We start from the raw sequence: 110794 nt of genomic DNA, 5'->3' as shown, positions 1-110794 counted from the left end.
GTTCGACACGCTCGCCGCATCCGGCGGCACGATCGCGCCATGGCTCGCAAGCGTCACCTTCGGCGGCCCGGACCTTCGCACGGTCTATCTCGGCAGCCTCAAGGGCAACACCATTCCATATTTCCGCGCTCCGGTGGCGGGCCTTCCCATGGTCCACTGGTAGGCACGGCGATCCGCATCACGATTTCAAAGGGAGAGATATCCATGGCTGCCAAACGCAAGGTCATCATCACCTGCGCCATTACCGGCTCGATCCACACGCCGACCATGTCGCCGCATCTGCCGATCACGCCTGAACAGATTGCCGACAACGCGATCGCGGCCTCCGAGGCGGGCGCGGCCGTCGTCCACCTGCACGCCCGCGATCCCAAAGATGGAAGGCCGGTGCAGACGCCGGAGGCCTACGAGCCGTTCTTGAAGGTGATCAAGCAGCGCTCCGCCGCGGTCGTCAACATCACCACCGGGGGCGCGCCGACCATGCCAATCGAGGAGCGCGTCGGGCCCGCTGCCCACTTCAAGCCGGAAATCGCTTCGCTCAACATGGGCACGATGAACTTCGGCCTCTACCCGATGCTCGATCGCTACAAGGAGTTCAAGTACGACTGGGAGAAGCCCTATCTCGAGGCGTCCCGCGCCGGCATGTTCAAGAACACCTTCGCCGACATCGAGTACATCCTGACCAAGTGCGCCGAGAACGGCACGCGCTTCGAGATCGAGTGCTACGACATCGGCCATCTCTATACGCTCGCACATTTTGCCGATCGCGGCATCGTCAAGCCGCCCTTCTTCGTGCAGTCGGTGTTCGGCCTCCTCGGCGGCATCGGTGCGCATCCCGAAGACGTCGCGCATATGCGCCGCACGGCCGATCGGCTTTTTGGCGATCAGTATCGCTGGTCGGTGCTGGGGGCAGGGCGCAACCAGATGCCGGTTGCGGCGATCGCGGCCGCCATGGGCGGAAACGTGCGCGTCGGCATGGAGGATTCGCTGTGGCTTGCCCCGGGCCAACTTGCCAAGTCGAATGCCGAGCAGGTGACCAATGTGCGCCAGATCATCGAAGGCCTCGGCCTCGAGATCGCGACCCCGGACGACGCCCGCAATATCCTCGAACTCAAGGGCGGCGACCGCGTCAACTTCTGACGGGAACAACCGAATAATTCACAATTTGCGTGAGCTGATGCTGCGATTTTGGATTTTACGATTGCACTCCAGCGCCTCAGCGATCTGGTGACGGCCGGATGGTTTGAGGGCGGCTGCTGCCATAGGTTCTATCGCGGCAATGGCATGCATGGCTGTATCTGGGTCGGCATTCCGCTCCATGAGGATGTCGACCCAGATATTGAGCACGGCAGCGGTTTCCAAACCACCGCCACCGACAGAATCAGGACCCGCGCAAGACCGAAACTGCCGTCAACCCGAGTTCAGGGCCGTGGGCGCTTTGCCTTCAACGTGGTTTTTTCCCGCGCTCCGTGCTATTGACATTCGGCGGGCCCGACCGACATAGACCGCGTCTTGAGGTCGGGGCTGGAGAGGACATCGCCCCGAATCCGAATTGATTGAAGGAGACAACGACCATTCGCAGACCTTTTAAAGCCGCAGCGCCCGTCAAGGAAGGGCCGCGCGCCAATCGCGACATCCGGGCTCCCCGGGTCCAACTCATCGATCCCGAAGGCAACAATCTTGGGGTCCAATCCATTCAGGACGCCTTGAATACGGCGGAAGAGTACGGCCTCGATCTGGTCGAGATCGCGCCGAATTCCGAGCCTCCTGTCTGCAAGATTACCGATCTCGGCAAGCTGAAGTACCAAAGCCAGAAAAAGGCTGCCGAAGCGCGCAAGAACCAGAAGGTCATCGAGATCAAGGAGATCAAGATGCGCCCGAACATCGACACCCATGACTACGAGGTGAAGATGAAGGCCGTGCGCCGCTTCTTCGAGGAGGGCGACAAGGTCAAGCTGACGCTGCGCTTCCGCGGTCGCGAGATGGCGCATATGGAGCTCGGCATGCAGTTGCTCAACAAGGTGCGCGAGGAAGTTGCCGAGATCGCCAAGGTCGAAGCCGAGCCGAAGCTCGAGGGCCGGCAGATGATGATGGTGCTCTCACCCAGGTGAGCGTCCGTCACCGGCGCGCAACGGGGCTCGCGCGGCGACGATGACAAAGTGAAACGAGAAAGCGCGACGGCAGTTGCGCTTTTTCTCTGGCGCCGTTATACAGCGCGCGTTCAAGAGCCGCCCGGCAGGGCATGCCGTGGCGGTTCTCAATGCTAAACAGCTCACAAACAATAGCGCGGACCGAGCAAAGCGAGGCAAGCGCGACCGCGCGTCGGCCATCATTGGCCGCCCCGGCGGAGGCGGCGAGCGAAAGCGAGCCTGCCGTGAGCCAAGAGAACGGAGAAAGCAAAATGCCCAAGATGAAGACGAAGTCTTCTGCCAAGAAGCGGTTCAAGATCACGGCGACCGGCAAGGTCAAGTCGGCGGCGGCCGGCAAGCGTCATGGCATGATCAAGCGCACGAACAAGTTCATCCGCGATGCCCGCGGCACGATGGTTCTGGCCGAGCCAGACGCCAAGAAGGTGGTGAAGAACTACCTGCCCAATGGCGGCGGCCTCTAAGCCCCGGTTCGAACAGCTTCTAAGGAGATCATGACATGGCACGCGTGAAGAGGGGCGTTACCGCCCACGCCAAGCACAAGAAGGTCCTCAAGTCCGCCAAGGGCTTCTACGGCCGTCGCAAGAACACCATCCGCACCGCCAAGCAGGCGGTCGAGCGGTCGCTGCAATACGCCTATCGCGACCGCAAGAACCGCAAGCGCAATTTCCGCGCTCTGTGGATTCAGCGCATCAATGCCGCCGCACGCGAGCACGGCCTGACATATGGCCGTTTCATCGACGGGCTGAACAAGGCCGGCATCGAGATCGACCGCAAGGTGCTCGCTGACATGGCGATCCACGAGCCGCAGGCTTTCGCCGCGCTCGCCGCCAAGTCGAAGACGGCGCTCGAATATCTGAAAGACACCACGCCGAATGCTTTTGAGAGCGCTGTAGCCTAACCAGCGCCCTTCCCAAGCATTCGAAAACTGGTATTGGGGAACCCGCGCTGGCAGGGCTGGCGCGGGTTTTTCCATTTTTGAAGCGATCAACCGATCTGGAGCCAGGTGAGCAAGGCCGTGACCGAACAGATGACAGACCTCAAGACATTGGAGACGACGCTGCTGGCCGAGATCGCGGCGGCCGGCGACGAGGCGTCGCTCGAGGCCGTGCGCGTGGCCGCGCTCGGCAAGAAGGGCTCGGTGTCCGAGCGCCTGAAAATGCTCGGCTCCATGTCGCCGGACGAACGCCAGGTGATGGGTCCGGCGATCAACGGGCTGAAGAACCGCGTTGGCGAGGCATTGGCCGCGCGCAAGGCCGAACTGCGCGATGCGGCGATCGCCGCGCGCCTGGCGGCGGAAGCCGTGGACGTGACCTTGCCGGTGCGCCAGAGTCCGGCCGAGCGCGGCCGCATCCATCCGATCAGCCAGGTGATCGACGAGATCGCGGCGATCTTCGGCGATCTCGGCTTCGCCATCGCCGAAGGGCCGGATATCGAGACCGATCACTACAATTTCACGGCGCTGAATTTCCCCGAAGGCCACCCGGCGCGCGAGATGCACGACACATTCTTCTTCCCGCCGGACGCAAACGGCGAGCGCAAGGTGCTGCGCACGCACACCTCGCCCGTGCAGATCCGCACCATGGAGGCGCAAAAGCCGCCGATCCGCATCGTCATCCCCGGCAAGACCTACCGGCAGGATTCGGACGCCACCCATTCGCCGATGTTCCACCAGCTCGAAGGGCTGGTCATCGACAGGACGGCCAATGTCGCCAACATGAAGTGGGTGCTGGAGGAGTTCTGCAAGGCCTTCTTCGAGGTGCCGTCGGTCAATATGCGCTTCCGCCCGTCATACTTCCCCTTCACCGAGCCGAGCCTCGAAGTCGACATCCAGTGCGACCGTTCCAGGCCGGGCGAGGTGCGTTTCGGCGAGGGCAACGACTGGATGGAGATCCTCGGCTGCGGCATGGTGCACCCCAATGTGCTGCGCTATGGCGGGCTCGATCCCGACGAGTATCAGGGTTTTGCCTGGGGCATGGGCATCGACCGCATCGCGACGCTGAAATACGGCATGCCGGACCTGCGCGACTACTTCAATGCCGACATACGCTGGTTGCAGCATTACGGCTTTCGCCCGCTCGACATGCCGACGCTGTTCGGCGGGTTGAGCACGTAGCCCATGCCGACCTTGCTGATCTGGCATGGCTACAAGTTTCGCTTCTACGCCCTTGATCGCGATGAGCCGCCGCATGTCCACGTCGCCAAGGACGGGAAGTCGCTCAAGGTGTGGCTTCACAGTTTGGAGGTTGCCCGAAACAGCGGCTATGATGAGCGGGAAGTCTCCCGGTTGCTGGCAGTGATCGCCGAGCGACGGGACGAATGGATAGGTGCCTGGAATGACTTCTTTGGCCTTTGAAACCGACGACATGCGGCCGGTCAAGGCGTGGTGCACGCATGACAAGGTGCATGTCGGCTTGGCTGACGGGAGACGCATTGCGACCCCTCTGTGGTGGTATCCTTTCCTGGACGGCCTTGATGAGCTGCAACTCAACGACATCGAACTGATGTATGAGGGCATCTGGTGGCCGGCGGTGGATGAAGGGATATCCATCAAGAGCATGTTTCTTGGCAAGAAGGCGCCTGGCGCCAGGCAACCGCAGACTGCTGCCTGATTCACCAAGTTCTCATTTCAACCTGAAATGCCGCGAGATGAAGCGTGGTCATTTCACATCCGCCGAAATGCCGGCGGCAAGGTGCAAACGATGAAATTCACCCTCTCCTGGCTCAAGGATCACCTGGAAACCGACGCCACGCTCGACGAGATCGTGGACAAGCTGACGATGATCGGCCTCGAGGTCGAGGAGGTCGACGACAAGGCCGCCCTGAAACCGTTCGTCATCGCCAGGGTCTTGAGCGCCGAAAAGCACCCGGACGCCGACAAGCTCAAGGTGTTGTCCGTCGACACGGGCGACGGCAAGCCGATCCAGGTGGTCTGCGGCGCGCCCAATGCGCGGGCCGGGCTCGTCGGCGCCTTCGCAGCGCCCGGAACCTATGTGCCGGGCATCGACGTGACACTGTCGGTTGGCAGGATACGCGGCGTGGAAAGCCACGGCATGATGTGCTCGGAACGCGAGCTTCAGCTTTCCGACGAACATGACGGTATCATCGATCTGCCCGAGGATGCGCCGGTCGGCACGGCCTTTGCGGCTTATGCGACGCTCGACGACCCGGTCATCGAGATCGGACTGACGCCGAACCGGCCCGACGCCACCGGGGTCCATGGCATCGCGCGCGATCTCGCCGCCGCCGGTCTCGGCACGCTGAAGAGCGGCGCGGTGGAGCCGGTCGCCGGCGAGGGCGAATGCCCAGCCCGGCTGACCATCGAGGCGCCGGACCTTTGCCCGGGCTTCGCGCTCAGGCTCGTGCGCGGGGTCAAGAACGGCCTCAGCCCGAAATGGATGCAGCAGCGCCTCATCGCCATCGGCTTGCGGCCGATCAACGCGCTGGTCGACATCACCAACTACATCACCTTCGACCGTGGCCGTCCGCTGCACGTCTTCGACGCGGCGAAGGTGAAGGGCAATCTGACCGTGCGCCGCGCCGGGGCCGGCGAAAAGGTGCTGGCGCTCGACGAGAATGAATACGAGTTGACCGACGAGATGTGCGTCATTGCCGACGACAACGGCGTGGAATCGATTGCCGGCATCATGGGCGGCGAGCATTCGGGCTGCGACGAGGCGACGACCGACGTGCTGGTCGAATCGGCGCTGTGGGACCCGTCCAACGTGGCCAGCACCGGCCGCGAACTCGGCATCATCACCGATGCACGCTACCGATTCGAGCGCGGCGCCGATCCCGAATTCATGGTGCCGGGGCTGGAGCTCGCCACGCGCATGGTGCTCGACCTGTGCGGCGGCGCGCCGAGCGAGACGCAAATCGTTCTCGGCACGCCGACATCGACCGAGGGCGAGATCGTCGGAAAAACCGGCCATCACTACAAGGAGGTCGATTTCCCGATTTCCGAAACCAGGCGCCTGACCGGGCTCGATGTGGGTCGCGATGAGAGCATTGCGATCCTGACGCGCCTCGGTTTTGAACCCAAGGGTGACGCCAAGGGGGACACGGTCCGTTTCGTCGTTCCCTCCTGGCGGCCCGACATCGACGGCAAGGCCGATCTGGTCGAGGAAGTCATGCGCATCCACGGCGTGGAGAAGATCGCGTCCGCGCCGCTCGTCAGCCATGATGCGGTCGGCGAAACGATTCTCACCACGCTTCAAAAGCGCACGCGGGCTGCGCGCCGGGCGCTCGCCGTGCGCGGCATGATGGAGGCCGTCACATGGTCCTTCATCCCGGCGAAACATGCCGAGCTCTTCGGCGGCGGCAAGCCGGAGCTGAAGCTCTCCAACCCCATCGCCGCCGACATGTCCGACATGCGGCCCTCGCTGCTGCCGGGCCTTCTGGCGGCGGCGCAGCGCAATGCCGACCGCGGCTTCGCCGACACGGCTCTGTTCGAGGTGTCGGGCACCTATGAGGGCGACCGGCCGGAAGACCAGCGCCGCGTGGCGGCCGGCGTGCGCCGCGGCACGGCCGGACTTGCCGGTTCGGGGCGCGACTGGGCCGGCAACGCCGGGCCCGTCGGGGTCTTCGACGCCAAGGCCGACGCGCTCGCCGCGCTCGAGGCCTGTGGCGCACCGGTCGACAAGCTGATGATCGAGGCCGGCGGGCCGGACTGGTATCATCCCGACCGCTCGGGCACCATCAAGCTTGGCCCCAAGGTGGTGCTGGCGACCTTCGGCGAATTTCATCCAAGAACGCTCGAGGCGCTCGACGTCACCGGCCAGCTTGCCGGGTTCGAAGTCTTCATCGACGCCGTTCCCGAACCCAAGGCGAAGGCGACGCGCACCAAGCCGCGGCTCGACCTGTCGCCCTTCCAGGCGGTGCGCCGCGACTTCGCTTTCGTCGTCGATCGCACCGTCGAGGCCGGTAGGCTGATGCGCGCGGCGGCCGGCGCCGACAAGAAGCTGATTGCCGGCGTTTCCGTGTTCGACGTCTTCGAGGGTGCGGCGCTCGGCGAGGACAAGAAGTCGATCGCCATCGAGGTGCAGATCCAGCCGCTCGAAAAGACGCTGACAGACGACGATTTCGAGGCGCTGGCCGCGAAGATCGTCGAGAACGTGAAGAAGCAGACCGGCGGCATGTTGCGGGGCTGATCGATTGCGGGGCGTGGCGAATCGTGTTCGCATGCCCCCATGCACCACTTGCGATATGCCGATCTTACTGCCGATGACCAGCGCGCGGCCTTTTTTCGGATCGTGCGGGCGGATCCGATTGTGGCCGCCGCGCTCGAACGCGCGCGTGAGCTTGAGCTGCCGGGCTGGCGGATCGTCGCCGGTGTTCTCTACAATACCGTCTGGAACGCGCTGACCGGGCGTCCGTCCGGCTACGGCATCAAGGATATCGACCTGTTCTATTTCGACGCGGGCGACATCTCATACGAGGCCGAGGATGCGGTGATTGCGAGAGGTGCGAAGGTCTTTGCCGATCTGCCCGTACCGGTCGAGATCCGCAACCAGGCGCGGGTCCATCTCTGGTTCGAGAGGCATTTCGGCCAGCCCTATCCGCCATTGGCCTCGAGCGAGGAGGCGATCGACCGCTTCGCCTGCAAGACCCACGCGGTGGGCTTGCGGCTCGAAAAGGATGGACGCCTGAACCATTATGCGCCCTTTGGGCTCGACGATATCTTTTCCTTTCGCCTGGCGCCTAACCGGCTCATCGACAACCGTGCCACGCACGAAACCAAGGGCCGGCGGGCGAAAGAGTGCTGGCCGGAGGTGACGGTCGTGCCTTGGTAGGCACATAGTGCAGCCGCTCAATCCGCAAGACTGAGCCGCTTCCAGACGTCTTCATCGAGGATGGTCTTGAATGCGGTCAATGTCCGCTCTCTCACCACGTAGAAATCTTCCAGTTCCTCCAGTTTCTCGACGATCGCTTGCCGCATCAATTGGCTGCTGTTCAAGCCATGAGCGGCGGCAAGGTCGTCCCAGCGCTGCTTGATGTCGTTGTCGATTCGTAGGCTTATGGTTCTCATGCCGCACACTCGTCCAACAATTGCATCTCATGCATGTAGTCCAAATCAGGCGCTGCGGCCATCATAGCCTTGCTTCGACGCATGCCGGTTTAAACCGTAGGCCGATTGATGCATGGTCCCCTTCTCGGACCAGGATAGCCTCGCATCACGAGGTGCGTCATGCTGCGCAATACGAAGGACGGCTACGGGCTCGTCGCGATCGTCCTGCACTGGACGCTCGCCGTGCTCGTCATCGGACAGATCGGCCTCGGTCTCGCCATGTTGAGGGTGGCCGACAAACGGCTCTCCTTCGATCTCATCCAATGGCACAAATCGATCGGGCTTTTGATCCTGGCCCTTTTCGTGCTGCGCCTTGCCTGGCGGCTCGCCAATCCGCAACCCGCGCCCGAGGCCTCCTTGAAGCGCTGGGAGAAGACGGCTTCGGCCGCCGTGCATCGGCTGCTCTATGCGCTCCTTCTCGCTCTGCCCTTGTCGGGTTGGGCTCTGGTTTCGGCGTCCGTTCTCGGCATTCCCACGCTCGTCTTCGGCCTGTTCCTTCTGCCGCATCTGCCGGTGGAGGTCTCGGAGGCGGGCGAGGCCTTCTGGCGTTCGACCCATCATCTGCTGGCGTTCGCTGCGATCCTGCTGATCGCCGGCCACATCCTGGCCGCCCTGCGCCATCGCATCCTCCTGCGCGACCATGTGCTTCAGCGCATGCTGCGCCCAGTCGGTGCGCGAAAGCGTGAACGGACGTGACTGGCAGCCGACGGCCGCTTGCCGCAACAGTACGCCCGACGCACTGCCGGAGGAAATCGACAATGCTGCAACGCATGGCCATCATAGCGGCATTTCTGCTGCTTGCCCTGCCGCTGCGCGCCCAGGCGCCGTCTCTGGCCGATGCGGCGGGACGCTATGTGCTGACGCCACAGGGCTCGCGGCTGTCCTTCAGCGTTCCGGCGGCCGGCGGCCGGGCGATCCGGGGCAGGTTCGTCCGTTTCGCGGGCCGCATCGACATTCCGGCCGACAATATCGAACGGGCCCGCGTGATCATCACCATCTTTCCCGAAAGCGTGGCGACGGGCGAGAGGCGGGTCGACAACTTCCTGAAATCGAATGCCGTCTTCGATGTGGCCCACGAGCACGAAATCACCTTCCGCTCGACCGCCGTGCACCGCACTGGCGCCGCCACCGCCACGGTCGAGGGCAGTTTGACGGCACGCGGGCACACCTTCCGTGAGACCTTCCGCGTCCGGCTTGCCGAGTTCGGCCGCGGCCGCGCGCGCTTTCATGTCGAAGGCCGGGTCCTGCGCTCGCGCTACGGCATGGATGTCGGCACGCCGCTCTATTCCAACGTGGTCGATTTCGACATGGACCTTGCAGCCCGGCGCGGTTAGGTTCGCCCGCGCATTTCAAGGGAGTCCATATCATGTTCCGCTGGGGTATCCTCTCCACCGCCAAGATCGGCCGCGACCACGTCATTCCGCAACTCCAGGACGCCGAAAACGGCGTCGTCACGGCCATCGCCAGCCGCGATGCCGAACGCGCGAAGGGTGTCGCCGCCCGCTTCGGCATCCCGCACGTATTCGGCTCCTACGAGGAACTGCTCGCCTCGTCCGACGTCGACGGTGTCTATATTCCGCTGCCCACATCGCAGCATGTCGAATGGGCGGTGAAGGCGGCCGACGCCGCCAAGCATGTGCTGGTGGAAAAGCCGCTGGCACTCAAGGCCGAGGATATCGAGCCGGTGATCGCGGCGCGCGAGCGCAATGGCGTGCTGATCTCCGAAGCCTTCATGGTCTTCTATCATCCGCAATGGAAAAAGGTGCGCGAACTGATCGCCGAGGGCGCGATCGGCCGGCTGCGCCATGTCCAGGGCGCCTTTTCCTATCACAATGTCGATCCCGCCAATATGCGCAACAAGCCCGAGCTGGGCGGCGGCGGGCTGCCCGACATCGGCGTCTATCCGACCGTGACGACGCGGCTTGCCACCGGCAGCGAGCCGGTCAAGGTGCAGGCGCGCGTCGACCGCGACCCGGCCTTCGGCACCGACTCTTATGCCAGCGTGAAGGCCGATTTCGGCGATTTCGAGCTGAGCTTCTACGTCTCCACCCAGATGGCGGCGCGCCAGGTGATGGTCTTCCATGGCGAGGCGGGATACATCGAGGTCGAAACGCCATTCAACGCCCGCATCTATGGCGACGACAAGGTCACGCTCTACAATCAGGGGCATAACGAGGCGCGCGTCTTCCGCTTTCCCGACACGCGGCAGTACCGGCTGGAGGCCGAGGCTTTTGCGCGCGCTGCGCGGGGCCAGGACGAGGCCGTCTTCACGCTCGAGGATTCGGTGAAGAACCAGAAGCTGATCGACGCCATCTTCCGCGCCGGCGGGCATGACGGCTGGGAGATGGTGTAGGCGACCTTCGAAATAGCCCGGGTCAGCCGTCCACCACGGCGATGTCGAGGCGGGCGAGACGGTCGGGATCGGCGGTCGCGCGGATGCCGGCAATCCTTCCGTTCTCGACTGTGACGTCGAGCACCAGCATGAGCCGCCCGGCCGGCGCCACGACAAGGCCGAGCGTGCCGTCGATGAGTGCAGTGCGCGCGGCCTGCGCCCGGCCCGAGAAGAAGCGCGCGACGGCCTCTGCTCCGCGCTGTTCGGCTGGTCCGCCCAAGGCGGCTGCCGTGGCGTCGGCGTTCAGCGCGACCTCGGGGTCGAGCAGGGCGATGAGCCCTTTCATGTCGCCGCCGCGTGCCGCCGTCAGGAATGCGGCGAGCACCTGCTGCTTGCGCTCGCGGTCCGGCGTGAGCGCGGCCTCCGGCTCACCGCGCACACGGCGCCGCGCCCTGCTGGCAAGCTGTCGTGCCGCGTCCGCGGACCGGCCGACGATGCGCGCAATGTCGTCGAACGGGCAACTGAACATGTCGTGCAGCACAAAGGCGACCCGCTCGGCCGGGGTGAGCCTCTCCAGCACGATCATCAGCGCCAGGCCAACCGAATCGGCCAGCATCGCCTCTTCCTCCGGGTCGCTCTCGTGGTGCGGCTGGTTCTGCGGCGCATCCGCCTCGGCCTGCAGCGGCTCTTCGCGCCGCGTCTTGCGGGCCCGCAGCATATCGAGGCAGATGCGGGCGACGACCGTCGTCAGCCATCCGCTCAGGTTCTCCACCGCTTCGGCATCGGCACGCGCAAGTCTGATCCAGGCTTCCTGAACGGCGTCCTCGGCCTCGTTCAACGAGCCCAGCATGCGGTAGGCAACGCCGCGCAGCCGGGCCCTGTCGGCCTCGAAACGCTGCAGCAGAAAATTTTCTTCGCTCATCGGTCACATTCCCTTCTCATCACGCGTCAGGGCCATGACGAACGAAATCCGGCCGATGTGACCATCGCTTCGGAAGCGGCGCGTCGCAATCCCGGTCCGATGTTTGAAGCAAGGCCGAGACACAGAGAGAAACCCTACGGAGAAATGACATGCAAGCTCGAATGAAGAACCCGGTATTCATCCTGCCCGAGGCCATGCAGGCGCTTTTCGCGCTCAACAAGGCGACCGAAAAGGAGAGCCTGCCCGCAGTGACGCGCAAGCTGGTCCATTTGCGCGCCAGCCAGATCAATGGCTGCAGCGTCTGCGTGCACATGCATGCAAACGAATTGAAGCAGGCGGGTGAGAGCGACGACCGCATCTTTGCCGTCGCGGCCTGGCGCGACACGCCGTTTTTCTCCGACGCCGAGCGGGCGGCACTGGCCTTGACCGAAGCCGTCACGCGGCTTGCCGACAAGGCCGATCCCGTCTCCGACGAGATGTGGGACGAGGTTGGGCGTCACTATGACGAGGAGGCACTGTCGGCGCTGATCCTGCAGATTGCGCTGATCAATGTGTGGAACCGCCTCAACGCGACGATCAGGCAGGAGGCGGGCGCGACCTGGACCTGAGCGGGGGAATGGACCGGCCGGCCGGCGTCTCGTCACGGGTTGCAATCATCGCCTCTTGACCTTCCAGCTGCTGGAAGGCCCATTTGACGCGCATGATCCGAAATGACCCATAGGAGAAGCCGGTCATGGCCCATTCGCATAAGCACCACGATCACGCCGCGCCGGGGGGCGATGCCTGCTGCTCCGGTCATGGCGCAAAGACCACGACGGGCGCGGTGACGCGTGATCCGGTCTGCGGCATGACGGTCGATCCGGCGGCAAACAAGCCGTCGGCGACGTTCGACGGTCATCGCTATCATTTCTGCAGCGAGCACTGCCGCGAGAAATTCCTCGCCGATCCCGAAACCCATCTGACGGCGAAGGATCCCGTCTGCGGCATGAATGTCGACCGCTCGACGGCGGCCCATTTCCTGCGCCACGAGGGCCAGGGCTTCTATTTCTGCTCGGCCGGCTGCAAGGAGAAGTTCGAGGCCGATCCCGAGCGCTACCTGGGCGACCGCCCGGCGCCCGAGCCGATGCCGGCGGGAACGCAGTACACCTGCCCCATGCATCCCGAGATCGTGCGCGATGCGCCGGGCGACTGCCCGATCTGCGGCATGGCGCTGGAGCCGATGGGTGTGCCGGCGGGCGACGAGGGCCCGAACCCCGAACTGGTCGATTTCACGCGCCGTCTCTGGGTGAGCGCGGTGCTGGCGCTGCCGCTTCTCGTCATCGCCATGGGACCGATGGTCGGCCTGCCGGTGCGCGATTGGCTGGGCGAGCGCCTGGCGTCGTGGCTGGAGTTGGCCTTGGCGACACCGGTCGTCCTGTGGGCGGCATTCCCCTTCTTCAAGCGCGGCTGGGCCTCGATCCTCAACCGCAGCCCGAACATGTGGACCCTGATCTCCATCGGCGTCGGTGCGGCCTATGGCTACAGCGTCGTGGCGACGCTCTTTCCCAACATCTTCCCGCACCAGTTCCGCGGCCACGAAGGCTCGGTCCCGGTCTACTTCGAGGCGGCCGCCGTCATTGTGGCGCTGGTCTTCGTCGGCCAGGTGCTCGAATTGAAGGCGCGCGAGCGCACCGGTTCGGCCATTCGCGCCCTGCTCGACCTGGCGCCCAGGACGGCGCGGCGCATCGGCGAGGACGGCCAGGAGGAAGACGTGCCGCTCGACGAGATCGTGGTCGGCGACAGGCTGCGCGTGCGGCCCGGCGACAGCGTGCCGGTCGACGGCGCGGTGCGCGAGGGCCGCTCCTCGGTGGATGAATCCATGATCACCGGCGAGCCGCTGCCGGTGGAAAAGAACGAGGGCGATGCCGTCACCGGCGGTACCTTCAACAAGAACGGCACGCTCGTCATCGAAGCCGAGCGGGTCGGCGCCGAGACGATGCTTTCGCAGATCGTCGAGATGGTCGCCAAGGCGCAGCGCTCGCGCGCGCCGATCCAGGGGCTGGCCGATCGGGTGGCCTATTTCTTCGTGCCGGCGGTGGTTCTGGCCGCAATTATCGCCTTCGTCACCTGGGCGCTCGTCGGCCCGCAGCCGAGCATGGTCTATGCCATCGTCTCGGCAGTCTCCGTGCTGATCATCGCCTGCCCCTGCGCGCTCGGTCTGGCAACGCCGATGTCGATCATGGTGGCGACGGGCCGCGGCGCCCATGCCGGTGTCCTCATCCGTGACGCCGAGGCGCTGGAGCGCTTCGCCCGGGTCGATACGCTGATCGTCGACAAGACCGGGACGCTCACCGAAGGGCAGCCGAAACTGACCGACGTCGTGACGACCGACGGGATGAGCGAAGACGCGCTTCTCGGGCTCGCCGCCAGCCTCGAAAAGGGCTCCGAACATCCGCTTGCCGAGGCGATCGTCGGGGCGGCGAGGGAAAACGATGTCGCGATCGCCGAGGTGACGGATTTCGACGCCGTCACCGGCAAGGGCGTTCAAGGCAAGGTGGATGGACGCGCCGTTGCCCTGGGCAATAGTGCCATGATGGAGACGCTCGGCGTCGACATCGCGCCTCTCGCCGATCAGGCCGATACGCTGGCGTCGCAGGGCAAGACGGCCATGTTCGTCGCTGTCGACGGCCAGCCGGCCGGCATCGTCGCCGTGTCGGATCCGGTCAAGGAGACGACGCCCGGCGCCATCCGCGCACTGCATGAGAGCGGTCTGCGGATCATCATGGCGACCGGCGACAATGAGCGCACCGCGCAAGCGGTCGCGGCGACGCTCGGCATCGACGAGGTGCGCGCCGGCATGCTGCCGGAACACAAGCAGGCGCTGGTCGAGGAACTGCATTCGCGCGGTGCCAAGGTCGCTATGGCCGGCGACGGCGTCAACGACGCGCCGGCCCTTGCCGCGGCCGATGTCGGCATCGCCATGGGCACGGGCGCCGACGTGGCCGTCGAGAGCGCCGGCATCACGCTCGTCAAGGGCGACCTGACGGGGATCGTGCGGGCGCGCAATCTTGCCCGCGCGACCATCCGCAACATCAAGCAGAACCTCTTCTTCGCCTTCGTCTACAACACGGTCGGCGTGCCGGTGGCCGCCGGCGTGCTCTACCCGCTCCTGGGCGTGCTTTTGTCGCCCATGCTGGCGGCGGCGGCGATGAGCCTGTCCTCCGTCTCGGTGATCGCCAATGCGTTGCGCCTGAGGGCGCTTTCGCTGCGGTGAGGCGGAGGACGCGGCAGGGCTTGAACGCGGACGGCCAAATCTCCAGTTACTGGAAGGTTTGAATGCGATCGGAGACATTTTGCGATGAATATCGGCACGGCGGCGGAGAAGTCGGGCCTCCCGGCCAAGACGATCCGCTATTACGAGGATATCGGTCTCGTCAGGCCGGATCGGGCCGGCAACGGTTATCGGCATTATTCGACCGGCGACGTCCACCGGCTGCGTTTCGTCCAGCGTGCGCGCAGCCTGGGCTTCTCGGTTGGCGAGTGCCGGCAGCTTCTGTCGCTTTATGATGATCGCGCGCGAGAGAGCATGGAGGTCAAGACGATCGCCAAGGCCAAGCTCGCCGAGATCGACTGCAAGATCGCCGAACTTGCCGGGCTGCGCGACGTGCTCGCCCATCTTGTCGCCAACTGCCATGGCGACCACAGGCCGGACTGTCCGATCATCGACGAGTTGTCGGGCGAGGCCGCGACCGGCTGAGGGGAGGAGGGGAGGTGGCTCACCCCTCAGCGTTCAGCAGCCGGCGCAGCGGCTCGACCGGGCCAGCGCGCAGACGGCCCTCCGCATCGCGCATGAAGACGCCGCGCAGCTCGAAACCCTCGACGACCAGGCGCTCGCCGATCACGCCCCGATAGGCGAGGCGGAAGGTCTTTTCGCGCCATTCGGCAATGCTCAGTCGAATCCTCAGCCTGTCGCCGTTGGTGGCGGGCGAGCGGAAGGTCGCGCCGACATCGAGAAGTCCCGTCCCGGCCGTGCCGATCGCCTCGGCGAGGCTTGCATGGGTCAGCCCGCGGCTTTTCAGCCAGGCGTGGTAGGTTGCGTCGAACCAGGCGAAATAGTTGGGATAAAAGACGATCCCCGCGGGATCGCAATCGCCGAAGCTGATCTGGATATCGTGTTCGAAGCACCGTTCGCTCATGGTCGTCTCCCGCACTTTCGCGGCCTGACTACACGATGCGGACGATCTGTCCAGCCGTCGGGGAAATGTGTTCGGGGAAATTCGGGCGGGCGCCGGCCTACCACCAGACGCCGCCATTGCGGATGCGGATGCGCGGCCGCCCGTCTGGATCGGCCAGCCCGCTTTCGCAGGCCGGGTGATCCGCGTCTCCCTTAGCGTGGTGCGGCGTCATCAGCGAAGCGATGCGCCGATAGTCGGTCGGCCCGCGCCCGCCGACGCGCGGAATGAAGCTTCTGCGCCTGTGCCGCGGCAGGCCGGCCGCCTCGACGGCGACGGGCGGTTCCGGCAGGTCGCGCGCCGCGTGCAATTGCATCAGCCGTTCGATGCGGTCCGAGGTCAGCGGATGGGTGCGCAGGATCGACGGATCGGGAATGCGCCCGCCCGGCAGGACCACCGATTCCCAAAGCCGCCCCTGCGCCCGTTCGAGCTTGCGCAGCGCCATGGCCAGCCCCTCGGGGTCGCCGGTCAGCATGGCCGCGCCCAGATCGGCGTCGAATTCGCGCGTGCGCGACAACGCCATTTGAAGCAATCCGCCGATGGTCGGCGAGGCGATCAGCACAACAACCGCCAGCCACGGTATTTGTGCCGCGTAGCCGCCGGCCAGGCCGAGCACGTTGAGGGTCAGCGAGAACAAGCCCACAGTCGACATGAAGGAGGTGAAGCGCGAGACCATGTCGGCGAAGGCCATGACGTTCACGTCGCCATGGGCGATGTGGCTGATCTCGTGGGCGACGACCCCGGCAAACTCGCGCGCGGTGAGTTGGCGCACCAGCGCGTCGGTGACGGCAACGGCCGAGTCGTTTCCATGACCGACGGCAAACGCGTTCATCATGCGCGAGGGTATGACGTGAAGAACGGGCGTGGCCGGCAGGCCGGCGCGCTCTGCGAGGTCCTCCATCAGGTCGACGCCGAAGGGAAACCGGGCCCGTGTCACCGGCCGCGCCTTGTACATTCTCAGCACGATGTTCGGACTGGCGCGGCGCGCGAACCACATGGACGCTGTACCGATGGCGATGGCGTAGAAGATGCCGACGCCGCCGGCGAAGGCATAGGCGCAGGCGGCCAGCAGGACGAGGCACCCTCCGGCGAGCATCCAGGTGTGAAGGGTGTTGAGCGCCCGGTTGCGCCGTTGCTGGAGAAGGTCGATCGATCCGGTCTGGTTCATGACCCGAATATGGGAGGACCGGACGGCTTTGCCGAGTCCCTTCTGCGGGAGGGATGCGCAGTGCCGCATTGCTTCACATTGGAGTGATCGTCCGGCTTGCGCGCGCCGAGAGCTGTTCTTATATACCCGGCAACGCTGCCGGCCAGGCGAACAGCCGGGTCATGCAGCGAATTCTTATGAACAGGGGTTGTCATTGGAATGCCTCAGGGGTCCTGACAGCCTGCTAAGCGGAGAGACAAAATGGCGAAAGTAATCGGTATCGACCTCGGAACGACGAATTCCTGCGTCGCCGTCATGGACGGCACGGACGCGAAAGTGATCGAGAATGCGGAAGGCGCGCGCACCACGCCGTCCATCGTCGCATTCGCCGAAGGCGGCGAGCGGCTTGTCGGACAGCCGGCGAAGCGCCAGGCGGTGACCAATCCCGAAGGCACGATCTTTGCGGTCAAGCGCCTTATCGGCCGGCGCTATGACGATCCGGTCACCGAGAAGGATAAGAAGCTCGTTCCCTACAAGATCACCAAGGCCGACAATGGCGATGCCTGGGTCGAGGTCGACGGCCAGAAATATTCGCCCTCGCAGATCTCGGCGATGACGCTGCAGAAGATGAAGGAAACCGCCGAATCCTATCTTGGCGAGAAGGTCGAGAAGGCGGTCATCACCGTTCCGGCCTACTTTAACGATGCCCAGCGCCAGGCGACCAAGGATGCCGGCAAGATCGCCGGCATGGAGGTCCTGCGCATCATCAACGAGCCGACCGCGGCCGCACTTGCCTACGGCCTCGATAAAAAGAAGGCCGGCACGATCGCCGTGTTCGATCTGGGCGGCGGCACGTTCGATATTTCCATTCTCGAGATCGGCGACGGCGTCTTCGAGGTGAAGTCGACCAATGGCGACACTTTCCTCGGCGGCGAAGATTTCGACATGCGCCTGGTCGGCTATCTCGCCGATGAGTTCAAGAAGGAACAGGGCATCGACCTGAAGAACGACAAGCTTGCTCTGCAGCGCCTCAAGGAGGCCGCGGAAAAGGCCAAGATCGAGCTGTCCTCGGCTTCGCAGACCGAGATCAACCTGCCTTTCATCACCGCCGACCAGACCGGTCCGAAGCACCTGACCATGAAATTGACGCGGGCCAAGTTCGAGAGCCTCGTCGAAGAGCTGGTCCAGCGCACGATCAACCCCTGTAAGGCGGCGCTCAAGGATGCTGGCGTCAAGGCCGGCGAGATTGATGAGGTCGTTCTTGTCGGCGGCATGACGCGCATGCCGAAGATCCAGGAGACGGTGAAGCAGTTCTTCGGCAAGGACCCGCACAAGGGCGTCAACCCCGATGAGGTGGTCGCCATGGGTGCGGCCATCCAGGCCGGCGTCCTGCAGGGCGACGTCAAGGACGTGCTGCTGCTTGACGTGACCCCGCTTTCGCTCGGCATCGAGACGCTGGGCGGCGTGTTCACCCGCCTGATTGACCGCAACACGACGATCCCGACCAAGAAGGGCCAGACCTTCTCGACGGCCGAGGACAACCAGTCGGCGGTGACCATCCGGGTGTTCCAGGGCGAGCGCGAAATGGCGGCCGACAACAAGCTGCTCGGGCAGTTCGACCTTGTCGGCATTCCGCCCGCGCCGCGCGGCGTGCCGCAGATCGAGGTGACGTTCGACATCGACGCCAACGGCATCGTCAACGTCTCGGCCAAGGACAAGGGCACCGGCAAGGAGCATCAGATCCGCATCCAGGCATCGGGCGGTCTGTCCGACGACGAGATCGAGAAGATGGTCCAGGACGCCGAGGTCAACGCCGAGACCGACAAGAAGCGCCGTGGCCTCGTCGAGGCGAAGAACCAGGCCGAAGCGCTCCTCCATTCCACCGAGAAGTCGCTCGGCGAGCATGGCGACAAGGTCTCCGAGGACGATCGCAAGGCGATCGAGGACGCGGTCGCGGCACTCAGGACGGCGACGGAAGGCGAGGATGCCCAGGAGATTACCTCCAAGAGCAACGCTCTCGCCGAGGCGTCGATGAAGCTTGGCCAGGCCATCTACGAAGCCAGCCAGGCGGAGGCCGCCGAGGCCGACGCCAAGGCTGACGCGGAAAAGTCGGGCGAGGACGTCGTTGACGCCGATTTCGAAGAGATCGACGACGACGACAAGAAAAAGTCGGCCTGATCAGGACGAAACCGACGAAAAAGCCCGGCCGCAGCGCCGGGCTTTTTCTGATTGGCGCCGGGCTGTGCCGTCTTGGGGAGCGAGAATCACCCGAAATGCGCCGGATTGGGCGCAATTTGTGCCACCTTATCCGATCAGCCTATGGCATTGCCGGCGCGACTTTACTAAATCGGGAGCAGTTTCGGGCAAACGGACGTGTCAATCCGTTCGACCGGCATAGAGACTATTGCGGAGCACCATGAAGGCCGATTTCTACGAGACACTGGGCGTTGCGAAGGCCGCGGACGATAAGGAGCTCAAAAGCGCCTACCGCAAGCTGGCCATGCAGTTCCATCCCGATCGCAATCCCGGCGACGAGGCTGCCGAGCAGCGCTTCAAGGAGATCAACGAGGCCTATGAAACGCTGAAGGACCCGCAAAAGCGGGCCGCCTACGACCGTTTCGGTCACGCCGCGTTCGAAAACGGCGGCATGGGCGGCGGCGCCGGATTTGGCGGTGCGGGCGGATTTGCCGATATTTTCGAGGACATTTTCGGCGAGATGATGGGCGGCGCCCGCCGCCGCGGCCCCGGCGGGCGCGATCGTGGCGCCGACCTTCGCTACAATATGGAGATCAGCCTCGAAGAGGCCTATGCGGGCAAGACCGCGCAGATCCACGTGCCGACCTCGGTCACGTGTGACGAATGCGCCGGTTCGGGCGCCAAGCCCGGCACGTCGCCGGTCACATGCACCACCTGTCATGGCGCGGGCCGCGTGCGCGCCGCCCAGGGCTTCTTTTCCATCGAGCGCGCCTGCCCGACCTGCCATGGCCGCGGCCAGACGATCCAGGATCCGTGCGCCAAATGTTCCGGCCAGGGACGGGTGACCGAGGAGCGCTCGCTGTCGGTCAACATCCCCGCCGGCATCGATGACGGCACCCGCATTCGCCTGACCGGCGAGGGTGAAGCCGGCATGCGCGGCGGCCCGTCGGGCGACCTCTACATCTTCCTGTCGGTCGCCCCGCACGAATTGTTCCAGCGCGACGGCGCCGATCTTTATTGCCGGGCGCCGATCTCGATGACCGCGGCCGCCCTCGGCAGCGACTTCGAGGTGGCGACGCTCGACGGCACGCAGACCCGTGTCAAGATTCCCGAAGGAACGCAGAACGGGCGGCAGTTCCGCCTCAAGGGCAAGGGCATGCCGGTGCTGCGCCAACCGGCCGTCGGCGATCTCTACATCCAGGTGGCCGTCGAGACGCCGCAAAATCTCACCCGGCGGCAGCGCGAACTGCTCGAGGAGTTCGACACACTGTCATCGAAGGAAAACAGCCCGCAATCGAGCGGCTTCTTCAGCCGCATGAAGGAGTTTTTCGATTCCTCCGGAAAGTAGCCTCGCCGCTCTTTCCTGTGTAAAGGAGGCTCGGCGCTGCTTGTTGCAGATGCGGTGATGATTGGACTTCCGGCAATTGGCCGCCGCCTGCGGCCGCAGGAATGGAGAGTGAAGGATGAGCACAACCGGGATGCGCAAGGCGCTGGCGGAAAGGTTCGACGAGGAAATCCGCTTCTTCAAGGGCTGGATCGACAAGCCGAAGGCCGTTGGCGCGGTCATGCCGACCAGCTCCGTGACGGCGCGCCGCATGGCTTCGGTCGTCGATGCCTCCTCCGGCCTGCCGGTGCTTGAGCTTGGCGCGGGCACGGGCGTCATTACGAAGGCGATCCTGCAGCGCGGCGTAAGGCCGGAAAACCTCTTCTCGATCGAGTACGCGGAAGATTTCGTCGCCCATCTGCGCCAGCGCTTCCCCGAGGTTCGTGTCATCAAGGGCGACGCGTTCGATCTCGAGCATACCTTGGAAGCCTATCCCGGCATACGTTTCGACAGCGTCGTCTCGGGCGTTCCGCTCTTGAATTTTCCGACCGCCAAGCGTGTCCAGTTCGTCGAGCAGCTGCTCGACCTCATTCCGCGCGGCCGGCCGATCATGCAGATCACCTACGGACCGCTTTCGCCCGTTCCGCCCAAGCGCGGCAACTATACGGTCGAGCATTACGATTTCATCGTGCGCAACCTGCCTCCGGCGCAGCTCTGGGTCTATCGCCGTCCCTTGCAGGCCTAGCGCGCGTTCGCTTCAAACGGGAACGTTTGAAGCAAAGATATGCGTGCCAGATCAATATGCTGGAACATGTACCTTTCGCTCAAACGATTCCGTTTGAGCGGGACATGTTCCAGTTGCGGGGATTTCGTTCACGACGTGGCAACCCCTAATACGGCCTCGCGACGCTCGGCCACCTTCTCCCCAATGGGAGAAGAGAAGGCGGGATAGGGGTGCTTGACCTCCTCTCCCCGCCGGGGAGAGGGTGGCGAGGGTGCAAACCCGAGCCGGGTGCGGGAGACGGCTCATCGATCCGACGGATTTGATTTGCCCGGTTTATCGCCTATACCGATCTGGACGAACCGAATGACGGGCAGCGCATGATTCCCAAGATACTCGTATTTGCAGGGTCGATCCGCACCGGGGCCTACAGCATCCAGACGGCCGACGCGGCGATGAAGGAACTGGCCGTGCAGGGTGCCGAGGTGACGCGCATCTCGCTGGCCGACTATCCGCTGCCGATCATGGACGAGGATCTGGAGAAAGAGCATGGCATTCCGGAAAATGCCATGAAGCTCGGGCGCATCTTCGCTGCGCATGACGGCATCCTGATCGCCAGCCCGGAATACAACTCTTCGATCCCGCCGCTTTTGAAGAACACGCTCGACTGGGTGAGCCGCATTCGCAAGGATGGCGGGCGAACCTTCAAGCCTTATGAAGGCAAGGTGGCCGCGCTTTGCTCCTCTTCCGACGGCAATTTCGCCGGCGCGCGGGGGCTTTATCATCTGCGTTCGGTGCTCATGAACTGCCGCGTCGAGGTCATTACGCCGCAATGTTCGGTCGCGCGCGCCTCGCAGGCCTTCGACATCGACGGCAATCTGAAAGAGGAGCGCTTGCAATCCATGATGCGCAATGTCTGCGCGACGCTGATCGAGCGATCGCGCATGCTCTCGGTGCGGGTGGAGCCATGACGATGGACGATCGTCTTATCGTCGGTCTCGACCTGCCGAATGTGCAGGAGGCGGCAAAGGCCGTGCGCGAGCTCGACGGCGTCGTCGGCTTCTACAAGATCGGCTACAGGCTCGCCTTTGCCGGCGGGCTCGACTTCGCGCGCGAGCTGGTCGAGGACGGCAAGCAGGTCTTCCTCGACATGAAACTGCTCGACATCGACAATACCGTGGCCCAAGGCGTCGAAAGCGTCGCGGCCATGGGCGTGACGATGCTCACCGTCCATGCCTATCCCAAGGCGATGCGGGCGGCTGTCGAGGGCGCCAAGGGCAGCGACCTTTGCCTCCTCGGCGTGAGTGTCCTGACCTCGATGGACGAAGCCGATCTTCATGAGGCCGGTTATGCCTGCGATCCGGCCACGCTTGTTGCGCGCCGGGCCGAACAGGCCCGTGCGGCCGGCATGGGCGGCGTGGTGTGCGCGGCGAGCGAGGCACAGGCGGTGCGCGCGATCGTGGGCCCCGACATGGCGGTCGTCACCCCAGGCATCCGGCCCGCGGGCGCCGCGCATGGCGACCAGAAACGCGTCGTCACGCCGGCCGATGCGATCCGCATGGGCGCAAGCCATCTTGTCGTCGCCCGGCCCATCGTTGCCGCGCCCGACCGGCGGCAGGCGGCGCAGTCCATCCTGGCCGAGATGGCCTCGGCCTGAAGTATGACAGGGAGGGAATAATGCCGAAAGCCTATTGGATCGCCCATGTCGATGTGCGTGATCCGGAGCGCTACAAGGATTACGTGGCGACCGCCAAGCCCGCATTTGAAAGGTTTGGGGCGAAGTTCCTCGCCCGCGGCGGGCCCTATGAGGCGATGGAAGGGACGGGACGCGGCCGCAACGTGGTCATCGAGTTCCCGTCTTTTGAGGCGGCTAAGAATTGCTACGCTTCACCGGAATACCAGGCCGCCAAGGCGATCCGGCTCACCGTCGCCGACGCCGAAATGACCATCGTGGAAGGTTTTGACTGCTGACCGCTTGTCGGCGCGATGTCGCCGTGCCGGGCACAATGCCGCGATCGAGCCGGTTCGCGTCAAGCCGGTGGACACGACAGGGGCGGGCGACGCGTTCATCGGTTCCTTTGCGCATTTTCTTGCCGCGACCGGCGATACCGAAGAGGCGCTGAACCGTGCCGCCCGCTATGCCGCGCATTCAGTCGGCCGGCGAGGCATCCAGAAATCCTATGCGTCGGCGGAAGAATTCGACATCTTCTGCGAGACGATATCCGCTTCTGCCTGAAGGGCCAGACCATGACAGACCCTCACGAACGCAATCCTCACGGCACGCTGCAGCGTGACTGGTTCGAGGATGTGCAGATCAATCGAACGGCAGCCGAACGCCGTGCCGCAATGATTGCGACCGGACGGACGGTCAAGAAGGAGCATCAGGCGGCGTGGCTCCTGCGCGCAATCCAGTGCATTGATCTGACCACGCTGGCCGGCGACGATACGCCGGGCCGCGTGCGTCGACTGTGCGCCAAGGCGCGCCAACCGGTCCGGCAGGATCTTGTCGAGACGATGGGTCTGGGCGATGCCGGCATTGCGACCGGCGCGGTCTGTGTCTATCCGACAATGGTTCCCCATGCCGTCAAGGCGCTGGAGGGCTCCGGCATTCCCGTCGCTTCGGTCGCAACCGGTTTTCCCGCCGGGCTTACGCCTCTTCCGCAGCGGCTCGCCGAAATTCGCTACGCCGTCGAGCAGGGGGCGGACGAGATCGACATCGTCATCACGCGCGAGCATGTGCTGCTGGGAAACTGGCAGGCCCTGCATGACGAAATCGGCGCCATGCGCGAGGCCTGCGGCGAGGCACACATGAAGGCCATTCTGGCGACCGGTGAACTGGGAACGCTGACAAATGTCTACCGCGCCTCGATGGTCGCCATGCAGGCCGGGGCGGACTTCATCAAGACCTCGACCGGAAAGGAGACCGAAAACGCCACCCTGCCCGTCTCGCTGACCATGATCCGCGCCTTGCGCGACTTTGGCGAACGGACGGGCCATCGTATCGGGTTCAAGCCGGCCGGCGGGCTGCGCACGGCCAAGGACGCGCTCGCCTGGCTCGCGCTGATGAAGGAGGAGCTTGGCGCCCCCTGGCTGAAGCCGAACCTGTTCCGCATCGGCGCTTCGTCGATGCTCGCCGATATCGAGCGCCAGCTCGAACACCACGTTACCGACCGCTATGCCAGCGCCGACCACCACGCCATGAGCTGAGGCCCCATCAGATGAGCATCAAGGACATCATGGAAACCATGGATTACGGTCCGGCACCCGAGGCCGCGACAAATGCACTGGCCTGGCTGGACGAGCATGATCGTGTCTTCGGCCATTTCGTCGACGGCAGCTTCACCGGCATGGATGCCGCGTCGATCGCGGTCGAGAACCCGGCCAATGGCGAGATTCTGGCGCGCATCCCGGCCGCCGGAAAAGCCGAGATCGATGCAGCGGTTACCGCGGCCGGCAAGGCGTTCCCGCGCTGGTCGAAGCTGTCGGGCTTCGAGCGAAGCCGCTATCTCTACGCAATTGCCCGCCAGTTGCAAAAGCGCGAACGCCTCTTCTCGGTCCTGGAGAGCCTGGACAACGGCAAGCCGATCCGTGAAAGCCGCAATGCCGACATCCCCCTGGCGATCCGGCACTTCTATCATCATGCGGGTTGGGCCGCGGCCAGCGAAACGGAATTCGCTGGTCAAGAACCGCTCGGGGTGTGCGGACAGATCATACCCTGGAACTTTCCCCTGCTGATGCTCGCCTGGAAGATCGCCCCGGCCCTGGCCGCGGGCAACACCGTCGTGCTCAAGCCGGCCGATCTCACGCCCCTGACCGCGATCGCCTTTGCCGAACTGCTCGTCGAGATCGGCCTGCCCAAGGGAGTCGTCAACATCGTTCACGGCGGAGGCGAAACCGGCGCGACGATCGTGCGCCATCCCGATATCGCCAAGATCGCCTTCACCGGATCGACGGCGGTTGGCCGCGAGATCCGCCGCGCAACGGCCGGATCGGGAAAGAAGCTTTCCCTTGAGCTGGGCGGCAAGTCACCCTTCATCGTCTGTGCCGATGCCGATCTGGATGCGGCCGTCGAAGGCGTCGTCGATGGTGTGTGGTTCAACCAGGGCGAAGTCTGCTGTGCCGGATCGCGGCTCCTGATCCAGGAAGGGATCGCGGAGCGGTTCCTCGACAAGCTCAGGACGCGGATGAATCGTCTGCGCATCGGCGATCCCCTGGACAAGACCACCGACATCGGGGCCATCGTTTCGGCCGGCCAGAAGGCACGGATCGAAGGTCTGCTGCAAGGCGCCGAGGCCGAAGGCTACAAGCTGGAGAAGTCCTCTTGCCCGCTGCCTGCCAGGGGACACTATATTGCGCCGGGGCTTTTTGCCGATGCCGAGCCTTCGGCAACGGTTTCCCAGGTCGAAATATTCGGTCCGATCGCCGTCACCACCACTTTCCGTACCGTCGACGAGGCCGTGCAGTTGGCCAACAACACCGGTTACGGGCTTTCGGCATCGATCTGGTCGGAAAACATCAACGCCGCCACGGAACTCGCCGCCAGGGTCGAGGCGGGCGTGGTGTGGATCAACGCCACCAACATGTTTGACGCCAATGCCCCCTTCGGCGGGATGAAGGAAAGCGGCTATGGCCGCGAAGGCGCGCGCGAGGGCATGGCTGGCTATCTGCGTCGGACAACAAACAAGCGCCGCACTACTTACAAGCCTGTCGAGGTCGATTTCTCGCCGGCCCCTCATAGGAGCGGGACGGAACCGACGTCGATCGACCGGACCATGAAGAACTACATCGGCGGCAAGCAGGCACGGCCGGATGGCGGGTCAAGCTACGCGATCAGCGATCCGAAGGGGGCCGTGCTTGGCCTTGCACCCGTTTCGGGGCGCAAGGATATTCGCAATGCCGTCGAGGCCGCGGTCAAGACCAAGGCGTGGGCCGCCAACGCCCACGGCAGGGCGCAGGTCCTGTTCTATCTGGCGGAGAACCTCTCGAGCCGGTCGGAAGAGCTGGCGACGGTCGTGCAGCAGATGACCGGCGCCTCCAAATCGCAGGCCGCGGCCGAAGTGCGGCAATCGCTGGAGCGCTGCTTCTACTATGCCGGTCTTGCCGACAAGGATGACGGCGCCATTCATGCGACGAAGCCGCGCCACCTGACGCTTTCGCTGAAGGAGCCGCTTGGCGTGGTCGGCGTGCTGGCGCCCGACGAGGCGCCGTTGCTGGGATTGATTTCGCTCGTCCTGCCGTTGATCGCGACGGGAAATCGTGTGGTTGCCGTTCCCTCGCCCGCACGTGCCCTGATCGCCCAGCCGCTCTACCAGCTCTTCGACACGTCCGACCTGCCGGCCGGCGTGGTCAATCTGGTAACCGGCGACCGCGATGTTCTGGCGCAGACCCTGGCCGAACACGATGAGGTTGACGGCTTGTGGTATCACGGCCCGGCGGACGGCGCGGCAAAGGTCGAGGCTCTCTCGGCCGGCAATCTGAAGCAGGTCTGGACCAACGATGGGCTGGCGATCGACTGGTCGGACGATGCCGCGGCCCGCGGACGTGACTGGATGGATCACGCCACGCAGATCAAGACGATCTGGGTTCCCTACGGCGCCTGAATCACCGGCCCTCGCAAGAGGCGCCGGCCGCGATTCTCGCGCCAAGGGGAGAGTTCTGTCGCGACCGATGCTACCGTTCGCGTTCTCATGACGCGTGCGTTGTGACGAATCCGCCGCCTATTGCATTGCAGCAAAACGGTGCTACCGTCATTTCCCATAACAATTTAAACGCGTGAGTCCGTGGCTTTTGGATGCGGTTGCGGACGGAAAGCAGACCGAATGTTCTACCAGTTCTACGAATGGGGACATGCCGCCGTGCAGCCGTGGCGCACCTATGCCGATGCGACGCGGTTGTTCTGCGGCAATCCGCTCAATCCGCTTTCGCACACGCCGTTGGGCCGTTCCACGGCGGCGGCGGCCGAGCTGTTCGAGCGCGTGACGCGGCGCTACGGCAAGCCGGAATTCGGTCTTGGCACGACGACCGTCGACTGGAAGGAAGTCGAGGTTAGCGAGCACGTGGAGTGGTCGCGTCCCTTCTGCAGGCTCATCCATTTCGAGCGGGATTTGCCGGCCACACGCAAGCCCGACCCGAAACTGCTCATCGTTGCGCCGTTGTCCGGCCACTATGCGACGCTGCTGCGCGGCACGGTGGAAGCCATGCTGCCGCATGCCGACGTCTATATCACCGACTGGGCCGATGCCCGCATGGTGCCGCTCTCCGATGGCCATTTCGATCTCGACGATTATGTCGACTATGTCATCGACATGTTCCACGCCCTGGGACCGGACACGCATGTCATGGGCGTGTGCCAGCCCGCGGTGCCGGTGCTCGCGGCGATCGCCGTCATGGAGCAGCGCGGCGACCGCCACGCGCCTTCGACGATGACCCTGATGGGCGGCCCGATCGATACGCGCATCAATCCGACGGCCGTCAACAAGCTGGCAGAGGAAAGGGACCTCGACTGGTTCCGCGACAATGCCGTCATGCAGGTGCCGTGGCCCAATCCCGGTTTCATGCGCGATGTCTATCCGGGATTCCTCCAGCTTTCGGGCTTCATGAGCATGAATCTCGATCGGCACATCATCGCCCACAAGGACTTCTTCATGCATCTGGTGAAGAACGACGGCGATTCGGCCGAGAAGCATCGCGACTTCTATGACGAGTATCTGGCCGTGATGGATCTGACGGCGGAGTTCTATCTGCAGACGGTCGACACGGTCTTCATCCGTCACGCGCTGCCCAAGGGCGAGATGCAGCACCGGGGCGAGCCGGTCGACCTGACGGCGATCCGCAATGTCGCGCTGATGACGGTGGAGGGCGAGAACGACGACATTTCCGGCCTCGGGCAGACCCGGGCCGCGCATGATCTGTGCGTCAACATCCCCGCCGACAGCCGCGTCCACTACATGCAGCCCGCCGTCGGCCACTACGGCGTCTTCAACGGCTCGCGCTTCCGGGCCGAGATCGTCCCGCGCATCGTCGATTTCATGACAAGCTATGGGCGCCAGGCCGGCGAGGGAAAGCCGCGTCTCGTGCGCTCGGCCAAGAAGGCTTCGTAAGCGTCTCGAACAAGGGCGCCAACGCTCCAAAGATTTCGCGACTGCGCCGCCCGCGGACGCTCGCCACAGGGGCGAGCGGCGCGAAATAGTGATGCTGATTCGCGGGCGCGGGCTGCTACGTCGCCTGCTGGGTCTGTGCCTGGGCGGGGGCGGGCCTGCGTGCCGTTGCCGGGCGCGGCTTCTTGCGGGGACCGGCGATCAGCCCTTCGCGCTGTGCCAGCTTGCGCTGCGCCTTGCGCGAGCGACGGACAGCCTCGGCCTTCTCGCGGGCGCGCTTCTGCGAGGGCTTTTCGTAGGCTTTGCGGGATTTCATTTCACGGAAGATGCCTTCGCGCTGCATCTTCTTCTTCAGCACCTTGAGTGCCTGATCGACATTGTTGTCACGAACAAGTACCTGCAATGGTCTTCCTTCTTTCTGTGCAAGGCGACCCGCATGATGCGCCGCCATTCGCGCCCATACGGCGCGCGCGGAATGCGCTGACATCGAGAAACGGCGCAAAGCTCGTGCAATGACGGGCGTGAATTGCGCAAAAGGGGCCGCACGCGGTTTTCCCGGACGGCCCGACCGACCGTCCCTGCTTCGCTTTACCTAGTGCATGTGAGCGGCAATTGACACCCCCTTGCGGCGCCAAATGTGCAATCGCGGCAACAAATTCGGGGATTTGTCGCCTTTGCGCGGCTGCTCATATGCCCCGTCGGGCGATCTCGACGAGCGGTGCGGCGGTTTGCGAGGTCTTTTCGGGCCATTTGCAGATATCGGCGATGATGCAGCGCGCGCAATCGGGCTTGCGCGCCTTGCAGACATAGCGCCCATGCAGGATCAGCCAGTGATGGGCATGGCGCATATAGTCCGGCGGTATCACCTTCAAAAGATGCGCTTCCACGGCCTCCGGCGTCTTTCCCGGCGCCAGGCCGATCCGGTTCGCGATGCGGAAAATATGCGTGTCTACGGCCATGGTCGGCCGGCCGAAGGCCATGTTGAGCACGACATTGGCCGTCTTGCGTCCGACTCCGGGCAGTTTCGTCAGGGCGTCCCGATCATCGGGCACCACCCCGCCATGGTCGCGGATCAGCGCTTCGGACAGGGCGATGACGTTCTTGCCCTTGTTGCGCCACAAACCGATGGTGCGGATATGGGTGGCGACCTTTTCCTCGCCCAGCGCCAGCATCGTCTCCGGCGTGTCGGCGACGGCAAAGAGCGGCCGCGTCGCCTTGTTGACGCCGGCGTCGGTCGCCTGCGCCGAAAGGACCACGGCGACCAGCAGGGTGAACGCGTTGACGTGCTCCAGCTCGCCCTTCGGTTCGGGGCGCTGGATCGCGAAGCGGCGGAAGATCTCGCGCACCTCGTCGGGCGTGTAGAGCGAGCGGGCCGTTCGTCTGGCGCGCGGCATGCGCGGCTTCGGCGTTGCGGCAATTTTGATCTTGGGCTTTTCCATGTGCCCTCTATAATCGTTCGCATGAGCGAAACAAACGCGACAGACGAGCCGATCTTCCGGGCCTTGCTGACCCCGCATCGCTCGCTGGGCCGCCGCGGCTTCGCCGTGCTTATGGCGATTCTGCTGTTTGGCTGGCTGGCGATCGGTGCCTATTTCCTGTCGATCGGCGCCTGGCCGGTCTTCGGCTTCTTCGGTCTCGATGTGCTGGCGATCTATGTCGCCTTCCGCCTCAATTACCGCGCCGCGCGTCAATGCGAGGAGGTGTCGGTATCGCGCACCCGGCTCGACATCCGCAAGACGGCGCCCTCGGGCAAGGTCGAAGAGCATCGCTTCAACCCGTTCTGGACCCGCTTCAATGTCGCCCGCCACGTCGAGATCGGCATTACGGCCATGCAGGTGGAAGGCCAGGGCCGCAGCGTCGGCATCGGCGCCTTTCTCAATCCGGACGACCGCGAGAGCTTCGCCTCCGCCTTTGGCAACGCCCTGGCAACGGCCAAGGGGCGATAATTCTCAGGGCTCCGACAGTTCGGCCTCGAAATCGCGCCCGGCGTAGAATATCCGAATGATGCGCAGCGTGTGTCCCTCGATGCGATAGGCGATGAGTGTGCGCCCTTCTACATTGGTTGTCCTTATTCCGGGCGCCAGATCGTCCCGCGCGACACCACGCATGGGAAATTCCGCCAGTGCTGCGCAGGCCGATTCGATGCGGTCGATGAACGCCGCCGCTATGCGTGGCGCACTGTTGCCGGCGATGTAATCGTGGATCTGGCTGAGATCGTATTCGGCCAGCGGCGTGAATACGACATGCTGGATCTTGTAGTCGCTCAACGGGCGCCGCCGCGCTGGCGCAGTCTTGCAAAGACGTCGTCGGACGGAACGTCCGGCCGCGAATCCGCGAGCGCTTCGGCGATCTTCGCCCGCATCAGCATATCAAGCGCCTGTTCCTCGCGCTCAAGCGAGCGCAGGGCTGCTCGAAGCACCTCGCTGGCCGAAGCGTAGCGGCCGGAGGAGAGGCGCTCATCAACGGCTTTCTGCTGATGTCCGAGTGTAACCGTAATGGGCTTGCTGGCGCGCATTGATCGAACCTTTGCCGAATGTCCTGAAGCCTTATATGACACTGTCATATAAGCAATCAAGGCGACGTGCAATCAAGGCGGCGCCTTTGTGCAAGTTTCGGGTGGAGAGTGCGATGCGCGTGTACGATATTCGCGGTCAAGCGCATCGGCCCGAAAAATCGGGATCGATGTTCGGAAAGCACGATGCGCCAATTCAAAGTGGTAGAGCGTCCTTTGTGCGTCCGAAGGGACGCACGGCGGTCCAGGAGACACGACCATGAACGCACAGACAGCAATCCTTCAAAACGACATCACGCCGGTCGGCGAGGACTACGAGATCGTGCGCCGGGTGATCGAGAAGATCAGCCTGGACTATCGCGACCAGCCCACGCTGGAGGAGATAGCCGCCGATGTCGGTGAGACGCCGACGGGGCTGCAGAAGCTCTTCACCCGCTGGGCCGGCCTGTCGCCAAAGGCGTTCCTGCAGGCCGTCACGCTCGACCATGCGCGTCGGCTGCTCGACGGCGGAATGCCGCTTCTGGAGACCGCCCTGGAACTCGGCATGTCGGGGCCGGGCCGGCTGCACGATCTTTTCGTCACCCACGAGGCGATGTCGCCGGGCGACTACAAGACGCGCGGCGCGGGCCTCACGATCCGCTACGGGTTTCATATCTCTCCCTTCGGTATCGCCCTGGTGATGGTCACCGATCGCGGGCTGGCCGGTCTCGCCTTTGCCGATGCGGGCGGAGAACGAGCGGCACTCGACGACATGGCGAGCCGCTGGCCGAATGCCGCCTATGTCGAGGACATGGCGGCCACCGCGCCCTATGCCGCGCGCATTTTCGACCCGGCACGCTGGCGCCAGGACGAGCCGCTGCGCGTCGTCATGATCGGCACCGACTTCCAGCTGCGTGTCTGGGACGCGCTGCTGAAGATCCCGATGGGCCGGGCGCGCACCTATTCCGAGATCGCCTCGCAGATCGGCCAACCGAAGGCCAGCCGCGCCGTCGGTGCGGCGGTGGGCGCCAATCCTCTGTCCTTCGTCGTGCCGTGCCACCGCGCCCTCGGCAAGTCCGGCGCGCTCACCGGCTATCATTGGGGCCTGACGCGCAAGCGCGCCATTCTCGGCTGGGAAGCGGGCCACACCGGCGCCTGACCGAGCCACACGAAAACCGTTCCGGTTTCGCCGCTGAACAACTAGCAAGCCTATGATACTAGTGGAACATTTGAATTTGACATTCGCTCTCTGGAGCGACATCGAGTGGGTATCGAATGTCAAATTCGTTCCACAAGATCGGTTCACCGCTTCGCGGAATCGGTTCGTCAATCTACCCTTTGATTCGACGCAATTCCGGACGGAGAACCGACTTCCACTTCTCCTGGAATTGCTCTAGCCTGCCTCCCCAATTCCTGGGGAGGCACGCCTTGATCACCGTCATCGGCTCCATCAATCTCGACCTGATTGCGTCCGTCGACCGCCTGCCCGGCGCGGGCGAGACGGTGCCCGGAACCAGCTTCGAGACTGCACCCGGCGGCAAGGGCGCCAACCAGGCGCTGGCGGCTGTGCGCGCCGGCGCGAAGGTTCGCATGGTCGGCGCGGTGGGCCGCGATCCCTTCGCCGATCAGGCGCTGGCCCTGCTCAAGCAGGACGGCGTCGAGGTATCGGCGGTGCGCGCGGTCGACGTGCCCACCGGTACGGCGCTGATCCTCGTCGGGCCGGGTGGCGAGAACATGATCGCCGTGGTGCCGGGCGCCAATGCGGCGGTCTCTCCCGCATCGCTCGACGATCAGCAACTCGGCGCCGGCGACCATCTCCTGCTGCAGCACGAGGTTCCGCTCGAAACCGTCGCCGCCGCCCTGGAGGCCGCGCGCGAGGCCCATGCCGTCTCCCTGCTCAACACCGCGCCGTTCCGCGAGGAGGCGGCGCCGTTTCTCGAACGCGCCGACTATGTGATCGCCAACGAGACCGAGTTCGACCTCTATGCGCAGGTTCTGGCGCTCGACGGGCAGAACCGGCAGGAGCGGGTGCGCGCCTTTGCTTCGGCGACCGGACGCGCCATCGTCGTCACGCTGGGCGCCGAGGGCGTCATGGCCGCCACGCCGTCCCGGTTCCATGAAATCCCGGCAATGAAGATCACCGCCATCGACACGGTCGGCGCCGGCGACACGTTTTGCGGCTATCTGGGCGCTGCCCTTGCCGAGGGCATGGGGCTCGAGGCGGCGCTGCAGCGTGCGGCCACCGCCGGCGCGCTTGCCTGTCTGAAGCCGGGGGCGCAGCCGTCGATCCCGCGCCGCCGGGAGGTGGATGCCGTCTTCGCCTGACACCATGCGCCTTGACGCGGCGGCGGCAATGTGCGGCTCTGAGACCTGTCAAATTTGGAACATGTCCCGCTCAAACGGAATCGTTTGAGCGAAAGGTACATGTTCCAGCATATTGACCTGGCGCGCATATCTTTGCTTCAAACTTTTCGTTTGAAGCAAACGCGCGCAAAGGAGCCGCTCATGTCGCCCGACATCTTCCTTGCCTATCTGCTTGCCTGCACGATCGTCGTCCTCGTTCCCGGCCCGACCGTTACCCTCATCATCGCGTCGAGCATGCGCCACGGCACACGGGCCGGTCTGCTCAATGTCGCCGGAACGCAGGCGGGCATGGCCTTGATGATCGCCATCGTCGGCATCGGGCTCAACCAGGCAATTGCATTGATGGGTCACTGGTTCGAGGTGCTGCGATGGCTGGGGGCGGCCTATCTCATCTATCTGGGCTGGCAGATGATCCGCTCGGGCGGCATGACGGCCCCCGGCGCGCCGCCGCGCACACCTCACGGGGGCTTCGTGCTGCAAGGCTTCCTGGTCGCGATGAGCAACCCCAAGACCCTGGTGTTCTTCGGCGCCTTTATTCCGCAGTTCATCGATCCGGGACGCGATTATGCGCCGCAGATCCTCATTATGGGCGCCACGGCGCTGGCCGTCGCGGCAATGTCGGATTCGGTCTATGCCGTCGCCGCCGGGCGCGCCGGCCGCGCACTGTCGACACGGCGAATCCGGCTTCTTGCGCGCATCAGCGGATCCTTCCTGATCGGCGGCGGCCTTTGGCTCGCCTTTTCGCGCGCCAGATGACGGCGCCGGGCCATGCCCGCAGGAGAGACCGCTACAGGCGTGCCAGCCGTTCGCTCAGGAGGTCGAAGAAGCCTTCGTGATCGATATCGCGCATGACCAGGGCGTTCTTCGGCCGGTCGCTCACCCCCCACCAGTCGATGACCGTCATGCCCATGGTGAGTTCCGACATCGTCTCCACGCTGACATTGCATTGGCGGCCTGAAAACAGTTCCGGCCGGATCAGGTAGGCGATGACGCAGGGATCGTGCAGCGGACCCCCGTCGGTGCCGTATTTCTGCTCGTCGAAGCGCTCGAAGAAATCGAGCAGTTCGGCCGTCGCCGTTCCGACGGCCGTTCCCATGGACCGGAAGCGCTCGACGCGCCTGGCCGTCGTCAGCGCCTTGTGGGTGACGTCGAGCGGCATCATGACGACCGGAATGCCGGCCCTCAGGACGACATCGGCGGCATGCGGATCGACAAAGATGTTGAATTCGGCCGCCGGCGTCACGTTGCCCCCTTCGAAGAAGCCGCCGCCCATCAGCACGATCTCCTTGATGCGCGGCGCAATGCGCGGTTCGCGAATGAGGGCCAGGGCGACATTGGTCAGCGGTCCGAGCGGGCACAGCGTCACCGTGTCCGGTTCCTCACCCATCAGCGTGTCGACGATGAAGTCGACCGCATGCTGCGCTTCCAGCTTCATCGTCGGTTCGGGCAGGTCCGGTCCGTCGAGCCCCGTCTTGCCGTGCACTTCCTCCGCCGTCACCAGCGTGCGCATGAGCGGGCGGCTGGCGCCGGCAAAGACCCGCGTGTCGCGCTTGCCGGCCAGTTCGCAGATCTTCAGCGCGTTTTTCGACGTCAGCGTCAGCGGCACATTGCCGGCAACGGCGGTGATTCCGAGGATGTCGAACTCGGGACTTGCGAGTGCGAGAAGGATCGCCACGGCGTCGTCCTGCCCCGGATCCGTGTCGATGATGATCTTGCGGACAGCCGCCATGCGATGCTCCAGTAATGACTTGAATTTGCTCCGGTCCCCGACCATATCAGAGCCATGCGGAGAAATGCCATTCGGGTTTTTCCGCAATCCACGTCGCTCTTTGAGGACAACGACATGACGCGCATGACCCCTTTCTCGAGTCCGCTTCTATTGGGATTCGAGACGATGGAAAAGACGCTCGAACGCGTCGCCAAATCCGGCGACGGCTACCCGCCCTACAATATCGAGCGTTTGCGCAGCGAAGAAGGCGGCCACCGCCTGCGCATCACACTGGCCGTGGCCGGATTCGGCGAAAGCGACCTCGAGGTCGCCATCGAGGAAAACCAGCTCGTCGTCCGCGGCAGGCAGACCGACGATACGGAGCGCGAATATCTGCACCGCGGTATCGCGGCGCGACAATTCCAACGCGCCTTCGTGCTGGCCGACGGAATGCGGGTGACAGGCGCCGCGCTGCGCAATGGATTGCTGGCCATCGATCTCGATCGGCCGGAACCGGATCGCGTGGTGCGGAAAATTGACATTGCGGTCAACGACTGAACCGAACCGCGAAAGCTCTCAAGAAGGGTTGGCCAGAGCATTTGCAGTCAGGCGGAAACACCTGGCGTCGCACGAATGCGGCAAGACAGGCTGACGGCGGCCCTCGAGATGGAGGCTGAAGATGACTGAGAACGAAGCCAAGAATATCATGACGGAAGCGCAGTTCGCCCATCTGGGCGAGGGCGCGGTGGCCTATCTGAAGAAGGTGTCGAGCGACGACCTGCGCGGGCGCTACCCCAATCTGCCCGAGATGGCGCCGGGGCTTGAGCTGTGGGCCGTGTTCGGCGCCAACGGCCAGCCGATCCTGCTCACCGACGCGCATGACAGCGCACTGGCCGGGGCCATGCAGAACGATCTGACGCCCGTCAGCATCCACTAGAAAATGTACCGCTCAAACGGAATCGTTTAAGCGGTACATGCTCCAGCATAGTGATCTGGCGCACATATCTTTGCTTCAAACGTTTCCGTTTGAAGCAAATGCGCGCCAAGGCCACGGAACGGATTCTGATCTTCTTTCCGCTTCGCTCCATTTGCCCGGAATGACGCATGCCATGAACGACAGATGCGGCAATGCGTCCGCCCAAGGCGGGCGTCAGCGGATCACGCCGCGTGAGACGCCTGTGTGGAGGAGAGAAACTGGTGGATCGCGGCCGCATCCTTGGTGCCGCGGATCTTGTCGACCGTGTCGGCGTCGCGCAGCACCCGTGCGATGCGGGACAGTGCCTTGAGGTGATCGGCCCCCGCTCCCTCCGGCGCAATCAGCAGAAAGACGAGATCGACCGGCTGGTCGTCCAGGGCTTCGAATTCGACCGGCGTCTCGAGCCGTGCGAACACGCCGGTAATGTTCTTCACGCCGGGCAGCTTGCCATGCGGAATAGCAATGCCGTTGCCGACGCCGGTGGAGCCCAGCCGTTCGCGCTGCAGGATCGTGTCGAAGATCTCGCGCTCGGGGATGCCCGTGATGCCGGCCGCTTTTTCAGCCAGCAACTGCAACAGCTGCTTCTTGGAATTCGCCTTCAAGGCCGGCATGATAGCCGAGACCTCGATGAGATCGCTCAGATCCATTTCCTCGCGTTCCTTCTTCCGCCTCGCCGCCTGCAGCCGTATTGGCCGCACCGTCGCGGGGCAAATCGCTTGCGGCTAGTGGTTCGTTTCCAACATTTGCATCCCATTTATATCGGCCTTGAGGGCAAATGTTGGAAACAAAAGAACCACCAGCAACTTTATGATTCTAGCGGAACTTTTGAATTCGACATTCGATCTCGGGGTCGACATCGAGAATGTCAAATTCGTTCCACTAGGCCTGACCGTAGGCGGCGACCGTCGACGGATCGATCCATCCGATATTGCCGTCGGACCTGCGGTAGACGATGTTGACCGAGTCGTTGCCCGCATTGCGGAACACGTAGACCGGACTGTCCTTGGTGTCGAGTTCGATCACCGCCGAAGCCACCGACATTGTCTTCAGCGTCATCGAGGATTCGGCCACGACGGCGGGCGCGAAGTCGTCCGGCACTTCGTCCTCGTCGGCGACCGGTGCCATGACCCGATACGAGATGTCGGCCCAGGCGCCATTGTCAGGCGCGGCCGGATGCGCCTTCAATCGCCTCTTGTAGCGACGCAGGCGCTTTTCGATCCGCTCGGCCGCGCCGTCGAACGCAAGCTGCGGATCCTGGGCGCGCCCCTCCGCCTGCAGGGTCATGCCGGTATCGAGATGGATTGTGCAGTCCGCGCTGAAGCGCGACCCTTCCTTCTCGACAGTCACACGCCCCGAAAAACCACCATCGAAATATTTCCCGACGGCCTCTCCGATTCTCGAATCGATGCGATCCCTGAAAGCATCGCCAACTTCCATCTGTTTTCCGGAAATACGCAGGCCCATGTGAAAACGACCTTTCTTGTCCAGACTTCCAAAGCTTGTCGAGTTTATACCCGTGGCAGCCGCACACAAGCTCTCGGCCAATTTCTGCGCGCCATTTTCGGTCAAGGCCGCGTGACGCGCCGCTTGATCTGCATGGCCGCGCCAAATCCTGGACCCCTGAGCCGGGTGGCGGGCTTCTAGTCAGTCCGTTCCGCTTTGTCAATCAAAGCCGCGATCTTGCGTGCAAACGCCGCATCTGCGCCGATGCGGCCCATCCCTGGGGCTGATCAGCGACCGGCAGTGGCCAAGGCGCGCTTCTCGCGGCGCCGTTGCACGGAGGACGGGATACTCATGCCTTCGCGGTATTTTGCCACCGTGCGGCGGGCGATGTCGATCCCGGTTTTCCTCAGGATATCCACAATCGCGTCGTCCGACAGGATTTCGGCGGCGGTCTCCTCCTCGATCATCTGGCGGATGCGATGACGCACGGCTTCCGCCGAATGCGCCTCGCCGCCCATGGCCGAACCGAGCGAGGCGGTGAAGAAATAGCGCAGCTCGAACAGCCCGCGCGGCGTCTGCACGTATTTGTTGGCCGTCACCCGGCTGACGGTGGATTCGTGCATCTGGATGGCGTCGGCGACCATGCGCAGATTGAGCGGGCGCAAATGCTCCACACCGCTGGTCAGGAAAGCGTCCTGCTGGCGTACGATCTCCGATGTCACCTTCAATATGGTGCGCGCGCGCTGGTCGAGGCTGCGGGTAAGCCAGTTGGCGCTCTGCAGGCAGTCGCTCAGGAACTGCCGTTCCCCGGCATCCCTGGCATGTCCCGACACATGGGCAAAATAGGTCTGGTTGACGAGAACGCGCGGCAGTGATGCCGGGTTGAGTTCGACCGTCCAAGTGCCGTCGGGGGCCGGCTGAACGACCACGTCGGGGACGATCGTTTCCATGCCGGAGGTGACAAACGCCGCACCCGGTTTGGGGTCCAGGGCCTTGATCTCGGCCAGCATGTCGAGAAGATCGTCCTCGGCCACGCCGCAAATCTTCTTCAGCGCCTGGAAGTCGCGCCGTGCCAGGAGGTCGAGATTGGCGATCAGGGCCGCCATGGCCGGGTCGAACCTGTCCTTGCGCGCCAGTTGCAGGGCCAGACATTCCGACAGGTCGCGCGCGAAGATCCCCGGCGGATCGAAGGTCCGGCAGGTCTTGAGCACCGCGGTGATCCGCGCGCGTTCGACGGACAGCCGATTCGTCAACTCGTCGAACTCGATCTGCAGATAGCCCGATTCGTCGAGCGCATCGGCCAGTTCGACGGCGATCATGCGGTCGCCCGGCTGATGCAGGCAAAAGGATATCTGCTCGGCGACGTGATCGCGCAACGTCGCCGCGGCTGCCGTCACGTCTTCCAGGTCGAAGCCTTCGCCGCCCTCGACAACCGGGTTGCCCGATTTCCAATTGGCGGCGAGCTGCGGAGCGATGGCTTCGCGGATGCCGGGATCGTCGGGAAAGACATTTTCCAGCGATGAATCGAACTGGCTGGCGACTTTCGCGGCGCCGTCGAGATCGTCACGGAACCATTCGCCCTCCTCGCCCGTCTCGCTCTTCGCGCCGTCCGGTGGCGCGGCTTCCTCGCCGTGGAAGGCATCGTCCTGTCCGCCGTCGCGTTCCAGGAGCGGATTGCGCTCGATTTCCTCGTCGATGAAGCGCTCGAGCTCCGCATGCGTGAACTGCAGCAGCCGGATCGACTGCATCAGTTGCGGCGTCATAACCAGAGACTGCGCCTGGCGCAGTTGGAGTTTGGCAGCAAGCGCCATCTCTTGAACCTGTTTCCCCACCAAAACGCACGCTTGGACCCACCCGTCGCGCGCTGTTCGTCGCCGGCATTAGAAACTGGCCCGGCTTTTGCTTGTCAAGCAAAAGGTGCCGATTTTGCGTTGTCGAGACCTTAATCCGCCGGCGAAATCGCCCGGCTGGCATGCGGTCAGAGCGAAAACTGCTCGCCCAGATACAGTCGGCGCACGTCGGGATTGGAGATGATGTCGGCGGGACGGCCATGGGTGAGAACCTGGCCGGCATGCAGGATATAGGCCCGGTCGATGAGGCCGAGCGTTTCACGCACATTGTGATCGGTGATCAGGACGCCGATGCCGCGCGCCGTCAGGTGGCGCACCAGTTGCTGGATGTCGGAAACGGCAATCGGGTCGATGCCGGCGAAGGGCTCGTCGAGCAGCATGAAGCTTGGATTGGACGCCAGCGCGCGGGCGATCTCGAGCCTCCGGCGTTCGCCGCCCGACAGCGCTATGGCCGGCGTCTTGCGCAGATGCGGGATGTGAAACTCTTCGAGCAGTTCGTCGAGCTTGGCCTCGCGCTTGGCGCGGTTGCCCTCGACCACCTCCAGTACGGCGCGAATGTTGGCCTCCACGGTCAGGCCGCGGAAAATCGAGGCCTCCTGGGGCAGGTAGCCGATGCCGAGCCGTGCCCGCCGATACATCGGCATCGTCGTCACGTTGAAGCCGTCGATCTCGATCGTGCCTTCATCGACGGGCACGAGACCCGTCACCATGTAGAAGCAGGTGGTCTTGCCCGCGCCGTTGGGGCCGAGCAGGCCCACCGCCTCGCCGGCCCGCACGCCGATTGACACGCCGCTGACGACGGCGCGCCCGCGATAGCTCTTCGACAGCCCGCGGGCGATCAGCGTGCCCTTGAGCCGTGCCCGGTCCTTTTTGGAGCGTAACGAATTGTCTGGAGTCTTGTTTCGACCCAGGAGGCCCGCCAGGAATGTCAAAACTGGCCTCTACTGGTCTTGAGTGCCGGGCTGCAGAAGCATCTTGACCCGCCCGCTTGCCTTGCCGGGTGTCGGGCATCCGTCGAGCTTGGCTTCGCCCGTCGTCATCTGCACGGTGAGTTTGCAGCCCACGATGACGTTGCCGCCATCCGTCAGCACCACCTCCTTGCCGGTCATCACGAGGACTTCCGATTTCATGTCGAAGGTGGCCTTGTCCGCCGTGGCGACCTGAGATTCCGATTTCACATAAACGTCGTCGACGACCTCGATCCGTTCGATGTTCGACGCGCCGGTCGGGCCGGCCGTGGTTTCCGCCTCGTCGGATTCACGCGAATAGTGAACGACCATCCGTCCCGATTTCATCAGGGTCGGGCCCTGCACGACATTGACGTTGCCGGTGAAGATGGCCTTGCTCTCGGCATCCTGCACTTCGAGCTTGTCGCTTTCGATCTGGATCGGCTCGTCGCCGTCGAGCTTGAGGCCGGTCTGCCGGGTCGAACTGGCGTCCTGGGCCAATGCGGGCACGGCGATGACGCAAAAGGCCAGCGCGAGCAGCCCCCACGCCGGACCGCTCCGTTCAATTACCGCCATCGGCCCCTCCGCTTTGCCCATCCGGTGCCCTCAGCTTCTTCGGGTCGATCTGCATCCTCACCCGGTCTTCGAAAATGAAGACCTTTCCGCGGTCACGAACACGGAATGTGTCCGCCTCGATTTGCGACCCATCCAATCTTATGTCGATAGGTTCGTTGGATTTCAACTCCCCATTGGCAATATCGATGAAGGCCGATTGCATGGTGATGCTCATCCCATCGTCGGTCTCGACCGTCAAAGGGGTGGTAATCTCGAGCGTATTCTTCTCGTTGTCGTAGATGCCCGCCTTGGCGCCGATGGTGGCGAAATTCTCCGCGCTGAGCGGCAGCCTGGCGCTGATGTCCTCGAGCTGGATGGCGCTGGTGTCGCTCAGATCCTGGAGCGCGCGTGCCGCGGTCATCGAATAGGGAAGATCATCCTTGCCGAAACCGTCGAGCGTCGGATTGGCCATGACCAGCTTGCCGTCCTGCAACGCCGTGCCGTCGACTTCGATGTCGAGCGTGGGCGGCGATTTGAGCCAGGAATAGCCGGCGAAGAACGCCGCCAGCGCGATAGCCAGAACCGGCAATGCGAACTTCACCATCCGCACCTGGATCGAATGGCGCTGCGCGCGCACGAAGGCGTCCTCGCCGCGCCGGGCATCGGGCGAACGCTCTTGCGGTGCCGCGCGCCGCGCGGGTTCGGGTCGGGGCAGGCCGGTTGTGGTACTGGTCGTCATCGTATCCATCTGACAGCGACAGGCCAGTCCGACAACCGGAATGGCACTTGGGGCCACGGCGGTATTGATCGAGCCTCACTGTCCGCCAATTCCACCCCAATATGGTTATTATGGGATGAATTTCCATGGCACTGCCGCATCTGCGGGCTTCAAGCTTGATATGGCGCTCGATCAATACAGCGCTTCAATCGTGTCGCGAAAGGTTCTAGTGGTTCGTTTCCAACATTTGCATCCCATTTGTATCGGCCCTGAGGGCAAATGTTGGAAACAAGAGAACCACTAGCAAGTCTATGATACTAGCGGAACATTTGAATTTGACATTCGATCTCGGGGGCGACATCGAGTGGGTATCGAATGTCAAATTCGTTCCACTAGGAGCGAGCGAACAATCATTACGGGAACGACGAGGTGCGTCATGACGTCGAAAGCCGATGACCTTATCGACCGCCGCAGGCTGCGGCGCAAGCTTACCTTCTGGCGTGCCGCCGCCTTTCTTGTCGCGGCGGCTGCGATCATCGCTATGGCATTGTGGGGCCTGGACCGGCCGGGGCTCGGCGCCAGCCCGCATGTCGCCAAGGTCAAGATCGAAGGCACCATCACCGAGGACGAGGAATTGCTCGATCGGCTGAAGCGGATCGGCGAGGCCGATGCCGTCAAGGGCGTCATCGTGTCGATCGATTCGCCGGGCGGAACCACCGCCGGTGGCGAGGCGATCTACGAGGCGGTGCGCTCGCTTGCGCAGAAGAAGCCGGTGACCGCGCAGGTCGGAACGCTGGCCGCTTCGGCGGGCTACATGATTGCCAGCGCCGCCGACCACATCGTGGCGCGCCAATCCTCGATCGTCGGTTCGATCGGCGTGCTGGTGCAGTATCCCGACGTCACCGGATTGATGGACAAGCTCGGCATCAAGCTCGAGGAGATCAAGACCTCGCCGCTGAAGGCCGAGCCGTCGCCCTTCAACCCGACGACCGAGGAGGAGCGCGCCATGGTCCGCGCCATGATTCTCGATTCCTACGACTGGTTCGTCGGCCTCGTGACCGAACGCCGCCCCCTGTCGCGCCAGGAGGTGCTGCAACTGGCCGACGGAACCGTCTTCACCGGCCGCCAGGCGCTTCAGCGCAAGCTGGTCGATGCGCTGGGCGGCGAGGACCAGGCGCTCGAATGGCTGCACGGCAAGGGTGTCGACGCCGATCTGGACGTGGTGGAGTGGAAGCGGCAGCGCGAGGGCGCCGTCGCCTGGCTGCCTGGAATTGCGAGCATCGCCAGGGCCATCGGCCTGTCCGCGGGCGGTTCGGAATTTCTTCGTGAGCTTGGCGCCGAGCGCATCTTCCTTGACGGTCTCGTGTCGGTCTGGCAACCTGATTTGAGTGCCTTGGGCGGGACAGAACGCTAGAGGAAACAATGATTTCCGGGCACGAGAGGGAAAAGCGTCAATGATCAAGTCAGAGCTGGTGCAAACCATCGCGAACCGCAATCCGCACCTTTTTCAGCGGGACGTCGAAAATATCGTCAACGCGATATTCGACGAGATCGGCGACGCGCTGGCGGAAGGAAACAGGGTCGAATTGCGTGGCTTCGGCGCATTCTCGGTCAAGAATCGTCCTGCGCGCCTGGGCCGCAATCCGCGCACGGGAGAGTCGGTCGAGGTGGAGGAAAAATGGATTCCCTTCTTCAAGACCGGCAAGGAATTGCGCGAGCGGCTGAACACCGACAAGAGCTAGGTTTGGTCTCTGCGGGCTTGAATGTCGGACCCGGGCCGTTCATTCTTCCAGCCTGGCGGGGCAGCCGGCGCCGCATGTTGATAATCTGACGGACACCGAATGCTGAGACGTATCCTTCTGGTCGTGGTCATCGTGCCGCTGGCGGTCGTGCTGGTGGCGCTGGCGGTTGCCAATCGCGTGCCCGTGCCGTTCACCTTCGACCCGTTCAATCCGGGCAATCCGGCCTTGACCCTGACGCTGCCGCTGTTCGTCTATCTGTTCGCAGCCTGCGCGCTTGGCCTTCTCATTGGCAGCCTCGCCACCTGGCTGAGGCAGGGGCGCTACCGCAAGGAGGCGCGCACGCAGCGCCGCGAAGTGCAGAGCCTTCTTCAGCAGAATCCGGCCGGTCCGGCCGAGGGCCGGTCGTCATTGCCTGCCTCGCGCGGCTGAGCGGCGCCTTTCGCCACCCATAGATGGAGTATCGCGCATGCGCATGATCGACGCCCGGCAAGTCGACGAGAGCCTTTCCTTTTCCGGTCTGGTCGAAACCCTGCGCGAGGCATTTGCCGAAGGCGCCATGCAGCCCGTCCGTCATCATCACGCGATCGAGCGTCCCGACGGCGCGGCCTCGACGCTGCTTCTGATGCCCGCCTGGAGCGATTTCCAGCGCGCCGGAACCTCCGACGGCGGCCATATCGGCATCAAGATCGTCACCGTCTCGCCGGACAACAACCAGATCGGCAAGCCGGCCGTGATGGGCCTTTATCTTCTGCTCGACGGCAAGACAGGCGAACCGCTGGCGCTTATCGACGGCCAGCGCCTGACCCAATGGCGCACGGCCTGTGCCTCGGCGCTCGCCGCGACCTATCTGGCGCGTGCCGACGCCGAGCGGCTGCTGATCGTCGGTGCCGGGGCACTGGCGCCTTTCCTGGCCCGGGCCCATTCGGCGGTGCGGCCGATCCGCCACGTCACGATATGGAACCGCACGCCTGAAAACGCCGAGAAGGTCGCCGCCGACCTGTGCGCCGGCGGTGTCGACGCCAGCGTCGCCAAGGGCGGCCTCGACGCGGCGGTGGGCGCGGCGGACATCATCTCGGCGGCGACGATCTCCGCCGAACCTCTGATCAAGGGCGCGCTGCTCCAGCCCGGCCAGCATGTCGACCTCGTCGGCGCTTTCACGCCGCAATTGCGCGAGGCCGATGACGAGGCGGTCCGCCGGGCGCGCGTCTATGTCGACACCATGGCCGGCGCGACCAAGGAGGCCGGCGACATCGTTCAGCCGATCGCCTCGGGCGCATTGAGCGAAGAGGCGATTGTCGCCGATCTTTATGCGCTCACGCGCGGCGAGGCGAAGGGGCGCACGGAGGCCGGCGAGATCACGCTGTTCAAGTCGGTCGGCGCGGCGCTGGAGGATCTCGCCGCCGGCATGGCCGTCTATCGCGCCATGTCGGCCTGAGCGCGGCTAGCGCGCGTTCGCTTCAAACGGAACGTTTGAAGCAATGATATGCGCGCCAGACCAATATGCTGGAACATGTGCCTTTGGCTCAAACGTCACCGTTTGAGCGGGACATGTTCTAGTCCCGCAGTTGCGCGGTTTGCCGGCCTGTGCCAGAAGCGCAGTTCACGAGACGCGGGAACCGGCTCTCCGTCCGGAATTGCGAAAAAACGAGGAGTTGGATCGGCGCTTCGACTCCATGAAGCGATGACCCCGATCCAATCGGCGGAGAAGGCATGAAACCTACGCGTGACAAGCGTCGCGACAGGCGAGCCAAACCGGCTTCGCGGCCGCCTCGCGCCGTGCGCCGCAAATCCGCGCCGCCGCAACAGTCGGAAAGAAATCGGCGCGGCGAACAAGAGACGCGCCCGCAAACACAGCATCGCGTGCATCTGCCCCGCCGGCCGGGCATCCTGCCGGCCGAGAAGCTTCCTTTGATCCTTGAAGTTGCGCCCGACGCCGACTATGCGCTCATCGATTCCGGCGACGGCGAAAAGCTCGAGCAATACGGACCGTATCGAATCGTGCGGCCCGAGGGCCAGGCGATCTGGCGGCGCGCGCTTCCCGAGACCGAATGGGCCGGCGCCGACGCCGTCTTCACCGGCGACACCGACGAGGAAGGCATGGGCCGCTGGCGCTTCCCCGGGGAGCCGCTCGGCGAAACCTGGCCGATGAAGCATGACGGCATCGACTATCTCGGCCGCTTCACCTCCTTCCGCCATGTCGGGGTGTTCCCCGAGCAGGCCTCGCACTGGAGCCACATGGAAGGCCTGATCCGCGCGGCCGGCCGGCCGGTCAAGGTCCTCAACCTGTTCGGCTATACCGGCCTCGCCTCGCTGGTCGCGGCGCGCGCCGGCGCGGAAGTGACGCATGTCGACGCATCGAAGAAGGCCATCGGCTGGGCGCGCGAGAACCAGGAGATGGCCGGGCTTTCCGACAAGCCGGTGCGCTGGATCTGCGAGGATGCCATGAAGTTCGTCGAGCGCGAGGCGCGGCGCGGCAACGCCTACGACATCATCCTGCTCGATCCGCCCGCCTATGGTCGCGGCCCCAAGGGCGAGGTCTGGCAACTCTTCGACAGCCTGCCGGCCATGGTCGAGACCAGCCGCGAGATCCTCACGCCGAAGCCTCTCGCAGTGGTGCTGACGGCCTATTCGATCCGCGCCTCCTTCTTCGCCATCCACGCGCTGATGCGCGACGCTTTCGCCGGCATGGGCGGAAAAGTGGAATCGGGCGAACTGGTGATCCGCGAGCAGTCCGCCGGACGGGCGCTCTCGACGTCGCTCTTTGCGCGCTGGGTGGCGCCATGACCTCGCACCGTCCCGCCTCAAACCGTGTCGGCCAGGTCAAGGAAGTGACCAGCCTTGCCAATCCGCTCGTCAAGGACATCAGGGCGCTGGCGCAGAAGAAGTTTCGCGACCAGCAGCACGCCTTTCTGGCGGAGGGTCTGAAGCTCGTCATCGACGCGCTCGATCTCGGCTGGACGATCAGGACCCTCGTCTATTCCAAGGCCGGGCGCGGCAACGCGGCGGTGGAAAGGGCGGCCGCGCGCACCGTCGCCGCCGGCGGGCTGGTGCTCGAGGTCAGCGAGAAGGTTCTGACAGCCATAACACGGCGCGACAATCCCCAGATGGTGGTCGGCGTCTTCGAGCAGAAGCTCATGCCGTTGAAGGCCGTCGCGCCTGAAAAAGGCGACGTCTGGGTGGCGCTCGACCGGGTGCGCGACCCCGGCAATCTGGGAACCGTTATCCGCACGGTCGATGCCGTCGGCGCCAAGGGCGTCATCCTCATCGGCGAAACGACCGATCCTTTCGCCATCGAAACGGTCCGCGCCACGATGGGCTCCGTTTTCGCCGTGCCGATTGCGCGGGCCTCGCAGGACGCGTTCCTCGCCTGGCGCCGGGATCATCTGAAGGCGATGCTGGTCGGAACGCATCTCAAGGGCGCGGTCGACTACCGCAGTGTCGACTATGCGCATGGGCCGGTCGTGCTGCTGATGGGCAACGAGCAGCAGGGACTGCCCGAAGCGCTGGCGCAAGCCTGCGATCGGCTGGTGCGCATTCCCCAGGCGGGCCGTGCCGATTCGCTCAACCTGGCCGTCTCGACCGGCGTCATGCTCTATGAAATCCGGCGCGCGGCGCTGAGCCTGGAGGCGCGCGCGTGATGCGGCTTTATATCTATCTCCTCATCGTTCTCGCGGGCATCGGCCTCGACCAGTGGATCAAGCACCTGGTCGAAGCGGGCATGGCGATGCATCAACAGATCGATCTCCTGCCCTTCCTGGCGCTCTACCGGGTGCACAATTACGGCATCGCCTTTTCGATGTTCTCCGGTTCCGGCGACTTTACCCTCATCGTGGTGACGACCGCCGTCATCCTGCTCGTCTTGTGGCTGGCGTGGCGCTCGGGCGCCGAGCAACTCCTGGCCCGCATCGGGTTCGCCCTGGTCGTGGCCGGCGCGCTCGGCAATCTCATCGACAGGGTGCGGCTCGGCTATGTGGTGGATTACGTTCTCTTCCATACCCCGGTCTGGTCCTTTGCCGTCTTCAACCTGGCCGACGCGCTGATCAGCATCGGCGCCGCTCTCGTGATCATTCAGGAATTCCTGGGCTGGCGGGCCGAGCGGTCGTCACGATCCGACGGTTGACCGGCGCCGGGCGGCGCAGCACAGTGCCAGCAGCAATGACACGGTATCGGGGAGAGAGATGTCCGACGGCTTCAAGGCGATCCTGATTTCGCGCGACGACGACAAGAACCAGTCGGTTGAAATCACCGAACTGACGGATGACGATCTGATGGAAGGCGACGTCACGGTCGCCGTCGAGGCGACGACCGTCAATTACAAGGATGGCCTTGCGATCACCGGCAAGGCGCCGGTGGTGCGCCGCTTCCCGCTTGTTCCGGGCATCGATTTCGCCGGCACGGTCATCGCCTCGTCCGATCCCGACTGGAAGGAGGGCGACAAGGTCGTCCTCAACGGCTGGGGTGTGGGCGAAACCCATCACGGCGCCTATGCCGCCCGCGCCCGGGTCAAGGGCGACTGGCTGGTTCGCCTGCCGGATGGCATGACCCCGCACCAGGCCATGGCGATCGGGACGGCCGGCTATACCGCCATGCTGTGCGTGATGGCGCTGGAGCGCCACGGCATTACGCCCGAGCGCGGTCCGGTCGTCGTGACCGGGGCGGCCGGCGGCGTCGGCACCGTGGCGATCTCCGTTCTCTCCAGGCTCGGCTACCCTGTCATCGCCTCGACCGGCCGCACCGCCGAGGAAGATTTCCTGAAGGATCTCGGCGCCGCAGAGGTCATCGACCGCGAGGAGCTTTCGGGACCGGGACGGCCGCTCGGCAAGGAGCGTTGGGCGGGCGGCATCGACGCCGTCGGCAGCCACACGCTGGCCAATGTGCTATCCATGACCTCATATGGCGGCGCCGTCGCGGCCTGCGGGCTGGCCCAGGGCATGGATCTGCCGGCCAGCGTCGCGCCGTTCATCCTGCGTGCCGTCTCGCTGCTCGGCATCGATTCGGTGATGGCCCCGCGCGCCCTGCGCAATGAGGCATGGCAACGCCTGGCAAGTGATCTCGACCGGGACAAGCTCGCCGCCCTTTCCTCGACGATCCGTTTCGAGGCGATACCGGAGGCGGCCCGTTCCATCATGGCCGGCGAGATACGCGGCCGGGTTGTTGTCGACATGGCGTGATTCGGCGCAATCGCTAAAATTTTAGCGTTGTGCCGAAATCTTCCCTAAGCAGTGCCGTTTAGGGTTCGGCCATGCAGTCGAACCGGGCGGCACCGATGAAGAAGCAGGCACAACCGGAAATTCCGGACCCGGCCGGGGTCCCTTACAATCGCCTGTCGAAGGTCGCGCTGGCGTTTCAGGCGCCACGCCAACGTTTTGTGCTGGCTGATCTGGCCCTGCTCGCCTTCATCCTGGCGCTGTCGCCGCTGTCCCACATATTGGGCGCCTCGCCGGTCGTCAGCTTCAGCCTTGCGATGATTGCCTTTATCGGCCTGGCGCTTCTGGTCGGTCTGGTCTCCGGCGATCGCCGGGCGGTGGAAATGTCGAAGCAAGATGCCGAGCGTGCGCGCGAGGAGATGGAATCGCTCGCCGACCGCATGTGGGAATTGCAGGAAAGCGAGGAACGCTTTCGCGGCCTGATCGATGCGCTGGGCGATCTCGTGGTGCATCGCGACCGCGCCGGGCGCATTGTCTACTGCAACCAGGTCTTCGCCACGATGTTCGGCCGCGAGCCACGCGATCTTTCGGGACGAACCTTGCAGGAACTGGGCGTCGACGTCGCGGTGGTTCCCGACGCCGCTTTTGCCGAGGGCGAGCATCTGAGTTCGGCCGATGTGGCCATCCAGACCGCAGAAGGCACGCGCTGGTTTTCCTGGATCGAATTGTCGGTGCGCGACGAGGCGACGGGCGCGGTCTCGCACCGCACGATCGCCCGCGACATCACCGGTCGCAAACGCGCCGAGGCGGCCCTGATCGCCGCGCGCGAGCGCGCCGAATTCGCCAATCAGTCCAAGACACGCTTCCTGGCCACCGTCAGCCACGAGATCCGCACGCCGATGAACGGCATCATCGGCATGGCCAAGCTCCTGGCCGACACCGAATTGTCGCCCGAGCAGAAGACCTATGTGCGCGCCGTTTCGACCTCCGGCAACGCGCTCCTCGCGCTCATCGAAGACCTTCTCGACTATTCCAAGATCGAGGCCGGGCGGTTCGAACTCGAGCCTCAGCCCATGTCGCCGCGCGAACTGACCGAAAACGTCGTCGAACTGCTCGCCTCGCGCGCCTATGCCAAGAATATCGGGCTTGGCTGCCATGTCGGGCCGGAAGTGCCGGCGGTCATCGAAGCCGATCCCGGCCGCCTGCGCCAGGTCATGCTCAACCTTGTCGGCAATGCCCTCAAATTCACCGAGGAGGGCGGCGTTCTGGTCAGCGTCTCGACCAGCCGCCCCGGCGAGCCGGCGGCGATCCGCTTCAGTGTGAGCGACAGCGGCCCCGGCCTGACGAAGGCCGAGATCGGACGCATCTTCCGCGAGTTCGAGCAGGCCGACACGACATCGACACGTCTTCATGGCGGCGCGGGGCTTGGGCTGACCATCTCCAAACGCATCGTCGACGCCATGAAGGGCGTCATCAAGGTGGAAAGCGAGGTCGGCAAGGGCTCGGAATTCTCCTTCGAGATACCGACCGCCGAGGAGCCTTTGATCGCGCCCGAGCGGGCCGTGATGCTGCGCGACAAGGCCGTGATGATCGTCTCGGCCAATGTCGTCGAGGCCGAAGCGAAGGCGCGGACGATTCGTGCCCATGGCGGCAATGCGACGGTGGCGCGGTCGATGGCCGATGCGGAGATGCTGGCCGGCGACGAGACGAGATCCTGGTCGGCGGTCCTGATCGATGCCACGCTCGAATGCCCCGACGGCCAGGCGCTCATGGCCCTGCGCCAGGCGTCGCGGCATGATTTCCAGGCCGTCATCCTGATTGCGCCAACCGACCGCGGACGGCTGTTCCAGTTCCGCTCCTGCGGCTATTCGACCTTCCTTGTCCGCCCGGTCCGCGGCGAATCGCTGTTGCGCGTCCTCAGCCAGGGCAGCGCCGATCCTCTGATGCCGCGAACGATGCGCCGTCTGTCCGCCAATCGTCCGCAGCAGCAATCCGCCGCCAACGGCATGACGGTCCTCCTGGCCGAGGACAATGAGATCAGCGCCCTGATGGCGCGCACCGTGCTGGAAAAATCGGGCTGCGCCGTCACCCATGTGACCAATGGCGAGGCCGCCCTCCACGCCGCCAGGCACGGCGTCGACGGCCGGCGCTTCGACATCGTGCTGATGGACCTGCACATGCCCGTCATGGACGGGCTCGACGCCATTGCGCAGATCCGCAAGCACGAGGAGGACAAGGGGCTGGCGGCGCTGCCGATCCTCGTCCTGTCGGCCGACAGCCAGGAATCGACTCGCCATCACGTGCTGGCCCGCGGCGCGACCGGCTTCGTCACCAAGCCGCTCGATCCGCAGCATCTCGTCGAGGTGGTGTCGCATCAGTCGGCGGCGTGACTTGTCGAAGCCGGCAACCGGATATATCTGCGCATGTGTCCGACATCGTGCAGCCGAGGCGATCCGCCCCGGTTGCCAATCCTGCAACCGCATGCTGTCATCGTGCTGTAGTACAGGCTTCGTATGTGCGCCGAAGGAGCGCCATCCGCTTCTTGTCTGGCTACGAGGAGAATTACGATGCCGGCTACATTCGTCGAGCAGGAGCAGAGGGCGGGAGCGCATCGCGCTATGGTTGTAGGGTCCCACGGATTTTCCCAAACCCAGACGGTGCTCGGCCGGATCGGGCAGCTGGAGGTTCGGCTGGCGCGCAACTCGTCCGAGATCGCCGCCGCGCAGGAGGTGCGCTTCCGCGTCTTTTATGACGAACTGGGAGCCAAGCGGCAATTTGTGCATGAGCTGGAAAGCCGCGATTCGGACCGCTTCGACGCCGTTTGCGATCATCTGCTGGTCGTCGACACAGCCATTGGCGGGCCCGACCGGCAACAGATCGTCGGCACCTACCGCCTGCTTCGACAGGAGCAGGCGATGGCCGCCGGCGGCTTCTATTCCGACGAGGAATTCGAGCTCGAAGCCTTGATGGCACGCCATCCGCACCGGCGTTTTCTCGAGCTCGGTCGATCCTGCGTACTGCCCGAATACCGCTCCAAGCGCACCGTCGAGCTGCTGTGGCAGGGCATATGGGCCTATTGCCGCCGCCACGCGATCGACGTCATGACGGGCTGCGCGTCCTTTCCCGGCGTGACCCCGGCCGCCCATGCCGAGGCGCTTTCCTTCCTCGCCCAGAACTGCCGGGCCGAGGCGGATTGGGACGTGCGTGCGGTCGCCTCGCGCTATAACGATATGGATCTGGTGCCGGCGGAGGCCGTCGACACGCGGGCCGCTCTGGCCGCAATGCCGCCGCTGATCAAGGGCTATCTGCGGCTTGGTGCGAAGGTCGGCGACGGTTGCGTCGTCGACCGCGATTTCCGCACCACCGACATCTTCATCGTGCTGCCGGTGGAGCACATCGCCGACCGCTACATCAACTATTACGGCGCCGACGCCCAGCGCTTCGCCGCTTGATTCGCGTCCACGGCCGGGTGCTCCCCGGATCATGTCCGGGGCCATCGCATTTGGGTCTTTATGCCCCCTCCACCGCCTTCGGCGGTCCCCCTCCCCCATAAATGGAGGAGGATCCGCGGCGGCGGCGCCGGCCCCTCCCCTGCGAAGCGGGGGAGGGGGACCATGCGACGCATGGTGGAGGGGGTAGCTACGATAGCCCTGACCCTTGAGGGGGTGGGAGCTGAAAAGACCCGCGAGGCCTATGCGTCGCCCCAGTGGTTCGACAGGCTCACCATGAGGGCGACGGCGGCGAAGCTGCAATCTCTCCCATTGCGGGGAGATCGGCCTTCATCAGCGCCCTGCCGGCGACAAGGATGCAGCTCATGCCCGGTGCGCGACAAGGATCGCGCCGGCGCTGATCATCAGGACGCCGAGCCAGTTGATGCCCGAGAGCTTCTCGCGCAGGAAGAGTGCGGCAAAGACCGCCACGAAGACGACCGACAGCTTGTCGATCGGCGCCACGCGCGCCGCGTCGCCGAGCTTCAGGGCGCGGAAATAGCAAAGTCACGACAGGCCGGTGGCGATGCCCGACAGAACCAGAAACACCCATGTCCGGGGCGAAATCGTGCCCGGCGGCTGCCACTGGCCGGTGAGCGACACGATGGCGCCGACCACGGCCAGGATGACGACGGTGCGGATGAGCGTCGCGAGGTCGGAGCCGATCTGCTCGACGCCGACCTTGGCAAAGATCGCGGTGAGCGCGGCGAAGACGGCCGCCAGCACGGCCCAGACCTGCCAGGATGCGAGTAGTTCCTTCATCGCGCCGTCATCGCCTCAGGCGCCGGCATTGTAGGCGGCGATCGCCGCCATGTTGACGATGTCGGAATCCTTGGCGTTCATCGACACGATCTGCACCGGCTTGTTGAGCCCCACCAGGAGCGGCCCGATCACCGTCGAGCCGCCCAGTTCCTGCAGCATCTTGGTCGAGATGGAGGCGGAGTGGAAGGCCGGCATGACAAGCACGTTGGCAGGGCCCGATAGCCGGCAAAACGGATATTGCCGCATCAGCTTCGGATTGAGCGCGACGTCGGCCGCCATTTCGCCGTCATATTCGAAATCGACGCGCCGCTTGTCCAGGATCTTCACCGCCTCCTGTACTCGCTCGGAGCGTTCGCCGGGCGGGTGGCCGAAGGTCGAATAGGCCAGCAGCGCGACGCGCGGCTCGTAGCCCATGCGCCGCGCCATGCCGGCCGCTTCCTCGGCGATGTCGGCCAGTTCCGGTGCATCGGGCATGTCGTGCACCGCCGTGTCGGCGACCAGCACCGTGTGACCGCGGCTCAGCGCCAGCGAAACGCCGATCACCTGGTGGCCCGGCTTGGCGTCGATCACCCGGCGCACGTCCTGCAGCGCGGTCGAATAGTTGCGCGTCACGCCCGTCACCACGGCGTCGGCATCGCCGAGCGCCACCATGCAGGCGGCGAAATGGTTGCGGTCGTTGTTGATCAGCCGCTGGCAGTCGCGCAGCAGGAAGCCCTTGCGCTGCATGCGCTCGTAGAGATGGTCGGCATAGGCCTCGTTGCGCCTGGAAAGGCGCGCATTGATGATCTCGATGCCGGGCTTGTCGAGGTCGACTCCGGCATTTTTCGCCGTTTCGCGGATCTGGTCGTCGCGGCCGAGCAGGATCGCCGTGCCGAGCTGCTGATTGACGTAGGAGACGGCGGCGCGCATGACCTGCTCCTCCTCCCCCTCGGCGAAGACGACGCGCTTGGGCTGGCGGCGCACCCGGTCGTAGATGCGCTGCAGCGTGGAGGCGATCGGATCGCGCCTTGCCGACAGTTCGTTGGCGTATTTGTCGAGGTCGAGGATCGGCCGCCGCGCCACGCCCGAATCCATCGCCGCCCTGGCGACAGCGACCGGCACGGCCGAGATCAGCCGCGGGTCGAAGGGGACGGGAATGATGTAGTTGGGACCGAACTTCGGGCGGTTGCCCTGGTAGGCGGCGGCCACGTCGTCGGGCACGTCCCGGCGCGCCAGTTCGGCCAGCGCGCGGGCGGCGGCAAGCTTCATCTCGTCATTGATCGTGGTCGCACGTACGTCGAGCGCACCGCGGAAGATGTAGGGAAAGCCCAGCACATTGTTGATCTGGTTGGGATAGTCGGAGCGGCCGGTCGCCATGATCGCGTCGCTGCGGATTTCGGCTACTTCCTCGGGCGTGATCTCCGGGTCGGGATTGGCCATGGCGAAGATGATCGGATTGTCGGCCATCGAGCGCACCATGTCGGCCGTCAGCGCGCCCTTTACCGAAAGGCCGAAGACGATGTCGGCACCGTCGAGCGCCTCGGCCAGGGTGCGCTTGTCTGTCTCGACAGCATGGGCCGATTTCCACTGGTTCATACCCTCCTTGCGGCCCTTGAAGACGACACCCTTGGTGTCGCACAGGAGGACGTTTTCCGGCTTGAAGCCCATCGACTTGATGAGTTCGAGGCAGGCGATGCCGGCCGAACCGGCGCCGTTGCACACCAGCTTCGCCGTTGCCATGTCGCGTCCGGTGATGGCCAGAGCATTGATGAGACCGGCCACGGCGATGATCGCCGTTCCGTGCTGGTCGTCGTGGAAGACCGGAATGTCCATCAGCTCGCGCAGCCGCTGCTCGATGATGAAGCAGTCCGGCGCCTTGATGTCTTCCAGATTGATGCCGCCGAAGGAGGGTCCCAGATAGCGCACGGAGTTGATGAACTCGTCGACATCGGCCGTGTCGACCTCCAGGTCGATCGAATCGACGTCGGCGAAACGCTTGAACAGAACCGCCTTGCCTTCCATCACCGGCTTGGAGGCGAGCGCGCCGAGATTGCCGAGGCCGAGGATCGCCGTGCCGTTGGAGATGACGGCCACCAGGTTGCCGCGGGTGGTGTAGTCGAAGGCGCGGCTGGGATCTTCGGCAATCGCCTGCACCGGCACGGCGACGCCGGGCGAATAGGCCAGCGACAGGTCGCGCTGGGTCGCCATCGGCTTGGTCGGGGTAACTTCCAGCTTGCCCGGCCGGCCCATGGCGTGGAATTCCAGCGCCTCGTGCGGACTCACCGACGGACCGGGCTCTTCATATTTGTTCTTCGCGGCCATGACGTTGACGTTTCCTCCTGCCCGGTGTGCCGTGGAACCATAGCTGCTTCTTTTGTGGAGCAGTTCGATTAAGGCTACACTTTGCCGCTGTAAATCGCCAATCAGGAACAGGCTGAATTTTCGGATAGAACCCTTGAACCGACAGACCCCGATCAGGCCCCAGGCCGCCGCTGCCGCCACGCCGATGATGGAGCAGTATATCGAGATCAAGTCGGCCAATGCGGATTCGCTGCTGTTTTACCGGATGGGCGACTTCTACGAGATGTTCTTCGACGATGCGCTCGTCGCCTCGCGGGCGCTCGGCATCACGCTGACCAAGCGCGGCAAGCATCTGGGCGAGGACATCCCGATGTGCGGCGTGCCGGTGCATGCCGCCGACGATTACCTGCAAAAGCTCATCGGGCTCGGCCACCGGGTCGCCGTGTGCGAGCAGACCGAGGACCCGGCCGAGGCCAGGAAGCGCGGTTCCAAGTCTGTCGTTCAGCGCGACGTGGTGCGCCTCGTCACGCCCGGCACGATCACCGAGGACAAGCTTTTGGCGCCGGCCGAAGCCAACTATCTCATGGCGCTCGGCCGGGTGAAGGGTTCGGGCGCGATGGCGCTTGCCTGGATCGACATTTCGACCGGCGCCTTTTTCGTCGCCCAGACCGCGCCGGACCGGCTGTTGGCCGACATCAGCCGCATCGACCCGAAGGAGCTGATCGTCGCCGATGCGGTCTTCCACGACGCCGACCTCAAGCCCGTATTCGACGCGCTGGGACGGCTCGCCGCGCCGCTGCCGGCGAGCCTGTTCGACACCGTCACCGCGCCCGAGCGCATTGCCCGCTTCTTCGGCCTGGCGACACTCGACGGCCATGGCGACTATTCGCGCGCCGAACTCTCGGCAATCTCCGCGGCGATTGCCTATGTCGAACGCACGCAGAAGGCCGAGCGCCCGCCGCTGACCATGCCGGCGCGCCAGGATGCCGGCACGACGCTGTTCATCGACGCGGCTACGCGCGCCCATCTGGAGCTTCTGCGTACGCTTTCGGGCGGGCGCGACGGCAGCCTGATCAAGGCGATCGACCGGACCGTCACCGGCGCCGGCGGGCGGCTGATGGCCGAGCGGCTGACATCGCCGCTGACCGACCCGGCCGCAATCAACGCGCGGCTCGATTCGGTGACGTTCCTGCGCCAGGAAACGCCCCTGCGCGAAGGGCTGCGCGCATTGCTGAAAGGCGTGCCCGACATGCCGCGGGCGCTGTCGCGGCTAGCGCTCAACCGCGGCGGCCCGCGCGATCTCGGCGCGATCGCCGCCGGCATGCAGGCGGCCGGCGAGGTCGCCGATCTTGTCGCGGCCCAAGGCCTGCCAGACGAGATCGCAGGGGCCGTCGCTGCAATCCGGGGGCTGCCGGCCGGCTTCGGCGAGACGCTGCAGCGCGCGCTCGACGACGAGCTGCCGCTCCTGAAACGCGACGGCGGCTTCGTACGCAAAGGCTATCACGGCGAGCTCGACGAGATGCGGGCGCTGCGCGACGAGGCGCGCAAGGTGATCGCCGGCATGGAGGCGGGCCTGATCGAGGAGACGGGCATCCGCTCGCTCAAGATCCGCCACAACAATGTGCTCGGCTACTATATCGAGGTGACCTCCAATCACCAGGCGGTGATGACCGGCAGCGACGCGGCGCGCGCCCGCTTCATCCACCGCCAGACCATGGCCAACGCCATGCGCTTCACGACGACGGAACTGGCCGATCTGGAGACCAGGATCGCCAATGCGGCCGAGCGGGCGCTGGCGATCGAATTGAATATCTTCGAGGCGCTGACGGCGGAGGCCGTCGCCCATGCCGAGGCGATCCGCGCCGGGGCGCAGGCCTTGGCCGTGCTCGACGTGTCGGCCGCGCTCGCCGAACTGTCGCTCACCGAGAATTACTGCCGGCCGACGGTCGACGACAGTCTCGCCTTTGCCGTCGCCGGCGGGCGCCATCCGGTCGTCGAGCAGGCGCTGCGGCGCCAGGCCGCCGATCCGTTCGTTGCCAATGATTGCGATCTGTCGCCCGCCGGCGATAAGGAAAACGGTGCCATCTGGCTTCTGACCGGCCCGAACATGGGCGGCAAGTCGACCTTCCTGCGCCAGAACGCGCTGATCGCCATTCTCGCCCAGATGGGCTCCTACGTGCCGGCCGAAAGCGCCCATATCGGCGTCGTCGACCGGCTCTTTTCGCGCGTCGGCGCCTCCGACGATCTGGCCCGCGGGCGCTCCACCTTCATGGTCGAGATGGTCGAGACGGCGGCGATCCTCAACCAGGCCGGCCCGCGCGCGCTGGTCATCCTGGACGAGATCGGCCGCGGCACGGCGACCTTCGACGGGTTGTCGATCGCCTGGGCGACGGTCGAATACCTGCACGAGAAGAACGGCTGCCGGGCGATTTTCGCCACCCATTTCCACGAGATGACGGCGCTTGCCGAAAAGCTTCTGCGGCTGCACAACGTGACCATGCGGGTCAAGGAATGGGAAGGCGAGGTCGTCTTCCTGCACGAGGTCGCCAAGGGGGCCGCAGACCGCTCCTACGGCGTGCAGGTGGCCAGGCTCGCCGGCCTGCCCGAGCCGGTGGTGGCGCGCGCCCGCGAAGTGCTCACGCAACTGGAAGAAGGCGAGACGTCGGGCCAGGCGCGCCGGCTGGTCGACGACCTGCCGCTGTTCAGCGTCGCCGCCAAACGCGAGATCGCCGCGCCCGCGGCCAATGACCCGCTTGGCGAGGCCATGGCCGCGATCAATCCCGACGACCTGACCCCGCGCGACGCCCTCGAAGCGCTCTACCGGCTGAAGGCGCTGACCGGAGGGTCGTGAGGCGCGGGTGGGCGAGCCGATCTGGAGGTGGCCGCCACAATGGCATGGTCTTGCCGGATGAGGATGCGCAGATTATGTAATTACAAAATCAGCGCACCCAATGGGAGAAGACCATGCCCCGCACCACGGGCCATCCCAAGGAAGAAAACTTCAATTTTCGCGTGCCGGCAGACCTGAAGGCGGCGTTCAAGGCCGCCACCGAAGCCGCCGATCGTCCCGCTGCTCAGGTGATTCGGGACTTCATGCGCGCCTATGTCGAGCAGAACCGACCCGTTGAGCCGGGCTATGACAAATGGTTCCGGGCGCAGGTGCAAGCGGCAATCGATGATCCACGCCCGAGCGTTCCCCATGATCTCGTAATGGAGCGCACCCGCGCCATCATCGATGAGATCGCCGGAGCCAAGGTCCGTCGTGAGGGTTGAGTGGCGACCGCTCGCCGAACAGGACCTTGCAGAAATCGTCCGTTACATCGCGACGGACAATCCTCAGGCAGCCTATGGCGTCCTTGAGGTGATCCGCGAGCAGTCGGCGAAGCTTGCCGATTATCCGGAGATCGGTCGGGCAGGCCGCGTCAGGGGAACGCGCGAACTGGTCATTGCCGGCACGCCGTTCGTCGTTCCGTATAGGGTCGCGAACGACATTGTCACCATTCTCCGGGTGATGCATGGCGCGCGCAAATGGCCGCGCGCCTTTTAGAGCAAGCAATTCCAGGGGGAACGGTTCTTCGTCCGGAACTGCCTCAAATCAAATGTTCAGAGTGGGGGCACGGCCTTGCGCGGGTTGTCGGATGCCAGTGCGCAGGGCTTCCCCACACCTTACCTGCCCCATACCATTTGCGCCCGATTCACGGTATAGAGCGCTCGCTGGCGCGCATTCGCTTCAAACGGAAACGTATGGAACAAGGATGCGCGCCGGATCAGATTTGTTGGAGCATGTGCCTTTCGCTCAAACGTCTCCGTTCGAGCGGGACATGCTTTGAGGCGGAGTGCGGCCCCGAATGGCGAGAATACCTCTCAGGCTCGACAGGATCGTTGACGGCGAAGCACTGAACCGTGCCATGGAGGCGCTGGCCGCCGAGTATGGCGGCGAGGCAACCGGCGCCGCAGCGCGGTCCGCACTGCTCGAATTGCTGCGCCGCACGCTGCATGACGGGCGCAGGACGGCCGAGACGATGCTGATGGCAGACGGCGGCGGCACGGCCTGCGCGGTGCGCCTGTCGCATCTCATGGACGAGATCATCCGCGCGCTCTACGGCTTTGCCACGCGCCACGTCTACCGCACGCAAAACCCCTCCGCCGCCGAGCGCATGGCGATCGTCGCCGTCGGCGGCTATGGCCGCGGCACGCTGGCGCCGGGCTCCGACATCGATCTTCTGTTCGTGCTGCCCTACAAGCAGACGCCCTGGGGCGAGCAGATCATCGAATTCATTCTCTACATGCTGTGGGATCTCGGCCTGAAGGTCGGCCATGCCACGCGCAATATCGAGGAATGCATCCGCCTTTCACGCACCGACATAACGATCCGCACGGCGGTGCTGGAGGCACGTTACCTGTGGGGCGACAAGGCGCTCTACGCCGAACTGATCGAGCGCTTCGACCGCGAGGTGGTCAGCAGCACCGGCCCGGAATTCGTCCAGGCCAAGCTCGCCGAGCGCGACGAGCGCCACCGCAAGGCCGGCGAAAGCCGCTACCTGGTCGAACCCAACGTCAAGGACGGCAAGGGCGGCCTGCGCGACCTGCATACGCTGTTCTGGATCGGCAAATATTACTACCGCGTGCGCAAGGCCGAGGAGCTTGTCGACAAGGGTGTCTTCACGCGCCGCGAATATCTGGAGTTCCGCAAGGCCGAGGATTTCCTCTGGGCGGTGCGCTGCCACATGCATTTCCTGACCGGCAAAGCCGAGGAAAGGCTGCATTTCGACATCCAGCGCGACATCGCCGAGCGACTCGGCTACACGAGCCATCCCGGGCTTTCAGCCGTCGAGCGCTTCATGAAGCACTACTTCCTGCGCGCCAAGCAGGTGGGCGACCTGACGCGCATCTTCTGCGCCGCGCTGGAGGAGGAGCAGGCCAAGCAGGTGCCGGGCTTCAACCGCATCTTCCTGACCTTCTCGCGCCGCCGCCGCAAGCTGGCCGGCACGTCGGACTTCATCATCGACAACCACCGCCTCAACGTCGCCGACGACGAGGTCTTCGCGCGCGATCCGGTCAATCTGTTGCGGCTGTTCTGGTTTGCCGACCGGCACGGCCTCGGATACCACCCCAACGCGTTCAAGCTCCTGACCCGATCGCTCAAGCTGGTCGACCGCAATCTGCGCAAGAACGCCGAGGCCAACCGGCTGTTCATGGACGTCCTGACGTCGGACCGCAATCCAGAGCTCAATCTCAGGCGCATGAACGAGGCCGGGCTGCTCGGCAAGCTGATCCCCGAATTCGGCAAGATCGTCGCCATGATGCAGTTCTCCATGTACCACCACTACACGGTGGACGAGCACCTGTTGCGCTGCATCGGCGTGTTGTCGGAGATCGAGCACGGAGACGACGAGAAGGTCCATCCGCTTTCCCATGTCCTCATGCCGGGCCTGCACCCGCAGCGCGAGATCCTCTATACGGCGGTGTTCCTGCACGACATCGCCAAAGGCCGGCCGGAGGATCACTCGATAGCCGGCGCGCGCATTGCCCGGCGCATCTGCCCGCATATGGGCTTTTCGCCATCGGAGACCGAAACGATCGCCTGGCTGGTCGAAAACCACCTCGTCATGTCGATGACGGCCCAGACGCGGGACCTGAACGACCGCAAGACGATCGAGGATTTCGCCGCGGTCGTGCAATCGGTGGAGCGGCTGAAGCTGCTTCTGGTTCTCACGGTTTGCGATATTCGCGGCGTGGGGCCGGGGGTGTGGAACGGCTGGAAGGGCCAACTCCTGCGCACGCTCTATTACGAGACCGAGCTGCTTCTGACCGGCGGCTTTTCCGAACTCCCGCGCTCAAAGCGTGCCGAACAGGCGCGCGAGGAACTGGCCGCCGGGCTCTCCGACTGGTCCGAGACCGACCGCAGTCGCGTCCTCGACCTGCATTACGACAACTATCTCTTGACCGTCGACCTGCCCGACCAGATCCGCCATGCCGGCTTCATCCGCGACACCGATGCCGCGCGCAAGCCGCTCGCCATCGCCGTGACGACGCACAAGTTCGAGGCGGTGACGGAGATCACCGTGCTGACGCCCGACCATCCGCGCCTGCTCTCGGTCATTGCCGGAGCCTGCGCTGGGGCCGGCGGCAACATCGTCGACGCGCAGGTCTTCACGACCACCGACGGGCGCGCGCTCGACACGATCCTGATCGCCCGCGAATTCGAGCGCGACGAGGACGAGCGTCGCCGCGCCGAGCGGGTCGGCAAGCTGATCGAGGATGTGCTTTCGGGCAAGAGCTGGCTGCCGGAGATGATCGAGAAGCGCACCAAGCCCAGGCGCGGCCAGAAGGTCTTCCGCATCGAGCCGCAGGCCCATATCCGCAACACGCTGTCGAACCGCTTTTCGGTCATCGAGGTGGAGGGGCTCGACCGGCCGGGCCTGCTTTCGGAGATTACCGGGGCGCTTTCGGACCTGTCGCTCGACATCGCCTCGGCCCATATCACGACCTTCGGCGAGAAGGTCATCGATACGTTCTACGTTACCGACCTGACCGGACAGAAGATCGAGAACCCGACCCGCCAGGCGGCGATCCGCGAGACCTTGCTGTCGATCCTGACCCATAGCGGCCAGCGCCAGCAGAAGATGAAGACGGCGGCCGCGTGAACCCCCCGACGCCAAACGCCGCGCCGCGGGCGCCGGAGCCCGCCGCATGAGCCTGGTCAAGAAATTCGCCAGCGTGGCGAGCGGAACCATGGCGAGCCGCATCTTCGGCTTTGCCCGCGAGGCGCTGATCGGTGCGGCACTTGGCGCCGGGCCGGTGGCCGATGCGTTCTATGCCGCGTTTCGTTTTCCCAACCTGTTCCGCCGGCTGTTTGCCGAAGGCGCGTTCAACACCGCCTTCATCCCGCTTTTTGCCAAGGAGCTCGAAGGCGACGGGATGGCCGGCGCGCGCCGGTTCGCAGAGGAAGTGCTGTCCGTTCTCGTAACGAGCCTGCTGGTCCTGACGGCGCTGGCTCTCATCGTCATGCCGTTTCTCGTCGGCACGGTGATCGCGCCGAAATTCGCCGACACGCCGGAAAAATTCGATCTTACCGTACTGCTGACGCGGATCATGTTTCCTTACCTGTTCTGCATGTCGCTGGTCGCCATGCTGTCGGGGATCCTCAATTCCATGCGGCGCTATTTCCTCGCCGCCGCCGTGCCGGTGCTGCTCAACATCATCCTGATCCTTGTCCTCGTGGCCGCACTCGGGGCCGGGGTGGAGCAGCGCACGACCGGCGTCTGGATGGCCTGGGGCGTGCTCGTCTCTGGCGTGGCGCAACTGGCCTTCCTGGTCTGGGGCGTTCGGCGCGAGGGCTTTTCCATGCGGCCCGCCCGGCCGCGCCTGACGCCGGCCGTCAAACGTCTGCTCGTCTTGATGGGGCCGGCCCTGCTGACCGGCGGCGTCACTCAGATCAACCTGCTCGTCGGCCAGATCATCGCTTCGGCGCAGGACGGCGCGATCGCGCTCTTGAACTATGCCGACCGCATCAACCAGCTACCGCTCGGCGTCATCGGCATCGCCATCGGCGTCGTTTTATTGCCGGAGCTCGCCCGCTCGCTCAAGGCGGGTGACGAGGCCGACGCCCAGCATCTGCAAAACCGGTCGCTCGAATTCGCGCTGGGTCTTGCCCTGCCGGCGGCCGTCGGTCTGATGGTCATGCCGGCGCCGATCGTGGCGCTGCTTTATCAGCGCGGCGCCTTTTCCGCCGAAACCACCGCGCTGACGGCCGCCGCCCTTGCCGCCTTCGCCAGCGGCCTGCCTGCCTATGTGCTCATCAAGGTCTTCCAGCCCGGCTTTTTCGCCCGCGAGGACATGAAGACGCCGATGTGGTTTTCCATCGTCGCGGTTGTCGTCAACATCGTCGGCAGCCTGGCGCTCTTCCCGTTCTATGGTCATGTCGGGCTGGCCGCGGCAACCTCCGCCTCGGCCTGGATCAACTTCGCCCTTTTATCCGCCACGTTGTGGCGGCGTGACGCTTTCCGTCCGTCCGCCGCCACCTTGCGCCGCGTGGCGCTCATCGTCCTGGCGAGCGCGGTGATGGGGGTGCTCGTCTGGTGGCTGCAGGACGCCTTTTCGGCTATCCTCGCTGAAGGGTCGCTGCTGGCGCGTCTCGCCGCCGTGGCGGGGGTCATCGGCGTTGCCGCGGCAGCCTATTTCGCCATCGTGATCACGACCGGCGCACTCGACCGGCGGCAATTGGCCGGGCTGGTCAGGCGGCGCGGGGCTTGATCCTGTCCAGCGTATCGCCAAGGGCGCGCTTCCTTTCCATCAGCTCATAGTCCATTTGGAGCCCGAGGAAGAAGCCTTCGGACATGCCGAAATAGCGTGTAAGCCGCAGATCGGTGTCGGCGGTGATCGCACGCTTGCCATGAACGATCTCATTGATCCGCCTTGGCGGCACCTCGATTGCGCGGGCGAGAGCGTTCTGGCTCAGACCCAGGGGGGCAAGGAACTCCTCCAGCAGAATCTCGCCCGCATGCGGATTGTGCAGGAGCGCCTCGTCAGTGGTAGTCGACGATTTCGACGTCATGGGCCGCTCCTTCCTTCCATCGGAAACATATGCGCCATTGACCGTTGATCCTGATAGAGAACTGCCCGGCCCGGTCGCCTTTCAGCATCTCAAGGCGATTTCCGGGCAGTTTCCTGCTGCTCCGCCCGTTCCAGATCTTTTCGGTTTCCCGGTCGGCAAAGCCTCGTATCATTCGAATTCATAACGCATAACGTTATATGGCGCAATCCTGCCTCTTGCGCCGGTCCGCACCATCCGCCATAAGCACGGCGCGTTTCTTCCTCGCCCGCAACGAGGCCCTCCACTAGTGTCCCGGTTCGGAAATTCGTTTCACCTCGATATCAGCGCCGGACGAATTTCCGAATCGAAAGGACACTAGCAACCATATGATTCTAGTGTGGTTTTGGTTTTGTAGTTCGCCTCGGTGCCCGGTATATGGAATGTCGCGAACTTCAAAACCACCACACTAGGCCCGGAGTTTTATCGCATGCCCTCGTTCCAGCCGCTCGTCTTTTCCGGCGTCCAGCCGACCGGCAATCTGCATCTCGGCAATTATCTCGGCGCCATCCGCCGCTTCGTCGCCCTGCAGGACAGCCACGACTGCATCTATTGCGTCGTCGACCTGCACTCGATCACGGCGCAACTCGTGCATGACGACCTGGCCGGCCAGACGCGGGCCATCACTGCCGCCTTCCTCGCCGCCGGCATCGATCCCGAAAAGCACATCGTCTTCAACCAGTCGCGCGTCATGCAGCACGCCGAGCTTGCCTGGATCTTCAACTGCGTCGCCCGTATCGGCTGGATGAACCGCATGACGCAGTTCAAGGACAAGGCCGGCAAGGACCGCGAGAACGCCTCGCTCGGTCTGCTCGCCTATCCGAGCCTGATGGCGGCCGACATCCTGGTCTACCGCGCCACTCATGTGCCGGTGGGCGAGGACCAGAAGCAGCATCTGGAACTGACGCGCGACATTGCCACCAAGTTCAACAACGACTTTTCCGATCGCATCGGCCAACTGGGCGCCGGCGTCGACATGACGGTCGGCGACGAACGGGTCAACGGCTTCTTTCCGCTCACCGAGCCGCTGATCGAGGGAACCGCGACCCGCGTCATGAGCCTGCGCGACGGCATGAAGAAGATGTCGAAATCGGACCCGTCCGATCTTTCGCGCATCAATCTGACCGACGACGCGGACACGATCGCCAAGAAGATCAAGAAGGCCAAGACCGATCCCGAGCCCTTGCCGAGCGAATTGGAGGGACTGGAGGCGAGGCCGGAGGCGGACAATCTCGTCGGCATCTATGCGGGCTTGTCCGACAGGAGCCGCGAGAGCGTGATCGCCGAGTTCGGCGGTCAGCAGTTTTCCGTCTTCAAGCCCGCACTTGCCGAGCTGGCGGTGGAGAAACTGGCCCCGATTGCTTCCGAAATGCGCCGCATCATGGCCGATCCGGCCTATGTCGACGCCGTCCTGCGCAACGGCGGCGAGCGTGCCGCCGTGCGGGCCGAGGCGACGATGAAGACGGTGCGCGAGATCATCGGCTTCGTCGGCGATTGAAACCTGGACAATTCACCAGCTTGCCCGCAAGCCGCGGCAATGGCAGATTGCGCGGCGAGCGTGGTGGAGCAGGATGACTGAATGGTCACGAAACGACTGAGCCGGGAAGCCGGCCACCGGCGGAAATTTCTCGCCGTCGTGGATGACACGCCCGAATGCGAGCGCGCCGTGGCTTACGCCGCCGAGCGCGCCCAGAGCACCAATGGCGGCATCGTGCTGCTCTTCATCATCGAGCCGACCGATTTCCAGCAATGGTTCGGCGTCGAGAAGATCATGCGCGAGGAAGCCAATGCCACCGCGTCGGCCGCCCTCGACACGATGGCGGCGAAGATCCGCGACAAGGTCGGCATCGAGCCGGAACTGGTGGTGCGCGAGGGATCGCCGGCCGAGGAAATCCACGCCCTGATCGACGACGATCAGGACATTGCCATCCTTGTGCTTGCTGCCGGCCAGGGCAAGGAAGGGCCGGGGCCGCTCGTCTCGGCGGTTGCCGGCAAGGGGCAGGGCTTTTCCATTCCGGTCACCGTCGTGCCGCACAGCCTTACCGACGAGGAGATCGAGGCGCTGGCCTGAAACCGTTTTCTCCCGATGGGCCGTTCGCGGGAGCGGATTGCCTTGATTGTGCGACGCGAAGTGACTATTTAGAACTGTTCCAAACAAATGAGGCAGGAGCAAACCCGCCATGTTCATCCAGACCGAAGCGACCCCCAATCCAGCGACATTGAAGTTCCTGCCGGGCGTCGTGGTGCTCAATTCCGGCACGGCCGATTTCCGCAATGCCGAGGCGGCCAGCGAAGCTTCGCCGCTGGCGGCGCGACTGTTCGAGGTGCCCGGCGTGACGGGTGTCTTCTTCGGTTACGACTTCGTCACCGTGACCAAGACGGGCGAACCCGACTGGCAGCATCTCAAACCGGCCATTCTCGGCACCATCATGGAGCATTTCATGTCGGGCGCTCCGGTCCTGGCGCCGCAGGACGAAAATTCGAGCGCCACGGCCGACGCCGACGGCGAGTTCTACGACAAGGAGGACGAGGAGATCGTCATCACCATCAAGGAATTGCTGGACACGCGCGTGCGCCCGGCGGTTGCCCAGGATGGCGGCGACATCACCTTCCGCGGCTACGAGAACGGCACCGTCTTTCTCAACATGAAGGGCGCCTGCGCCGGCTGCCCGTCATCCACCGCGACCCTCAAGCACGGCATCCAGAACCTGCTCAGGCATTTCGTGCCCGAGGTGCAGCATGTCGAGCAGATCGGCTGACATTTTCCGCCGCTGCGGCATAAAAAAACCGGGCTGTCGAGCCCGGTTTTTTTGTAGCGAAAGTCCTGTTGCCTGGACGGTTCGCCGCTGAATTACGTCACGATGACCTTGGCGCCGACTTCGGCGCGATTGTAGAGGTCGATAATGTCCTGGTTCATCAGCCGGATGCAGCCGGACGACATGGCCTTGCCGATCGAGTTCCATTCGGGCGTTCCGTGCAGCCGGTAGCCGGTGTCGCCGTTGCGGTTGAAGAGATAGAGCGCCCGCGCGCCGAGCGGGTTGGTCAGGCCGGGCGGCATGCCGCCGCGCCACTTGGCGAGTTCCGGCTGACGGCCGATCATCGCGGAAGGCGGGGTCCAGGTCGGCCATTCGCGCTTCATCGCCACGCGCGCCGTGCCTTTCCACTCGAAACCTTCACGGCCGATGCCGATACCGTAGCGCACAGCCTTGCCGTCCGGCTGCACCAAATAGAGGAACTTGTCCTTCGTATCGACGATGATCGTGCCGGGCTTCTCGGCCGTCTCGTAGCGCACGATCTGGCGGTGATACTTGCGCGGCACCTTGTGGATCGGCACCGACGGCAATTGATATCCGGCATCGCGCGTGACGCCGTAATCGGTCGAGAACGTGCGCAGCGTGCTTCCGCTGGTGCATCCGGCGAGTACCGCCGACAGTGCCAGGGTGGCCGCAATGACGAATGGCTTCAAGTTCATGCTGTGTGTGTGCAAGGGTCCCCGCCCGATCGATCCTGCCCGATTCGGGCCATATAAAAGTCAAGATGCTTAATAGGTATTCGGGCGCATTTGCCAAGTGTCTATTCGAAAAGGCGGCGACCTTTCATGCAATCAAAAAAGATATATTGCAATTGCGCAACAGCACTCGCATCGGCCTTTGATTGCGGCGCCGGCCGATCCGATATGGCAGCAGGGCAGGGCCTGGCACTTTTCGCGGCCGCGCCGCGATGGCATGGTTGAGCCATGCCGATCGTCTCGCCCCTGCCCGATAACCCGCTGATCGACGGCCGCCAGTCGGAACGCGCCCTGATGGTGCGCCGCGGGGTCCAGCGCCTGCTTCAGCAGATGAATGCGCATGTGCTGCCGGAATTGTCGCTGGCGACCGGCCGCCGCGCCGATCTGGTCGCGCTGGCGCACAGCGGCGAGATCTGGATCATCGAGATCAAGTCGTCGGTCGAGGATTTCCGCTCCGACCACAAATGGCCGGACTACCGGCTGCATTGCGACCGCTTCTTCTTCGCCACCCATCCCGATGTGCCCGAAGCGATCTTTCCGCGCGAATGCGGCTTCATCCTGTCGGACGGCTATGGCGCCGAAATCATGCGCGAGGCGCCCGAGCACAAGCTTGCGGCCGCCACGCGCAAGGCGATGATGCTGCGCTTCGCGCGCGCCGGAGCGGCCCGCCTCCTGGCGGCCGAACTGGCCGGCGTGGCGGTGCCGGTCCTCGACGGAGAGAGTGAGTAGGAGTTACCGCCGGCAGATCCGGATCAGCGCGGCGCGCGCTTGGCCAGAATGCGCTGCAGCGTGCGGCGGTGCATGTTGAGCCGGCGCGCCGTTTCCGAGACATTGCGGTCGCACATCTCGTAGACGCGCTGGATGTGTTCCCAGCGCACGCGGTCGGCCGACATCGGATTTTCCGGCGGCGCGACCCTGTCGCCCCCCAGGCGTGTCAGCGCGGCGAAGACGTCGTCGGCATCGGCCGGTTTCGACAGATAGTCGACCGCGCCGAGCTTCACCGCCGTGACCGCGGTGGCGATATTGCCGTATCCCGTCAGGATGACCGTGCGCGTGTCGGCGCGCGTTTCGCGGATCGCCGAGACCACATCGAGCCCGTTGCCGTCGCCGAGCCGCATGTCCACGACCGCATAGGCGGGCGCGGCGGCCCTTGCCTTGCCGATGGCCTCCTCGACGCTTTCGGCCGTATCCACGGCAAAACCGCGCGTTTCCATGGCGCGCGCCAACCGGGTCAGGAACGGCCGGTCGTCGTCGACAATCAGGAGGCTGCGGTCTTCACCGAGGAGATCTTCGTTTGTTTCTGTCATCATCCTGCCATTCGAACGTACATGTCAGGCCATATTTATGTCATTCTCCGCATCTTTCCAATTGACGCGGCGTCAATGTTTCGCGTCAGCGTCAATGCGCCGCCTCCAGTGCCGCCGGGGCTTCCAGGAAGGCCTGGCGCGCCCAGGTGACTTCCACCGCCGCGCCCTTGCCGGGCTGCGGCGCATTTTGAAACTCGACCTTTGCGCCGGAGCGCTCCAGCAGCGTCTTGGCGATGAACAATCCCAGGCCGAGCCCGCCGCCGCCGGCCTGAGCCGCCGAGCGCGTCGTCATGTAGGGCTCGCCGATGTGGTCGATGATCTCGGCGGGAAACCCCGGCCCGTCGTCGACGACGCCGATCGTCACCTCGTCCTCGGTCCACTGCCAGCGTACGACGACGGTCGAGCGGGCGAAGTCGACCGCGTTTTCCACCAGGTTGCCGAGCCCGTAGATGACGCCCGGATTGCGCCGGCCAATGGGTTCGGGGCCGCTCGATTCGGCCGGGTCGAGCTTGATCGTGATGCCGAAATCGCGATGCGGCGCGATCACGTCCTCGATCAGCGAGGTCAGCGGCATGCGCGCCATATGCTCCTCGCCCTGCGAGGAGAGGCTGGTCAGCCGCTTCAGGATCTCGCGGCAGCGCTCGCTCTGCGAGCGCAGCAGCGCCATGTCTTCACCGAAATTCGGGTCGGCGCCGAGCGCCCTTTCCAGTTCCTTGGCGACCAGTGCGATCGTCGCCAGCGGCGTGCCGAGCTCATGGGCCGCGGCTGCCGCCAGCCCGTCCAGCGCCGAAAGGTGCTGTTCGCGCTGCAGAACCAGTTCGGTCGCCGTCAGCGCGTCGGCCAGTTGGCGCGCCTCCTCGGCCACCCGCCAGGCATAGATGGCGGTGAATGCTGTCGTCGAAATCACCGCCATCCACATGCCGGCGATATAGAGGAACGGCATGGTCAGGACGTCGCCCTCGAACCAGGGCAGCGGCAGGTGGAAGAAGGCGAGACCGGTTGCCGCCGCCGCTGTCACCAGGCCCAGGATCGCGGTCAGATGCAATGGCAGCGAACTGGCGGAGACGACGACCGGCACGGTCATCAGCAATGCGAAGGGGTTGGTCAGCCCGCCGGTGAAATAGAGCAGGCCGGCAAGCTGCAGCGAATCGAAGAACAGCACGCCGAAGGCCGCTGCCGGCTGCAGCCGGTGGGTCGGCGGATAGCGGAAGGCCAGAAGCAGGTTGAGCCAGGCCGAGCAGGCGATGAGCGCGAAGCACAGGCTGACCGGCATCGGGAATTCGAGCCAGTAGGCGACGACCAGCACGGCGGCGCTCTGGCCGACGATGGCGAGCCATCTCAGGCGGATCAGCGTGTTGAGGCGCAGATGCCGGCTCGGCAGCCGACCGGCGCTGCGGATGTCGCTTGTCATGCCCCGTATATGCGCAATGCGGGGCGCTGCGCCAAGCGGATTCGCATCCGCTCACGTGCCGCGCGGCTTGGCGCGCGCCGTCGCCTGCGCTTGAAGCGGGTTTTCGGGCCAGTAATGCTTGGGATAGCGCCCACGCATGTCGGAACGCACATCGGCCCAGGATCCGCGCCAGAAACCGGGCAGGTCGGCCGTCGTCTGGATCGGCCGGTGCGCCGGCGACAGGAGCTCCAGGAGAAGCGGCACGCGCCCTTCGGCGATCGCCGGGTGGCGGTCGAGCCCGTAAAGCTCCTGAACGCGAATGGCGAGCACCGGCCGTTCACCCGCATAATCGATCGGCACGCGGCTGCCGGACGGGGCCTCGAAATGCGTCGGCGCCAATTGCTCGATGCGGTGCTGGAGCGCGTAGGGGACGAGCGTCATCAACCCATCGGCCAGAGCCGCGTCGGAGATTTCTGCAAGCTGGGACTTTCCTTTCAGGAAGGGCAGCAGCCATTCCTCCAGACGGGTCGTCAAGGCGGCGTCCGACATGTCCGGCCAGGGTTCGCCCAGCCCGGCATGCAGCCATTTGAGCCGATGCCTGAGCGTCGTGGCCACCTTGCCCCAGGGCAGGATTGCCGGCCCTTCGGCGCGCACGGCCTCCAGGATCGCCGTATCGGCGGCGCGGCCCTGCGGCGGCGGCAGCAGCCGTTCGGCCAGATGGATGGCGCCGAGGCGCGTGACCTCGCGGCTGCGCACGGCCTTGCGTTCGGCGTCGAACGATGTCTCGGTGCGCCGCTCGATCCGATCGGCCAGCCACTCGAGAATGTCGCTTTCGTCCACCGCCGCGGCGGCGGCAATGCGCGCGTTCTGCGCCTTTCCCTGCAGGTCGGCCACGACCAGGTATTTTTCCCTGGCCAGCGGATCGGCCGGATCAAGCACCCCGCCGCGGCCATTGGCGAGCACATAGCGGCCGTGCTCGCCGCGTGCCCTGGCGACACGGTCGGGCCAGGCATGAAGAAGCAGGCGACCCGCTTCACCCTCTGCCCTGAAGGACGTGTCGGTTCGCGGCGTGGAAGCGGTGCCCTTGTTGCCCTCACCCCGGACCTTTGGTCCGACCCTCCCCTCTCCTGAGCTTGTCGAAGGGAGGGTGGCTGCAGCCGTTTTCGCCAGGCGCCCTGCCATCTGCCGCGCGGCGTGCGCCCGCGAGCCGCGTTCGGTGCGAAAGCGCGAAAGCCTGTGATCGAGATCGCTGTCCGATCCGCCGAGCCCGCGCTCGGTCAGGAGCACGGCGAGTTCGGCCGCGGCCATCTCTTCGCCTGTCGCGGCGGCCTTGGCCACCATATGCGCCAGCCGGGCGGGAAGGGCGAGCCGCCGCATCGCCGCGCCTTCCGGCGTCAACCGGCCGGCGGCATCGATCGCGTGCAGATCGGCAAGCAAAGTGCGCGCGGCGGCAAGTGCTGCCGCCGGCGGCGGATCGAGAAAGCCGAGGATCGCCGGGTCGGTGACGCCGAAGGCGGCGCAGTCGAGCACCAGGCCGGAAAGGTCGGCCTCGAGAATTTCCGCCGGCGTGAAGGCGGGCAGCGCCGCCGTCTGCTCGGCGCGCCACAGCCGGATCGCGATTCCGGGTTCGGTTCGCCCGGCGCGTCCGGCGCGCTGCTCGACCGACGCATGCGAGGCGCGCACCGTTTCCAGCCGGGTCAGCCCCGTGCCGGGCTCGAATTTCGGCAGCCGCGCAAGGCCGGAATCGACGACGACGCGCACCCCGTCGATGGTGATCGACGTTTCCGCGATCGCGGTGGCGAGCACCACCTTGCGCCGTCCCGCCTCCGGCGGTCGGATCGCCGCGTCCTGCGCCTTGCCGTCCATCGCGCCGTAAAGCGGCATGATGTCGGTGTCGGACGGGACCTTGCCGTCGAGCCGCTCGGCCGTGCGCTCGATCTCGCGCTGGCCGGGCAGGAAGGCGAGAATGCTGCCTTCTTCCTCGCGCAGCGCCGTGCGGATCGCATTGGCGACGGCGTCTTCCACCCGCTGGTCGGGCCCGCGCGGTTGATGGCGGGGCATAACGGGGAAGCTGCGCCCGGCGCTCTCGATCACCGGCGCGCCGTCGAGGAGCGATGCGACGCGTGCGCCGTCGAGCGTCGCCGACATGACGAGGAGCCTCAGATCGGGCCTGAGCGCGGCCTGCACGTCGAGCGCCAGAGCGAGGCCGAAATCGCCGTCGAGCGAACGCTCGTGGAACTCGTCGAATATCACGGCGGCGATCCTCGGCAGTTCGGGATCGTCGAGGATCATGCGCGACAATACGCCTTCGGTGACGACGAGGATGCGCGTCCTGGCGGAGGTTCGGCCTTCCATGCGCATGGCGTAGCCGACCGTCGCGCCGACCTCCTCGCCGATGAGCGAGGCCATGCGCCGGGCGGCGGCGCGCGCCGCCAGGCGCCGGGGCTCCAGAAGCAGGATCGTGCCGTCGCCGCGCCAGTCCTGCTGCAACAGCGCCAGAGGCGCAAGCGTCGTCTTGCCGGCGCCCGGCGGGGCGACGAGGACCGCATTCGTGCCACGCGACAGGGCCGCGCACAGGTCGGGCAGGGCCTCAGTAACGGGAAGGTGCGGAAGGTCCCTCATTGGTCCTCGCCGATGCGGATGATCGGTCCGCCGGCGGCCACGGCGTCGGCCTCGTCATGGGTCACCAGGATCGTCGGCAGGCCCTTCTTCCGGGCGCTGGAAAAGACCAGCACGCGCATCTGCTGGCGCAGGCCGGCATCGAGCTTGGAAAAGGGCTCGTCGAGGAGAAGCGTGCGCGGCGCGGACAAGAGCACGCGGGCGAGCGCCACGCGCGCCTTCTGACCGCCCGACAGCGTGTCGGGATCGCGGCCGCCCAACCCCGCCATCCCGACCTCTTCGAGGGCTGCCTCGGCCATTGCGGCCCGCATGGCGCGCGGCCCCACCTGCGGCGGCATGGCGAAGAGAAGATTGCCGGCCACCGTCATGTGCGGGAAAAGAAGCGCGTCCTGAAACAGGATGCCGGCATGGCGCTCCTCGGGCTTCAGGCCCGTCAGTTCCACGCCGTCGGCGATGACACGGCCCGTGCCCTTGAAGGCCGGGTCGAGGAAGCCGCCAATATAGGCGAGCAGCGTCGACTTGCCGGATCCCGACGGTCCCATCAGCGTCAGCACCTCGCCGGGCGCGACGTGATGCGTCACCGCGACGAGCACCCGCCCGTCGAGCGTGATCGAGACCTTGTCGAGTATCAGACCCTTGCCGCTCATTCCTGCCGCCAATTCATATCCGCATGGCGCGGAACCGGCGGAATACCAGCGCCGGTATCGCCGTGGCAACGAGAAAGCCGGCCATCGGCAGGACCATCTGCAGAAAGGCATAGACGCCGATGACACGGCGGTTGCCGCCGGACGCGAGCGCCACGGCCTCGGTGGTGACGGTGGTGAGCCGACCGGCGCCGATCAGCACGGTCGGCAGATATTGTCCGACCGAAACGGCGAAGCCGACCGCGCCCGCCGTCACGATGGCGCGCGTCAGCATCGGCAGGCGCACCCGCAGCAAGGCCCGCCAGCGCGTCTTGCCGAGGCCCGAGGCGACGGCATCGAAGCGCCGGTCGAAGGCGCGCCAGGCATCGGACAATGACAGAAAGACATAGGGCATGACGAAGATCAGATGGGCCAAGATGAGCGCCGGCAGGTTGGCCTTCGCGCCGCCGCCGAGAAACAGAAGCTGCAGGCCGAAGAGGAAGGCCACCTGCGGCACGATGAGCGGCAGATAAAGAAGCCAGACGGCGCCGCGCCCGCCCCTTCGGCCTGTCTCGTCCTCGCGGATGAGGCACAGGATGGTGAGAAAAAGCGCGATCAGCGTGGCAATCAGCCCGACGATGAGCGTCGTGGCGAGCGGCGCGACGATGCGCGGCAGGGTGAAGGCCCAGCTCTTGAGCGAGACGCTGCGCGGCATGACGTCGGGAAACGGCCACAACCCGGCGACCGACCAGGCGGCAAGGGCACCCAGACCGGCGATCACGATACCCGCCGCCAGGCTCATCAGGCCGAGACCGAGCATCCGCGCAGGCGCGTCGCGGCGAAAGCGGTGCCCGGCTCTGGCGAAACGGTTGCGCCAGGCGGCACCGAGCCGTTCGAGCACGATCCATATGAGGATCGCAATACCGGTCACGGCAACCTGCAGCATCGCGCCGGCCGAGGCGAGGAAACGCATCGACAATTCGGGGTCGTTCATCCATTCGACCAGCCGCACGGCGAGCGTGGGCGGGGTCAGCGGGCCCAGGATGGTGGCGACGTCGACGACCGAGGAGGCGAAGGCGATGACCGCGAAGACGGCGAGCCGGATCTGGCGGTAGAGCGGCGGCCACAGGCAGAATATGAAGCCGGCGATGCGCCCATAGCCGAGCGAGGCGGCGATGGCGCGGGTGGGCGCGACGCGCAGTTGCGCAAGGGCGGCCAGGGTCATGAGAAACAGGAACGGAATCTCCTTCACCACCAGACCGGCGATCATGGTCAGCCCCATCGGGTCGTGCACGATCAGCAGGTCGGGCGGACGCGTCCAGCCGGTCAGCCCGGGCGAGACGAGCCGCGCCAGGAGCCCCGACGGCGCGATCATGAATGCAAGGCCGAAGGCGGCAGCCGCGTGGGGAACCGACAGAAGCGGCGAGACGAGGTGCTGGATGCGCGCGAAGCTGCGCGTGCCCGACCAGCCGGCGATGAAAAGCGCCACGACGGCAAGCGAGATGGCGGCCGAGGCGAGGCCGGCGGCAAGGCTGGTCATGGTGGAACGCATGATGCCGGGCTCATTGGCCAGCATGCGCGCCGGGGCAAGGCTGATTTCCGTTCCTCCCAGCGCCGGCAGATAGCCGAGCGCCGGCAGAAGCGTGCCGAAGAAGCCGAACAGGATCGGCCCGGCAAGCAGGACAATCGCCAGCGGCGGGCCGAGGCGGGCTAGCATGCGAGGATGCGAGAAATCGACGTGCGTGGCGTTCCCTCGCGCCCGCCTCGGGACGGCAGGGCAGAGGGGGGCAATCTAGGGCAAATGCCTGCCCGTTTGTCCGTCATCCCACTCAATTGCCCACGCCGTAGCGCCTCTTCCATTCGCCTTCCAGCCTTTCCATCCAGCTTGGATGCGGCTCGTCGAGCGCCGGGCCGAGTTCGTCCGGCGCCAGGGTCGCCACGCCGAGGTCGAGCGCCGTAAAACGCCGGCGGTCGGCCGGCTCGAGCTTGCCCGGCGCCAGCACCGTCGGGTCGCCCCAGACCTTCGGATCCTGCTTGCGCGCCTGGGCCTCGGGCGAGAGCAGGAAGTTGGCCGTGACCAGGGCGCCCGCCTTGGAGGCGGCGTTGTAGGGAATGGCGAGGAAATGCGTGTTGGCCAGGGTTCCGGCGGGAAAGGTGAAGGAGCGCACCGTGTCGGGCAGCTCGCCGTTTTCGATCGCGCTCGACGCCTCGGCCGGATTGAAGGCGAAGATGATGTCGACCTCGTTGTCGGCCAGCATCTGCTTCATCGCCGGATAGTTCTGCGGATAGGCGCGGCCACTGCGCCACATCGCGGGGTGCAACTCGTCGAGATAGGCAAAGAGCGGGGCGGTCACCGCATCGAATGTCGCCTCGTCGACCGGCTCCTGGAGCACCGAGCGGTCCTCGACCAGTTCGACCAGCACCTGCTTGAGGAAGGACGAGCCGATGAAATCGGGCGGCTGCGGATAGGAGAATCGGCCCGGATTGGCCCTGGCCCATTCAAGCAGCGATTGCGCATCGCTCGGCAGGTCCGCCGGATCGGTCCGTGCCTCGTCGTAGAAGAAGACGAGCTTGGCCATGCCCCAGGGGCTTTCCAGTCCTTCGACGGGCACGGTGAAGTCGGTCCTGACCGTCGGCTTGTTCTCGACGTCGACATACTGCCAGTTCGGCAGGTCTTCCGCCCAGCCGGGCGTCATCAGGAGGTCCTGCCGCTTCATGGCGGCGAAGTTCTCGCCATTGATCCAGATGAGATCGACCGAGCCGCCCTCGTCCTTGCCGGCGGCCTTTTCCGCCACGACCTTGGCCACCGCATTGGCGGTGTCGTCGAGCTTCACCTGGACGAGCTCGATCCCGAAGCGGCGCTCGATCTCGGCGCCGGCCCATTCGATATAGGCATTGATGTTCTGCGAGCCGCCCCAGGCGTTGAAATAGACCGTCTCGCCCCGGGCGTCCGCCAGCACGGCGTCCCAGTCCCGGGGATCCGGTTCACCTGCGCTCGTCGCATTCACCAGTGCGCCAAGCGCGAGGGCGGCCACAATCGTTCGGATCACGCGCAATCTCCCTTGTCGAACAATGCCGAAGTGCGATGGATTGAGCACGCGGCTACATGCGCGGTCAATTAAATGCCCGTCACGGCAGGGTCACTTCGGTGTGAACCATGGACGCGCGTCGCGCTGCGACTTCAGCGCTCGTTTCTTGCTTCCGTGGCCACCGACAGCTCCACCCGGTCGGCGGCAAAGCGCGTTTCGGCAAACTGCACCGGCGTTCCGGCGTCGTCGACATTGAGCGCCACGGCGACGAGCACGATCGCGCCGGGGGCGAGGTGCAGGTCGTCGAGATCGGCATTGTCGGCGTGGCGGGCAGAGACCAGGGTCGATTTTCGAAAGTAATCCCCGACGCCGAAGCGCTTGAAGGCCAGGGTTATCGAACCGGTCTCGGCATAGGCTTCGGCGAAACCCGGAAAGCGCGCCGCGTCGAACCAGCTCGTCGCCCGCGATACGGGCCGCCCGTCGGCCTCGCTCATCGTTTCCATGCGGATGACGGCCGCCCCTTCGGCAAGGCCCAGCGCTGCGGCCACACGGGGGTTCGCGCCTTCCACCGCATGATCGAGCAGATGGCCCCGGCGCGCGCTCGTCTGGTCGCGCAGACCATCCGAAAAGCGCGTGCGCGCGCCGATCGGGTAGGACAGGCGCTTGCGCCGCTCGATGAACGTGCCGCGGCCCTGCTCGCTGCGCAGCACGCCTTCGTGCACCAGCGCCGCAATGGCACTCCTGACCGTGTGCCGGTTGACCCCGAAGCGCTCCGCCAGCGCCGTTTCGGGCGGCAGGCGGCCGCCTTCGTCGAATGTGCCGCGGGCGATGCCGTGGCGGATATCGTCGGCGATCTGGCGCCATATGGCCACGCCGCTTCGACGCTCAAGCGTACTGGCGCCACCGTCGGCCATCTTCTTCATCCCTGTCATGCTCCCGTCATGGACACCCGGTAGGAAAGGGTATATGTTGTGTAGTTGTCTATATCAATAGACAAATTATAACAACCATCACGCCGACAGCAGATGCCGCGATCAGGGAAACCCCAATGAAGTCCGAACGGGCACGTGAAATGGAACTCCACGCACGCCGCAAGCAGGCCATGGCGGTGCTCGCCAGGGCGCCGGCGGAGCATGTGCACCGGCTGTGGAGCGAGGCGGGGTTTGAAGTCGAGGCGCGGCCGCTGCGCGGGCCGGAAACGGGGCTCGTGACGCTGCGCGGACGCATGGGTGGCGGCGGCGCGGCGTTCAATGTCGGCGAGGCGACGGTGACGCGGGCGAGCGTGCGGCTGGAAAGCGGCGAGATCGGTCACGCCTATGCGCTCGGACGCGACGCTGAAAAGGTACACATCGCGGCAATCGTCGACGCGCTCTGGCAATGCACAGAACGCCGCGATGCGGTGGAAGCGCGCATCGTCGCGCCGCTTGCCGCGGCGCTCGACGAAGCCGATGCCAAGCACGAGGCCGAGACGGCCGCCACGCGGGTCGATTTCTTCACCATGGTGCGGGGAGAGGACTGATGGAGACAGCAGCCAACGCCGTCGAGGGCGGTTTCGACGATGCCGTGCTGGCCGGGCAGGCGGCCTTCCGCGCCCAGATGGACGCCATGGCGCGTCCAGGAACGGTGCAGCCGGTGGCGCCGCTTACCGCGCCGCCGGGCCTGCTTTCCGCCGTGGCCGGCAGCGTGGCGCTGACCTTGTGCGATCAAGATACGCCGCTCTGGCTCGATCCGCGCATGCAGGCCGACGGCGACGTCAAGGCTTGGCTCGCCTTTCATTGTGGCGCGCCGCTCGCCCACACGCCGGCCGACGCGCATTTCGCCCTTGTCTCCAGCCCCGGCGAGCTGATCGCATTGGAGAATTTCGCCCAGGGCAGCCAGGACTATCCGGACCGCTCGACGACGCTCATCCTGCAGGTCGAAAGCCTGACCGGCGGCGAGGAACTGGCCCTTGAAGGGCCGGGCATCAAGGATCGTCACACGATCGCGCCAAAGCCCATGCCGCGGCATTTCCTCGCCCAATGGACGCAGAACAACGCCCGCTTTCCGCGCGGCGTCGATCTGGTGCTTGCCGGTGACGATGCGGTCGTCTGCCTGCCGCGTACCACCCGCATTTCGCGCCTGGAGAGCTGAGCCATGTATGTAGCCGTCAAGGGCGGCGAGACCGCCATCAAGAATGCCCACCGCCTGCTCGCTGATCGCCGCCGCGGCAACCGCTCGGTGCCGGCATTGGGCCTGGAGCAGATCGTCGAGCAGTTGGGGCTCGCCGTCGACCGCGTCATGGCGGAAGGCTCGCTTTACGACCGTGAACTGGCCGCGCTCGCCATCCGCCAGGCGCGCGGCGATATGATCGAGGCGATCTTCCTCGTGCGTGCCTATCGCACCACGATGCCGCGCTTCGGCTATTCCAGGCCGGTCGACACCGGCGCCATGCTGGTCGAGCGCCGGGTGTCGGCCACCTACAAGGATCTGCCGGGTGGCCAGGTGTTGGGTCCGACCTTCGACTACACCCACCGCCTGCTCGATCCCGCCCTCGCCGGGGATGTCTCGGTCGAAGAACCTGCTCTGCGCGAGGAGGAGAAACAGGCCATGCCGCGCGTCTCGTCGATTCTTGCGCAGGAAGGCCTGATCGAGGATGACGGCACGATGCCGCCCGGCCACGAGCCCGGCGACATCACCCGCACGCCGAACGAACACCCCATGGAGCGCGACCAGCGCCTGCAGGCGCTGTCACGCGGCGACGAGGGGTTTCTGCTGGCGCTCGCCTATTCGACGCAGCGCGGCTATGCCCGCTCGCATCCCTTCGTCGGCGAAATCAGGATCGGCGAGGTCGAGGTCGAGCTCGACGTGGCGGAACTGCCCTTTCCGGTCACGCTCGGGCGCGTGCGCCTCACCGAATGCCAGATGGTCAACCAGTTCAAGGGTTCGCTGAAGGCGCCGCCGCAATTCACCCGCGGCTACGGGCTGGTCTTCGGCCAATCGGAGCGAAAGGCGATGGCCATGTCGCTCGTCGACCGGGCTCTGAGGGCGAGCGAACTCGGCGAGGACGTTGTCGCCCCGGCGCAGGACGAGGAATTCGTCATTGCACATTCCGACAATGTCCAGGCGACCGGCTTCGTCGAGCATCTGAAGCTGCCGCACTATGTCGACTTCCAGGCCGAGCTCGACCTCGTGCGCCGCATGCGCTGCGAATATGACGAGCGCGAACAGGGCCAGGACACAACGGAAGAGAGCCGGGAGGCCGCCGAATGAATGCGCCCGCCTCAGTCTTCCTCATCGACCAGCACCTCGAGCGGCAAGCCGAGCGCGGCCGCCAGTTTCAGCCAGAGGCTGACAGGACCATCGCGCTTCCCGTTTTCGATGTCGGAAAGATAGTTTTGCGCAATGCCCACCTGTTCTGCCAACGCCGCCTGGGTGAAGCCGCGGTATTTGCGCCAGAAAGCGAGCGGAGACGCGGCATTGGCATACTCCAGCGCCTCTTCCGGCGACAGGCCAGGCAGTCGGCCGGCCTCATAGGCAGTCAAGTCGCGCGTGCTGGCAAGAGCCTCTTGCAGCGCATCCAACTCCGCGCGCGGCAGCACAGCCATTTCATCGCCGCTGGGCGTGGTGAAATAAGAACGCATAGTCATCGCTGTTCTTCCTCAATCATAAATCGAGCCGCGTGGACCGATCCGTTTGACAATGATCTCCTGCTCCCGGTCGACAAAGATGACGCGATAGTCGCCCACGCGCAGGCGAAATTCGTCCGATCCCCGCAGCGCCTTGACATTGTTCGCCTGTGCCGCCGGATCGGCGGCATAAGCATTGATCTTGGCGACAATGCGCGCCGCATCCGCGCGGTGCTTGCGCAAACCCTTGGCGGCGGTCGGCAGCAGAATGACCTTCTTCATTGCTCCAGTAGATATCACAAAATGCGATATGCTGGAAGCACTGTATCGCAATTCAAGATGAATGTAGCAGCAAAGACAGGATTGGAGGCGGCCGAATGAATGCGCCTGTCGAAAGCATCGCCACCTACAATTTCGCCTATCTGGACGAGCAGACCAAGCGGATGATCCGCCGCGCGATCCTGAAGGCCATCGCCATTCCCGGCTACCAGGTGCCCTTCGCCTCGCGCGAAATGCCCATGCCCTACGGCTGGGGCACGGGCGGCGTCCAGGTGACGGCCTCGATCATCGGGCCGGACGACGTCTTGAAGGTCATCGACCAGGGGGCCGACGATACGACCAACGCCGTCTCCATCCGCGCCTTCTTCCAGAAGGTCGCCAATGTGGCGGTCACCACCCAAACGCCCAAGGCGACGATCATCCAGACGCGACACCGTATTCCCGAACATCCGCTGGCCGAGGGCCAGACGCTGGTCTACCAGGTGCCGATCCCCGAACCGCTGCGTTTCCTCGAGCCGCGCGAGACCGAGACCAGGCTGATGCACGCGCTCGAGGAATACGGCCTCATGCATGTCAAGCTCTACGAGGACATCGCCACGAACGGACACATCGCCACCACCTATGCCTATCCGGTCAAGGTCAAGGGGCGCTATGTCATGGACCCCTCGCCGACGCCGAAATTCGACAATCCGAAAATGCACATGTCGCCGGCCCTGCAGCTCTTCGGCGCCGGGCGTGAAAAGCGCATCTATGCCGTCCCTCCCTATACGGACGTGATCAGCCTGGACTTCGAGGACCATCCTTTCGAGGTTCAGGCATTCGACAAGCCCTGCGCGCTGTGTGGTGCCGAAAACGTCTATCTCGACGAGGTGGTGCTCGACGATCGCGGCGGGCGCATGTTCGTCTGCTCCGACACCGATTTCTGCGAGCGCCGGCGCGAGGCGGGACATGGCGGAGAGATGGGCGCGCCAGTTGAAGGAGAAATCGGATGATGCGACGTCCGAACATGTCATACACCCCTCTGGCCTGCCGGCCATCTCCCCCACAAGGGGGGAGATTGGATGCCAGTTCCGCCTTCGCCAATCGCCGACCCTGCAGAACATGCCGTTGCATAGAAACGCCCGATCTCCCCCCTTGTGGGGGAGATGTCCGGCAGGACAGAGGGGGGCAACGTAGAGCGCGATTCTTGGAGACATTGCTGTGAGCATTACCGAAGACGACATCCCCCTCCTGCGCGTTTCGTCGCTGTCGAAATCCTACGGCGCCCGTGTCGGCTGCCAGGACGTCTCCTTCGAATTGTGGCCGGGCGAGGTGTTGGCCGTCGTCGGCGAATCGGGCTCGGGCAAGACGACGCTGCTCAACTGCCTGTCGACCCGCCTCATGCCGACATCGGGCACCGTCTCCTACCGCATGCGCGACGGCGATTGGCGCGACCTCTACCGCATGAGCGAGGCCGAGCGGCGCTTTCTCATGCGCACCGATTGGGGTTTCGTGCACCAGAACCCCGCCGACGGTCTCAGGATGACGGTCTCGGCCGGCGCCAATGTCGGCGAGCGGTTGATGGCGGTGGGCGACCGGCATTACGGGCGTATCCGCGAGACCGCGACCGACTGGCTGGGCCGCGTCGAGATCGCCGAGGACCGGGTCGACGACGAGCCGCGCGCCTTTTCCGGCGGCATGCGCCAGCGCCTGCAGATCGCCCGCAACCTCGTCACCGCGCCGCGGCTCGTCTTCATGGACGAGCCGACCGGAGGTCTCGACGTTTCCGTGCAGGCGCGTCTCCTCGACCTGTTGCGCGGCCTGGTGACCGATCTCGGCCTGGCGGCCATCGTGGTGACCCACGACCTCGCCGTGGCCCGGCTCCTGTCGCACCGCATCATGGTCATGAAGGAGGGGCACGTGGTGGAAGCGGGTCTCACCGACCGGGTGCTCGACGACCCGCACGCGCCCTACACCCAGCTTCTCGTTTCCTCGATCCTGCAGGTGTGATGATGGTTTCCTTCGCAGCAGCACCACACCCGTTCGCACCCCCCTCTGGCCTGCCGGCCATCTCCCCCGCAAGGGGGGAGATTGGATGTCAGTTCAGCCTTCGCCAATCGCCGGCGTCGCTGACGATTCGGCAGGCAAGCGGCCGTCTGATCTCCCCCCTTGCGGGGGAGATGTCCGGCAGGACAGAGGGGGGCAACACAGGGCGCACCAATTGGAGAACGAGGACCGGCCCTGTTGCGCATTGCGCGGAAGGACACCACTAATGCCCACCCCGCTCGTCGTCTCCGATGTCGCCAAGAGCTTCACCATGCATTTGCAGGGCGGCATTGCACTGCCGGTCGTTAAGGACGTGTCGTTTGCCCTGAAGGCCGGCGAATGCGCGGTCCTCGGCGGCCCCTCCGGCGCAGGCAAAAGCTCGGTCCTGAAGATGCTCTACGGCAACTACGCCGTCGACACCGGCCAGATCATCGTCGATCACAAGGGCGAGCTGATCGACATGGCGGGCGCCAGCCCGCGCACCATCCTCGCCATAAGGCGCGACACGATCGGCTATGTCAGCCAGTTCCTGCGCACCGTGCCGCGCGTGTCCGCCCTCGATGTGGTGGCCGAGCCGCTCGTCGCGCTTGGCCGCAATCGCGACGACGCGCGCGACAAGGCGCGCACCCTCCTGTCGCGGCTCAACCTGCCGGAACGGCTGTGGAGCCTGCCGCCGGCCACCTTCTCCGGCGGCGAGCAGCAGCGCGTCAACATCGCCCGCGGCTTCATCACCGGGCACCCCGTCCTGCTGCTCGACGAGCCGACGGCGTCGCTGGACGCGAAGAACCGCGCGGTCGTCGTCGACATGATCGCGCAGAAGAAGGCCGCGGGCGTGGCGCTGCTCGGCATCTTCCACGACCAGGATGTGCGCGACGTCGTCGCCGACCGGATGATCGACGTGACACGGTTCGCGCCGGAAAGGGCCGCGGCATGACAAGGTTGACCGAAGAGCCGCTCGTCGACCCGACGGCCGAGGTCGATGGTTCGACGCTCGGCCGCTTCACCGAGGTCGCCGCGCGCACGCGTTTCCATGATTCCGTGCTCGGCGACTATTCCTATCTGATGCAGGACTGCGGCGCCTGGTGCGCCGTCATCGGCAAGTTCGCCAATATCGCCGCCGCCGTGCGCATCAACGCCACCAACCACCCGACATGGCGGCCCACGCTTCACCACTTCACCTACCGCGCGTCGGATTACTGGCCGGATGCCGAGCACGAGGACGAGTTCTTCGACTGGCGGCGGGCAAACAAGGTCTCGATCGGTCACGACACCTGGCTCGGCCACGGCTCGACCGTCTTGCCGGGTGTCACCATCGGTGATGGCGCCGTGGTCGGCTCGGGCGCCGTGGTGACGCGCGACGTCGCGCCCTACACGATCGTCGCCGGCGTTCCGGCCCGGCCGATCCGCGAGCGCTTTTCCCGTCCGCTCGCCGAGCGCTTCCAGGCGCTGGCCTGGTGGGACTGGGATCACCAGCGCCTGCGCGCGGCGCTTGAGGACTTTCGCCAAATGGAGGCCGAGGCGTTCCTGGAGAAATACGAGGCCTGACACACCGCGCCGTTGCCGCCTCGCGCGGTTCTCACCGCGAGTTGATACGGCCTGCGCTTTCCCGATTGCCGGCGTGGGGATAGAATCGGGCGGCCGGAACGGGAGGTCGTCATGTTTCGCTTGCTCGCAGCCGCCGGCGCCCTGGCCCTGCTGACGGTGACGCCAAACCCAAGCCAGGCCGCGGGCGCCGTCGAGGTCGTTTTCGTTCATCCCGAGCGCTATCGCGACATCGACGACGATTACGGCGCGGCCGGCGGAGCGCGATCGCTGAAGGCGGTCGACGGCTATTTGCAGTATCTCGGCGAACGCTACCTGAAAAAGGGGCAGGCCCTGCGTGTCGAGATCCTCAACATCGACCTTGCCGGCGATCATGAACCCTGGCGCGGCGAATGGAGGGATGTGCGCATCATGCGCGACATCACCCCGCCTTCCTTCACATTGCGCTACACACTCAGGCAGAACGGCAGGCCGGTCATCGAGGCCGAGGAACGGGTCACCGACATGACCTATTTGTGGGGCGCGCGATCCGTCTATGCCGACCGTCCCTACGGCTACGAAAAGAAGATGCTTCGCCGCTGGTTCGAGCGGCGCTTCGTGCGCATGATCCCGCCGAGCGGCTGATCGCCTGCTCCGCTGCCGGAGCGTGATTTTCGCGCCGCCGCCGGCCCATTGTGGACCGTTACAGAACTGACATCATCCTGACATTGCAGCTTCATCCGGCTTCGTTAGCGAAGTCGTCAAGAACGGCCGAAAGCAAGGGCCAGACAGGGAAGCCGCAATGCTGGAAATCCGCAAGGTGACGCGCCGTTTCGGTAGCAACGTTGCCGTCGACAATGTCGATTTCGAAATCCCCAACGGCCAGATGGTCGGCGTCATCGGGCGCTCCGGCGCCGGCAAGTCGACATTGCTGCGCATGATCAACCGGCTGATCGATCCGAGCGGCGGGGCGATCCGCTACTGCGACACCGAGGTGTCGGCGCTCAAGGGCGCGGGCCTTCGCGCATGGCAGCGCGACTGCGCGATGATCTTTCAGCAGTTCAACCTGGTGCCGCGCCTCGACGTGCTGACCAACGTCCTTCTGGGGCGCCTTAACTATCGCTCGACGGCGCTCAATCTGCTCGGCATTTTTTCGCGCGAGGAGCGCGCCATGGCGATCGCCGCGCTGGAAAGGCTCGGCATCGCGCAGGCCGCGCTGCAGGGCGCCGGCACGCTTTCGGGCGGCCAGCAGCAACGCGTGGCCATCGCCCGGGCGCTGATGCAGCAGCCGCGGGTCATCCTGGCCGACGAGCCGATCGCCTCGCTCGATCCGCTGAATGCCAAGATCGTCATGGATTCGCTGGCCGACATCAATCGGCGCGACGGCATCACCGTCATCACCAACCTTCACACGCTGGATACGGCGCGCAGCTACTGCAGCCGCGTCATAGGCATGGCTGCCGGCAGGATCGTCTTCGACGGTCCGCCCGAGAACCTGACGGCGCAAGCCGTGCGCATGATCTACGGCGCCGAAGGGGATGATTCGGAGATTTCCGAGGACATCACCTCGACAGCCATCTCGGCCAAGCGTCCGAAGGTCAAAGCATCAGCCGCCTCCCTGGAGCCTGCATTCGCTGGCCCCTGAGAGGCGTGATCGTCTTGCCCGCGTAAGAGGCCATTGCGAAACAAATGGAAATTGCCGGTCCAGTGCCGGTCCATACGGGAGACATATCCATGTTCAGGAAAGCACTTCTCGGCGCCGTCGCCTTCGGCGCGCTCATGGTCGGTTCCGCGCAGGCGGAAGACTTGAAGGAGTTCCGCATCGGCATCCTCGGCGGCGAGAACGAAGCCGACCGTCTGCGCAACTTTCAATGCATGGTCGACACCTTGCCGGAGGTTCTCGGCGTCGAGAAGGTGTCGCTGTTCCCGGCGGCCGACTATGACGGCGTGGTGCAGGGGCTTCTCGGCGGCACGCTCGATTATGCCGAGCTCGGCGCTTCGGCCTATGCCAAGGTCTATCTGGAGAACCCGGACGCCGTCGAGCCGATCCTGACGACGGTCCAGACTGACGGGTCCACCGGCTATCATTCTGTCATGGTCGCCCGCAAGGATTCCGGCATGAGCAAGCTGGAGGACATGAAGGGCAAGAAGCTCGGCTTCGCCGACCCCGATTCCACCTCAGGCTTCCTCGTCCCCTCCGTCACCCTGCCGGGCGATGTCGGCGCCGACATCAAGGACTTCTTCTCCGAGACGGGCTTCGGCGGCGGCCATGAAAACCTGGTGCTCGAGGTCGTCAAGGGCACGTTCGACGCCGGCACGACCTGGGCCTCGGGCGTCGGCGACTTCTCCGACGGCTACACCTCGGGCAATCTCAGAAAGATGGTCGACAAGGGCATCCTCGACATGGACAACCTTGTCGAGCTGTGGAAGTCGCCGCTTATCCCGAACGGCCCGGTTGTCGTGCGCACCTCGATGGATACCGACATGAAGGCCAAGTTCAAGGATTTCATGATGACACTGCCGGAGAGCGATCCGGAATGCTTCTCGGCCATCCAGGGCGGCGACTACAAGAGCTACACCGAGGTCACGCCGGCCTTCTACAAGCCGATCATCGACGCGCGCAAGTCGAAGATCGGCTCGTAAGCGCAAACGCTTCGGCACAATCCTGACCAGGTCCTCTTCCCGCCCGTCCAGACCGGATCGGGGAGAGGCCCACTGCCGCGCAAGGGGGATCGACCGGCCGGGGGTGGCGTCGACAATGATTTCACCAATGCGGGCGCAAAAGTCCATTTCCATGACCACAACCACCCATTTCCCGGCATTGTCGGAAGCCGGCCGGACCGTCGAACGCCATTGGCGCGAACTGGCCGGACGCAGGCGCCTCCACACAATCCTCGGCTTGGTCCTGTTCACCGTCGCCATGGGCGGCTCGCTCTGGTTTGCCAATGCCACCAATGCCGGCAAGTTCTGGGACCGGCTGCCGCATTTCTTCGACTTCATTTCCATGCTCGTCCCGCGCGACGGCATGGAGGTCTGGCGGGCGCTGTTCGACCTGCCCTCGCCCTATGACGACGGCAGCCTCAAGTTCAATTATCCCGAGGGACGCGTCTATCTGACGGAGACGCTCTATCTGCCGGAATATTTCTACAAGATGATCGAGACGCTCAACATCGCGGCGGTCTCGACCCTGATCGGATTCGGCGCCGGCTTCTGCCTCTGCTTCCTGGCGGCGAAGAACCTGGCGGTCAATCGCTGGCTGCGTTTTTTCGTCCGCCGCTTCATGGAGGTGCTTCGCGCCTTTCCGGAAATCGTCATTGCCGGCTTCTTCCTCGCCGTCTTCTCGCTCGGCGCCGTGCCGGCCATGCTGGCCGTGACGATCCACACGATCGGCGCGCTCGGCAAGATGTTCTTCGAGGTCGTGGAGAACGCCGACATGCGGGCCGAGGAAGGGCTGCGCGCAGCCGGCGGCAACTGGATCGAGCGCGTCTGGTTCTCGATCGTGCCGCAGGTCATGCCGAACTTTCTGAGCTACGGGCTGCTGCGCTTCGAGATCAATGTGCGCGCCTCCACCATCATCGGTGCCGTCGGCGGCGGCGGCATCGGCGAGGCGCTGAGGCTGTCGATCAGCCGCGGCCACGAGGCCAAGACGCTGGCCATCGTGCTGTTGCTGTTCACCACCATCGTCGCCGTCGACCAGTTTTCGGCCTGGCTGCGCAAGCGCATTGTCGGGGCGCAGGCCTTCGATTTCGGCCGCGGAGGTTAATCTCATGAGCACATTGTCTACCGCCGAGGTCGACGAGATCGCTGCGCGCCATGTGGCCGCCTTCTCCGGCTCCTTGCGCCATCGCGTGACGGGCTGGCTCCTTGCGGCCGGCATCGTCGCCTATCTCGCCTTCGCCTGGTGGTTCTTTGCCATCGGGACCGTGTTTGCGGGCGGCAATTGGGACATTGCCGGCAACTATCTGGCCGACTGGGTGTCCTACGAGGTGCGCCCGGATGTCGCGTTCGGCGACAACCATCTGGAAATTTCCTATCCGCGCTTCTCGCCGTTGGGCGACGATCCACAACCAGGTTGGGTGACGACGGAGAGCGCCGAGGTCGAGGTCACGAAGGCAGGCGCCGGCGGTTCCGGCGGCGGCATGCAGTCGTCCTCGGGTAGCTTCCTCGGCACGGTTGGCGGCAAGCCTGCGCCGACCGGCGGCGCGGACGCGGCCGATGCGCCTGACGGGCCGGCCCTACCCGAACTCGTGCGCGAGGAGGCGGTCGTGCGCGCCATGGTCGAGATCGGCGCCGCCACGCTCGACATCCGCCCGGGACAGGTCGTCGCCACGCGCGGAGGCGACGAATTGGTCCTCGATATTCGGCGTAATGAAAGTGTCGACGCGGCAGGGCCGCTGCCGGCCTGGGCCAGCCAGCGTGCACCGGGCGAAAAGGTCATCCTGCGCTTCGGCTTTGCCGGCCGCGCCGAAATCGAGGACGACGAGGTCAAGATCCGTCACCGTTTCTGGGGCTGGGAGAACTTCCTGTTCGATACCCGGTCGCCTTTCTGGGGCAAGCCGATCGGTGAAGTGATGACCCTGGTCGCCTTTGGCGAACGCATCGATCCGCTAATGTCGAACGCGGCGCTCGCCTGGAACAACGTCGTCAACAATGCCGAATGGCAGCACGGCGATGTCTGGCTGAAACTGCTTCAGACCATCGTCATGGCCTTTGCCGGCACGGTGCTGGCGACCGCGCTCGCCTTTCCGCTGGCCTTTGCGGCGGCGCGCAACATCATGCCCAATCGCATTGCAAACCAATTGCTCAAGCGCCTCTTCGACTTCCTGCGCTCGGTCGACATGCTGATCTGGGCGCTGTTCTTCACGCGCGCTTTCGGCCCCGGGCCGCTGGCCGGCATTTCGGCGATCTTCTTCACCGACACCGGCACCTTCGGCAAGCTCTATTCCGAGACGCTGGAAAACATCGACGACAAGCAGCGCGAAGGCGTGCGTTCCGTGGGAGCGTCCCCGGCCCTGGTGCAGCGCTATGGCGTGGTGCCGCAGATCCTGCCGGTGTTTTTGAGCCAGTCGCTCTATTTCTGGGAATCCAATACGCGCTCGGCGACGATCATCGGCGCCGTCGGCGCCGGCGGCATCGGCCTGAAGCTGTGGGAAGCCATGCGCACCAATCAGGATTGGGAAAACGTCGCCTATATGGTGGTGCTGATCCTGATCGTCGTATTCGTGTTCGACGGCTTCTCCAGCGCCATACGCCATCGTCTGATGGGTGGAGGATTGCAGCGTGGATGACTTTTGCGGTTCGTTCTGATAGTCGGGATTTGCCCAGCCAGCTTCGTCACTTTGTCATGCAAATCGCGTAGATCATCCTGCTTGGCGAAGAACCAGGCAGGCTCAGGACACTCATGCGCTACGCAATCTATTTTACGCCCTCCCAGGATCATCCGCTGACCCGCGCAGCAACGCGCTGGCTGGGCCGCGACGCCTTTTCGGGTGAGACGATCGCGCAGGAAACGGTCGGGGCGATGAACGGGTCGGAACTGGCCTTTCATACCGCCTCGCCCCGCCGCTACGGCTTTCACGCGACGTTGAAGGCGCCTTTCGAACTGGCGCCGGGCAAAACCGAGGCCGAACTGATAGAGGCGCTCGATGCATTTTGTGCCGAAACGACGCCGTTCAGCATTCCGCAGATCGTCGCGCGCCAGCTTTCGGGCTTTTTCGCGCTGGTGCCGGAGGCGCCGGTCGAGTCCCTGCAGCGCTTCGCCGAAAATGTGGTGACGGCGTTCGACGGCTTCCGCGCGCCGATGCGGGAAGAGGATATTGCGCGCCGCGGCGCCGACGGCCTGAAACCGCAGGAGCTCAAATATCTCCATCAGTGGGGCTATCCCTACGTCTTCGACGCGTTCCGTTTCCATATGACGCTGAGCGGCCGCGCCTCGGGCGCGGAGGCCGATCGGTTGCGTGACGCGGTCGCCGAGCACTTTGCCGATTTTGTCGGGAAGCCCCTTGAAATCGCCTCCATTGCCCTGTTCGTGGAGCCGGAACCCGGCGCGCCCTTCACCGTGCGTGCATTCCGGCGTTTGGGGCAGGAACAGCAACGAAAGACAGCCTGACATGTCCGACGACATCACATTCGCCAACGCCCGTATCGTTCTCGCCGACGAAATCGTCGAAGGTGCGGTGCATGTTCGCGACGGCAGGATCGCCGATATTACGCGCAGCCCTGTCGCCGGTGAGGATTTCGAGGGCGACTACGTGATCCCCGGCCTTGTCGAATTGCATACCGATCATCTCGAGGGGCATTACGCGCCGCGTCCCAAGGTGCGCTGGAACCCGCTCGCCGCCGTTCTGGCGCACGATGCGCAGGTGGCGACCTCCGGTATCACCACCGTCTTCGATGCGTTGCGCGTCGGTCTTCGCATAGACGAGGATCCCGACATGACGGCGGCGGACATGCGCCGTCTCGCCGAGGCGATCGAGGACGGCGTTCGCCATGACCGCCTGCGCGCCGATCATTTCATCCACTTGCGCTGCGAGGTTTCGGCCGACGACTGCCTGGAGGGTTTCGAGCTTTTCGATGGCGACACGCGCGTCCGCCTGGCATCGCTGATGGATCACGCTCCGGGTCAGCGCCAGTTCGTCGATCTGGACACCTACGCGATGTATTACCAACGCAAGCTCAAGCTGACCGAGGAAGAGTTCAAACGCTTTTGCGAGACGCGGATGGCGCAATCGGCGCGCAATTCCGGTAAGCATCGCGTTGCCCTGTCGGAAGCCTGCCGGGCCCGCGGCATCGTGCTGGCGAGCCATGACGACGCGACCGAGGCGCATGTCGCCGAGGCCGTCGAGCAGGGTATTCGCGTGGCCGAATTTCCGACCACGCTGGAAGCCGCCGATGCATCCAAGAAGTCGGGGCTCGGCGTTCTCATGGGGGCGCCGAACGTCGTGCGCGGCGGCTCGCACTCCGGCAATGTCTCGGCGCGCGACCTGGCCGAGCGCGACTGCCTCGACATTCTGTCGTCGGACTATATCCCGTTCAGCCTGATCCAGTCGGCCTTCTTCCTCGGCGAGGTGGTCGACGCCATTTCGCTGCCGCAGGCCGTCGCCATGGTGTCGAAGAACCCGGCCGAGGCGACGGGGCTCACCGATCGCGGCGAGATCGCCATCGGCAAGCGCGCCGATCTGGTGCGGGTACGGGTCGACGAGCACATCCCGGTGGTCCGTTCGGTGTGGCGCGAAGGTCGCCGCGTCGCATGAGCGAACCGATGATCGCGACACCTTCGCCCGGATCCGGCCTGCGGCCGCGCCAGGGCGTGTTCGTTGCCGTCGTCGGACCGAGCGGCGCCGGCAAGGATACGCTGATCGACTATGCGCGGGACAACCTCGGCGCCCGTGCCGAGCGCGTTCATTTCGTCCGCAGGGTCGTCACGCGGCCGGCCGACGAGGCCAGCGAGGACCATGACACGATGACGCCGGAGGCGTTCGCCCGCGCCGCGGCCGAGGGTGCATTCGCGCTGTCATGGCAGGCCCACGGCCTGTCCTACGGCCTGCCGGCGAACGTCGATCGGCGCATCGAGGACGGCCATGTCGTCATCGCCAATCTGTCCCGCACCGCATTGGCGGCGCTCCGGGAACGCTATCGCAACGTTGTTGTGGTGCTGATCACCGCCTCGCCGGCAACGCTCGCCGAACGGCTGGCGGCGCGCGGCCGCGAAAGCGGCGACGAGATCTTGAAGCGGCTTTCGCGCGAGGCGGAATGCGACACAACCGGAATCACCGAGACGATCGTCAATGACGGCACGATGGAGGCGGCGGGCGAGGCGCTGCTCGGTGTCGTCGGCGCGGCGCTGGAACGGGCGACGCATTCACAACAATGACGACCGCAGGCGGAACGGCCCCGCTGCGCAGTGGTCTCACCCGATACGCAGCAGATGGTTGTCCCACACATAGCCGGGCAGTGATTCGGTTTTTCTTCCGGCAGGAGCGATCGCACCGGTCCCGGTCGTCGCCATGAAGCCGGCGTCCTCCGGCGCGAGACCGCAAACCTCGGTCATGGCCTGGTCGGACAGTACCTTGCCGCCTTTCGCCTCGATGACGACGAGGCGGTTGCCCTGCGGCGAGGAAACGGCGACGGTGCCGGCCTGCCGGTTGGCGGCGACCGAGCCGATATAGTTGCGGAAGCCGCCGACGATATCGGCCGGCAGTGCCACGAGTTTCCCTTCCTCGCCCGGGCGGGCCGTGCCGATCAGTTGCGGCCGATCGGTGGCGGGACCTTCATACTGGCATCCGAACCAGACCCGGCCGCTTCCGTCGATATCCATATGGCGGATCGAAAGCTGGTGCAGATCGGCAGCCAGGCTATGCTTTTCGACGAGATCGCCAGTCTCGCGGTCGACGAAGACCAGTGACGGCTCCATCGTTGCCAGGTTCAGCTTGGCGCGGCCGAAATCGGGATGCGTCTCGATGCCGCCATTGGCGATCGCCAGGGTTCGCCCGCCCGGCATCATGAGAACCTCGTGCGGGTCCATGCCGTGCGTCGGAAATTCGCCGACGCGCTTGAACCCTTCCGTCGCGTCATAGATGCCGATCAGGCCGGCCGCGGCCTCGAAATCGTTCTCGGTGGCGTAGAGCAGGCGTCCGTCAGGGGAAAACACGCCATGGCCGAAGAAATGCCGGCCCGGCGCGGCGGCAATGGTCTGCGGCGGGCTGCCGCCGCGGTGATCGAAGACGACGGCGAACTGGCCCGGCCGGCGGGCGAAGGCGACCGAGCGTCCCGAGACGGGATCGCTCGTAATGTCGTGGCCCCGGTCGGGCAGCGGCACGGTGTGCAGCAGGCGCGCGTCTTCGGAAAGAACGGCCACGCCGAATCCGCCCTGGCGGTCCTTGTAGGCAGTGGCGAAGACGGCATCGGCCGCGATCGTCGCAAGCGCCGCCCGCGGTGCCATTGCGGCGAAGAACCCGGCACCGGCCGCCTTCAGGAAGTCGCGGCGCTCGATCAGCGCCCGCATCAGTCGCCATCCAGCGACGAAAAGCCCGCCGTCAGGCCGTATTCGCCCGAAAGCCCCGTGCCGACGAGGTCGGACAGGCCCGACGTGACGATGCGGGCATAGACGATCCTGCCGCGTGCCGTCTCGTCGGCCAGCAGCTCGGCGATGGGCGCGTCGAGATCCGACAATGCCCGCTCGAGATTGGCGAATTCGAAGCGGATGGAGCCATCGATCCACTCCGCGTCGTCGCCGAGGTTGTCGCCCAGCCCGGCGCCGTCATAGACGGCAAGCATGCCGCCCAGGTTCTGCCTGATCGACGCAATGGTCTGGCCTGACCGCCAGTAGAGCGCCCGTTTGGGCCGGTCGTCCGCCGGTTCTTCGCCGAGGAACCCGTCGATACGCACGTCGCGCACCATCTCCAGGCCGTGCACGAGGATGTCGAACAGCTCGCTGACGGCTTCCGCGTCGTCGCGGTAGAGCGGATTGTCGGGCGAGGGAGCGGTCCACAGTCCGGCAATGCCGTCCTGGCTCGCCCATTCGTCTGAAACCGCGGACGAAATCTGCGCGATATTGTCTGCCACGGCCTGCCCGTAGGCGCAGCGAAACGATGCGCCATCCTGCCCGAGCGCCTCCGATCCGGTGCCGAACAGGATGAACTCCAGGGCGCCGAAGCCCTGCATGGCGACGCTCTTTTTCTGCAGTGAGGCAAGGCTGGCGGCCGTTTCGTCCTTGCCGGCAAGTATGCCCTGCACCTGCTTCAGGCCGCGGCTGCGCCGGTCCGGCCAGAACAGCAGGCGTTCCAGCCGGTTGTCCTCGGTGATCGGTCCGATGCGGACGGGCTCGATGAAGGACCATGCGCCGGCGGCTTGCATGAAGGCGTCTTGCGCCGCGGCCAGCCGGTCCGGCGAGGGGGCCTGGCACAGCGCTTCCATGGTCTTCGCGGCCGCGACCGAGCGTTGCGCGAAGGCGGCATAGGCCGGGCGCACATAATTGTCGATTGCAGCCTTCACAGCATTGATGGAGGGCTCGGCGGCGTGGGCCATCGGCGCGGCGCAGAACGTGGCGGCGGCAAGGCCGATGAGAAGCGGACGTAGCATTACAAGGACTCCAGGAAGCGGATCAGGGCCTCGCGATCCTGCTTGCCGAGGGCAGCGAAGGCGTCGCGCGAGGCTTCCGCCTCGCCGCCATGCCACAGGATGGCTTCGGTCAGGTTGCGTGCCCGCCCGTCATGCAGGAAGAATGTATGGTCGCTCACCGTCTCGGTGAGCCCGATGCCCCAAAGGGGCGGCGTGCGCCATTCGCCGGCGCGCGCATCGCCGACGATCTGCCAGTCGGTCAGGCCGAGACCCATGTCGTGGACCAGGAAGTCCGAATAGGGCCAGATGAGCTGGAAGGCATGCGCCGCATTCGGCGCGTCGCGCCGCGTGACGAATTTGGGCCGGTGGCAGGCCGTGCAGCCCGATGCATAGAAGATTTCCTTGCCGCGCAGGACCTGCGGTTCGTCGACGTTGCGGCGCGCCGGCACGGCGAGGTTCTGCGAGTAGAAGGTCACGAGATCGAGGATCGGGTCGGGCGCCTCGGTCTTGCCGAGGCGCGGCTGAACGCCGGTCGGCGCGGCCATGCATTTCTCCTGCACCGATGTGCAGTCGCCATGATGCTTTGCCGCGTCGGGGGTCGAAATGCCGATATCGCCGGCAAAGGCGTCCGCCGCCTGCTGCCGGATCGACGGCGTCTGCGCCTTCCAGCCGAAGCGTCCGAGCGCCAGCGCTCCGCTTGCCGCGTCGCGCGTGATGTTGACCCGGCCGGAGATGCCGTCGCCGTCGGCGTCGTCGGGATCGGCAAGCGCCAGAATGTCGGCTGGATGGATCTGCTCGACGAGGCCCAGCCCGATCATCTGCGGCGTGACGCGCGGCGACAGGGTGGTGGAGACGTCGAGCGGCCCGTAGGCAAGGTCGCTCACGGAATATTCGGGCTTGCGCATCGGCACCTCAGCGCCGTCGTCGAGCGTGACGGTGAATTCCTCGTAGGAAATCTCCATGCGCCCTTCCGCCTTCAGCCCGGGCACGGCGAAGTCCTGCAACTGCCCGCCATAGATGGGATCGGGCAGGTTGAGCAGTGTCTTGCTCTTCAGCAATTGCTGTTCTTGCGGCGTGCGCGGGGCGCGCGGCAAACGCAGGAACATCGAAGTGGCGTCGGCACTGCCTTCCGGCGGGTGGCCGCGGCCGTCCTTCAGGTGGCAGCTCTGGCAGGCACGCGCGTTGAACAGCGGTCCCAGCCCGTCGGAGGCCTGGGTCGAGGAAGGCGAGGAGACCCAGAGCTTGCGAAACAGCGCATTGCCGAGCTTGAACGTCTCTTCTTCGGCAAAGCTCAGATTGGCGGAAAAGTGCGAAAAGGCGTCCCGGTTGACCAGCTTGCGCGAGGTCGCCGCGCCGCCCTGCATCGTCTCGAAGCGCTCGGGCGCGGAAAAATCCTCCGTCGGCCGCGTCACCTTCTCGACGCGTGCCTTGTCCTTGTCGTTCAGGTCGTCGCGATTGGTGGGGATGCCGGCGAGGTCGCCGGCATGGGCATGCGTGGTGAGCAAGGCTGCGAGAATTGCTGCGCCAGCGCTCATGCAGCGCTGACGATTGCGTATCGCAATTTCACGGCGGTTGCGGACACCGAATCCGGCCAACGTCCAAATCCCGGCGGGCAGACGATCGCCTGCGGAAAAGCGCATGCGGCTTACGCCCTTCAGTGCCCGCCGCATGCGCCGTGATCCTTGTTAGTCCGAGTCGTCGGCCGATCCGGCGTTGAGCAGGCCGTAGCGTTCTTCGCCGATCGTCTTGAGCAGTTCGAGCTGCGTCTCGAGGAAGTCGATATGTCCTTCCTCGTCGGCGAGCAGTTCTTCGAACAGCTGCATGGTGACATAGTCGCCGAGCTGCTGGCAGATTTCGCGCGACTGCTTGTAGGAGGTGCGGGCGTCATATTCGCCGGCGAGGTCCGATTCGAGTACTTCCTTGACGTTCTCGCCGATGCGCAGGGGCGCCACCGACTGCAGGTTGGGATGGCCTTCCAGGAAAATGATGCGGGCGACGAGCTTGTCCGCATGGTGCATTTCCTCGATCGATTCCTCGCGCTCCTTCTTGGCGAGCTTCAGATATCCCCAATCCTCCAGGAGCCTGTAGTGGAGCCAATACTGGTTGACCGCACCCAGCTCAAGGAACAACGCCTCGTTAAGCCGCTCTATGACTTGTGGTTCGCCTTTCATGACGCCTGCTCCCGTATTGGCCGCGCAGTTCCCGTACGCGGTCCAGGTGTGAAACGATATCGTCGCCGGCCGCGTCCGACCGGCTATGATAGTTCTCGGTTACCCGAATGATCGTTTCCACCACATTTGGGAAGCAGCCGCAACAACGTCCTCGCCGCGAAAGCGCGTGATACACCTTCGCCGGCACGATGAGCTGCCAGGGATCGGCCTCAAGCAGGCCGATGATCGTGTCTTCGATTTCCTTCTCGGTAATCAGGTTGCAATGACAAGCAAGCATCTTGCTACGCGACTTTTCCTTGCGCTTGCGGCCGCGTCCGGCCGCTGGCTGGGTTCACATATGGTGTTCAGGCAGGCTCACTGAAACACCGCATCGGGATCATCGAGACTGTCGGAGCCTTCAAAGGCGATCTGATCGAGCTCGAGCGCGGCGACGGCACGCTCGATCGAGCGCGTCTGGTCGATCAGGGCGTCGATCGCGGCCTGCACCGCGGCATTGCCTTCGGCATTGCCCTCGCCGATCATCTGGTCATAGGCCTCGCCGGCCTCGGCACGCGCGACCATGGCCTTCATGGCCGCCACGGTCGCGTCGAGCTTGGCCGTCAGTTCGGCGTCGAGGTCGGGATCGGCTTGCTTCACCAGATCGGCGATCGCCGGACCGTCGACCATCGTCCCGTCGACACGCTCGTACTGGCCGGCATAGACGTTGCGAATGCCCAGGGCATCGTAGAAATGCGACATGTGGGTGTTGTCGGAGAAGCAGTCATGCTCCTCTTCCGGGTCGTGCAGGAGCAGGCCGAGCTTCATGCGCTCGCCGGCGAGCTCGCCATAGGACAGAGAGCCGAGACCGGTCAGGATCGTCGCAAGGCCGGTATTCGGATCACCTTCCAGAAGCCCTGCGCGCGCCGCGCCGTCCTCACCCCAGTTGGCGACCATCTCCTCGAGGTCGGCAATCAGCAGATCGGACGCCGCGGCCAGATACTGGGCGCGCCGGTCGCAATGGCCGCCGGTGCAGTTGTCGGGATCGAAATCGGTCGCGGGCCGCGCGCCGGCACCGGCCTCGGTGCCGTTCAGGTCCTGGCCCCACAACAGGAACTCGATGGCGTGATATCCGGTCGCCACATTGGCTTCCACGCCGCCGGCCTCCTGCAGCGTGCCGGACAGGAATTCCGGCGTGATCGTGCTCGCATCGACCGCTTCGCCGTTGATCTCGATCGACGGGTTGGCGATGACATTGGCGGTGTAGAGCGTGTTGTCGTCCGATTCCGTGCCGTAGGACGCATCGACATAGTCGATCAGCCCCTCGTCGAGCGGCCAGGCGTTGACGCGGCCCTCCCAGTCGTCAACGATCGCGTTGCCGAAGCGATAGGCTTCCGTCTGCTGATAGGGAACGCGCGCCGCCTTCCACGCCGTCTTGGCGGCCTTCAGATTGTCCTCGCTGGGCGCGGCGATGAATGCATCGATCGCCTCGTCGAGGGCGACTGCCGTCGCCAGAGAATCCTCGTACTTGGCCTGCGCGATATCGGCGTAGCTCGACAGCACCGCCTGCGGGTCGGTCTCGGCATATGCCTGTCCCGCCAACGCCAGGGTGACGGCGGCGGCGCTTGTCGTGATCGTCCAGGATTTCAGCAAAAGGACGCTCCTCCCAATCTCAATGAATTGTCTTGTGGGTTGCAGGTGTGGCGCGTGCCACGATATCGGCGATGGCTGCTTCGGGGATCGGCAGCAGGTAGTGCCGCATCGAGGCCAGCGTGTTCGCATAGCCTTCGGCGGCCGCGGCCACGTCGTCGGAGCGCATCGGACAGCTGATTGCATTCAGACAGACCCGCACCGCCGCCGGGTCGTCGTGCTGCAGGCCGGCAACCAGCCCGAGCGCCAGGCATTCCTCGCGGCATACATGGTGCGCACCGAAAGGGAAGGAGCGCAGCGGACAGTTGGCGCACTGCTTGAGCGTGCGCACGAAATGGCCCAGTTCGCCCCAGGCGCGGCGGCCGGCCTGCGGGCCGAGCATCGCGGCGTAAAGATCCCAGGCCAGTTCCCACGGCTTGACCGAGCCGGTGTCGTAGCCGGCGATCCAGCGGCGATAGCCTTCCAGCACCAGCTTCTCGGGCGGGCGATCGAAATAGCAGCCGTGATGATCTTCAAATTCAGTCATTTATGCCGACAGGCGCTCGCCCACACCCGGCACTCGTGCAGCCTTTCAAGGCGTTCCGAACGGGTGAAATCGAACATCCGGTCCTCCAATCGAACGGGTTCAAGGCCCATACATCAAAGGCGTTGTGGCGCATTCACGCTGCCTGCTTATGGACTCCGAACCGGGGCCGTGTCAATTCGCGGGCAATGGAAAGTGATTGAAAATCAATACTTTAGAATGGTTCTAAAGTGACTTGAGGTCGCCGGTCATGTTTTCCAGGCGACCGGTCAGCCGGCGGCCGGCTCCATGGCGATCAGGGTCAGCGTTTCGGCGATCAGCGCCGGCTTGTCCTCGCCGTCGATCTCGACCGTGTTCGACGATTTCATCAGGTACTGGTCCGGCGCCCTTTCCTCCACGGACAGGAGCGTGGAGCGCATGCGGATCTTCGAGCCGACGCGCACCGGGGCCAGAAAGCGGACCTTGTCCAGCCCGTAATTGAAAACGGCGCGGATGCCCTTCGGCAGGCCGCCGATCTCGTAGCTCAGGCCGGCGAGCAGCGACAGGGTCAGATAGCCGTGGGCGACCGGCGCGCCGTAAGGGCTTTCGCGTTTGGCGCGGTCGACGTCGACATGGATCCACTGGCGGTCCCGCGTGACGTCGGCGAACCGGTCGATCATCTCCTGGTCGACCGTGACCCAGGAGGACACGCCGCGTTCGTGCCCGACCATTGCCCGTAAAGCTGCAATTTCCGCTGCGCCGCCGTTCATCATCTGCTCCTGCTCGACGCGGCGGCTCGTTCAACATGCGCCCCATCGGTTCGATATGCCGATTGCCGGCCGGGCCGGTGGGCGACATTTGGCGCACGGGGCGTTCCGGTTCAAGCAAAAAGGGGTGGTGCAGCGTTGCCCGGCACGTCAATGAGGCAGGTTTGTTGCATCGCACAAAAAAATGTTGCATTGCACAATGAAATTGCCTATATAGGCCGCGAGCCCCGGGCCGCCAGCGGACGGGGCCGACCATGGCTTGATCGAAGAATGGAGAATTGAAATGCCTAGCAAGACGACCGGCCAGAAGGCCGCCAACGACTATTTCGAGCCCTTCCGCCGCACTCTGGAAGGCTTTCAGGACAAGTTCGAGGTTCCCGCAGCCGCTCGCGAGTTCGTGCAGCGCGGCGCTGTCTCCGCCAAGGAGCAGGTCGAAAAGGCGCGCACCCACGCCGAGGGCGCAACCGCGGAGGCGCAAACCTTCGCCGGCACGGCGATCGGCCGCTACGCCGATTTTTCGCGCGGCCTGGTCGAAGCCGGATTTGCCAATGTCGAGCAGGCATTCGACACGCTCGGCAAGATCGCCGGTGCGGCCTCGCTCGAGGATGCGGCAAAGCTGCAGTCCGACTATCTGCGTGACAGCGCAAAGGCCAATATGGAGCGCCTTCGCGCCAACGGCGAATCCGCCCAGACGGCGATGAACGAGACGGCCGAATTCTTCAAGGCCGGCTTTGCCCGGTTCAACGCCGAGGCGACCAAGGCTGCCAAGGCGGCCTGAACGGACCGTAACGGCTGATTGGAATTTGATTTCCGATTGCAGAAAGCCCGGATCGCTCCGGGCTTTTTGCCGTTGTGGAAGCGTCCGGCGCGTCCCGGTTACTTGCGCGCCGGGCGTCCGCGGCCGGGAAGCCGGAAATCCGCCACACGGCGCATCAGGTTTGCGAACACCGGCCCTGCTGCGTCGTGCACCGCGGCGGGTGCTGGCGGCCGGACCGGCGCCTGGACGTCTCCCAGATCGATCGTGCCCAGGGTTTCGTAGTCCTGAAAGCTCAGCCTGGCGCTGAACCTGCGCGCGAGCGCCTTCATCGCCTCGTTCTGCGGGTGGGTCGTCACCAGAAGCTGCTGATAGCCGAGCGTCCGCGCATACTCGATCAGGCGCTCGAAGAGCCAGCTGCCGATGCCCATGTTCTGGCGATGATCTTCGACGCTGAAGGCAATCTCCGCCTGACGCAGTTCGCCCCGGCCCGTCTCGTGCAGTTCGGCCGCGCCTTCAACGCGCCCGTCGCAGACATAGGCGACGACGATGGTCCTTTCGGTGTCCCCGGCAAAGCAACGCGCCGCATAGGCGCGGACGAATTCGTCGTCCGTGACGCCGTTGAAGCGGTCGCGCCGGCTTGTCGCGTCGAGCCGCAGCAGGTGATCGCAGAACAGGCCGCGGTCGTCGGCCGTCAGTAGCCTGATCCGCCCCTTTTCCTCTGCGTTGTCGTGATGTCGTGATTGCGCCATGTGTCAACCATCTCGCGGTTATTCCTCCCGTGAGTCGTCGACTCTCTGCGTCGCGCAATATTGTGCAATGCAGCAAGACATTCAAGCAAACCGTCGGCATGCCAGCCATTCGCTGCCTGCATGGGTGGCGGCGGGTTAAAACTCGAAGCCGAGGTTGTTCTTGGAATAGGATTCGCGAAACGGGTCGCGCGGGTGTTCCGAATGCAGACGCCCGTGAAAAGGGGATTTGCGCTTCTTCGTGCCGTCCTTGCGGTTGTCGCTGTTGCGCGTCTCGGCGTGGTCGGAACCGCTGATCGCTGGCTTCTTCTTGTTCTTCGTCATGCTGGCGTCTTCTATACTGTCTGGAAACATTGCACAGCCGGCAAATTGAATACGCGAAAATGACCCTTGGGCGGAGTCAAATTCGGTTACGCCCTGTTTCCTGAATTGCGTGTTATCTCAAGGATTTATTCACCAATCGCGGTGCGGATGAACGTCTTGGCGTCATCGCTTGCCCATTCGGCGGGGCCGTTCATGTGCGCAAGTAGGCATCCTTGCGCGTCAATCAAGAGGGTGACCGGCAGGCCGAGCGCCAGTCCGCGCTTTTTCACTTCGTTGAACAGGCCCAGCGTGTTGTCGCGATAATAGGCCAGCGTCTCGATGCCGATGTCGGACAGGAAGGCCTTGGGCTTGGTATCGTCGCCGGTGTCGACATTGACCGCCACCACCTCGAATTCCTCGCCGCCCATGTCGCGCTGCAGGGCATCCAGTGCCGGCATCTCGGCCCGGCAGGGCGCGCACCAGGTGGCCCACAGATTCATCAGCACCGTCTTGCCGGACAGATCGGCAACCGTCATCGGCGCGCCGTCCGGCCCGTTGAAGGCCAGGTCGGCGAGGTTGCGCGGCGGATCGGCCGGCAGCATGGCGGCCACCTCGCCCTGTGCGGCATCGGCGAGCGCCCTGGCACGCTCCGCGTTTGCCGCGCAGGTCTTGTCGGCCGCGCTCGGAGCCGCCGCCCCGGCCAGTTGGCCATCAGGGCGCGTGTTGCCAGATGGCGCGTTCGTCACGTATACGGCAATCCCGCCGGCAATCGCGCCCGCCACAGCGGCCAGAAGGACGAGGCGCATCGCCGGCAAATGCAGTTTCTTCATTGCGATCTCCAACTCGAACGCCGGTTAGCATGATGAGCGAGAAAAAGACCAGCAACCAGATGTGGGGCGGACGATTTGCCTCGGGTCCCGACGCCGTCATGGAGGCCATCAACGCCTCGATCGGCTTCGACCGCAAGCTCTACGCCCAGGACATCAAGGGCTCCCTCGCCCATAGCGCCATGCTGGCCGAGAAGGGCATCATTTCGGCCGAGGATCAATCAAAGATCGCTCACGGCCTGAACACGATCCTGGGAGAGATCGAGAGCGGTGATTTCGCCTTCTCGGCCCGCCTCGAGGACATTCACATGAATATCGAGGCGCGGCTTGCCGAACTGATCGGCCCGGCCGCAGGGCGCTTGCACACCGCGCGCTCGCGCAACGACCAGGTGGCCGTCGACTTCCGCCTCTGGGTCAAGGAAGAACTGACGAGGACGGCCGAGGCGCTCAAGGGGCTGATTGCCGCATTTCTCGCCCGGGCAGAAGAGCACGCGGCGACCGTCATGCCGGGCTTTACCCATCTGCAGACGGCCCAGCCGGTCACCTTCGGCCATCATTGCATGGCCTATGTCGAGATGTTCGGCCGCGACCTGTCGCGGGTGCGCGACGCCATAGAGCGGCTTGACGAAAGCCCGCTCGGCGCCGCCGCGCTGGCCGGCACCGGCTTTGCCATCGACCGGCAGATGACGGCGGCCGCGCTCGGCTTTCGCGAGCCCACCCGCAACTCCATCGACAGTGTGTCGGACCGCGATTTCGCATTGGAATTCCTGTCGCTCGCCGCGATCTGCGGCGCACATCTGTCGCGGCTGGCCGAAGAGATCGTCATCTGGTCGACGCCGCAATTCGGCTTCGTGCGCCTGTCGGATGCCTTTTCCACCGGCTCCTCCATCATGCCGCAGAAGAAGAACCCGGACGCAGCGGAACTGATCCGCGCCAAGACGGGCCGGGTCAACGGCAATCTCGTCGCCCTGCTGACGGTCATGAAGGGGCTGCCGCTCGCCTATTCCAAGGATATGCAGGAAGACAAGGAGGCCGTCTTCGACACTGCCGAGACGCTCGACCTGATGCTGGCTGCGATGACCGGCATGGTCTCCGACATGCATATCGACAAGGCGGCGCTGAAAAAGGCTGCCGGGGCCGGCTATTCCACCGCGACCGACCTGGCGGACTGGCTGGTGCGCGCACTCGGCATGCCGTTCCGCGAGGCCCATCACGTCACCGGGCGCGCCGTGGCGCTGGCGGAAGAAAAGAAATGCGGGCTGGAGAAGCTCGCGCTGGAAGATCTGCGCTCCATCCATCCCGAGATCACCGAGGATGTCTATTCGGTGCTGTCGGTGACGAACTCGGTCAAGAGCCGCACCTCCTTCGGCGGTACGGCGCCTGCCGAGGTGCGCCGGCAGATCCGCTACTGGAAGAAACGCTTGGCGAAGGCATGAATTTGTTCCGGGTGGTTCCATTTCGCCCGGCCTGGCATTAAAGCTTTCCGCATCAGATCAAGGGGGTGGCAATGGCGATCCGCAAAGAAGCAGCAGCAATGGTGGTTGTCGCCCTCGTGGCGCTCACGGTGTCGGCCTGCGGGCGCAAGGGCGATCTCCTGACGCCCAGCGAGGCGGCCGCCGAGGCACGCAAGGAAGCCGAAAGGGAAGGGCAGCCGCTGCCGCCGGCGGAAAAGCGGAACAATCGGTCCAAACGCTTTTTCCTCGACCCGCTGATCGAGTAACGAAAACAGCGCCGCCCGCGACACCCGCAGCGCAGCGCCCGAGGATACCCACGTGAACCATTTCGACTATCGCGACGGCGTCTTGTTTGCCGAGGACGTGGCCGCGCCGGAGATCGCGGCAGCGGTCGGCACGCCGTTTTATTGCTATTCCACGGCGACGCTTACCCGTCACTACAACGTCTTTGCCGAGGCCTTCGCCGAACTCGACGCGCTCGTCTGCTATGCGATGAAGGCCAATTCCAACCAGGCCGTCATCAAGACGCTCGCCGGTCTCGGCGCGGGTGCCGACGTCGTCTCCGGGGGTGAATTGCGCCGCGCGCTCGCCGCCGGCATTCCGGGATCGAAGATCATGTTCTCCGGCGTTGGCAAGACAGCCGAGGAAATGGACTTCGCCCTCGCCGCCGGCATCCATTGCTTCAACGTGGAATCCGAGCCCGAACTCGAGCTTCTGTCGGCGCGCGCCGTGGCGAACGGCAAGACGGCGCCGATATCCCTGCGCATCAATCCCGATGTCGACGCCAGGACGCACAAGAAGATCTCCACCGGCATGGCGGAAAACAAGTTCGGCATTGCCTGGCAGCACGCCCGCGACGCCTATCGCCGTGCCGCGGCATTGCCGGGCCTGCGGGTGACGGGCATCGACATGCATATCGGCAGCCAGATCACCGAACTGCAGCCCTTCGACGATGCCTTCGCGCTCCTGATTGAACTCACCGAGGTGCTGCGCGCCGACGGCCACGCGATCGAGCATGTCGATCTGGGCGGCGGGCTCGGCATTCCCTACCGGCTCGACAACACGCCGCCGCCGCTGCCCGAAGCCTATGCCGATGTGGTGCGCAAGCATGTCTCGAAGCTTGGGCTGAAGGTGATCTTCGAGCCCGGGCGGCTGCTTGTCGGCAATGCCGGCATTCTCGTCACCTCGGTCATCTATCTCAAGGAAGGCGACGCCAGGAACTTCGTCATCGTCGATGCCGCCATGAACGACCTCATCCGGCCGACGCTCTATGACGCCTACCACGAGATCCGGCCGGTCGCCTTTTCCGCCGAGAATGCGCCGCGCATCACGGCCGATGTCGTCGGCCCGGTCTGCGAGACGGGAGATTATCTCGGCCATGACCGCGACCTGCCGCGCCTGGGACCGGGTGACCTGCTCGCCGTCGGCACGGCGGGAGCCTATGGCGCGGTACAGGCCGGAACCTACAACACAAGGCTCCTGGTGCCGGAGGTGCTGGTCAATGGCGACCGGTACCATGTCGTGCGGCCGCGCCCGACCTATGAGGATCTGATCGGGCTCGATTCGCTGCCCGACTGGCTCGAGCCGGGAGCGTGACGGCAAGCCGGCGCGGCGCGTTCGCGCAGCACAATTTCGTGGTTCATCACATATTGGTGTAGGCGAATGCCTCGTCTTTGCCGTGTTTCCTGATATCCTGTGACACGATGAGCCGAGCGCGCCGAGCGCGGTCGTGTCTCGGAGAAACGGGATGAGCTCATGGCAGGGCAGGAGACCGGCAGCATAGCCCGGCTGAGCAGGACACGCTTCGTCACGCATCTGGTCATGACGCTGGAGCGCATCTGGCCGCTCGTCGTGCCGATCCTGGTCGTCATGGCACTGTTTGCCGCCATTTCCTGGTTCGGCCTGTTCCGCCTGATGCCGGACGCCATGCGTCTGGTGATGCTGGCCGTCTTCGCGCTCGCTGCCCTTGCCGCGCTCTATCCGCTGCGATTCTTCCGGCTGCCTGCGCGCCATGAGGTCGACCGGCGGATCGAACAGGCCAACAGGCTCGAACATACGCCCGTTTCGGCACAGGCCGATCGTCTCGCCGATTCGTCCGACGGCTTCGCTTCCGCGCTCTGGCGCGAGCATCAAAAGCGCATGGCCGCGCGCCTGAAAGAGCTGTCCTCGGACCTGCCTCGCACCGGCCTGCCGGAGCGTGACCCCTGGGCACTGCGCGCGCTCGCGGCCCTGCTCGTCGTTACCGCCTTCGCCTTTTCCTCCGGTCCGCTGGGCGGCAGGCTGGATGACGCGTTCCGCATGCATGGCGGCAGCGACGTCGTTCCGCCGCGCATCGACGCCTGGGTGACGCCCCCCGCCTATACCGGCAAGCCGCCCATCTATCTCTCCGCCGACGCCAATCGCCAGCGCAGCGAATTCGTCGTGCCGGAAGGCAGCATCGTGACGCTGCGGCTCACCGGCGGCTCGGGTGCGGAGACCTTGGCCTTTGAAACGCCCACCGGCGGCACCAGCGTGATCGAGGCCAGCGACACCCTGCCGATCACAGGGAGTGCCGGGCCCGGCAGCGGTGCGTCGAAAGCGCGCCAGTTCCAGCACAGGCTGATCGGAGACGGGGCGCTGCGCCTGGTGAACGGCTCCAGCGAGATCGACGGCTGGCGGTTCCGTGTGCTTTACGACCAGCCCCCGACGATCGAATTTGCCGGCACGCCGCAGCGCGCGGTCAATGGGACGCTGGAACTGGCCTACACCATCGAGGACGACTACGGCGTCGCCTCGGGCCGGGCCGAGATCGCCTTGGCCGAGAAGCTGGCGCCGGGCGCGCGCCCGCTCTACGAGGCGCCCGAAATGCCGCTTTCCATGCCGCGCCGCGGCGAGCGCGAGAAGGAGACCAAGACGGCGCGCAATTTGACCGAGCATCCATGGGCGGGCAGCCCGGTGCGGATCGGCCTGGCCGCCGTCGACGATGCGGGCCAGGAGGGGCGCAGCGAAACGCTCGATATGCGCCTGCCCGAGCGGCCGTTTTCCAACCCGCTTGCCCGCGCCATCGTCGAGCAGCGGCGCATCCTGGCGCTCGATGCCAACCGCAAGCAGCACGTGCTCGACCTGATGGACGCGGTCACGCTGCGTGCCGAAGACACCTTTGACAACATGTCGCACTATCTGGCGATCATGAGCGCGCGCTCGCGCCTGAACATGGCCGAGAGCAACGATCAGCTGCGCGGCGTGGTCGACTATCTCTGGGAGATCGCCACCGGCATCGAGGACGGCGACCTGTCGGCGGCCGAACGGCGCCTGCGCGCCGCCCAGGAAGCGCTGCGCCAGGCGCTTGAAGATGGCGCCTCGGACGAGGAGATCGAGCGGCTGATGGCGGAACTACGCGAGGCCATGCAGGAGTTCCTGCGCGAATTCGCCGAGCGCGCGGCGCGCGATCCCAATATGGCCCAGCAGATGCCGCCGGATACGCAGGAGCTGCGCCAGAACGACCTGGAGCGCATGCTCGACCAGATCGAGGACCTGGCGAAATCCGGCGCCCGCGACCAGGCGCAGGAACTGCTGTCGCAACTGCAGGAGATGATGAACAATCTGCAGACCGCCCAGCGCCAGCAGGGCCAGGGCGAGATGCGCCGCCAGATGGACAAGCTCGGCGAGATCATGCGTCGCCAGCAGGAGATGATGAACGAGACCCACAGGCTCGACCAGATGCAGCGCGGCCAGCGCCAGCGCGGGCAGAACCGGGGCGAGCAACGCGGTCAGCAGGGCGGCGAACAGGGTGAACAGCAGGGCGATCAGGGTCAGGGCGGCATGACGCCGGAGGAATTCGCCGAGGCGCTGCGCCAGATGCAGGAGGGCCAGAACCAGCTTCAGGGCGAGCTCGGCGAGCTGATGCAGGGCCTCGAGGGCATGGGCATCCAGCCCGGTGACGGGTTCGGCGAAGCCGGCGAGGCGATGGGCGAGGCCGGCGAGGCGCTGGGCCAGGCCGAGGGCGAACGGGCCGTCGGCGAGCAGGGCCGGGCGCTGGAGGCGCTGCGCCGTGGCGCGCAGGACATGATGCAGCAGATGCAGCAGGCCATGCAGGGCGACCAGGGTCCGGGACAGGAAGGCGGCCGCCAGCAGAGTTCCGATCGCGACCCGCTCGGCCGGCCGCGCGCCACCACCGGCCCGGATTTCGGCGATACGGTCGAGGTTCCCGACGAGATCGACGTGCAGCGCGCCCGGCGCATCCTCGACGCCATCCGCCAGCGCCTCGGCGACGCGCTCAGCCCCGAGCTCGAAAAGGACTATTTGGAGCGCCTGCTCGACATGCAGTGAGGCCGCAAATCCGGTCGTGCCCACCGGAGCCGTATCCGACAATTTTTGGCAGTTGGGGCTCGGAGGCAGCTCGCTGGCATGCGGGACAAAACAAAACCGCCGGGCGCGTGGCCCGGCGGTTCGTTGTCTGAGGCCGCCTGCTGATCAGTAGGGGCAGCTATTGTCCGACATATAGTCGTGCACTTCGATCTTGCCGGCGATGATGTCGGCCTTGGCCTGTTCCACCGCTTCCAGCATTTCCGGCGTGACGAGGTCCTTGTTGTTCTCGTCCATGGCGTAGGCGACGCCGTCCTCGGCCAGGCCGAGATTGTTGAAGCCGTAGGCGAACTCGCCGTTCTTGGCGTCCATGAAGGCCTCGTAGACGGCGAGGTCGACACGCTTGACCATCGAGGTCAGGATCTTGCCCGGTTGCAGGCCGTTCTGGTTGGAATCGACGCCGATGCCGAGCTTGCCGGCATCCGCCGCCGCCTGCAGGACGCCCACGCCGGTGCCGCCGGCCGCGGCGTAGATCACGTCGGCGCCCTGATCCATCTGCGACTTTGCGATCTCGCCGCCCTTGGTCGGGTCGTTCCAGGCGGCCGGCGTGTCGCCGGTCATGTTCTCGATGACTTCCGTCGCGCCCGCCGCCTTGGCGCCGCCGACATAGCCGCAGCCGAACTTGCGGATGAGCGGGATGTCCATGCCGCCGACGAAGCCGACCGTCTTGGATTCGGAGGCGATGGCGGCCATCACGCCGACGAGATAGGAGCCCTCATGCTCCTTGTAGACGACCGAGCGCACGTTCGGCGCGTCGACGACCATGTCGATGATGGCGAAATCCGTTTCCGGATAATCGGCCGCGACCTTTTCCAGCGCCGCCGACCAGGAAAAGCCCGCCATGACGATCGGGTTGCGGCCGTCCTCGGCAAAGCGCTGCAGCGCCTGCTCGCGCTGGGCGTCGTTGGAGATCTCGAAGTCGACATAGTCGATGCCGGTCTCTTCCTTGAACTTCTCAGCGCCGTTATAGGCGGCCTCGTTGAAGGATTTGTCGAACTTGCCTCCCAGATCGTAGATGATCGCCGGCGCAATTTCCTCGGCCAAGGCCGGGCCGGTAAGGAATGTTGCGGCCATCAGGCCCATCAAGATACGCTTCATGTGATCCACACCCTGTTGGTTTTTTCCATGCTCTTTTTTGCAGGTCCGCTACGCGCGTCAAGACGCATAGGCGGGACCGGACGGGAGTGTCAGCCCCCCGCTCACGCGGCAATGTTGCATGGCCAACGGCAAAATTCACGCGGAAATTTGACCTTCCGGAAAAATCCGCGCGGCGCGGTCAGGCGGCGGCGCCGGGCAGGGGGCAGGCCACGCCGGTGCCGCGCAAGCCGCAATAGCCGGCCGGATTCTTGGCCAGATATTGCTGGTGATAGTCCTCGGCGAAATAGAAAGGTCCGGCCGGCGCGATCTCGGTCGTGACAGGTCCCTGTCCGGCTTTCGCCAGTTCGGCCTCGTAGGCCTCGCGCGAGGCTTGTGCCGCGGTGCGCTGTTCCTCGCTCGTGGTGTAGATGGCCGAGCGGTAGGTGGTGCCGACATCGTTGCCCTGGCGCATGCCCTGGGTCGGGTCGTGGCTTTCCCAGAAGATCCTCAGGAGATCCTCGTAGCCGACCTTTTGCGGATCGAAGACCACGCGCACGACCTCGGCGTGGCCGGTCAGCCCGGTGCACGTCTCCTCATAGGTCGGGTTCGGCGTGTAGCCGCCGGCATAGCCCGCCGCCGTGACATAGACGCCGGGCGTCTGCCAGAACAGGCGCTCCGCACCCCAGAAGCAGCCCAAGCCGAAACAGGCCACCTCCATTCCGTCCGGATAGGGCTCCTTGAGCGGCGCGCCGGAGACGAAATGGCGCTCGGCCGTCGGGATCGGGTCGGCGCGGCCGGGCAGCGCGTCTTCGTGCCGCGGCATCTGCTGCTTCTTGCTCAACAGGCTGTTCAGAATGGACATGAAATCCGCTCCTTGTGACGATTGATCCGGGTTTATCCGGTGAGAAGGCCGTGCGCGCGCTCCGGCTTGCGGCCGGCGGCATAGAAGACAAAGGCGAGCGCGGCGAAAACCGCAAAGCCGGGCAGCGACAGGATCCAGGCGATGACCGGGTCCCAGAGCAGCGCCAGCCCGTAATGCCCGAACACCACCTGCGCCTGGTCGAGCGTTTCGGGCGAAACCGCCTGCCAGCTCTGGACAAGCGGCGTCATGACGATGTCGGACGCCGCCACCGAGCGCGTCGTGTCGATGACCGCCATGATGACCGCAACGGCAAGGGCGGCCATCGCCATCAGCCTGCACGCCAAACGAAGCAATATCGCGCCTCCACTTGCAGCGCCGTGCGTCCTTATGCACACACGGCGCGCCCAGACTCTTGCGCCGGCGCATCAGGCCTCCGAGGTTCGATTCCGATCGTCGGGCCGACACGCGGGGCCGGCAGTGCCATCTCATCACACACATATGGCCGATGCGCCGGGCGCGCAATCGCCGCACGCGAATTTGAGCGTCGTGACCGGCCTGTCGGACGCGCAGACGGCCGGTTCTTCAATCGGAATGCGTTCAACTGGCAAAGGGGCCTTGGCATTCGCCGGCAGATCGACTAGATGAGCCCGGTCGCGCCCCGCAAAGCCGGCGACAGCGACAAATGCGGTGAGGTGGCCGAGTGGTTGAAGGCGCACGCCTGGAACGCGTGTATACGGGAAACCGTATCGAGGGTTCGAATCCCTCTCTCACCGCCAGCCCTTTGCGGGTCCGTTCCGGACACATTGGTTACAGTTTATATCGGAGACATGGGTAACACTTTCGGCCCGAAGGGGTTTTGAAGTGGTTCCAGTCTGGTCCGTTCCGGACACATTGGTTACAGTTTATATCGGAGACATGGGTAACACTTTCGGCCCGAAGGGGTTTTGAAGTGGTTCCAGTCTGCATGTCTCATCGTCGAAATATCCCAGATCGTAGTCCATGAAGCTGACGAGCCAGATTCGGTCGTCGACCTGCCTGATGCCGACGGTCTGGCCGGCGAAGACCTGACTGAGGTTGATCTTCTTGCGATTGTAGCAGATGCGGCCGCAAGTGGTGACGGTGACGGCCTTGTCGTGGAAGGGGTACTCGAGATCGGGCAGCCCCTTGTAGGGACGCGGTGAGGCGCTGTAGCGCTCGGCCGGGCAGGCCATGTCGAGCGCCTGGTGTGGCCGCTCGGTGTTGAATTCCTCGACGAAGTCGTCGAAGCGGGCCTGCTGCTGCAGGAAGTTGGCGCCGGCCGGCTTTGTGGTCTCCAGCTTGAGGGTGAGGTGCATGCGCTCGTGGCGGCCGTTCTGCTGCGGATGGCCCGGCTTGATGCGTTCGATGTTTATGCCGAGCCTGAGCCACCACACCGACAGCTTCGACAGATTGAACAGCGCGTTCGGGCTGGCGAAGGGCACGCCGTTGTCGGTCCTGATGGCGCTTGGCAGGCCGAACTCCTTGAAAACGCGCTCGAACACGGTGAAGGCATAGGCTTCCTTGGTGGTATGGAGCGCCTCGCAGGCTAGGAGATAGCGGCTGGCGAAGTCGCTGATCGTCAGCGGATAGCAATAACGCCGGTCGGCAAGCATGAACTCACCCTTGTAGTCGGCGCACCACAGCTCGTTGGGCCGGTAGCCATGCGAGAGCGGCGTCCCTTGCGCCCTGTTGCGCCGCCGCTTGCGGCGCTTGACCAGGCCGTGGCGGTCGAGCACCGCATGCACGGTCGAGATCGCCGGCGTGTGCATATCCGGGTAGAGCTTGGCCAGCCGCTCCCTGATCTTGGGCGCCCCCCAGCTCGGCTTGTCTTGCTTGGCACGCACAATCAGCTTCTCGATTTGGAAAGGAAGCTGATTGGCGTGCCGGTAGGGCCGGCGCGAGCGGTCGGTCAGTCCTTCCAGCCCGCTATCGTTGTAGCGACTGATGAGCTTGTAGCCCGTCTTGCGCGAGATGCCGAACTCCCGGCACAGCACCGCCATCTTCTCGCCATCCAGAAGCCGGGCAACAAATTTGAGACGCTCGTCCATGCGGTTGCACTCCTGCCAAGGCACCTTTGCTCTCCTCGCAAAGGCCAAGAAGTGTTACCCATGTCTCCGGAATGAACTGTCACCCTTCTCTCGGGAAGGACA

General features: G+C 64.9%; 115 protein-coding genes, 1 tRNA gene and 2 pseudogenes (1 of these 118 cut by a window edge). 72 read left to right on the top strand and 46 right to left on the bottom strand.

Features of this window, described 5'->3' with window-relative positions; genetic code table 11:
- Positions 1-163, top strand: partial view of an SMP-30/gluconolactonase/LRE family protein gene (locus tag GM909_RS00590; RefSeq protein WP_157014251.1) — the final stretch only. 869 nt of this gene lie to the left of the window's left edge; the window shows 163 of its 1032 coding nt (coding positions 870-1032); its start codon lies beyond the left edge, outside the window; the stop codon is at positions 161-163.
- Positions 164-204: 41 nt separating this feature from the next.
- Positions 205-1137, top strand: a complete 933-nt coding sequence (locus GM909_RS00585; RefSeq protein WP_157014250.1) for a BKACE family enzyme — start codon at positions 205-207, stop codon at positions 1135-1137.
- An 18-nt stretch (positions 1138-1155) separates the two neighbouring features.
- Here the strand turns inward: GM909_RS00585 and GM909_RS00580 are convergent, their stop codons facing one another.
- A complete protein-coding gene (locus GM909_RS00580) occupies positions 1156-1359 on the bottom strand; it encodes a hypothetical protein (protein ID WP_157014249.1) in 204 nt (67 codons plus the stop codon).
- A 212-nt stretch (positions 1360-1571) separates the two neighbouring features.
- On the opposite strand from GM909_RS00580, the gene infC reads away from it, so the two are divergent.
- Positions 1572-2108 carry a translation initiation factor IF-3 gene (gene infC, locus GM909_RS00575; RefSeq protein ID WP_157014569.1) on the top strand — a complete coding sequence of 179 codons (537 nt, stop codon included), beginning with the start codon at positions 1572-1574 and terminating at the stop codon, positions 2106-2108.
- 7 nt (positions 2109-2115) lie between these two features.
- Here the strand turns inward: infC and GM909_RS00570 are convergent, their stop codons facing one another.
- Positions 2116-2430 (bottom strand): hypothetical protein, encoded by a 315-nt coding sequence (locus GM909_RS00570; RefSeq protein WP_157014248.1) that lies wholly within the window; start codon positions 2428-2430, stop codon positions 2116-2118.
- Here GM909_RS00570 and rpmI point away from each other — a divergent pair.
- From rpmI to GM909_RS00535, 7 genes are all read left to right on the top strand, one after another.
- Complete coding sequence (gene rpmI, locus GM909_RS00565; protein WP_157014247.1) at positions 2399-2608, top strand: 50S ribosomal protein L35; 210 nt, start codon at positions 2399-2401, stop codon at positions 2606-2608. The genes GM909_RS00570 and rpmI overlap by 32 nt on opposite strands.
- A gap of 35 nt (positions 2609-2643) precedes the next feature.
- On the top strand, positions 2644-3045 hold the full coding sequence (gene rplT / locus GM909_RS00560; protein WP_157014246.1) for a 50S ribosomal protein L20: 402 nt from the start codon (positions 2644-2646) through the stop codon (positions 3043-3045).
- 129 nt (positions 3046-3174) lie between these two features.
- On the top strand, positions 3175-4260 hold the full coding sequence (gene pheS / locus GM909_RS00555; protein ID WP_157014568.1) for a phenylalanine--tRNA ligase subunit alpha: 1086 nt from the start codon (positions 3175-3177) through the stop codon (positions 4258-4260).
- Between the two features lie 3 nt (positions 4261-4263).
- Entirely contained in the window at positions 4264-4500 is a 237-nt protein-coding gene (locus tag GM909_RS00550) for a DUF4160 domain-containing protein (RefSeq protein ID WP_157014245.1), read from the top strand.
- Positions 4481-4756, top strand: a complete 276-nt coding sequence (locus tag GM909_RS00545; RefSeq protein ID WP_235911532.1) for a DUF2442 domain-containing protein — start codon at positions 4481-4483, stop codon at positions 4754-4756. Before GM909_RS00550 ends, GM909_RS00545 begins: the two co-directional genes overlap by 20 nt.
- A gap of 90 nt (positions 4757-4846) precedes the next feature.
- Complete coding sequence (gene pheT, locus GM909_RS00540) at positions 4847-7294, top strand: phenylalanine--tRNA ligase subunit beta (RefSeq protein WP_157014244.1); 2448 nt, start codon at positions 4847-4849, stop codon at positions 7292-7294.
- A 39-nt stretch (positions 7295-7333) separates the two neighbouring features.
- The gene (locus GM909_RS00535) at positions 7334-7936 is read left to right on the top strand and encodes a nucleotidyltransferase family protein (protein WP_157014243.1); all 603 of its coding nucleotides are present in this window, start codon (positions 7334-7336) and stop codon (positions 7934-7936) included.
- Positions 7937-7953: 17 nt separating this feature from the next.
- On the opposite strand, the gene relB (GM909_RS00530) is transcribed toward GM909_RS00535, so the two are convergent.
- A complete protein-coding gene (gene relB, locus GM909_RS00530) occupies positions 7954-8172 on the bottom strand; it encodes a type II toxin-antitoxin system RelB family antitoxin (RefSeq protein ID WP_157014242.1) in 219 nt (72 codons plus the stop codon).
- A gap of 159 nt (positions 8173-8331) precedes the next feature.
- On the opposite strand from relB (GM909_RS00530), the gene GM909_RS00525 reads away from it, so the two are divergent.
- From GM909_RS00525 to GM909_RS00515, 3 genes are all read left to right on the top strand, one after another.
- Positions 8332-8907 (top strand): cytochrome b, encoded by a 576-nt coding sequence (locus GM909_RS00525; RefSeq protein ID WP_157014241.1) that lies wholly within the window; start codon positions 8332-8334, stop codon positions 8905-8907.
- Positions 8908-8969: 62 nt separating this feature from the next.
- Positions 8970-9545 carry a YceI family protein gene (locus tag GM909_RS00520; protein ID WP_157014240.1) on the top strand — a complete coding sequence of 192 codons (576 nt, stop codon included), beginning with the start codon at positions 8970-8972 and terminating at the stop codon, positions 9543-9545.
- 32 nt (positions 9546-9577) lie between these two features.
- Positions 9578-10564 (top strand): Gfo/Idh/MocA family protein, encoded by a 987-nt coding sequence (locus tag GM909_RS00515; RefSeq protein WP_157014239.1) that lies wholly within the window; start codon positions 9578-9580, stop codon positions 10562-10564.
- A 22-nt stretch (positions 10565-10586) separates the two neighbouring features.
- Here the strand turns inward: GM909_RS00515 and GM909_RS00510 are convergent, their stop codons facing one another.
- The gene (locus GM909_RS00510) at positions 10587-11465 is read right to left on the bottom strand and encodes a sigma-70 family RNA polymerase sigma factor (RefSeq protein ID WP_157014238.1); all 879 of its coding nucleotides are present in this window, start codon (positions 11463-11465) and stop codon (positions 10587-10589) included.
- 149 nt (positions 11466-11614) lie between these two features.
- Between GM909_RS00510 and GM909_RS00505 the strand changes: the two genes are divergently transcribed.
- From GM909_RS00505 to cueR, 3 genes are all read left to right on the top strand, one after another.
- A complete protein-coding gene (locus tag GM909_RS00505) occupies positions 11615-12073 on the top strand; it encodes a carboxymuconolactone decarboxylase family protein (RefSeq protein WP_157014237.1) in 459 nt (152 codons plus the stop codon).
- 125 nt (positions 12074-12198) lie between these two features.
- Positions 12199-14718, top strand: coding sequence for a heavy metal translocating P-type ATPase (locus GM909_RS00500; RefSeq protein ID WP_157014236.1), 2520 nt, complete (start codon positions 12199-12201; stop codon positions 14716-14718).
- An 84-nt stretch (positions 14719-14802) separates the two neighbouring features.
- Positions 14803-15201 (top strand): Cu(I)-responsive transcriptional regulator, encoded by a 399-nt coding sequence (gene cueR, locus GM909_RS00495; protein WP_157014235.1) that lies wholly within the window; start codon positions 14803-14805, stop codon positions 15199-15201.
- 19 nt (positions 15202-15220) lie between these two features.
- Here cueR and GM909_RS00490 read toward each other — a convergent pair whose 3' ends face one another.
- On the bottom strand, positions 15221-15640 hold the full coding sequence (locus GM909_RS00490; RefSeq protein ID WP_198174067.1) for an acyl-CoA thioesterase: 420 nt from the start codon (positions 15638-15640) through the stop codon (positions 15221-15223).
- A 97-nt stretch (positions 15641-15737) separates the two neighbouring features.
- Positions 15738-16844, bottom strand: a complete 1107-nt coding sequence (locus tag GM909_RS00485) for a zinc metalloprotease HtpX (RefSeq protein ID WP_157014233.1) — start codon at positions 16842-16844, stop codon at positions 15738-15740.
- Between the two features lie 240 nt (positions 16845-17084).
- Here GM909_RS00485 and dnaK point away from each other — a divergent pair, with 240 nt between their 5' ends.
- The 10 genes from dnaK to GM909_RS00435 all read left to right on the top strand — a co-directional run bounded on the left by dnaK (position 17085) and on the right by GM909_RS00435 (position 28164).
- The gene (gene dnaK / locus GM909_RS00480; protein WP_157014232.1) at positions 17085-19001 is read left to right on the top strand and encodes a molecular chaperone DnaK; all 1917 of its coding nucleotides are present in this window, start codon (positions 17085-17087) and stop codon (positions 18999-19001) included.
- A gap of 238 nt (positions 19002-19239) precedes the next feature.
- A complete protein-coding gene (gene dnaJ / locus GM909_RS00475) occupies positions 19240-20367 on the top strand; it encodes a molecular chaperone DnaJ (protein WP_157014231.1) in 1128 nt (375 codons plus the stop codon).
- A 115-nt stretch (positions 20368-20482) separates the two neighbouring features.
- The gene (gene pmtA / locus GM909_RS00470; RefSeq protein ID WP_235911530.1) at positions 20483-21088 is read left to right on the top strand and encodes a phospholipid N-methyltransferase PmtA; all 606 of its coding nucleotides are present in this window, start codon (positions 20483-20485) and stop codon (positions 21086-21088) included.
- Between the two features lie 356 nt (positions 21089-21444).
- The gene (locus GM909_RS00465; RefSeq protein WP_157014230.1) at positions 21445-22035 is read left to right on the top strand and encodes an NADPH-dependent FMN reductase; all 591 of its coding nucleotides are present in this window, start codon (positions 21445-21447) and stop codon (positions 22033-22035) included.
- Positions 22032-22721, top strand: coding sequence for an orotidine-5'-phosphate decarboxylase (gene pyrF / locus GM909_RS00460; RefSeq protein ID WP_157014229.1), 690 nt, complete (start codon positions 22032-22034; stop codon positions 22719-22721). The genes GM909_RS00465 and pyrF overlap by 4 nt, the downstream gene beginning before the upstream one ends.
- Before the next feature lie 20 nt (positions 22722-22741).
- Complete coding sequence (locus GM909_RS00455; protein WP_157014228.1) at positions 22742-23035, top strand: DUF1330 domain-containing protein; 294 nt, start codon at positions 22742-22744, stop codon at positions 23033-23035.
- Positions 23025-23300, top strand: coding sequence for a PfkB family carbohydrate kinase (locus GM909_RS00450; protein WP_157014227.1), 276 nt, complete (start codon positions 23025-23027; stop codon positions 23298-23300). Before GM909_RS00455 ends, GM909_RS00450 begins: the two co-directional genes overlap by 11 nt.
- An 11-nt stretch (positions 23301-23311) precedes the next feature.
- Positions 23312-24271, top strand: coding sequence for a deoxyribose-phosphate aldolase (gene deoC / locus GM909_RS00445; protein ID WP_157014226.1), 960 nt, complete (start codon positions 23312-23314; stop codon positions 24269-24271).
- Positions 24272-24282: 11 nt separating this feature from the next.
- Positions 24283-26664 (top strand): aldehyde dehydrogenase family protein, encoded by a 2382-nt coding sequence (locus GM909_RS00440; protein ID WP_157014225.1) that lies wholly within the window; start codon positions 24283-24285, stop codon positions 26662-26664.
- 219 nt (positions 26665-26883) lie between these two features.
- Positions 26884-28164 carry a polyhydroxyalkanoate depolymerase gene (locus tag GM909_RS00435; RefSeq protein ID WP_157014224.1) on the top strand — a complete coding sequence of 427 codons (1281 nt, stop codon included), beginning with the start codon at positions 26884-26886 and terminating at the stop codon, positions 28162-28164.
- A 115-nt stretch (positions 28165-28279) separates the two neighbouring features.
- Here the strand turns inward: GM909_RS00435 and rpsU are convergent, their stop codons facing one another.
- Together rpsU and nth are read right to left on the bottom strand one after the other, a co-directional pair.
- Positions 28280-28564 (bottom strand): 30S ribosomal protein S21, encoded by a 285-nt coding sequence (gene rpsU, locus GM909_RS00430; RefSeq protein WP_157014223.1) that lies wholly within the window; start codon positions 28562-28564, stop codon positions 28280-28282.
- 283 nt (positions 28565-28847) lie between these two features.
- The gene (gene nth, locus GM909_RS00425) at positions 28848-29600 is read right to left on the bottom strand and encodes an endonuclease III (protein WP_157014222.1); all 753 of its coding nucleotides are present in this window, start codon (positions 29598-29600) and stop codon (positions 28848-28850) included.
- 21 nt (positions 29601-29621) lie between these two features.
- Here nth and GM909_RS00420 point away from each other — a divergent pair, with 21 nt between their 5' ends.
- Positions 29622-30107 carry a DUF2244 domain-containing protein gene (locus tag GM909_RS00420; RefSeq protein ID WP_157014221.1) on the top strand — a complete coding sequence of 162 codons (486 nt, stop codon included), beginning with the start codon at positions 29622-29624 and terminating at the stop codon, positions 30105-30107.
- A 3-nt stretch (positions 30108-30110) separates the two neighbouring features.
- Here GM909_RS00420 and GM909_RS00415 read toward each other — a convergent pair whose 3' ends face one another.
- On the bottom strand, positions 30111-30428 hold the full coding sequence (locus tag GM909_RS00415; protein ID WP_235911528.1) for a type II toxin-antitoxin system RelE/ParE family toxin: 318 nt from the start codon (positions 30426-30428) through the stop codon (positions 30111-30113).
- Entirely contained in the window at positions 30425-30676 is a 252-nt protein-coding gene (locus tag GM909_RS00410; protein ID WP_157014220.1) for a type II toxin-antitoxin system ParD family antitoxin, read from the bottom strand. Before GM909_RS00410 ends, GM909_RS00415 begins: the two co-directional genes overlap by 4 nt.
- A 256-nt stretch (positions 30677-30932) precedes the next feature.
- Here GM909_RS00410 and GM909_RS00405 point away from each other — a divergent pair, with 256 nt between their 5' ends.
- The 3 genes from GM909_RS00405 to GM909_RS00395 all read left to right on the top strand — a co-directional run bounded on the left by GM909_RS00405 (position 30933) and on the right by GM909_RS00395 (position 33772).
- Positions 30933-31811: a methylated-DNA--[protein]-cysteine S-methyltransferase gene (locus GM909_RS00405; RefSeq protein WP_157014219.1), complete on the top strand. Its 879-nt coding sequence runs from the start codon at positions 30933-30935 to the stop codon at positions 31809-31811.
- Positions 31812-32080: 269 nt separating this feature from the next.
- Positions 32081-32977, top strand: coding sequence for a ribokinase (locus GM909_RS00400; RefSeq protein ID WP_157014218.1), 897 nt, complete (start codon positions 32081-32083; stop codon positions 32975-32977).
- A 180-nt stretch (positions 32978-33157) separates the two neighbouring features.
- Positions 33158-33772 (top strand): LysE family translocator, encoded by a 615-nt coding sequence (locus GM909_RS00395; protein WP_157014217.1) that lies wholly within the window; start codon positions 33158-33160, stop codon positions 33770-33772.
- Positions 33773-33803: 31 nt separating this feature from the next.
- Here the strand turns inward: GM909_RS00395 and GM909_RS00390 are convergent, their stop codons facing one another.
- Complete coding sequence (locus tag GM909_RS00390; protein ID WP_157014216.1) at positions 33804-34745, bottom strand: nucleoside hydrolase; 942 nt, start codon at positions 34743-34745, stop codon at positions 33804-33806.
- Positions 34746-34859: 114 nt separating this feature from the next.
- Between GM909_RS00390 and GM909_RS00385 the strand changes: the two genes are divergently transcribed.
- Both GM909_RS00385 and GM909_RS00380 read left to right on the top strand, forming a co-directional pair.
- Positions 34860-35282 (top strand): Hsp20 family protein, encoded by a 423-nt coding sequence (locus GM909_RS00385; RefSeq protein WP_157014215.1) that lies wholly within the window; start codon positions 34860-34862, stop codon positions 35280-35282.
- 121 nt (positions 35283-35403) lie between these two features.
- A complete protein-coding gene (locus tag GM909_RS00380) occupies positions 35404-35661 on the top strand; it encodes a BQ00720 family protein (protein WP_198174066.1) in 258 nt (85 codons plus the stop codon).
- Between the two features lie 221 nt (positions 35662-35882).
- Here the strand turns inward: GM909_RS00380 and ptsN are convergent, their stop codons facing one another.
- The 6 genes and pseudogenes from ptsN to lptC form a co-directional block, all read right to left on the bottom strand.
- Positions 35883-36347, bottom strand: a complete 465-nt coding sequence (gene ptsN, locus GM909_RS00375; protein WP_157014214.1) for a PTS IIA-like nitrogen regulatory protein PtsN — start codon at positions 36345-36347, stop codon at positions 35883-35885.
- A gap of 232 nt (positions 36348-36579) precedes the next feature.
- Complete coding sequence (hpf, locus tag GM909_RS00370) at positions 36580-37164, bottom strand: ribosome hibernation-promoting factor, HPF/YfiA family (protein WP_157014563.1); 585 nt, start codon at positions 37162-37164, stop codon at positions 36580-36582.
- A gap of 266 nt (positions 37165-37430) precedes the next feature.
- On the bottom strand, positions 37431-38954 hold the full coding sequence (rpoN, locus tag GM909_RS00365; protein ID WP_157014213.1) for an RNA polymerase factor sigma-54: 1524 nt from the start codon (positions 38952-38954) through the stop codon (positions 37431-37433).
- Between the two features lie 167 nt (positions 38955-39121).
- Positions 39122-39853 (bottom strand): annotated as a pseudogene (gene lptB, locus GM909_RS00360) (LPS export ABC transporter ATP-binding protein); the annotation flags it as partial.
- Between the two features lie 81 nt (positions 39854-39934).
- Positions 39935-40516, bottom strand: coding sequence for an LptA/OstA family protein (locus GM909_RS00355; protein WP_157014211.1), 582 nt, complete (start codon positions 40514-40516; stop codon positions 39935-39937).
- A complete protein-coding gene (lptC, locus tag GM909_RS00350) occupies positions 40503-41063 on the bottom strand; it encodes an LPS export ABC transporter periplasmic protein LptC (protein WP_407941233.1) in 561 nt (186 codons plus the stop codon). Before lptC ends, GM909_RS00355 begins: the two co-directional genes overlap by 14 nt.
- A gap of 586 nt (positions 41064-41649) precedes the next feature.
- Here lptC and sppA point away from each other — a divergent pair.
- From sppA to GM909_RS00300, 10 genes are all read left to right on the top strand, one after another.
- The gene (gene sppA, locus GM909_RS00345; protein ID WP_157014209.1) at positions 41650-42627 is read left to right on the top strand and encodes a signal peptide peptidase SppA; all 978 of its coding nucleotides are present in this window, start codon (positions 41650-41652) and stop codon (positions 42625-42627) included.
- A 40-nt stretch (positions 42628-42667) separates the two neighbouring features.
- A complete protein-coding gene (locus GM909_RS00340; RefSeq protein WP_157014208.1) occupies positions 42668-42955 on the top strand; it encodes an integration host factor subunit beta in 288 nt (95 codons plus the stop codon).
- A 99-nt stretch (positions 42956-43054) separates the two neighbouring features.
- A complete protein-coding gene (locus tag GM909_RS00335; RefSeq protein ID WP_157014207.1) occupies positions 43055-43384 on the top strand; it encodes a LapA family protein in 330 nt (109 codons plus the stop codon).
- A gap of 37 nt (positions 43385-43421) precedes the next feature.
- Positions 43422-44390, top strand: a complete 969-nt coding sequence (gene lhpI / locus GM909_RS00330) for a bifunctional Delta(1)-pyrroline-2-carboxylate/Delta(1)-piperideine-2-carboxylate reductase (RefSeq protein ID WP_157014206.1) — start codon at positions 43422-43424, stop codon at positions 44388-44390.
- A gap of 275 nt (positions 44391-44665) precedes the next feature.
- Entirely contained in the window at positions 44666-45739 is a 1074-nt protein-coding gene (locus GM909_RS00325; RefSeq protein WP_157014205.1) for a class I SAM-dependent rRNA methyltransferase, read from the top strand.
- Positions 45736-46593, top strand: coding sequence for a TrmH family RNA methyltransferase (locus GM909_RS00320; protein ID WP_157014204.1), 858 nt, complete (start codon positions 45736-45738; stop codon positions 46591-46593). Before GM909_RS00325 ends, GM909_RS00320 begins: the two co-directional genes overlap by 4 nt.
- Positions 46593-47075 (top strand): signal peptidase II, encoded by a 483-nt coding sequence (gene lspA, locus GM909_RS00315; RefSeq protein ID WP_157014562.1) that lies wholly within the window; start codon positions 46593-46595, stop codon positions 47073-47075. Before GM909_RS00320 ends, lspA begins: the two co-directional genes overlap by 1 nt.
- Positions 47076-47133: 58 nt before the next feature.
- A complete protein-coding gene (gene acuI, locus GM909_RS00310; RefSeq protein ID WP_157014203.1) occupies positions 47134-48126 on the top strand; it encodes an acrylyl-CoA reductase (NADPH) in 993 nt (330 codons plus the stop codon).
- 95 nt (positions 48127-48221) lie between these two features.
- A complete protein-coding gene (locus GM909_RS00305; RefSeq protein ID WP_157014202.1) occupies positions 48222-50492 on the top strand; it encodes a PAS domain-containing hybrid sensor histidine kinase/response regulator in 2271 nt (756 codons plus the stop codon).
- 228 nt (positions 50493-50720) lie between these two features.
- Positions 50721-51554, top strand: a complete 834-nt coding sequence (locus GM909_RS00300; RefSeq protein ID WP_235911575.1) for a GNAT family N-acetyltransferase — start codon at positions 50721-50723, stop codon at positions 51552-51554.
- Positions 51555-51914: 360 nt separating this feature from the next.
- Here the strand turns inward: GM909_RS00300 and GM909_RS00295 are convergent.
- Both GM909_RS00295 and GM909_RS00290 read right to left on the bottom strand, forming a co-directional pair.
- Positions 51915-52352, bottom strand: a pseudogene (locus tag GM909_RS00295) (EamA family transporter).
- Between the two features lie 15 nt (positions 52353-52367).
- Entirely contained in the window at positions 52368-54653 is a 2286-nt protein-coding gene (locus tag GM909_RS00290) for an NADP-dependent malic enzyme (protein ID WP_157014200.1), read from the bottom strand.
- 184 nt (positions 54654-54837) lie between these two features.
- Between GM909_RS00290 and mutS the strand changes: the two genes are divergently transcribed.
- The 5 genes from mutS to murJ all read left to right on the top strand — a co-directional run bounded on the left by mutS (position 54838) and on the right by murJ (position 62888).
- Positions 54838-57483, top strand: a complete 2646-nt coding sequence (gene mutS / locus GM909_RS00285) for a DNA mismatch repair protein MutS (RefSeq protein WP_157014561.1) — start codon at positions 54838-54840, stop codon at positions 57481-57483.
- Positions 57484-57596: 113 nt separating this feature from the next.
- Positions 57597-57905: a type II toxin-antitoxin system RelB family antitoxin gene (gene relB, locus GM909_RS25675; protein ID WP_198174063.1), complete on the top strand. Its 309-nt coding sequence runs from the start codon at positions 57597-57599 to the stop codon at positions 57903-57905.
- Positions 57895-58179 (top strand): type II toxin-antitoxin system RelE/ParE family toxin, encoded by a 285-nt coding sequence (locus GM909_RS00275; RefSeq protein WP_235911526.1) that lies wholly within the window; start codon positions 57895-57897, stop codon positions 58177-58179. Before relB (GM909_RS25675) ends, GM909_RS00275 begins: the two co-directional genes overlap by 11 nt.
- Positions 58180-58480: 301 nt before the next feature.
- The gene (locus GM909_RS00270; RefSeq protein WP_157014198.1) at positions 58481-61279 is read left to right on the top strand and encodes a [protein-PII] uridylyltransferase; all 2799 of its coding nucleotides are present in this window, start codon (positions 58481-58483) and stop codon (positions 61277-61279) included.
- Positions 61280-61325: 46 nt separating this feature from the next.
- Positions 61326-62888 (top strand): murein biosynthesis integral membrane protein MurJ, encoded by a 1563-nt coding sequence (murJ, locus tag GM909_RS00265; RefSeq protein WP_157014197.1) that lies wholly within the window; start codon positions 61326-61328, stop codon positions 62886-62888.
- Here murJ and GM909_RS00260 read toward each other — a convergent pair.
- Positions 62869-63189, bottom strand: a complete 321-nt coding sequence (locus tag GM909_RS00260; protein ID WP_157014196.1) for a HigA family addiction module antitoxin — start codon at positions 63187-63189, stop codon at positions 62869-62871. The genes murJ and GM909_RS00260 overlap by 20 nt on opposite strands.
- Entirely contained in the window at positions 63161-63361 is a 201-nt protein-coding gene (locus tag GM909_RS00255) for a type II toxin-antitoxin system RelE/ParE family toxin (protein WP_157014195.1), read from the bottom strand. The genes GM909_RS00260 and GM909_RS00255 overlap by 29 nt, the downstream gene beginning before the upstream one ends.
- 294 nt (positions 63362-63655) lie before the next feature.
- On the opposite strand from GM909_RS00255, the gene trpS reads away from it, so the two are divergent.
- The 3 genes from trpS (at position 63656) to GM909_RS00240 (ending at position 65984) form a co-directional block, all read left to right on the top strand.
- The gene (trpS, locus tag GM909_RS00250; RefSeq protein ID WP_157014194.1) at positions 63656-64723 is read left to right on the top strand and encodes a tryptophan--tRNA ligase; all 1068 of its coding nucleotides are present in this window, start codon (positions 63656-63658) and stop codon (positions 64721-64723) included.
- An 81-nt stretch (positions 64724-64804) separates the two neighbouring features.
- Positions 64805-65296, top strand: coding sequence for a universal stress protein (locus GM909_RS00245; RefSeq protein WP_157014193.1), 492 nt, complete (start codon positions 64805-64807; stop codon positions 65294-65296).
- Between the two features lie 109 nt (positions 65297-65405).
- Positions 65406-65984 carry a NifU family protein gene (locus tag GM909_RS00240; RefSeq protein ID WP_157014192.1) on the top strand — a complete coding sequence of 193 codons (579 nt, stop codon included), beginning with the start codon at positions 65406-65408 and terminating at the stop codon, positions 65982-65984.
- A gap of 92 nt (positions 65985-66076) precedes the next feature.
- On the opposite strand, the gene GM909_RS00235 is transcribed toward GM909_RS00240, so the two are convergent.
- Positions 66077-66697 carry a L,D-transpeptidase gene (locus GM909_RS00235; RefSeq protein WP_157014191.1) on the bottom strand — a complete coding sequence of 207 codons (621 nt, stop codon included), beginning with the start codon at positions 66695-66697 and terminating at the stop codon, positions 66077-66079.
- A 264-nt stretch (positions 66698-66961) separates the two neighbouring features.
- On the opposite strand from GM909_RS00235, the gene GM909_RS00230 reads away from it, so the two are divergent.
- Positions 66962-67462: an MmcB family DNA repair protein gene (locus GM909_RS00230; protein ID WP_157014190.1), complete on the top strand. Its 501-nt coding sequence runs from the start codon at positions 66962-66964 to the stop codon at positions 67460-67462.
- A 23-nt stretch (positions 67463-67485) separates the two neighbouring features.
- Here the strand turns inward: GM909_RS00230 and GM909_RS00225 are convergent, their stop codons facing one another.
- From GM909_RS00225 to phnF, 7 genes are all read right to left on the bottom strand, one after another.
- Positions 67486-68043, bottom strand: coding sequence for an ActR/PrrA/RegA family redox response regulator transcription factor (locus GM909_RS00225; RefSeq protein WP_157014189.1), 558 nt, complete (start codon positions 68041-68043; stop codon positions 67486-67488).
- Between the two features lie 88 nt (positions 68044-68131).
- Positions 68132-69451 (bottom strand): ActS/PrrB/RegB family redox-sensitive histidine kinase, encoded by a 1320-nt coding sequence (locus GM909_RS00220; RefSeq protein WP_157014188.1) that lies wholly within the window; start codon positions 69449-69451, stop codon positions 68132-68134.
- Positions 69452-69502: 51 nt separating this feature from the next.
- Positions 69503-72052, bottom strand: a complete 2550-nt coding sequence (gene hrpB / locus GM909_RS00215) for an ATP-dependent helicase HrpB (protein WP_157014187.1) — start codon at positions 72050-72052, stop codon at positions 69503-69505.
- Positions 72049-72696: an ATP-binding cassette domain-containing protein gene (locus GM909_RS00210; protein ID WP_157014186.1), complete on the bottom strand. Its 648-nt coding sequence runs from the start codon at positions 72694-72696 to the stop codon at positions 72049-72051. The genes hrpB and GM909_RS00210 overlap by 4 nt, the downstream gene beginning before the upstream one ends.
- Positions 72697-72709: 13 nt before the next feature.
- Positions 72710-74389 (bottom strand): ABC transporter permease, encoded by a 1680-nt coding sequence (locus GM909_RS00205; protein WP_157014185.1) that lies wholly within the window; start codon positions 74387-74389, stop codon positions 72710-72712.
- A 112-nt stretch (positions 74390-74501) separates the two neighbouring features.
- The gene (locus tag GM909_RS00200) at positions 74502-75728 is read right to left on the bottom strand and encodes an ABC transporter substrate-binding protein (protein WP_407941223.1); all 1227 of its coding nucleotides are present in this window, start codon (positions 75726-75728) and stop codon (positions 74502-74504) included.
- A gap of 125 nt (positions 75729-75853) precedes the next feature.
- Entirely contained in the window at positions 75854-76633 is a 780-nt protein-coding gene (gene phnF, locus GM909_RS00195) for a phosphonate metabolism transcriptional regulator PhnF (RefSeq protein WP_157014183.1), read from the bottom strand.
- Positions 76634-76749: 116 nt separating this feature from the next.
- Between phnF and phnG the strand changes: the two genes are divergently transcribed.
- The 3 genes from phnG to GM909_RS00180 are packed head-to-tail and all read left to right on the top strand — an operon-like array spanning position 76750 to position 78950.
- Positions 76750-77220, top strand: coding sequence for a phosphonate C-P lyase system protein PhnG (gene phnG, locus GM909_RS00190; RefSeq protein WP_157014182.1), 471 nt, complete (start codon positions 76750-76752; stop codon positions 77218-77220).
- Positions 77220-77831, top strand: coding sequence for a phosphonate C-P lyase system protein PhnH (gene phnH / locus GM909_RS00185; RefSeq protein WP_157014181.1), 612 nt, complete (start codon positions 77220-77222; stop codon positions 77829-77831). The genes phnG and phnH overlap by 1 nt, the downstream gene beginning before the upstream one ends.
- A gap of 3 nt (positions 77832-77834) precedes the next feature.
- On the top strand, positions 77835-78950 hold the full coding sequence (locus GM909_RS00180) for a carbon-phosphorus lyase complex subunit PhnI (RefSeq protein WP_157014180.1): 1116 nt from the start codon (positions 77835-77837) through the stop codon (positions 78948-78950).
- 11 nt (positions 78951-78961) lie between these two features.
- Here GM909_RS00180 and GM909_RS00175 read toward each other — a convergent pair whose 3' ends face one another.
- Both GM909_RS00175 and GM909_RS00170 read right to left on the bottom strand, forming a co-directional pair.
- Entirely contained in the window at positions 78962-79285 is a 324-nt protein-coding gene (locus GM909_RS00175) for a helix-turn-helix transcriptional regulator (protein ID WP_198174062.1), read from the bottom strand.
- 54 nt (positions 79286-79339) lie between these two features.
- On the bottom strand, positions 79340-79588 hold the full coding sequence (locus GM909_RS00170; protein WP_157014178.1) for a type II toxin-antitoxin system RelE family toxin: 249 nt from the start codon (positions 79586-79588) through the stop codon (positions 79340-79342).
- Positions 79589-79683: 95 nt separating this feature from the next.
- Here GM909_RS00170 and GM909_RS00165 point away from each other — a divergent pair, with 95 nt between their 5' ends.
- From GM909_RS00165 to phnN, 12 genes are all read left to right on the top strand, one after another.
- Positions 79684-80577 (top strand): alpha-D-ribose 1-methylphosphonate 5-phosphate C-P-lyase PhnJ, encoded by an 894-nt coding sequence (locus GM909_RS00165; RefSeq protein WP_157014177.1) that lies wholly within the window; start codon positions 79684-79686, stop codon positions 80575-80577.
- A gap of 214 nt (positions 80578-80791) precedes the next feature.
- Entirely contained in the window at positions 80792-81574 is a 783-nt protein-coding gene (phnK, locus tag GM909_RS00160; protein WP_198174084.1) for a phosphonate C-P lyase system protein PhnK, read from the top strand.
- Positions 81575-81836: 262 nt separating this feature from the next.
- The gene (gene phnL / locus GM909_RS00155; protein WP_157014176.1) at positions 81837-82544 is read left to right on the top strand and encodes a phosphonate C-P lyase system protein PhnL; all 708 of its coding nucleotides are present in this window, start codon (positions 81837-81839) and stop codon (positions 82542-82544) included.
- Positions 82541-83155 carry a DapH/DapD/GlmU-related protein gene (locus tag GM909_RS00150; RefSeq protein ID WP_157014175.1) on the top strand — a complete coding sequence of 205 codons (615 nt, stop codon included), beginning with the start codon at positions 82541-82543 and terminating at the stop codon, positions 83153-83155. The genes phnL and GM909_RS00150 overlap by 4 nt, the downstream gene beginning before the upstream one ends.
- 111 nt (positions 83156-83266) lie before the next feature.
- Positions 83267-83776 (top strand): DUF3016 domain-containing protein, encoded by a 510-nt coding sequence (locus tag GM909_RS00145; RefSeq protein ID WP_157014174.1) that lies wholly within the window; start codon positions 83267-83269, stop codon positions 83774-83776.
- Positions 83777-83933: 157 nt separating this feature from the next.
- A complete protein-coding gene (phnC, locus tag GM909_RS00140; protein WP_157014173.1) occupies positions 83934-84776 on the top strand; it encodes a phosphonate ABC transporter ATP-binding protein in 843 nt (280 codons plus the stop codon).
- Between the two features lie 89 nt (positions 84777-84865).
- Complete coding sequence (gene phnD, locus GM909_RS00135) at positions 84866-85774, top strand: phosphonate ABC transporter substrate-binding protein (RefSeq protein WP_157014172.1); 909 nt, start codon at positions 84866-84868, stop codon at positions 85772-85774.
- Between the two features lie 151 nt (positions 85775-85925).
- Entirely contained in the window at positions 85926-86894 is a 969-nt protein-coding gene (gene phnE, locus GM909_RS00130; RefSeq protein ID WP_157014171.1) for a phosphonate ABC transporter, permease protein PhnE, read from the top strand.
- A 4-nt stretch (positions 86895-86898) separates the two neighbouring features.
- Complete coding sequence (phnE, locus tag GM909_RS00125; protein ID WP_157014170.1) at positions 86899-88419, top strand: phosphonate ABC transporter, permease protein PhnE; 1521 nt, start codon at positions 86899-86901, stop codon at positions 88417-88419.
- Between the two features lie 113 nt (positions 88420-88532).
- Positions 88533-89240, top strand: coding sequence for a DUF1045 domain-containing protein (locus GM909_RS00120; RefSeq protein WP_157014169.1), 708 nt, complete (start codon positions 88533-88535; stop codon positions 89238-89240).
- A 1-nt stretch (position 89241) separates the two neighbouring features.
- Positions 89242-90384 carry an alpha-D-ribose 1-methylphosphonate 5-triphosphate diphosphatase gene (locus GM909_RS00115; RefSeq protein WP_157014168.1) on the top strand — a complete coding sequence of 381 codons (1143 nt, stop codon included), beginning with the start codon at positions 89242-89244 and terminating at the stop codon, positions 90382-90384.
- Positions 90385-90392: 8 nt separating this feature from the next.
- Positions 90393-91004 (top strand): phosphonate metabolism protein/1,5-bisphosphokinase (PRPP-forming) PhnN, encoded by a 612-nt coding sequence (gene phnN / locus GM909_RS00110; RefSeq protein WP_235911525.1) that lies wholly within the window; start codon positions 90393-90395, stop codon positions 91002-91004.
- Positions 91005-91040: 36 nt separating this feature from the next.
- Here phnN and GM909_RS00105 read toward each other — a convergent pair whose 3' ends face one another.
- The 8 genes from GM909_RS00105 to GM909_RS00070 all read right to left on the bottom strand — a co-directional run bounded on the left by GM909_RS00105 (position 91041) and on the right by GM909_RS00070 (position 98259).
- Complete coding sequence (locus tag GM909_RS00105) at positions 91041-92135, bottom strand: DUF1513 domain-containing protein (RefSeq protein WP_407941222.1); 1095 nt, start codon at positions 92133-92135, stop codon at positions 91041-91043.
- The gene (locus GM909_RS00100; RefSeq protein WP_157014166.1) at positions 92135-93211 is read right to left on the bottom strand and encodes an imelysin family protein; all 1077 of its coding nucleotides are present in this window, start codon (positions 93209-93211) and stop codon (positions 92135-92137) included. The genes GM909_RS00105 and GM909_RS00100 overlap by 1 nt, the downstream gene beginning before the upstream one ends.
- Positions 93211-94725, bottom strand: a complete 1515-nt coding sequence (locus GM909_RS00095) for a di-heme oxidoreductase family protein (protein ID WP_157014165.1) — start codon at positions 94723-94725, stop codon at positions 93211-93213. The genes GM909_RS00100 and GM909_RS00095 overlap by 1 nt, the downstream gene beginning before the upstream one ends.
- Before the next feature lie 150 nt (positions 94726-94875).
- Positions 94876-95361: a bacterioferritin gene (gene bfr / locus GM909_RS00090; RefSeq protein ID WP_157014164.1), complete on the bottom strand. Its 486-nt coding sequence runs from the start codon at positions 95359-95361 to the stop codon at positions 94876-94878.
- The gene (locus GM909_RS00085) at positions 95327-95638 is read right to left on the bottom strand and encodes a (2Fe-2S)-binding protein (RefSeq protein WP_157014163.1); all 312 of its coding nucleotides are present in this window, start codon (positions 95636-95638) and stop codon (positions 95327-95329) included. The genes bfr and GM909_RS00085 overlap by 35 nt, the downstream gene beginning before the upstream one ends.
- A 77-nt stretch (positions 95639-95715) precedes the next feature.
- A complete protein-coding gene (locus tag GM909_RS00080; RefSeq protein ID WP_235911573.1) occupies positions 95716-96987 on the bottom strand; it encodes an imelysin family protein in 1272 nt (423 codons plus the stop codon).
- A 22-nt stretch (positions 96988-97009) separates the two neighbouring features.
- The gene (locus GM909_RS00075) at positions 97010-97513 is read right to left on the bottom strand and encodes a hypothetical protein (protein WP_157014161.1); all 504 of its coding nucleotides are present in this window, start codon (positions 97511-97513) and stop codon (positions 97010-97012) included.
- Positions 97514-97779: 266 nt separating this feature from the next.
- Positions 97780-98259: a MaoC family dehydratase gene (locus GM909_RS00070; protein WP_157014160.1), complete on the bottom strand. Its 480-nt coding sequence runs from the start codon at positions 98257-98259 to the stop codon at positions 97780-97782.
- 280 nt (positions 98260-98539) lie between these two features.
- On the opposite strand from GM909_RS00070, the gene GM909_RS00065 reads away from it, so the two are divergent.
- Positions 98540-99034 (top strand): phasin family protein, encoded by a 495-nt coding sequence (locus GM909_RS00065; RefSeq protein ID WP_157014159.1) that lies wholly within the window; start codon positions 98540-98542, stop codon positions 99032-99034.
- 98 nt (positions 99035-99132) lie between these two features.
- Here GM909_RS00065 and GM909_RS00060 read toward each other — a convergent pair whose 3' ends face one another.
- The 3 genes from GM909_RS00060 to tlpA form a co-directional block, all read right to left on the bottom strand.
- A complete protein-coding gene (locus GM909_RS00060; protein WP_157014158.1) occupies positions 99133-99762 on the bottom strand; it encodes a GNAT family N-acetyltransferase in 630 nt (209 codons plus the stop codon).
- A gap of 135 nt (positions 99763-99897) precedes the next feature.
- On the bottom strand, positions 99898-100083 hold the full coding sequence (locus GM909_RS00055; protein ID WP_157014157.1) for a hypothetical protein: 186 nt from the start codon (positions 100081-100083) through the stop codon (positions 99898-99900).
- 125 nt (positions 100084-100208) lie between these two features.
- On the bottom strand, positions 100209-100892 hold the full coding sequence (gene tlpA / locus GM909_RS00050) for a thiol:disulfide interchange protein TlpA (RefSeq protein WP_157014156.1): 684 nt from the start codon (positions 100890-100892) through the stop codon (positions 100209-100211).
- 32 nt (positions 100893-100924) lie between these two features.
- Here tlpA and argH point away from each other — a divergent pair, with 32 nt between their 5' ends.
- The 4 genes from argH (at position 100925) to GM909_RS00030 (ending at position 106651) form a co-directional block, all read left to right on the top strand.
- Complete coding sequence (argH, locus tag GM909_RS00045; RefSeq protein WP_157014155.1) at positions 100925-102325, top strand: argininosuccinate lyase; 1401 nt, start codon at positions 100925-100927, stop codon at positions 102323-102325.
- A 71-nt stretch (positions 102326-102396) separates the two neighbouring features.
- Positions 102397-102609, top strand: a complete 213-nt coding sequence (lptM, locus tag GM909_RS00040) for an LPS translocon maturation chaperone LptM (protein WP_235911523.1) — start codon at positions 102397-102399, stop codon at positions 102607-102609.
- A gap of 52 nt (positions 102610-102661) precedes the next feature.
- A complete protein-coding gene (gene lysA / locus GM909_RS00035; RefSeq protein WP_157014154.1) occupies positions 102662-103939 on the top strand; it encodes a diaminopimelate decarboxylase in 1278 nt (425 codons plus the stop codon).
- Positions 103940-104098: 159 nt separating this feature from the next.
- Positions 104099-106651: a TIGR02302 family protein gene (locus tag GM909_RS00030; RefSeq protein ID WP_157014153.1), complete on the top strand. Its 2553-nt coding sequence runs from the start codon at positions 104099-104101 to the stop codon at positions 106649-106651.
- A 144-nt stretch (positions 106652-106795) separates the two neighbouring features.
- Here the strand turns inward: GM909_RS00030 and GM909_RS00025 are convergent, their stop codons facing one another.
- From GM909_RS00025 to GM909_RS00015, 3 genes are all read right to left on the bottom strand, one after another.
- The gene (locus tag GM909_RS00025; RefSeq protein WP_157014152.1) at positions 106796-107785 is read right to left on the bottom strand and encodes a BMP family lipoprotein; all 990 of its coding nucleotides are present in this window, start codon (positions 107783-107785) and stop codon (positions 106796-106798) included.
- 178 nt (positions 107786-107963) lie between these two features.
- On the bottom strand, positions 107964-108626 hold the full coding sequence (msrA, locus tag GM909_RS00020) for a peptide-methionine (S)-S-oxide reductase MsrA (protein ID WP_157014151.1): 663 nt from the start codon (positions 108624-108626) through the stop codon (positions 107964-107966).
- Positions 108627-108658: 32 nt separating this feature from the next.
- Positions 108659-108979 carry a hypothetical protein gene (locus tag GM909_RS00015; protein ID WP_235911520.1) on the bottom strand — a complete coding sequence of 107 codons (321 nt, stop codon included), beginning with the start codon at positions 108977-108979 and terminating at the stop codon, positions 108659-108661.
- Positions 108980-109312: 333 nt separating this feature from the next.
- On the opposite strand from GM909_RS00015, the gene GM909_RS00010 reads away from it, so the two are divergent.
- A tRNA-Ser gene (locus GM909_RS00010) sits at positions 109313-109402 on the top strand.
- Positions 109403-109528: 126 nt separating this feature from the next.
- On the opposite strand, the gene GM909_RS00005 is transcribed toward GM909_RS00010, so the two are convergent.
- Positions 109529-110716, bottom strand: coding sequence for an IS481 family transposase (locus GM909_RS00005; RefSeq protein WP_456238003.1), 1188 nt, complete (start codon positions 110714-110716; stop codon positions 109529-109531).
- Between the last annotated feature and the right edge of the window lie 78 nt (positions 110717-110794).

It is taken from the genome of Mesorhizobium xinjiangense (assembly GCF_009749525.1).
In the GTDB taxonomy this organism is placed as follows: domain Bacteria; phylum Pseudomonadota; class Alphaproteobacteria; order Rhizobiales; family Rhizobiaceae; genus Mangrovimarina; species Mangrovimarina xinjiangensis.
This window is presented reverse-complemented; position numbering and strand designations above follow the sequence as displayed.

Coding starts and splice junctions, on each gene's coding strand:
- GM909_RS00095 (WP_157014165.1), bottom strand. CDS start 94,725: ATGAGCGCTGGCGCAGCAATTCTCGCAGCCTTGCTCACCACGCATGCC.
- GM909_RS00075 (WP_157014161.1), bottom strand. CDS start 97,513: ATGACTGAATTTGAAGATCATCACGGCTGCTATTTCGATCGCCCGCCC.
- GM909_RS00300 (WP_235911575.1), top strand. CDS start 50,721: ATGGTTGTAGGGTCCCACGGATTTTCCCAAACCCAGACGGTGCTCGGC.
- GM909_RS00515 (WP_157014239.1), top strand. CDS start 9,578: ATGTTCCGCTGGGGTATCCTCTCCACCGCCAAGATCGGCCGCGACCAC.
- GM909_RS00505 (WP_157014237.1), top strand. CDS start 11,615: ATGCAAGCTCGAATGAAGAACCCGGTATTCATCCTGCCCGAGGCCATG.
- GM909_RS00500 (WP_157014236.1), top strand. CDS start 12,199: ATGGCCCATTCGCATAAGCACCACGATCACGCCGCGCCGGGGGGCGAT.
- GM909_RS00340 (WP_157014208.1), top strand. CDS start 42,668: ATGATCAAGTCAGAGCTGGTGCAAACCATCGCGAACCGCAATCCGCAC.
- ptsN (WP_157014214.1), bottom strand. CDS start 36,347: ATGGATCTGAGCGATCTCATCGAGGTCTCGGCTATCATGCCGGCCTTG.
- GM909_RS00170 (WP_157014178.1), bottom strand. CDS start 79,588: ATGAAGAAGGTCATTCTGCTGCCGACCGCCGCCAAGGGTTTGCGCAAG.
- phnE (WP_157014171.1), top strand. CDS start 85,926: ATGACCACAACCACCCATTTCCCGGCATTGTCGGAAGCCGGCCGGACC.
- GM909_RS00255 (WP_157014195.1), bottom strand. CDS start 63,361: ATGATACGAGGCTTTGCCGACCGGGAAACCGAAAAGATCTGGAACGGG.
- lspA (WP_157014562.1), top strand. CDS start 46,593: ATGCGGCTTTATATCTATCTCCTCATCGTTCTCGCGGGCATCGGCCTC.
- GM909_RS00410 (WP_157014220.1), bottom strand. CDS start 30,676: ATGCGCGCCAGCAAGCCCATTACGGTTACACTCGGACATCAGCAGAAA.
- GM909_RS00395 (WP_157014217.1), top strand. CDS start 33,158: ATGTCGCCCGACATCTTCCTTGCCTATCTGCTTGCCTGCACGATCGTC.
- rpoN (WP_157014213.1), bottom strand. CDS start 38,954: ATGGCGCTTGCTGCCAAACTCCAACTGCGCCAGGCGCAGTCTCTGGTT.
- rpmI (WP_157014247.1), top strand. CDS start 2,399: ATGCCCAAGATGAAGACGAAGTCTTCTGCCAAGAAGCGGTTCAAGATC.
- relB (WP_157014242.1), bottom strand. CDS start 8,172: ATGAGAACCATAAGCCTACGAATCGACAACGACATCAAGCAGCGCTGG.
- GM909_RS00390 (WP_157014216.1), bottom strand. CDS start 34,745: ATGGCGGCTGTCCGCAAGATCATCATCGACACGGATCCGGGGCAGGAC.
- nth (WP_157014222.1), bottom strand. CDS start 29,600: ATGGAAAAGCCCAAGATCAAAATTGCCGCAACGCCGAAGCCGCGCATG.
- GM909_RS00420 (WP_157014221.1), top strand. CDS start 29,622: ATGAGCGAAACAAACGCGACAGACGAGCCGATCTTCCGGGCCTTGCTG.
- hpf (WP_157014563.1), bottom strand. CDS start 37,164: ATGGGCCTGCGTATTTCCGGAAAACAGATGGAAGTTGGCGATGCTTTC.
- sppA (WP_157014209.1), top strand. CDS start 41,650: ATGACGTCGAAAGCCGATGACCTTATCGACCGCCGCAGGCTGCGGCGC.
- relB (WP_198174063.1), top strand. CDS start 57,597: ATGCCCCGCACCACGGGCCATCCCAAGGAAGAAAACTTCAATTTTCGC.
- argH (WP_157014155.1), top strand. CDS start 100,925: ATGAGCGAGAAAAAGACCAGCAACCAGATGTGGGGCGGACGATTTGCC.
- GM909_RS00355 (WP_157014211.1), bottom strand. CDS start 40,516: ATGGCGGTAATTGAACGGAGCGGTCCGGCGTGGGGGCTGCTCGCGCTG.
- GM909_RS00335 (WP_157014207.1), top strand. CDS start 43,055: ATGCTGAGACGTATCCTTCTGGTCGTGGTCATCGTGCCGCTGGCGGTC.
- GM909_RS00290 (WP_157014200.1), bottom strand. CDS start 54,653: ATGGCCGCGAAGAACAAATATGAAGAGCCCGGTCCGTCGGTGAGTCCG.
- phnD (WP_157014172.1), top strand. CDS start 84,866: ATGTTCAGGAAAGCACTTCTCGGCGCCGTCGCCTTCGGCGCGCTCATG.
- GM909_RS00520 (WP_157014240.1), top strand. CDS start 8,970: ATGCTGCAACGCATGGCCATCATAGCGGCATTTCTGCTGCTTGCCCTG.
- GM909_RS00220 (WP_157014188.1), bottom strand. CDS start 69,451: ATGACAAGCGACATCCGCAGCGCCGGTCGGCTGCCGAGCCGGCATCTG.
- pmtA (WP_235911530.1), top strand. CDS start 20,483: ATGAGCACAACCGGGATGCGCAAGGCGCTGGCGGAAAGGTTCGACGAG.
- murJ (WP_157014197.1), top strand. CDS start 61,326: ATGAGCCTGGTCAAGAAATTCGCCAGCGTGGCGAGCGGAACCATGGCG.
- GM909_RS00060 (WP_157014158.1), bottom strand. CDS start 99,762: ATGGCGCAATCACGACATCACGACAACGCAGAGGAAAAGGGGCGGATC.
- GM909_RS00260 (WP_157014196.1), bottom strand. CDS start 63,189: ATGACGTCGAAATCGTCGACTACCACTGACGAGGCGCTCCTGCACAAT.
- GM909_RS00455 (WP_157014228.1), top strand. CDS start 22,742: ATGCCGAAAGCCTATTGGATCGCCCATGTCGATGTGCGTGATCCGGAG.
- GM909_RS00245 (WP_157014193.1), top strand. CDS start 64,805: ATGGTCACGAAACGACTGAGCCGGGAAGCCGGCCACCGGCGGAAATTT.
- GM909_RS00550 (WP_157014245.1), top strand. CDS start 4,264: ATGCCGACCTTGCTGATCTGGCATGGCTACAAGTTTCGCTTCTACGCC.
- GM909_RS00440 (WP_157014225.1), top strand. CDS start 24,283: ATGAGCATCAAGGACATCATGGAAACCATGGATTACGGTCCGGCACCC.
- tlpA (WP_157014156.1), bottom strand. CDS start 100,892: ATGAAGAAACTGCATTTGCCGGCGATGCGCCTCGTCCTTCTGGCCGCT.
- mutS (WP_157014561.1), top strand. CDS start 54,838: ATGATGGAGCAGTATATCGAGATCAAGTCGGCCAATGCGGATTCGCTG.
- GM909_RS00325 (WP_157014205.1), top strand. CDS start 44,666: ATGAAACCTACGCGTGACAAGCGTCGCGACAGGCGAGCCAAACCGGCT.
- phnL (WP_157014176.1), top strand. CDS start 81,837: ATGCCCACCCCGCTCGTCGTCTCCGATGTCGCCAAGAGCTTCACCATG.
- trpS (WP_157014194.1), top strand. CDS start 63,656: ATGCCCTCGTTCCAGCCGCTCGTCTTTTCCGGCGTCCAGCCGACCGGC.
- phnG (WP_157014182.1), top strand. CDS start 76,750: ATGAAGTCCGAACGGGCACGTGAAATGGAACTCCACGCACGCCGCAAG.
- GM909_RS00085 (WP_157014163.1), bottom strand. CDS start 95,638: ATGCTTGCTTGTCATTGCAACCTGATTACCGAGAAGGAAATCGAAGAC.
- GM909_RS00055 (WP_157014157.1), bottom strand. CDS start 100,083: ATGACGAAGAACAAGAAGAAGCCAGCGATCAGCGGTTCCGACCACGCC.
- GM909_RS00225 (WP_157014189.1), bottom strand. CDS start 68,043: ATGATGACAGAAACAAACGAAGATCTCCTCGGTGAAGACCGCAGCCTC.
- dnaK (WP_157014232.1), top strand. CDS start 17,085: ATGGCGAAAGTAATCGGTATCGACCTCGGAACGACGAATTCCTGCGTC.
- dnaJ (WP_157014231.1), top strand. CDS start 19,240: ATGAAGGCCGATTTCTACGAGACACTGGGCGTTGCGAAGGCCGCGGAC.
- lhpI (WP_157014206.1), top strand. CDS start 43,422: ATGCGCATGATCGACGCCCGGCAAGTCGACGAGAGCCTTTCCTTTTCC.
- phnC (WP_157014173.1), top strand. CDS start 83,934: ATGCTGGAAATCCGCAAGGTGACGCGCCGTTTCGGTAGCAACGTTGCC.
- GM909_RS00270 (WP_157014198.1), top strand. CDS start 58,481: ATGGCGAGAATACCTCTCAGGCTCGACAGGATCGTTGACGGCGAAGCA.
- GM909_RS00030 (WP_157014153.1), top strand. CDS start 104,099: ATGGCAGGGCAGGAGACCGGCAGCATAGCCCGGCTGAGCAGGACACGC.
- GM909_RS00100 (WP_157014166.1), bottom strand. CDS start 93,211: ATGCTACGTCCGCTTCTCATCGGCCTTGCCGCCGCCACGTTCTGCGCC.
- rplT (WP_157014246.1), top strand. CDS start 2,644: ATGGCACGCGTGAAGAGGGGCGTTACCGCCCACGCCAAGCACAAGAAG.
- GM909_RS00025 (WP_157014152.1), bottom strand. CDS start 107,785: ATGAAGCGTATCTTGATGGGCCTGATGGCCGCAACATTCCTTACCGGC.
- lptM (WP_235911523.1), top strand. CDS start 102,397: ATGGCGATCCGCAAAGAAGCAGCAGCAATGGTGGTTGTCGCCCTCGTG.
- GM909_RS00240 (WP_157014192.1), top strand. CDS start 65,406: ATGTTCATCCAGACCGAAGCGACCCCCAATCCAGCGACATTGAAGTTC.
- GM909_RS00105 (WP_407941222.1), bottom strand. CDS start 92,135: ATGCGGGCGCTGATCGAGCGCCGCGACTTCCTGAAGGCGGCCGGTGCC.
- GM909_RS00145 (WP_157014174.1), top strand. CDS start 83,267: ATGTTTCGCTTGCTCGCAGCCGCCGGCGCCCTGGCCCTGCTGACGGTG.
- GM909_RS00545 (WP_235911532.1), top strand. CDS start 4,481: ATGACTTCTTTGGCCTTTGAAACCGACGACATGCGGCCGGTCAAGGCG.
- GM909_RS00510 (WP_157014238.1), bottom strand. CDS start 11,465: ATGAGCGAAGAAAATTTTCTGCTGCAGCGTTTCGAGGCCGACAGGGCC.
- GM909_RS00230 (WP_157014190.1), top strand. CDS start 66,962: ATGCCGATCGTCTCGCCCCTGCCCGATAACCCGCTGATCGACGGCCGC.
- cueR (WP_157014235.1), top strand. CDS start 14,803: ATGAATATCGGCACGGCGGCGGAGAAGTCGGGCCTCCCGGCCAAGACG.
- GM909_RS00180 (WP_157014180.1), top strand. CDS start 77,835: ATGTATGTAGCCGTCAAGGGCGGCGAGACCGCCATCAAGAATGCCCAC.
- GM909_RS00305 (WP_157014202.1), top strand. CDS start 48,222: ATGAAGAAGCAGGCACAACCGGAAATTCCGGACCCGGCCGGGGTCCCT.
- GM909_RS00405 (WP_157014219.1), top strand. CDS start 30,933: ATGAACGCACAGACAGCAATCCTTCAAAACGACATCACGCCGGTCGGC.
- GM909_RS00465 (WP_157014230.1), top strand. CDS start 21,445: ATGATTCCCAAGATACTCGTATTTGCAGGGTCGATCCGCACCGGGGCC.
- GM909_RS00490 (WP_198174067.1), bottom strand. CDS start 15,640: ATGAGCGAACGGTGCTTCGAACACGATATCCAGATCAGCTTCGGCGAT.
- GM909_RS00070 (WP_157014160.1), bottom strand. CDS start 98,259: ATGAACGGCGGCGCAGCGGAAATTGCAGCTTTACGGGCAATGGTCGGG.
- GM909_RS00435 (WP_157014224.1), top strand. CDS start 26,884: ATGTTCTACCAGTTCTACGAATGGGGACATGCCGCCGTGCAGCCGTGG.
- pheS (WP_157014568.1), top strand. CDS start 3,175: ATGACAGACCTCAAGACATTGGAGACGACGCTGCTGGCCGAGATCGCG.
- GM909_RS00525 (WP_157014241.1), top strand. CDS start 8,332: ATGCTGCGCAATACGAAGGACGGCTACGGGCTCGTCGCGATCGTCCTG.
- GM909_RS00585 (WP_157014250.1), top strand. CDS start 205: ATGGCTGCCAAACGCAAGGTCATCATCACCTGCGCCATTACCGGCTCG.
- GM909_RS00065 (WP_157014159.1), top strand. CDS start 98,540: ATGCCTAGCAAGACGACCGGCCAGAAGGCCGCCAACGACTATTTCGAG.
- msrA (WP_157014151.1), bottom strand. CDS start 108,626: ATGTCCATTCTGAACAGCCTGTTGAGCAAGAAGCAGCAGATGCCGCGG.
- GM909_RS00175 (WP_198174062.1), bottom strand. CDS start 79,285: ATGGCTGTGCTGCCGCGCGCGGAGTTGGATGCGCTGCAAGAGGCTCTT.
- GM909_RS00205 (WP_157014185.1), bottom strand. CDS start 74,389: ATGCTAGCCCGCCTCGGCCCGCCGCTGGCGATTGTCCTGCTTGCCGGG.
- bfr (WP_157014164.1), bottom strand. CDS start 95,361: ATGAAAGGCGAACCACAAGTCATAGAGCGGCTTAACGAGGCGTTGTTC.
- GM909_RS00485 (WP_157014233.1), bottom strand. CDS start 16,844: ATGAACCAGACCGGATCGATCGACCTTCTCCAGCAACGGCGCAACCGG.
- acuI (WP_157014203.1), top strand. CDS start 47,134: ATGTCCGACGGCTTCAAGGCGATCCTGATTTCGCGCGACGACGACAAG.
- GM909_RS00380 (WP_198174066.1), top strand. CDS start 35,404: ATGACTGAGAACGAAGCCAAGAATATCATGACGGAAGCGCAGTTCGCC.
- pheT (WP_157014244.1), top strand. CDS start 4,847: ATGAAATTCACCCTCTCCTGGCTCAAGGATCACCTGGAAACCGACGCC.
- phnN (WP_235911525.1), top strand. CDS start 90,393: ATGATCGCGACACCTTCGCCCGGATCCGGCCTGCGGCCGCGCCAGGGC.
- phnH (WP_157014181.1), top strand. CDS start 77,220: ATGGAGACAGCAGCCAACGCCGTCGAGGGCGGTTTCGACGATGCCGTG.
- GM909_RS00120 (WP_157014169.1), top strand. CDS start 88,533: ATGCGCTACGCAATCTATTTTACGCCCTCCCAGGATCATCCGCTGACC.
- phnF (WP_157014183.1), bottom strand. CDS start 76,633: ATGACAGGGATGAAGAAGATGGCCGACGGTGGCGCCAGTACGCTTGAG.
- GM909_RS00320 (WP_157014204.1), top strand. CDS start 45,736: ATGACCTCGCACCGTCCCGCCTCAAACCGTGTCGGCCAGGTCAAGGAA.
- GM909_RS00150 (WP_157014175.1), top strand. CDS start 82,541: ATGACAAGGTTGACCGAAGAGCCGCTCGTCGACCCGACGGCCGAGGTC.
- GM909_RS00535 (WP_157014243.1), top strand. CDS start 7,334: ATGCACCACTTGCGATATGCCGATCTTACTGCCGATGACCAGCGCGCG.
- pyrF (WP_157014229.1), top strand. CDS start 22,032: ATGACGATGGACGATCGTCTTATCGTCGGTCTCGACCTGCCGAATGTG.
- GM909_RS00235 (WP_157014191.1), bottom strand. CDS start 66,697: ATGAACTTGAAGCCATTCGTCATTGCGGCCACCCTGGCACTGTCGGCG.
- deoC (WP_157014226.1), top strand. CDS start 23,312: ATGACAGACCCTCACGAACGCAATCCTCACGGCACGCTGCAGCGTGAC.
- phnE (WP_157014170.1), top strand. CDS start 86,899: ATGAGCACATTGTCTACCGCCGAGGTCGACGAGATCGCTGCGCGCCAT.
- hrpB (WP_157014187.1), bottom strand. CDS start 72,052: ATGAGGGACCTTCCGCACCTTCCCGTTACTGAGGCCCTGCCCGACCTG.
- GM909_RS00165 (WP_157014177.1), top strand. CDS start 79,684: ATGAATGCGCCTGTCGAAAGCATCGCCACCTACAATTTCGCCTATCTG.
- GM909_RS00210 (WP_157014186.1), bottom strand. CDS start 72,696: ATGAGCGGCAAGGGTCTGATACTCGACAAGGTCTCGATCACGCTCGAC.
- GM909_RS00115 (WP_157014168.1), top strand. CDS start 89,242: ATGTCCGACGACATCACATTCGCCAACGCCCGTATCGTTCTCGCCGAC.
- GM909_RS00385 (WP_157014215.1), top strand. CDS start 34,860: ATGACGCGCATGACCCCTTTCTCGAGTCCGCTTCTATTGGGATTCGAG.